General features: G+C 73.2%; 120 protein-coding genes and 1 riboswitch (2 of these 121 only partly in view). Of the genes, 49 read left to right on the top strand and 71 right to left on the bottom strand.

Annotation, left to right across the window (positions count from 1 at the left end):
- From CXY01_RS12525 to hisC, 3 genes are all read right to left on the bottom strand, one after another.
- Nucleotides 1-32, bottom strand: partial view of an alpha-ketoacid dehydrogenase subunit beta gene (locus tag CXY01_RS12525; RefSeq protein ID WP_146927769.1) — the beginning only. 955 nt of this gene lie to the left of the window's left edge; only the first 32 of its 987 coding nucleotides appear in the window; its start codon is at nt 30-32; the stop codon falls past the left edge of the window.
- Nucleotides 29-1165 carry a pyruvate dehydrogenase (acetyl-transferring) E1 component subunit alpha gene (gene pdhA / locus CXY01_RS12520; RefSeq protein WP_146927768.1) on the bottom strand — a complete coding sequence of 379 codons (1137 nt, stop codon included), beginning with the start codon at nt 1163-1165 and terminating at the stop codon, nt 29-31. The genes CXY01_RS12525 and pdhA overlap by 4 nt, the downstream gene beginning before the upstream one ends.
- 155 nt (nt 1166-1320) lie before the next feature.
- Complete coding sequence (hisC, locus tag CXY01_RS12515; RefSeq protein WP_146927767.1) at nt 1321-2388, bottom strand: histidinol-phosphate transaminase; 1068 nt, start codon at nt 2386-2388, stop codon at nt 1321-1323.
- Nucleotides 2389-2496: 108 nt separating this feature from the next.
- On the opposite strand from hisC, the gene CXY01_RS12510 reads away from it, so the two are divergent.
- Entirely contained in the window at nt 2497-2907 is a 411-nt protein-coding gene (locus CXY01_RS12510) for a phage holin family protein (RefSeq protein WP_146927766.1), read from the top strand.
- Here the strand turns inward: CXY01_RS12510 and CXY01_RS12505 are convergent.
- Both CXY01_RS12505 and CXY01_RS12500 read right to left on the bottom strand, forming a co-directional pair.
- Nucleotides 2897-4411 (bottom strand): hypothetical protein, encoded by a 1515-nt coding sequence (locus CXY01_RS12505; protein ID WP_146927765.1) that lies wholly within the window; start codon nt 4409-4411, stop codon nt 2897-2899. The two genes, CXY01_RS12510 and CXY01_RS12505, sit on opposite strands and share 11 nt — an antisense overlap.
- Nucleotides 4408-4635, bottom strand: a complete 228-nt coding sequence (locus CXY01_RS12500; RefSeq protein ID WP_146927764.1) for a hypothetical protein — start codon at nt 4633-4635, stop codon at nt 4408-4410. The genes CXY01_RS12505 and CXY01_RS12500 overlap by 4 nt, the downstream gene beginning before the upstream one ends.
- 94 nt (nt 4636-4729) lie before the next feature.
- Here CXY01_RS12500 and CXY01_RS12495 point away from each other — a divergent pair, with 94 nt between their 5' ends.
- On the top strand, nt 4730-5686 hold the full coding sequence (locus tag CXY01_RS12495; RefSeq protein WP_146927763.1) for an EamA family transporter: 957 nt from the start codon (nt 4730-4732) through the stop codon (nt 5684-5686).
- On the opposite strand, the gene CXY01_RS12490 is transcribed toward CXY01_RS12495, so the two are convergent.
- From CXY01_RS12490 to CXY01_RS12470, 5 genes are read right to left on the bottom strand one after another with little or no spacing between them, the layout of a single operon-like run.
- Complete coding sequence (locus CXY01_RS12490) at nt 5683-6192, bottom strand: hypothetical protein (RefSeq protein ID WP_146927762.1); 510 nt, start codon at nt 6190-6192, stop codon at nt 5683-5685. The genes CXY01_RS12495 and CXY01_RS12490 overlap by 4 nt on opposite strands.
- Nucleotides 6189-7460, bottom strand: a complete 1272-nt coding sequence (locus CXY01_RS12485; RefSeq protein WP_146927761.1) for a DUF58 domain-containing protein — start codon at nt 7458-7460, stop codon at nt 6189-6191. Before CXY01_RS12485 ends, CXY01_RS12490 begins: the two co-directional genes overlap by 4 nt.
- Nucleotides 7457-8449 carry an AAA family ATPase gene (locus tag CXY01_RS12480; protein ID WP_146927760.1) on the bottom strand — a complete coding sequence of 331 codons (993 nt, stop codon included), beginning with the start codon at nt 8447-8449 and terminating at the stop codon, nt 7457-7459. Before CXY01_RS12480 ends, CXY01_RS12485 begins: the two co-directional genes overlap by 4 nt.
- Nucleotides 8446-8934 carry a hypothetical protein gene (locus CXY01_RS12475; RefSeq protein ID WP_146927759.1) on the bottom strand — a complete coding sequence of 163 codons (489 nt, stop codon included), beginning with the start codon at nt 8932-8934 and terminating at the stop codon, nt 8446-8448. The genes CXY01_RS12480 and CXY01_RS12475 overlap by 4 nt, the downstream gene beginning before the upstream one ends.
- Nucleotides 8931-9647: a DUF4129 domain-containing protein gene (locus CXY01_RS12470; RefSeq protein WP_146927758.1), complete on the bottom strand. Its 717-nt coding sequence runs from the start codon at nt 9645-9647 to the stop codon at nt 8931-8933. The genes CXY01_RS12475 and CXY01_RS12470 overlap by 4 nt, the downstream gene beginning before the upstream one ends.
- A 162-nt stretch (nt 9648-9809) precedes the next feature.
- Between CXY01_RS12470 and purB the strand changes: the two genes are divergently transcribed.
- The gene (purB, locus tag CXY01_RS12465; protein ID WP_146927757.1) at nt 9810-11237 is read left to right on the top strand and encodes an adenylosuccinate lyase; all 1428 of its coding nucleotides are present in this window, start codon (nt 9810-9812) and stop codon (nt 11235-11237) included.
- Nucleotides 11238-11508: 271 nt separating this feature from the next.
- A complete protein-coding gene (locus tag CXY01_RS12460) occupies nt 11509-12363 on the top strand; it encodes a UCP033725 family protein (RefSeq protein ID WP_371862771.1) in 855 nt (284 codons plus the stop codon).
- A 221-nt stretch (nt 12364-12584) separates the two neighbouring features.
- On the opposite strand, the gene CXY01_RS12455 is transcribed toward CXY01_RS12460, so the two are convergent.
- Nucleotides 12585-13850, bottom strand: coding sequence for a glutamyl-tRNA reductase (locus tag CXY01_RS12455; RefSeq protein ID WP_146927755.1), 1266 nt, complete (start codon nt 13848-13850; stop codon nt 12585-12587).
- A 46-nt stretch (nt 13851-13896) separates the two neighbouring features.
- Here CXY01_RS12455 and hemE point away from each other — a divergent pair, with 46 nt between their 5' ends.
- The 6 genes from hemE to hemL all read left to right on the top strand — a co-directional run bounded on the left by hemE (nt 13897) and on the right by hemL (nt 20539).
- On the top strand, nt 13897-14961 hold the full coding sequence (hemE, locus tag CXY01_RS12450; protein WP_146927754.1) for a uroporphyrinogen decarboxylase: 1065 nt from the start codon (nt 13897-13899) through the stop codon (nt 14959-14961).
- 2 nt (nt 14962-14963) lie between these two features.
- Nucleotides 14964-16247: a protoporphyrinogen/coproporphyrinogen oxidase gene (locus CXY01_RS12445; RefSeq protein WP_146927753.1), complete on the top strand. Its 1284-nt coding sequence runs from the start codon at nt 14964-14966 to the stop codon at nt 16245-16247.
- A gap of 155 nt (nt 16248-16402) precedes the next feature.
- Nucleotides 16403-17374, top strand: coding sequence for a hydroxymethylbilane synthase (hemC, locus tag CXY01_RS12440; RefSeq protein WP_146927752.1), 972 nt, complete (start codon nt 16403-16405; stop codon nt 17372-17374).
- Entirely contained in the window at nt 17371-18198 is an 828-nt protein-coding gene (locus CXY01_RS12435; RefSeq protein WP_146927751.1) for a uroporphyrinogen-III synthase, read from the top strand. The genes hemC and CXY01_RS12435 overlap by 4 nt, the downstream gene beginning before the upstream one ends.
- Nucleotides 18198-19187 carry a porphobilinogen synthase gene (gene hemB / locus CXY01_RS12430; RefSeq protein WP_146927750.1) on the top strand — a complete coding sequence of 330 codons (990 nt, stop codon included), beginning with the start codon at nt 18198-18200 and terminating at the stop codon, nt 19185-19187. The genes CXY01_RS12435 and hemB overlap by 1 nt, the downstream gene beginning before the upstream one ends.
- The gene (gene hemL, locus CXY01_RS12425) at nt 19184-20539 is read left to right on the top strand and encodes a glutamate-1-semialdehyde 2,1-aminomutase (RefSeq protein WP_146927749.1); all 1356 of its coding nucleotides are present in this window, start codon (nt 19184-19186) and stop codon (nt 20537-20539) included. Before hemB ends, hemL begins: the two co-directional genes overlap by 4 nt.
- A gap of 61 nt (nt 20540-20600) precedes the next feature.
- On the opposite strand, the gene CXY01_RS12420 is transcribed toward hemL, so the two are convergent.
- Nucleotides 20601-21533, bottom strand: a complete 933-nt coding sequence (locus tag CXY01_RS12420) for a sulfite exporter TauE/SafE family protein (protein ID WP_146927748.1) — start codon at nt 21531-21533, stop codon at nt 20601-20603.
- A 109-nt stretch (nt 21534-21642) separates the two neighbouring features.
- Entirely contained in the window at nt 21643-22101 is a 459-nt protein-coding gene (locus tag CXY01_RS12415) for an RrF2 family transcriptional regulator (protein WP_146927747.1), read from the bottom strand.
- Between the two features lie 96 nt (nt 22102-22197).
- On the opposite strand from CXY01_RS12415, the gene CXY01_RS12410 reads away from it, so the two are divergent.
- The 3 genes from CXY01_RS12410 to CXY01_RS12400 are packed head-to-tail and all read left to right on the top strand — an operon-like array spanning nt 22198 to nt 25136.
- Nucleotides 22198-22479 (top strand): metal-sensitive transcriptional regulator, encoded by a 282-nt coding sequence (locus tag CXY01_RS12410; protein WP_146927746.1) that lies wholly within the window; start codon nt 22198-22200, stop codon nt 22477-22479.
- A gap of 39 nt (nt 22480-22518) precedes the next feature.
- Nucleotides 22519-22752, top strand: a complete 234-nt coding sequence (locus CXY01_RS12405; RefSeq protein ID WP_146927745.1) for a heavy-metal-associated domain-containing protein — start codon at nt 22519-22521, stop codon at nt 22750-22752.
- 44 nt (nt 22753-22796) lie between these two features.
- Nucleotides 22797-25136 carry a heavy metal translocating P-type ATPase gene (locus tag CXY01_RS12400; protein ID WP_146927833.1) on the top strand — a complete coding sequence of 780 codons (2340 nt, stop codon included), beginning with the start codon at nt 22797-22799 and terminating at the stop codon, nt 25134-25136.
- Nucleotides 25137-25184: 48 nt separating this feature from the next.
- Here CXY01_RS12400 and CXY01_RS12395 read toward each other — a convergent pair whose 3' ends face one another.
- From CXY01_RS12395 to CXY01_RS21045, 4 genes are read right to left on the bottom strand one after another with little or no spacing between them, the layout of a single operon-like run.
- Nucleotides 25185-25958 (bottom strand): ABC transporter permease, encoded by a 774-nt coding sequence (locus CXY01_RS12395; protein ID WP_146927744.1) that lies wholly within the window; start codon nt 25956-25958, stop codon nt 25185-25187.
- Nucleotides 25955-26854 (bottom strand): ABC transporter ATP-binding protein, encoded by a 900-nt coding sequence (locus tag CXY01_RS12390; RefSeq protein WP_146927743.1) that lies wholly within the window; start codon nt 26852-26854, stop codon nt 25955-25957. The genes CXY01_RS12395 and CXY01_RS12390 overlap by 4 nt, the downstream gene beginning before the upstream one ends.
- Nucleotides 26851-27153 (bottom strand): transcriptional regulator, encoded by a 303-nt coding sequence (locus tag CXY01_RS12385; protein ID WP_146927742.1) that lies wholly within the window; start codon nt 27151-27153, stop codon nt 26851-26853. The genes CXY01_RS12390 and CXY01_RS12385 overlap by 4 nt, the downstream gene beginning before the upstream one ends.
- Nucleotides 27146-27787, bottom strand: a complete 642-nt coding sequence (locus CXY01_RS21045; protein WP_246125287.1) for a hypothetical protein — start codon at nt 27785-27787, stop codon at nt 27146-27148. Before CXY01_RS21045 ends, CXY01_RS12385 begins: the two co-directional genes overlap by 8 nt.
- 111 nt (nt 27788-27898) lie before the next feature.
- Between CXY01_RS21045 and CXY01_RS12375 the strand changes: the two genes are divergently transcribed.
- Complete coding sequence (locus CXY01_RS12375; protein WP_146927741.1) at nt 27899-28762, top strand: CPBP family intramembrane glutamic endopeptidase; 864 nt, start codon at nt 27899-27901, stop codon at nt 28760-28762.
- A gap of 1 nt (nt 28763) precedes the next feature.
- Here CXY01_RS12375 and CXY01_RS12370 read toward each other — a convergent pair whose 3' ends face one another.
- On the bottom strand, nt 28764-29354 hold the full coding sequence (locus tag CXY01_RS12370; RefSeq protein ID WP_146927740.1) for an HdeD family acid-resistance protein: 591 nt from the start codon (nt 29352-29354) through the stop codon (nt 28764-28766).
- 172 nt (nt 29355-29526) lie between these two features.
- Between CXY01_RS12370 and CXY01_RS12365 the strand changes: the two genes are divergently transcribed.
- Nucleotides 29527-32067: a lysylphosphatidylglycerol synthase transmembrane domain-containing protein gene (locus tag CXY01_RS12365; protein ID WP_146927739.1), complete on the top strand. Its 2541-nt coding sequence runs from the start codon at nt 29527-29529 to the stop codon at nt 32065-32067.
- A gap of 64 nt (nt 32068-32131) precedes the next feature.
- On the opposite strand, the gene CXY01_RS12360 is transcribed toward CXY01_RS12365, so the two are convergent.
- From CXY01_RS12360 to CXY01_RS12355, 3 genes are all read right to left on the bottom strand, one after another.
- Nucleotides 32132-32509 (bottom strand): SHOCT domain-containing protein, encoded by a 378-nt coding sequence (locus CXY01_RS12360; protein WP_146927738.1) that lies wholly within the window; start codon nt 32507-32509, stop codon nt 32132-32134.
- Between the two features lie 187 nt (nt 32510-32696).
- Entirely contained in the window at nt 32697-32843 is a 147-nt protein-coding gene (locus tag CXY01_RS20865) for a hypothetical protein (RefSeq protein ID WP_156374094.1), read from the bottom strand.
- 15 nt (nt 32844-32858) lie between these two features.
- Nucleotides 32859-32933, bottom strand: a riboswitch (cyclic di-GMP riboswitch).
- Between the two features lie 125 nt (nt 32934-33058).
- Nucleotides 33059-34570 carry a cytochrome c biogenesis protein DipZ gene (locus tag CXY01_RS12355; RefSeq protein ID WP_246125285.1) on the bottom strand — a complete coding sequence of 504 codons (1512 nt, stop codon included), beginning with the start codon at nt 34568-34570 and terminating at the stop codon, nt 33059-33061.
- A 527-nt stretch (nt 34571-35097) separates the two neighbouring features.
- Between CXY01_RS12355 and CXY01_RS12350 the strand changes: the two genes are divergently transcribed.
- Nucleotides 35098-35778 carry a fasciclin domain-containing protein gene (locus CXY01_RS12350; RefSeq protein ID WP_146927737.1) on the top strand — a complete coding sequence of 227 codons (681 nt, stop codon included), beginning with the start codon at nt 35098-35100 and terminating at the stop codon, nt 35776-35778.
- A 989-nt stretch (nt 35779-36767) separates the two neighbouring features.
- On the opposite strand, the gene CXY01_RS12345 is transcribed toward CXY01_RS12350, so the two are convergent.
- From CXY01_RS12345 to CXY01_RS12315, 7 genes are all read right to left on the bottom strand, one after another.
- Complete coding sequence (locus tag CXY01_RS12345) at nt 36768-37754, bottom strand: anti-sigma factor (protein ID WP_146927736.1); 987 nt, start codon at nt 37752-37754, stop codon at nt 36768-36770.
- Nucleotides 37751-38326 carry an ECF RNA polymerase sigma factor SigK gene (sigK, locus tag CXY01_RS12340; RefSeq protein WP_246125284.1) on the bottom strand — a complete coding sequence of 192 codons (576 nt, stop codon included), beginning with the start codon at nt 38324-38326 and terminating at the stop codon, nt 37751-37753. The genes CXY01_RS12345 and sigK overlap by 4 nt, the downstream gene beginning before the upstream one ends.
- Before the next feature lie 241 nt (nt 38327-38567).
- Nucleotides 38568-38738: a CsbD family protein gene (locus CXY01_RS12335; protein ID WP_146927734.1), complete on the bottom strand. Its 171-nt coding sequence runs from the start codon at nt 38736-38738 to the stop codon at nt 38568-38570.
- A 37-nt stretch (nt 38739-38775) separates the two neighbouring features.
- Nucleotides 38776-39222, bottom strand: a complete 447-nt coding sequence (locus CXY01_RS12330; RefSeq protein WP_146927733.1) for an SRPBCC family protein — start codon at nt 39220-39222, stop codon at nt 38776-38778.
- Complete coding sequence (locus CXY01_RS12325; protein ID WP_146927732.1) at nt 39215-39805, bottom strand: DinB family protein; 591 nt, start codon at nt 39803-39805, stop codon at nt 39215-39217. Before CXY01_RS12325 ends, CXY01_RS12330 begins: the two co-directional genes overlap by 8 nt.
- A gap of 74 nt (nt 39806-39879) precedes the next feature.
- Nucleotides 39880-40509: a TetR/AcrR family transcriptional regulator gene (locus tag CXY01_RS12320; protein ID WP_246125282.1), complete on the bottom strand. Its 630-nt coding sequence runs from the start codon at nt 40507-40509 to the stop codon at nt 39880-39882.
- Between the two features lie 31 nt (nt 40510-40540).
- Nucleotides 40541-41122 (bottom strand): 1-acyl-sn-glycerol-3-phosphate acyltransferase, encoded by a 582-nt coding sequence (locus CXY01_RS12315; RefSeq protein WP_146927731.1) that lies wholly within the window; start codon nt 41120-41122, stop codon nt 40541-40543.
- A gap of 323 nt (nt 41123-41445) precedes the next feature.
- On the opposite strand from CXY01_RS12315, the gene CXY01_RS12310 reads away from it, so the two are divergent.
- Nucleotides 41446-44790: a discoidin domain-containing protein gene (locus CXY01_RS12310; protein ID WP_146927730.1), complete on the top strand. Its 3345-nt coding sequence runs from the start codon at nt 41446-41448 to the stop codon at nt 44788-44790.
- A 92-nt stretch (nt 44791-44882) separates the two neighbouring features.
- On the opposite strand, the gene CXY01_RS12305 is transcribed toward CXY01_RS12310, so the two are convergent.
- From CXY01_RS12305 to CXY01_RS20855, 3 genes are all read right to left on the bottom strand, one after another.
- Nucleotides 44883-47135 (bottom strand): SpoIIE family protein phosphatase, encoded by a 2253-nt coding sequence (locus CXY01_RS12305; RefSeq protein WP_146927729.1) that lies wholly within the window; start codon nt 47133-47135, stop codon nt 44883-44885.
- Nucleotides 47136-47209: 74 nt separating this feature from the next.
- Complete coding sequence (locus tag CXY01_RS20860; RefSeq protein ID WP_186813395.1) at nt 47210-48367, bottom strand: NAD(P)/FAD-dependent oxidoreductase; 1158 nt, start codon at nt 48365-48367, stop codon at nt 47210-47212.
- Nucleotides 48368-48372: 5 nt separating this feature from the next.
- Entirely contained in the window at nt 48373-49404 is a 1032-nt protein-coding gene (locus CXY01_RS20855; protein ID WP_186813394.1) for a semialdehyde dehydrogenase, read from the bottom strand.
- 133 nt (nt 49405-49537) lie between these two features.
- Between CXY01_RS20855 and CXY01_RS12295 the strand changes: the two genes are divergently transcribed.
- Both CXY01_RS12295 and CXY01_RS12290 read left to right on the top strand, forming a co-directional pair.
- Complete coding sequence (locus CXY01_RS12295; protein WP_146927728.1) at nt 49538-49834, top strand: helix-turn-helix domain-containing protein; 297 nt, start codon at nt 49538-49540, stop codon at nt 49832-49834.
- Nucleotides 49831-51054, top strand: coding sequence for a type II toxin-antitoxin system HipA family toxin (locus tag CXY01_RS12290; RefSeq protein ID WP_146927727.1), 1224 nt, complete (start codon nt 49831-49833; stop codon nt 51052-51054). The genes CXY01_RS12295 and CXY01_RS12290 overlap by 4 nt, the downstream gene beginning before the upstream one ends.
- Before the next feature lies 1 nt (nt 51055).
- Here CXY01_RS12290 and CXY01_RS12285 read toward each other — a convergent pair whose 3' ends face one another.
- Both CXY01_RS12285 and CXY01_RS12280 read right to left on the bottom strand, forming a co-directional pair.
- The gene (locus tag CXY01_RS12285) at nt 51056-51913 is read right to left on the bottom strand and encodes an NAD-dependent epimerase/dehydratase family protein (protein WP_146927726.1); all 858 of its coding nucleotides are present in this window, start codon (nt 51911-51913) and stop codon (nt 51056-51058) included.
- Complete coding sequence (locus CXY01_RS12280; RefSeq protein WP_146927725.1) at nt 51910-52878, bottom strand: aldo/keto reductase; 969 nt, start codon at nt 52876-52878, stop codon at nt 51910-51912. The genes CXY01_RS12285 and CXY01_RS12280 overlap by 4 nt, the downstream gene beginning before the upstream one ends.
- Before the next feature lie 85 nt (nt 52879-52963).
- On the opposite strand from CXY01_RS12280, the gene CXY01_RS12275 reads away from it, so the two are divergent.
- Nucleotides 52964-54535, top strand: a complete 1572-nt coding sequence (locus tag CXY01_RS12275) for an AbgT family transporter (protein WP_146927724.1) — start codon at nt 52964-52966, stop codon at nt 54533-54535.
- Here the strand turns inward: CXY01_RS12275 and CXY01_RS12270 are convergent.
- Nucleotides 54532-56040, bottom strand: a complete 1509-nt coding sequence (locus tag CXY01_RS12270) for an outer membrane protein assembly factor BamB family protein (protein ID WP_146927723.1) — start codon at nt 56038-56040, stop codon at nt 54532-54534. The two genes, CXY01_RS12275 and CXY01_RS12270, sit on opposite strands and share 4 nt — an antisense overlap.
- A gap of 110 nt (nt 56041-56150) precedes the next feature.
- Nucleotides 56151-56867 carry an alpha/beta fold hydrolase gene (locus tag CXY01_RS12265; RefSeq protein ID WP_146927722.1) on the bottom strand — a complete coding sequence of 239 codons (717 nt, stop codon included), beginning with the start codon at nt 56865-56867 and terminating at the stop codon, nt 56151-56153.
- Between the two features lie 99 nt (nt 56868-56966).
- On the opposite strand from CXY01_RS12265, the gene CXY01_RS12260 reads away from it, so the two are divergent.
- From CXY01_RS12260 to CXY01_RS12240, 5 genes are all read left to right on the top strand, one after another.
- On the top strand, nt 56967-57617 hold the full coding sequence (locus CXY01_RS12260; RefSeq protein ID WP_146927721.1) for a GntR family transcriptional regulator: 651 nt from the start codon (nt 56967-56969) through the stop codon (nt 57615-57617).
- A gap of 89 nt (nt 57618-57706) precedes the next feature.
- A complete protein-coding gene (locus tag CXY01_RS12255; RefSeq protein WP_146927720.1) occupies nt 57707-58195 on the top strand; it encodes a toxin-antitoxin system HicB family antitoxin in 489 nt (162 codons plus the stop codon).
- A 90-nt stretch (nt 58196-58285) separates the two neighbouring features.
- On the top strand, nt 58286-59131 hold the full coding sequence (locus CXY01_RS12250; RefSeq protein WP_146927719.1) for a DUF4097 family beta strand repeat-containing protein: 846 nt from the start codon (nt 58286-58288) through the stop codon (nt 59129-59131).
- A 35-nt stretch (nt 59132-59166) separates the two neighbouring features.
- A complete protein-coding gene (locus CXY01_RS12245) occupies nt 59167-59958 on the top strand; it encodes an ABC transporter ATP-binding protein (RefSeq protein WP_146927718.1) in 792 nt (263 codons plus the stop codon).
- On the top strand, nt 59955-60719 hold the full coding sequence (locus CXY01_RS12240; protein ID WP_146927717.1) for an ABC transporter permease: 765 nt from the start codon (nt 59955-59957) through the stop codon (nt 60717-60719). The genes CXY01_RS12245 and CXY01_RS12240 overlap by 4 nt, the downstream gene beginning before the upstream one ends.
- Nucleotides 60720-60779: 60 nt before the next feature.
- On the opposite strand, the gene CXY01_RS12235 is transcribed toward CXY01_RS12240, so the two are convergent.
- From CXY01_RS12235 to CXY01_RS12205, 7 genes are all read right to left on the bottom strand, one after another.
- The gene (locus CXY01_RS12235) at nt 60780-61661 is read right to left on the bottom strand and encodes a cation efflux transmembrane domain-containing protein (RefSeq protein WP_186813393.1); all 882 of its coding nucleotides are present in this window, start codon (nt 61659-61661) and stop codon (nt 60780-60782) included.
- A complete protein-coding gene (locus tag CXY01_RS12230) occupies nt 61658-63136 on the bottom strand; it encodes a leucyl aminopeptidase (RefSeq protein WP_146927715.1) in 1479 nt (492 codons plus the stop codon). The genes CXY01_RS12235 and CXY01_RS12230 overlap by 4 nt, the downstream gene beginning before the upstream one ends.
- A gap of 11 nt (nt 63137-63147) precedes the next feature.
- Nucleotides 63148-64947: an SLC13 family permease gene (locus CXY01_RS12225; protein ID WP_146927714.1), complete on the bottom strand. Its 1800-nt coding sequence runs from the start codon at nt 64945-64947 to the stop codon at nt 63148-63150.
- Between the two features lie 9 nt (nt 64948-64956).
- Nucleotides 64957-65592, bottom strand: coding sequence for a DUF4386 domain-containing protein (locus tag CXY01_RS12220; protein WP_146927713.1), 636 nt, complete (start codon nt 65590-65592; stop codon nt 64957-64959).
- A 65-nt stretch (nt 65593-65657) separates the two neighbouring features.
- Complete coding sequence (locus CXY01_RS12215) at nt 65658-65873, bottom strand: helix-turn-helix transcriptional regulator (RefSeq protein ID WP_371862770.1); 216 nt, start codon at nt 65871-65873, stop codon at nt 65658-65660.
- On the bottom strand, nt 65870-66298 hold the full coding sequence (locus tag CXY01_RS12210) for a hypothetical protein (RefSeq protein WP_146927711.1): 429 nt from the start codon (nt 66296-66298) through the stop codon (nt 65870-65872). The genes CXY01_RS12215 and CXY01_RS12210 overlap by 4 nt, the downstream gene beginning before the upstream one ends.
- Nucleotides 66298-67296 (bottom strand): NAD(P)-dependent alcohol dehydrogenase, encoded by a 999-nt coding sequence (locus tag CXY01_RS12205; RefSeq protein WP_246125280.1) that lies wholly within the window; start codon nt 67294-67296, stop codon nt 66298-66300. Before CXY01_RS12205 ends, CXY01_RS12210 begins: the two co-directional genes overlap by 1 nt.
- An 83-nt stretch (nt 67297-67379) precedes the next feature.
- Between CXY01_RS12205 and CXY01_RS12200 the strand changes: the two genes are divergently transcribed.
- Complete coding sequence (locus CXY01_RS12200; RefSeq protein ID WP_186813392.1) at nt 67380-67922, top strand: adenylyl-sulfate kinase; 543 nt, start codon at nt 67380-67382, stop codon at nt 67920-67922.
- Nucleotides 67923-67940: 18 nt separating this feature from the next.
- On the opposite strand, the gene CXY01_RS12195 is transcribed toward CXY01_RS12200, so the two are convergent.
- The 5 genes from CXY01_RS12195 to CXY01_RS12175 all read right to left on the bottom strand — a co-directional run bounded on the left by CXY01_RS12195 (nt 67941) and on the right by CXY01_RS12175 (nt 73361).
- Nucleotides 67941-68348: a RidA family protein gene (locus tag CXY01_RS12195; protein ID WP_146927709.1), complete on the bottom strand. Its 408-nt coding sequence runs from the start codon at nt 68346-68348 to the stop codon at nt 67941-67943.
- A complete protein-coding gene (locus CXY01_RS12190) occupies nt 68345-69322 on the bottom strand; it encodes an LLM class flavin-dependent oxidoreductase (protein ID WP_246125278.1) in 978 nt (325 codons plus the stop codon). The genes CXY01_RS12195 and CXY01_RS12190 overlap by 4 nt, the downstream gene beginning before the upstream one ends.
- Entirely contained in the window at nt 69322-69888 is a 567-nt protein-coding gene (locus CXY01_RS12185) for a sugar O-acetyltransferase (RefSeq protein WP_146927708.1), read from the bottom strand. The genes CXY01_RS12190 and CXY01_RS12185 overlap by 1 nt, the downstream gene beginning before the upstream one ends.
- A 26-nt stretch (nt 69889-69914) precedes the next feature.
- Nucleotides 69915-71897, bottom strand: coding sequence for a penicillin-binding transpeptidase domain-containing protein (locus tag CXY01_RS12180; protein ID WP_146927707.1), 1983 nt, complete (start codon nt 71895-71897; stop codon nt 69915-69917).
- Nucleotides 71898-72041: 144 nt separating this feature from the next.
- Nucleotides 72042-73361 carry an FAD-binding oxidoreductase gene (locus tag CXY01_RS12175; protein ID WP_186813391.1) on the bottom strand — a complete coding sequence of 440 codons (1320 nt, stop codon included), beginning with the start codon at nt 73359-73361 and terminating at the stop codon, nt 72042-72044.
- 106 nt (nt 73362-73467) lie between these two features.
- On the opposite strand from CXY01_RS12175, the gene CXY01_RS12170 reads away from it, so the two are divergent.
- Together CXY01_RS12170 and CXY01_RS12165 are read left to right on the top strand one after the other, a co-directional pair.
- Complete coding sequence (locus CXY01_RS12170) at nt 73468-74340, top strand: helix-turn-helix transcriptional regulator (RefSeq protein ID WP_186813390.1); 873 nt, start codon at nt 73468-73470, stop codon at nt 74338-74340.
- 10 nt (nt 74341-74350) lie between these two features.
- Nucleotides 74351-74770 (top strand): SRPBCC family protein, encoded by a 420-nt coding sequence (locus tag CXY01_RS12165; protein WP_146927704.1) that lies wholly within the window; start codon nt 74351-74353, stop codon nt 74768-74770.
- An 11-nt stretch (nt 74771-74781) separates the two neighbouring features.
- Here the strand turns inward: CXY01_RS12165 and CXY01_RS12160 are convergent, their stop codons facing one another.
- Together CXY01_RS12160 and CXY01_RS12155 are read right to left on the bottom strand one after the other, a co-directional pair.
- Nucleotides 74782-75294, bottom strand: coding sequence for a TetR/AcrR family transcriptional regulator (locus tag CXY01_RS12160; protein WP_146927703.1), 513 nt, complete (start codon nt 75292-75294; stop codon nt 74782-74784).
- On the bottom strand, nt 75294-76211 hold the full coding sequence (locus CXY01_RS12155) for an SDR family oxidoreductase (RefSeq protein ID WP_146927702.1): 918 nt from the start codon (nt 76209-76211) through the stop codon (nt 75294-75296). The genes CXY01_RS12160 and CXY01_RS12155 overlap by 1 nt, the downstream gene beginning before the upstream one ends.
- An 85-nt stretch (nt 76212-76296) precedes the next feature.
- On the opposite strand from CXY01_RS12155, the gene CXY01_RS12150 reads away from it, so the two are divergent.
- The 3 genes from CXY01_RS12150 to CXY01_RS12140 all read left to right on the top strand — a co-directional run bounded on the left by CXY01_RS12150 (nt 76297) and on the right by CXY01_RS12140 (nt 78762).
- Nucleotides 76297-77133, top strand: a complete 837-nt coding sequence (locus tag CXY01_RS12150; protein ID WP_146927701.1) for an aldo/keto reductase — start codon at nt 76297-76299, stop codon at nt 77131-77133.
- Between the two features lie 80 nt (nt 77134-77213).
- A complete protein-coding gene (locus CXY01_RS12145; RefSeq protein WP_146927700.1) occupies nt 77214-77555 on the top strand; it encodes a YciI family protein in 342 nt (113 codons plus the stop codon).
- 7 nt (nt 77556-77562) lie between these two features.
- Nucleotides 77563-78762 (top strand): RNA polymerase sigma factor, encoded by a 1200-nt coding sequence (locus tag CXY01_RS12140; RefSeq protein ID WP_146927699.1) that lies wholly within the window; start codon nt 77563-77565, stop codon nt 78760-78762.
- A 378-nt stretch (nt 78763-79140) separates the two neighbouring features.
- On the opposite strand, the gene CXY01_RS12135 is transcribed toward CXY01_RS12140, so the two are convergent.
- The 4 genes from CXY01_RS12135 to CXY01_RS12120 are packed head-to-tail and all read right to left on the bottom strand — an operon-like array spanning nt 79141 to nt 82786.
- On the bottom strand, nt 79141-79782 hold the full coding sequence (locus tag CXY01_RS12135) for a GNAT family N-acetyltransferase (RefSeq protein ID WP_146927698.1): 642 nt from the start codon (nt 79780-79782) through the stop codon (nt 79141-79143).
- Between the two features lie 43 nt (nt 79783-79825).
- The gene (locus tag CXY01_RS12130) at nt 79826-81085 is read right to left on the bottom strand and encodes an MFS transporter (RefSeq protein ID WP_146927697.1); all 1260 of its coding nucleotides are present in this window, start codon (nt 81083-81085) and stop codon (nt 79826-79828) included.
- Between the two features lie 13 nt (nt 81086-81098).
- A complete protein-coding gene (locus CXY01_RS12125) occupies nt 81099-82355 on the bottom strand; it encodes an RNA polymerase sigma factor (RefSeq protein WP_146927696.1) in 1257 nt (418 codons plus the stop codon).
- On the bottom strand, nt 82355-82786 hold the full coding sequence (locus tag CXY01_RS12120) for a YciI family protein (protein ID WP_146927695.1): 432 nt from the start codon (nt 82784-82786) through the stop codon (nt 82355-82357). Before CXY01_RS12120 ends, CXY01_RS12125 begins: the two co-directional genes overlap by 1 nt.
- 107 nt (nt 82787-82893) lie before the next feature.
- Between CXY01_RS12120 and CXY01_RS12115 the strand changes: the two genes are divergently transcribed.
- Nucleotides 82894-83541 (top strand): class I SAM-dependent methyltransferase, encoded by a 648-nt coding sequence (locus tag CXY01_RS12115; RefSeq protein ID WP_146927694.1) that lies wholly within the window; start codon nt 82894-82896, stop codon nt 83539-83541.
- An 18-nt stretch (nt 83542-83559) separates the two neighbouring features.
- On the opposite strand, the gene CXY01_RS12110 is transcribed toward CXY01_RS12115, so the two are convergent.
- Complete coding sequence (locus CXY01_RS12110; protein WP_146927693.1) at nt 83560-84069, bottom strand: hypothetical protein; 510 nt, start codon at nt 84067-84069, stop codon at nt 83560-83562.
- A gap of 145 nt (nt 84070-84214) precedes the next feature.
- Between CXY01_RS12110 and CXY01_RS12105 the strand changes: the two genes are divergently transcribed.
- Both CXY01_RS12105 and CXY01_RS12100 read left to right on the top strand, forming a co-directional pair.
- Entirely contained in the window at nt 84215-84628 is a 414-nt protein-coding gene (locus tag CXY01_RS12105; protein ID WP_146927692.1) for a DUF6855 family protein, read from the top strand.
- Between the two features lie 84 nt (nt 84629-84712).
- A complete protein-coding gene (locus CXY01_RS12100) occupies nt 84713-85273 on the top strand; it encodes a hypothetical protein (RefSeq protein ID WP_146927691.1) in 561 nt (186 codons plus the stop codon).
- Here the strand turns inward: CXY01_RS12100 and CXY01_RS12095 are convergent.
- Both CXY01_RS12095 and CXY01_RS12090 read right to left on the bottom strand, forming a co-directional pair.
- Nucleotides 85258-85665, bottom strand: coding sequence for a DUF3224 domain-containing protein (locus CXY01_RS12095; RefSeq protein ID WP_146927690.1), 408 nt, complete (start codon nt 85663-85665; stop codon nt 85258-85260). The genes CXY01_RS12100 and CXY01_RS12095 overlap by 16 nt on opposite strands.
- Nucleotides 85666-85675: 10 nt before the next feature.
- Nucleotides 85676-86641 (bottom strand): helix-turn-helix transcriptional regulator, encoded by a 966-nt coding sequence (locus CXY01_RS12090; protein ID WP_146927689.1) that lies wholly within the window; start codon nt 86639-86641, stop codon nt 85676-85678.
- A 62-nt stretch (nt 86642-86703) separates the two neighbouring features.
- On the opposite strand from CXY01_RS12090, the gene CXY01_RS12085 reads away from it, so the two are divergent.
- Nucleotides 86704-87114, top strand: coding sequence for a VOC family protein (locus CXY01_RS12085; protein WP_146927688.1), 411 nt, complete (start codon nt 86704-86706; stop codon nt 87112-87114).
- Nucleotides 87115-87166: 52 nt separating this feature from the next.
- On the opposite strand, the gene CXY01_RS12080 is transcribed toward CXY01_RS12085, so the two are convergent.
- From CXY01_RS12080 to CXY01_RS12060, 5 genes are all read right to left on the bottom strand, one after another.
- Nucleotides 87167-88312: an epoxide hydrolase family protein gene (locus CXY01_RS12080; RefSeq protein ID WP_146927687.1), complete on the bottom strand. Its 1146-nt coding sequence runs from the start codon at nt 88310-88312 to the stop codon at nt 87167-87169.
- 10 nt (nt 88313-88322) lie between these two features.
- Nucleotides 88323-89057 carry a DNA alkylation repair protein gene (locus CXY01_RS12075; protein ID WP_146927686.1) on the bottom strand — a complete coding sequence of 245 codons (735 nt, stop codon included), beginning with the start codon at nt 89055-89057 and terminating at the stop codon, nt 88323-88325.
- Nucleotides 89050-89823: a putative protein N(5)-glutamine methyltransferase gene (locus CXY01_RS12070; protein ID WP_246125276.1), complete on the bottom strand. Its 774-nt coding sequence runs from the start codon at nt 89821-89823 to the stop codon at nt 89050-89052. Before CXY01_RS12070 ends, CXY01_RS12075 begins: the two co-directional genes overlap by 8 nt.
- A gap of 10 nt (nt 89824-89833) precedes the next feature.
- Entirely contained in the window at nt 89834-90235 is a 402-nt protein-coding gene (locus CXY01_RS12065) for a PPOX class F420-dependent oxidoreductase (protein ID WP_146927684.1), read from the bottom strand.
- A 69-nt stretch (nt 90236-90304) separates the two neighbouring features.
- On the bottom strand, nt 90305-90724 hold the full coding sequence (locus tag CXY01_RS12060; protein WP_146927683.1) for a DUF5684 domain-containing protein: 420 nt from the start codon (nt 90722-90724) through the stop codon (nt 90305-90307).
- 180 nt (nt 90725-90904) lie between these two features.
- Between CXY01_RS12060 and CXY01_RS12055 the strand changes: the two genes are divergently transcribed.
- The 3 genes from CXY01_RS12055 to CXY01_RS12045 are packed head-to-tail and all read left to right on the top strand — an operon-like array spanning nt 90905 to nt 94055.
- Nucleotides 90905-92365, top strand: a complete 1461-nt coding sequence (locus tag CXY01_RS12055) for an APC family permease (protein ID WP_146927682.1) — start codon at nt 90905-90907, stop codon at nt 92363-92365.
- Nucleotides 92362-93282 (top strand): universal stress protein, encoded by a 921-nt coding sequence (locus CXY01_RS12050; protein WP_186813389.1) that lies wholly within the window; start codon nt 92362-92364, stop codon nt 93280-93282. The genes CXY01_RS12055 and CXY01_RS12050 overlap by 4 nt, the downstream gene beginning before the upstream one ends.
- Complete coding sequence (locus CXY01_RS12045) at nt 93279-94055, top strand: arylamine N-acetyltransferase family protein (RefSeq protein WP_146927680.1); 777 nt, start codon at nt 93279-93281, stop codon at nt 94053-94055. The genes CXY01_RS12050 and CXY01_RS12045 overlap by 4 nt, the downstream gene beginning before the upstream one ends.
- 4 nt (nt 94056-94059) lie before the next feature.
- Here CXY01_RS12045 and CXY01_RS12040 read toward each other — a convergent pair whose 3' ends face one another.
- A complete protein-coding gene (locus tag CXY01_RS12040; protein WP_146927679.1) occupies nt 94060-95034 on the bottom strand; it encodes a diacylglycerol/lipid kinase family protein in 975 nt (324 codons plus the stop codon).
- 37 nt (nt 95035-95071) lie between these two features.
- On the bottom strand, nt 95072-95596 hold the full coding sequence (locus tag CXY01_RS12035; protein ID WP_246125274.1) for a GNAT family N-acetyltransferase: 525 nt from the start codon (nt 95594-95596) through the stop codon (nt 95072-95074).
- 23 nt (nt 95597-95619) lie between these two features.
- Between CXY01_RS12035 and CXY01_RS12030 the strand changes: the two genes are divergently transcribed.
- Nucleotides 95620-96162, top strand: a complete 543-nt coding sequence (locus tag CXY01_RS12030; RefSeq protein ID WP_246125272.1) for an NUDIX hydrolase — start codon at nt 95620-95622, stop codon at nt 96160-96162.
- Nucleotides 96163-96178: 16 nt separating this feature from the next.
- Here CXY01_RS12030 and CXY01_RS12025 read toward each other — a convergent pair whose 3' ends face one another.
- Nucleotides 96179-96511, bottom strand: a complete 333-nt coding sequence (locus CXY01_RS12025) for a hypothetical protein (protein ID WP_146927678.1) — start codon at nt 96509-96511, stop codon at nt 96179-96181.
- Between the two features lie 58 nt (nt 96512-96569).
- On the opposite strand from CXY01_RS12025, the gene CXY01_RS12020 reads away from it, so the two are divergent.
- From CXY01_RS12020 to CXY01_RS11995, 6 genes are all read left to right on the top strand, one after another.
- Entirely contained in the window at nt 96570-96905 is a 336-nt protein-coding gene (locus CXY01_RS12020; RefSeq protein WP_146927677.1) for an ArsR/SmtB family transcription factor, read from the top strand.
- The gene (locus tag CXY01_RS12015) at nt 96902-97357 is read left to right on the top strand and encodes an SRPBCC family protein (RefSeq protein WP_146927676.1); all 456 of its coding nucleotides are present in this window, start codon (nt 96902-96904) and stop codon (nt 97355-97357) included. The genes CXY01_RS12020 and CXY01_RS12015 overlap by 4 nt, the downstream gene beginning before the upstream one ends.
- The gene (locus CXY01_RS12010; RefSeq protein ID WP_146927675.1) at nt 97354-97770 is read left to right on the top strand and encodes a DUF6069 family protein; all 417 of its coding nucleotides are present in this window, start codon (nt 97354-97356) and stop codon (nt 97768-97770) included. The genes CXY01_RS12015 and CXY01_RS12010 overlap by 4 nt, the downstream gene beginning before the upstream one ends.
- 38 nt (nt 97771-97808) lie before the next feature.
- Nucleotides 97809-98873, top strand: coding sequence for a GNAT family N-acetyltransferase (locus CXY01_RS12005; RefSeq protein ID WP_146927674.1), 1065 nt, complete (start codon nt 97809-97811; stop codon nt 98871-98873).
- Nucleotides 98870-100054: an MFS transporter gene (locus CXY01_RS12000; RefSeq protein ID WP_146927673.1), complete on the top strand. Its 1185-nt coding sequence runs from the start codon at nt 98870-98872 to the stop codon at nt 100052-100054. Before CXY01_RS12005 ends, CXY01_RS12000 begins: the two co-directional genes overlap by 4 nt.
- An 80-nt stretch (nt 100055-100134) precedes the next feature.
- Nucleotides 100135-100770 (top strand): LysE family translocator, encoded by a 636-nt coding sequence (locus CXY01_RS11995; protein WP_146927672.1) that lies wholly within the window; start codon nt 100135-100137, stop codon nt 100768-100770.
- A 65-nt stretch (nt 100771-100835) separates the two neighbouring features.
- Here CXY01_RS11995 and CXY01_RS11990 read toward each other — a convergent pair whose 3' ends face one another.
- Nucleotides 100836-101240 carry a DUF4345 domain-containing protein gene (locus CXY01_RS11990; RefSeq protein ID WP_146927671.1) on the bottom strand — a complete coding sequence of 135 codons (405 nt, stop codon included), beginning with the start codon at nt 101238-101240 and terminating at the stop codon, nt 100836-100838.
- Nucleotides 101233-102018 carry a Rossmann-fold NAD(P)-binding domain-containing protein gene (locus CXY01_RS11985; protein WP_146927670.1) on the bottom strand — a complete coding sequence of 262 codons (786 nt, stop codon included), beginning with the start codon at nt 102016-102018 and terminating at the stop codon, nt 101233-101235. The genes CXY01_RS11990 and CXY01_RS11985 overlap by 8 nt, the downstream gene beginning before the upstream one ends.
- A gap of 102 nt (nt 102019-102120) precedes the next feature.
- Here CXY01_RS11985 and CXY01_RS11980 point away from each other — a divergent pair, with 102 nt between their 5' ends.
- Entirely contained in the window at nt 102121-103101 is a 981-nt protein-coding gene (locus tag CXY01_RS11980; RefSeq protein ID WP_146927669.1) for an AraC family transcriptional regulator, read from the top strand.
- Between the two features lie 3 nt (nt 103102-103104).
- Here the strand turns inward: CXY01_RS11980 and CXY01_RS11975 are convergent, their stop codons facing one another.
- The 3 genes from CXY01_RS11975 to CXY01_RS11965 are packed head-to-tail and all read right to left on the bottom strand — an operon-like array spanning nt 103105 to nt 106641.
- Entirely contained in the window at nt 103105-104238 is a 1134-nt protein-coding gene (locus CXY01_RS11975) for an AI-2E family transporter (protein ID WP_146927668.1), read from the bottom strand.
- A gap of 60 nt (nt 104239-104298) precedes the next feature.
- The gene (locus tag CXY01_RS11970; protein ID WP_146927667.1) at nt 104299-105477 is read right to left on the bottom strand and encodes a winged helix DNA-binding domain-containing protein; all 1179 of its coding nucleotides are present in this window, start codon (nt 105475-105477) and stop codon (nt 104299-104301) included.
- Nucleotides 105478-105489: 12 nt separating this feature from the next.
- Nucleotides 105490-106641, bottom strand: coding sequence for an FAD-dependent monooxygenase (locus CXY01_RS11965; RefSeq protein WP_146927666.1), 1152 nt, complete (start codon nt 106639-106641; stop codon nt 105490-105492).
- A gap of 78 nt (nt 106642-106719) precedes the next feature.
- Between CXY01_RS11965 and CXY01_RS11960 the strand changes: the two genes are divergently transcribed.
- The 3 genes from CXY01_RS11960 (at nt 106720) to CXY01_RS11950 (ending at nt 109241) form a co-directional block, all read left to right on the top strand.
- The gene (locus tag CXY01_RS11960; protein WP_146927665.1) at nt 106720-107196 is read left to right on the top strand and encodes a MarR family winged helix-turn-helix transcriptional regulator; all 477 of its coding nucleotides are present in this window, start codon (nt 106720-106722) and stop codon (nt 107194-107196) included.
- Nucleotides 107193-108041 carry an alpha/beta fold hydrolase gene (locus CXY01_RS11955; protein WP_146927664.1) on the top strand — a complete coding sequence of 283 codons (849 nt, stop codon included), beginning with the start codon at nt 107193-107195 and terminating at the stop codon, nt 108039-108041. The genes CXY01_RS11960 and CXY01_RS11955 overlap by 4 nt, the downstream gene beginning before the upstream one ends.
- A gap of 135 nt (nt 108042-108176) precedes the next feature.
- Entirely contained in the window at nt 108177-109241 is a 1065-nt protein-coding gene (locus CXY01_RS11950) for a lytic polysaccharide monooxygenase auxiliary activity family 9 protein (RefSeq protein WP_146927663.1), read from the top strand.
- Between the two features lie 95 nt (nt 109242-109336).
- Here CXY01_RS11950 and CXY01_RS11945 read toward each other — a convergent pair whose 3' ends face one another.
- Nucleotides 109337-109615 carry a hypothetical protein gene (locus tag CXY01_RS11945; protein WP_146927662.1) on the bottom strand — a complete coding sequence of 93 codons (279 nt, stop codon included), beginning with the start codon at nt 109613-109615 and terminating at the stop codon, nt 109337-109339.
- Nucleotides 109615-109827, bottom strand: the 3' portion of a protein-coding gene (locus CXY01_RS11940) for a sigma-70 family RNA polymerase sigma factor (RefSeq protein WP_146927661.1). 723 nt of this gene lie beyond the right edge of the window; the window shows 213 of its 936 coding nt (coding positions 724-936); its start codon lies beyond the right edge, outside the window; it ends in the stop codon at nt 109615-109617. Before CXY01_RS11940 ends, CXY01_RS11945 begins: the two co-directional genes overlap by 1 nt.

Raw genomic sequence — 109827 nt, 5'->3', positions numbered from 1 at the left:
TTGATCGCCTTGGCGAACGTGATGGTGGTCATCGGTGGTGGCTCCCCTCACCGTCGAGGAAGGACGCTTCGTACGACTCGAACCACTGGCGCTCGGACTCGACCACCGCGTTGGGCGTCGCGTACACGTGCTCGAACATGGAGGCGGCCGACGGGCGGCCCATCGCCCGAACAGCCGTCCGGATGCGCTCGCCGAGCGCGTCGCCCTCGGCGGTCAGCGCGTCGACGAAGTCCTGCGACAGGGCGCCGCGGTCCTCCAGGTGGAGCCGCAGCCGGTCGATCGGGTCGCGCTGGCGCCAGTACTCCTCCTCGGCGGCCGAGCGATAGCGGCTCGGGTCGTCGGAGGTGGTGTGCGCGCCCATCCGGTAGGTGAACGCCTCGATGAACGTCGGGCCGCCCCCGGAGCGTGCCCGCTCGAGCGCCTCGGCCGTGACGGCGTACGTGGCCAGGACGTCGTTGCCGTCCACGCGCACGCTCGGGATCCCGAAGCCGGGACCGCGGTCGGCCAGGGGGACGCGGGACTGCCGGCTGGTGGGCTCGGAGATGGCCCACTGGTTGTTCTGGCAGAAGAAGACGACCGGGGCGTTGTTCACCGCGGCGAACACGAGCGCCTCGTTGACGTCGCCCTGCGAGGTGGAGCCGTCACCGAAGTACGCGACGACCGCCGAGTCGCGCGCCGGGTCGCCCGTGCCGACCGCGCCGTCGCGCTGCAGGCCCATCGCGTAGCCCGTGGCGTGCAGCGTGTGCGAGCCGATGACCAGCGTGTACAGGTGGAACCCGTACGCCGTCGGGTCCCAGCCGCCGTGGTCGATGCCGCGGAACAGCCGCAGCACGTCCGCCAGATCGACCCCGCGGGTGTACGCGACGCCGTGCTCGCGGTAGCTGGGGAACACCTGGTCCTGGGCGGCCAGCGCGCGGCCGGAGCCGATCTGCGCGGCCTCCTGGCCGAGGCACTGCGCGTACAGGGCCAGCTCGCCCTGGCGCTGCAGGGAGGTGGCCTCGTTGTCGAACCGGCGCACGAGAACCATGTCGCGGTAGAGCGCGCGGAGGGCGTCGGCGTCCAGGTGGGCGATGCGGGGGTCGTAGTCGGGGTGTGCGGTGCGCTGGCCGGTCGGGGTCAGCAGCTGCACGAGGCCGTCGTCGGTCTGGGGGCCGTTCGGGACCACGCGGTTCTCCTTCGCGGTGCAGCGGCGGGGAGCCGCGCCGGGGTGACGCTCGAAACCTACGACAGCGTAGGCTACGGCACCGTAGGTTGCGCGAGAAGGACCCGCACAAGCCTCGATGCACCCCCTTGTGGAGAGTCCACACCCGCGCCTCGCGGTCAGCGAGCCAGCCACTCCCCGGTGATCTCGAGCAGCAGGTCCGTCGCCTCGGGCTCACCGACGCTGACCCGCACGCCGTCGCCCTGGAACGGCCGGACCAGCACCCCCGCCCGGCCCGAGCGCTCCGCGAACGCCGACGCGTGGTCGCCCAGCGGCAGCCACACGAAGTTCGCCTGGCTGTCCGGGACGGTCCAGCCCTGCCCCCGCAGACCGGCCAGGAGCCGCGCACGTTCCGCGACGATCGCGTCGACCCTGGTCATCAGCTCGGCCGTCGCGCGCAGCGACGCGAGCGCGGCGAGCTGGCCCACGTGGGAGACGCCGAAGGGCGTGGACGCCGCCCGGATCCCCGCCGCGAGGCGAGGCCGCGCGACCGCGTAGCCCACCCGCAGACCGGCCAGCCCGAACGCCTTCGAGAACGTGCGCAGCAGCACCACGTTCGGGTGGTCCGCGAAGACCGCCAGCCCGTCGGGTGCCTCCGGGTCGCGCACGAACTCCACGTACGCCTCGTCCAGCACCACGAGCACGTCCTTCGGCACCGCCGCCAGGAAGGTCGCCAGCTCGTCGGCGTGCACCGCGGGGCCCGTCGGGTTGTTCGGCGTGCACACCAGCACGACCTTCGTCCGCGCCGTGACCGCCGCCGCCATCGCCTCGAGGTCCAGACGTCCGTCGACGCCCACCGGCACGTGCACCCCACGGGCGCCCGCCAGCGTCACCGCGATCGGGTACGCCTCGAACGAGCGCCACGGCACGACCACCTCGTCGTCCGGCTGGCACACCGCGGTCAGCACGTGACCGAGCACCGCGACCGAGCCGCAGCCGGCCACGATGTTCTCCGGTGCCAGGCCGAGCGACGCGGCGATGGCGCCGACCAGCTCGGTGGCGTACATGTCCGGGTACCGGTTGACGTCCTCGGCCGCGTCGGAGATGGCGAGCACCACCGACGGCAGGGGCGGGTAGGGGTTCTCGTTGGACGACAGCTTGAACGCCGCCGCACCGACCGGGACTCGAGCCCCCGGGACGTAGGGCGGCAGGTCTGCCAGGGCCGGACGCAGGGGGACACGGGTCACGCGCTCAGCATGCCACCGCCCGTGGGAGGAACCACCGGCACGCCGAGGTGGGCGGATCCGGCAGCGCGCCTAGGGGCACCCCCGAGCGCCCGATGGCAGGATCGGCGCATGGCCTTCCTCGTCCGCGTGCTCATCAACGGCGTCGCCATCTGGCTGGCCACGCTCATCCTGCCCGGCCTCGAGATCGTCGGCGGCGACGGGGGCTGGCAGACGGTCGGCATCATCCTGCTGATCGCGCTGGTGTTCGGGATCGTCAACGCCATCGTCAAGCCGATCGTGGCGTTCATCTCGATCCCGCTGTACATCCTCACGCTCGGTCTGTTCACCATCATCGTGAACGCCCTGATGCTCATGCTGACCGCCTGGATCACGGAGGCGACGGACTGGGGCCTGCGGATCGACAACTTCGGGGTCGCGTGCTGGGGCGCCATCATCATCTCGGTCGTCAGCCTGGTCCTCTCCGTCCTCATCCCCGGCCCGCGCGTCGAGAGCTCGTCGTCCACCGAGCTCAGCCGCTAGGCCGCACCGTCGGCACCTGCGTCGCGGCCAGCGCCGGGTCCCGCGTCACCACGAACTGCCGGGTCACGGCGGTCGTCCCGGGCGGACCGAGCACGTCCCGCGCGGCCGCGTCGAACGACCGCATGCCGGGGCTGCCCGCGAGCTCGCGGTCGGCCCGGGCGGCCGTCTCGACGTAGCCGTGCACGTCGTGCGCCTGCAGCGGCGTCGCGACCGCCGGCCCGCCGGTGCTGCCGAGGTCCCGCGTCACGACGGTCACGTCGGAGCCGGTCCGGTCGGGCGTGCCGTCGAGCTGCGGGACCGCGTCCTCGGTGTGCCGGTAGTGGCGCACCTGCAGCCCGGCCGGCACCGGGCGGGGGATGTCGGGCGACCCCGCCGTCACCACCGCGCGCACGCGGTACGTGCCGCCCGCCGCCGCGGCGACGGACAGGGCGGCCATCCCGCCCTGGCTGTGACCGGCCAGCAGGACCGGCTCGTCCGGTGCGATCCCGGACTCCCGCATGGCGGCGAGCACCGTCTCCGTCATGTCGTCGGCCAGCGCCGCCATCAGCCGGACGTTCGTCGTCGAGTCCATCGCGTTGGGGTCGTTGAGCCCCCAGTCCTCCGTGCCCGGGATCGCGATGACCCAGGCTTGTGTCCCGTCGGGGTGGGTGAGCTGCTGGACCGAGACGACTCCCTCGGGCGTCCCCGGACGGGACGGCGTGGGCTCCTGGTCGTAGGAGCGGGCGACGTGGTCCAGCACCGCCGCGACGGTCCTCGGCGCGGGCAGCTGGGGTGGGTCGGCACGCCGGAGCAGCGCCGTCGGTCCGGCCGGCGGTACGGCGTCGAGCAGCATCCGCGCGGCCTCGGGGACGGGTCGCAGGTTCGGGATGTGCCGGCCCGGAGCGGCGCCGCGCAGGAACGCGGCGACGGCGAGGATCTCGAGCTCCGCCCGACCGTCGGCGGTGAGCCGGCCGGGAAGCTCCCCGGCGAGGCGCCGGGCACGGTTCACGAGCGCCGGACCGACGGGGTCCGGCCGGCCGAGCAGGACGGATCCGACGGTGCTGACCGCGAGGGCACGACCCAGGCCGGCGACCGCGACCCCGGCCCCCACCACGGCGACCCCTGCGCCGACCCCACCGACCGCCGCCGCCAGGAGCGGCCGCTCCCCGAGCTCGCCGGCCACGGTGACCACGCCGGTGCGCAGGGCTCGGTGCGCCAGCGACTCGGCGTCCGTGTACAGCTCGACCACCCGGCGCAGCGCCGCGGCCAGCTGCCGCAGGTGGTCCGCGACCCGCCACGGCGAGCTGCGGCCCTCGCACACCGCCGCCAGCGCGCGCCGCGCCTCGATGCCTTCAGGGCTCAACGGGTCGCACGTCTGGTCCGCACGGGTCAGCAGCCAGGACGCGGCGTCGAGGTGCTCGGCGGCGCCCTCCAGGAGCCGGCAGGTGAACGCCAGCTCCTCCAGGTCGGCGACCGCCGGCCCGGGACCGCCGACGACGCGGTACCCGTCGGTCGCGCCGGTCACAGGCCGCCCTTCGCGAGGTCCGCGGCCGCGACCGGCTGCACGGTCCGCTCGACCGCGACGCGGACCCGGTCCACGCACACGTGCGCCTCGTCCAGGGCGGCGCGGAACCGGTCGGCCGCCTCGGACGACCACGACGTCTGCGCGGCGCCGCGCAGCGCCCGGGACGCGCTCTCGACGTCGTCGAGCGCGCGCAGGACCAGGGGCAGGCCGTCGTCGAAGGGCATGCGGGGACGCTAGGTTCCGGGGTGGCCGGACGTCCGGGGCGCTGTGGATGCCGTGGGCTGTGGGCGGCTCGAGCGCCGCGGCTACGCTCGCGCGATGCCACGTCCCGGTTCGTCCGCGCTCGGCGCGCTGGCCATCGTCACCGGTGCGCTGCTGTTCGCGGTCAACGGCACGGTCTCCAAGCTGGCGATGGGGGCGGGCCTGAGCCCGACGCGGCTGGTCGAGGCCCGCTGCCTCGGGTCGGCGGTCATCCTGGTCGTGGCCGCCCTCGTCGTCGCACCGCGGGCCCTGCGTCCCACGAGCCGCCGCGAGGTCGCCGTGCTCGCGCTGCTCGGGGTGGTCGGCCTGGCGCTGGTGCAGTGGTTCTACCTGGTGGCCATCAGCCGGCTGCCCGTCGGGCTCGCGCTGCTCATCGAGTACACCGCGCCCCTCATGGTCGCGCTGTGGGCGCGGTTCGTCTTCCGCGAGCAGGTCCTCACCCGCGTGTGGTGGGCGCTGGCCGCGTGCCTGGTGGGCCTGGCCCTCGTCGCGCAGGTGGGTGACGAGGTCACGCTGGACGCGATCGGGCTCGTGGCCGCGGTCGGGGCGGCGGTGGCGCTGGCGATGTACTACCTGCTCGGCGACCGCCTGCTCACCACGCGTGACCCGTTGACCACGCAGGCCTGGTCGATGGCGTTCGCCGCCCTGTTCTGGGTGGTCCTGCAGCCGCTGTGGACCTTCCCGACGAGCACGCTCGGCGCCGACGTCCCGCTGCCGGTCACCGACCTCCACCCACCGATGTGGGTGCTCGTCGCCTGGATCGTGGTGCTGGGCACGGTCGTGCCCTACGTGCTGTTCCTGGTCGGCATCCAGCGCGTCGGTGCCGCCCGTGCCGGCCTGCTCGGGATGGTCGAGCCCGTGGCGGCGTCCGCGACCGCGTGGCTGGTGCTGGGCGAGTCGATGACGCCGGTCCAGCTGGTGGGCGGCTCGGTGGTCGTCGCGGGCGTGGTCCTGGCGGAGACCTCCCGTCGCGCCCCGGAGCACGCGCTGCTGCCGGACACCGCGGCGCCCTAGGAGCGGCGCGGCAGGAGGAGCGCCGCGGCCCCGATCGCCGCGACGAGGGCGAGCGCCCGCCAGAGGTCCCCCGCCCCGAGCACCACACCGCCGAGCACCAGGGCGACCACCGCCAGCAGCTGGGCACCGACCTGCACCGCGGCGACGTCACGCACGCCGCGCACCACCACGGCGACCTCGACCTGCGTCCGCCACGAGGTCCGCGCCGCGAGCGCACCGGCCCAGAGGGTGAGGTGCACCAGCAGGACCAGGAGCATGACGGCACCGAGCCCGGGCGGGTCGGCCACCACCCCGGCCGCGGCGACGAGGACGACGAGCCCGGTCAGCCCGAGGTCGGGCACCACCGCAATCGCGACGACCAGGGCGACGAGGGCCGCGACGACCACCGGGTGGAGCCGCGCCCCCGCGAACGCGACCAGCAGGGTCGCCGCGCCGAGGAGCGCGACCGCGCCGCGCAGGGCCCACGCCGGCACCGGCCGGACGAGGTCGACGGCCACCTCGCTCATCGCGCCGCCCCCGCCCGGCGCTGCACCCGACGCGCCAGCGACGCCAGCGCGACGTGGGGCGACTCCCGCCACGTGACCAGCTCGATGTCGAGGTCCGCCAGCTCGGCGAGCCGGTCCTCCCGGGCCATGCGGATCATCCGCATGGCGAGCCGCTCGCGGTCCCCGAGGTGACGTTCCCGCAGGGTCGGCAGCACGTCGACGGCGACGACGCGGTGCCCGGCGCGGCGCCAGACGGACGCGACGAGCGCGGCCTCGTCGTCGAGGAACGTCGAGAACAGCATCACCAGGGCCCCCGACGGGATCTGCGGTGCGCGCAGCCGGCGCAGCGGGTCGCCCTCGGGCCGCGTCAGGGCGAGCGCGTGCCGGATGCGGTCGAGCTGTCGCCGGCCCCCGCCCGGCGGGAGCGGCCGCCGGACCGCGCCGAGGTCGTCGAGCCCCACCCGGTCCCCGAGGTCGAGGAACCCCTGCGCGGCCGACGTGGCTGCCTGCCGGGCGAGGTCGAGCGACGTGGGGTCCTGCGCCCTCGGGGGGTTCGAGCCGCGCCAGGTCATCGGGTCGGGTCCCACGTCGTCGCGGGAGTCGACGACCAGGACGACGACCGCCTCGGCGAGCGCGTGCTCGCGCCGGACGTAGAGCTCGTGCAGGTCGGGGGCCCGCCGTGCGGTGACGCGCCAGTCGATCCGCCGCAGCCGGTCGCCCGGGGAGAAGGGGTGCACGTCCCGGAGCCCGCCGCCCTCGCCGGGTCGCCGCGACTCGTGGGCGCCCGTCAGCCCCCGGAGACGCGGGGGCAGAGGCAGGTCGCCGAGCGGGCGCGGGGCGGGCAGGACGAGCGTCGAGCGGGTGGCGGGCGGGCTGGGCTCGGACACGCACGCGGCGCCCGGCCCGACCCCCTGCACGTCGACGAGGGCGACGTCCTGCGGCCCGGTGCGGACCGTGTGCACGACGAGCGGGAGGCGTCGGGTGCCGTCGACGACCACCCACGCGTCGAGCAGCACGCGGGCGCCTCGCCGGGCGCCCAGGAGCACGGTCGACGGCGAGGTGACGACCACGTCCGCCCGCAGGCTCCCGGCCACGGGTGCCGCGTCCGAGGCGACGAGCCGCACGGTCGGGTCCGCCGACGGTCGCCGGCGCCAGTCCCGCACCCCGGCGACCAGCGGCGCCGCGCCGAGCACGGCGACGTCCGGGCGCCCGAGGAGCGCCCCGAGGACGACCAGCGCGAGACCGGCGACGACGCCGGCCGTCGCCGCCCGCGAGCGCGGCCAGGTCATCCGCGTCGCGCCGTCGTCGGACCCGCGACCCGCTTCAGCACGTCCGCGACGACGCCCTGGGGAGCCGTGCCCGTCGCCCACGCCTGCGGGGTCAGGGAGAGCCGGTGGGCCAGGGCGGGCACCGCGACGGCCTTGACGTCCTCGGGCGTCACGAAGTCCCGGCCGGACAGCACCGCGAGCGACCGTGCGACCAGCACCAGCGCCTGCGACCCGCGCGGGGAGGCGCCGACCTCGACGGCGTCGTGCGCCCGGGTGGCCGCGGCGAGGTCGACGCAGTACCGCAGGATGTCGGTGTCGACCGTGACGGCCTCGACGCCCGCCTGCATCGCGCGCAGCGTGGCGGCGTCGACCACGGTCCGCACCGACCCCGCCTCCTGCCGCCGCGCGAGCCGACGGGACAGCACGTCGACCTCCGCGTCCCGCTCGGGGTACCCGACGGCGACGCGGACCATGAACCGGTCGAGCTGCGCCTCCGGCAGCGGGTACGTGCCCTCGTACTCGACGGGGTTCGACGTGGCGACCACGTGGAACGGGTCCGGGAGCTGGTACGTCTCGCCGTCGACGGTGACCTGCCGCTCGGCCATCGCCTCGAGCAGCGCGGACTGGGTCTTCGGGGCGGTCCGGTTGATCTCGTCGGCCAGGAGCAGCCCGGCGAAGACCGGGCCCGGCCGGAAGGCGAAGGACGCGGTCGACGGGTCGAAGACGCTGGACCCGGTGATGTCCGACGGCAGCAGGTCCGGTGTGCACTGCACGCGGCGGAACGTGAGCCCCAGTGCGGTCGCCAGGCTCCGGGCGGCCAGCGTCTTGCCGAGCCCGGGCACGTCCTCGAACAGCACGTGACCGCCGCCGAGGACGGCCGCGAGCGCGACCCGCAGGGGCTCGCGCATGCCGACCACGAGCGTCGCGACCTCGTCGAGCACCGCGCTCCCGCGGTCCGCGACCTGCGCGACGGTCAGGGTGGTGGGCTGCTGGCGGGACAGGTCGGTCATGACAGGGGGCTCCCAGCGTCGTCGTCGTCGGTCGGTGTGCGCCTCGGCCCGAGGCGGTCGAGCACGTCCAGGGTGTGCCGCACGTCGGCGACGGTCGGCAGCGGCGAGCGCGTCCGCGTCAGCGTGCGGTGGGCGCGGCTGCCGATGACCTGCTCGATGTCCGCGTCGTCGAGCGAGCGCCCGTGCCGTGCGAGCCGGCTCCGTGCCACGTCCCGCAGCTGCCGCAGCACCCGCTCGCCGATCCGTCCGTCGCGCCCGACCATCGTCCACGCCAGGTCCTGCACCTCGCCGCGGGCGCCGTGCCGGCCGACGTAGTGCCTGCGGTCCCAGGCGGGGTCGGGTGCCGCGTCCAGGCGGGTGAGCAGGAGCACGACGGCCGCCACGAGCAGCCCGACGAGCCCGGAGGACACGGCCGTGAGGCCGCCTGCCAGGCACGCGACGGCTGCGGCGAGGAACGCGGCCGGCGGCCGCCAGTCCCACCTCATGCGTCCTCCGCCCGCCGGGTCAGGTCGACGGCGATCGCCGCGAGGCTCGACCGCGCCCGGTCGACGTCCCGCGGGGTCAGCACGTGCTCGGAGTACCGCGCCGCCAGGTACAGCTCCAGCAGGGCACGCGTCGCGCCCGGGTCGGCCCGCGTCGTGCCGAGCACCTCGACCGTGAACTCCGTGGCCGTCTGCGCGCGGTCTCGCACCAGCCCGGTGCGCTCCGCCGACGCCTCCAGCGCCACCCACGCCGCGATCACCGCGTCCCCGGGCGGCACGTCGTCCTCGAGCACCTGCGACGCCCGGCGGACCCCCTCGCGCAGCGCCGGCGTCGCACCGTCCAGGACGTCCCCCTCCAGCGCGACGTCCGGGTCGGCCGCGTCGACGTCGTCCGTCTCCCGACGGTCGAGCATCCGCCGGACCCACCGCACGAGCAGGCCGAGCCCGACGGCCAGCAGCAGACCCAGCACGACCAGGACGACGAGGTAGACCCACCGCTGGACCTCCACCGGCACCGAGTCGGCCTGCAGCACCTGATCCACCGCCTCGGCCGTCGGCATCGACGTCGACGTCGGCGTGCGGGCCTGGAACGTGGCCTCGGCCTCGCTGCGACGCACCAGCCGGAAGGGTCCCGCCAGCGCCGACCCGATCACGGCGACCACCACGAACGCGCCGACCAGCAGCACCCCACCGGGCCTGCGCGTCTGCGTCGCCACGGGGCTCCTCGTCGTCGGGGACCGGCGCCGTCCGCCGGTGCGCTCAGGCTACTGATCGCAGGCGCCTGCTCCGGGCGGCTTCGAGCGGAGGTCTTAGGCTGACGGACCGCCGGTCCCCGGACACCGCGGATCCCCGTGCGGCTGCTCTGGGATGATGCATGCATGACCTCCCCCGCACGTGTCCGGCTCGCGGACGTCACCCCGCCCATCGCTCTCGGCCCGCTCGACGGCCGGTACCGCGGGGCCGTCGCGCCGCTCGTGGACCACCTGAGCGAGGCGGCACTCAACCGCGAGCGCGTGCACGTCGAGGTCGAGTGGCTGATCCACCTGGCGCAGAACGAGGTCGTCCCGGGCGCCCCGACGCTGACCGACGACGACGTGGCGCACCTACGGGACGTCGTCGCCACGTTCGGGCCCGACGAGGTGGCGGAGCTGGCGGCGATCGAGAAGATCACCGTGCACGACGTCAAGGCCGTGGAGTACTTCCTCAAGAGCCGGCTCGCGGCGGCGCCGGAGGGGTCCGCGCTGCGGGACGTCGGGGAGCTGGTCCACTTCGCGTGCACCAGCGAGGACATCAACAACCTGTCGTACGCGCTGATGGTCCGCGGCGCGGTGCGGGACGTCTGGGCGCCGGCCGCCACGGCGCTCGTCGACCAGGTGGCCGAGCTCGCGCGGTCGCTGCGGGACCAGCCGATGCTCGCGCTGACGCACGGGCAGCCGGCGACGCCGACGACGCTCGGCAAGGAGCTGGCCGTCCTCGCGCACCGGCTGCGGCGCCAGCTGACGCGCATCGCCGGCGACGAGTACCTGGGCAAGCTCAACGGCGCGACCGGCACGTACGGGGCGCACGTCGTGGCGGTGCCGGGTGCGGACTGGACGGCGGTCAGCAAGGCGTTCGTCGAGCACCTGGGCCTGACGTGGAACCCGCTGACCACGCAGATCGAGTCGCACGACTGGCAGGCCGAGCTGTACGCGGACGTCGCACGGTTCAACCGGGTGCTGCACAACCTGGCCACCGACGTGTGGACGTACATCTCGCGCGGCGTCTTCATCCAGATCCCGGTGGCGGGCGCGACGGGCTCGTCGACGATGCCGCACAAGGTCAACCCGATCCGGTTCGAGAACGCCGAGGCCAACCTCGAGCTGTCGAGCGCCCTGCTGGACACACTGGCCAGCACCTTGGTGACCAGCCGCCTGCAGCGGGACCTGACGGACTCCACGACGCAGCGCAACATCGGCCCGGCGTTCGGGCACTCGCTGCTGGCCATCGACAACGTGGCCCGCGGGCTGCGGGCGCTGTCGGTGGACGAGGCGCTGCTGGCGCGCGAGCTCGACGAGAACTGGGAGGTCCTCGGCGAGCCGGTCCAGTCCGCCATGCGTGCCGCCTCCGTCGCGGGCGTGACCGGCATGGAGAACCCCTACGAGCGGCTCAAGGAGCTGACCCGCGGCCGCCGTCTGACGGCGGCGGACATGCGCGAGTTCATCGGCGGGCTCGGGCTTCCCGACGAGGTCGCCGCGCGGCTGGCGACGCTCACCCCCGCCTCGTACACCGGGCTGGCGAGCACGCTCGTGGACCACCTCGACCGCTGAGCAGGGCGGATACACCGACCCGAGGGAATCGTCCAGCGCTACTGGGCCGAACGGGTGAACGGGCGGCGCGCAGCGGCCATCTTCTGCCGACGCGCGCGCAGAAGCGGAAGCGCTTCGACGGGATCGCTCTCATGCCCTCTGACCTGCGATTTCATCCAAAAGAGTGACCTCTTCTGGACAGGTGCCCTATATGCCCTGCACAATCGTGCACCGACCGGTCCTAAACATCCGGTTCACCCCTTTTCTGGCAAGGATGCCCATCGTGACGCTCATGCAGAAGGCGATCACGCCAGCGCTCACCCGCGCGCATCTCACCGCGGGCCATGACCGTCTGGCGGGGTACGTGGTGCGCGCCGAGGACGTCGCTTTCGCGACGACCCCGGCGCAGCTGTTCGAGGTGCACGGTCTCGGCTACGAGGGCTCGCCCTTCAGCCCCTACGACCGCTCGATCGATGTGCTGCGCTTCGAGTCATCCCCCCAGCTGCAGTACCGCGACGTGCCCGGCTACATCCTCCCGCTGTGGTGGCTGCGCCACTCGCGCATCCCCCCGGGCGCCGAGCTCATCCGCATCTACGACAACGGCACCTCCACGCTGCTGGCCCGCTACGGCGACGTCGGCGCCGGCTGGACCGTCACGCAGCTGGGCGCCCCCCGCCCGTCGCTCGCGTCCCTCTCCCGCTGCGTCGGTCCCGTCGCCAAGTGGCACGGCGCCTACCTCGAGGCGGATGTCGTCGACAGCGGCCACACGGTCGTCCTGGCGCTGGCCAACCCGCCGCTCGCCGAGACCGGCTTCCACCAGTCGCCGTCGGGCCGCTGGTACCGCCGCGTCGCCCGCGAGGACGTCACCGAGCTGTTCGAGCTGGACCTCACGGCCCGCTGGAACGGCCTGAGCGTCCGCGTCGTCGACCAGTGGCAGGACGCCCAGCGCTACGTCGTCGCCCGCATCTCCCACCTCGGTGACGACATCGAGCGCGCCGAGCGCCTGCACCTCACCCGTGTCGAGGCCGGCGTGTACGAAGGCATCGTCTACGCCGCCGAGCTGACCGACATCCAGACCAACCAGGTGGTCCCCCACACCTGGGCCCCCGGGCCTGCTGCCCCCCATCAGCAGGTGGTGCGCTCCTGAGCGCGCCGCTCCGAGGGTTCCGTACCAGGGTCACGTCCAGCGTGATGTGACCCTCACGGGACGCGTGCCGGGCCTGGCCCTCCCCCCCGTCCAGGCCCGGCACGCTCTTTTCTTCACCGCCCGATGCGCGGACTCGTCACGACAACGCGCTCGGCACGTCTGCGGCCGAGCGCGCCCCGCTCGCCGTGCGGATCGCGAGGGGCGTGCGGGACTGACGTTCGTCAGCGTGCGGGTGCCGCCACCGCGGGGACGGGGATCGACGCCAGCTCCGTGAGCGCCGCCGCGTAGGTCATCGCGTCCCCCGCGCGGGCCGCCTCACGGGCTCGGACCGTCGGCGCGTGCAGCAGGGCACGGGTGCGCCGGCGCAGGGCCCGCTCGGCCCGCTCGTCGCGCAGCGCGTCGGGCAGCTCGCTCAGGCCGGCCTCCAGCCCGCCGAGGATCCGCGTCCGCTCGGCGACGACGGCGGGGTTCCAGTCCCGGACCCGGCGGTCGGCCTCGTAGGCCTCCGCGGCCGCGATCACGACGTCGTGGGCGGTCTGCACGGCGGCGTGCTCGGCGGGGGCGTGCTCGGCGACCGTGTGCAGGCTGACCAGCCGCACGCCGGGCAGCGAGCGGACACCGGGGTCGACGTCGTGCCGCAGCGCGAGGTCGACGACGGTGAGCGGGGAGTCGGAACCCTGCCGTGCGGCGGCCAGCGCGTCGACGCCGAGGACGGCTCCGGCGGCGCCGCTGCAGGCGACCACGAGGTCGACGTCGGACACCTCGGCGGCGAGGTCGGCGGACGACGGCAGCGCACGGACCCCGCGGGCGGCGGCGAAGGCCCGGGCACGCCCGGACGCGGAGAAGACGCGGATGTCGCCGGCGCCGCGGGCCTTGAGGGCTGCGAGCGAGGCACCCGCGTACGAGCCGGTACCGATGAGCACGCAGCGGACGTCGGACCAGTCGGGCAGGTGCTGCTCGGCGATGTCGAGCGCGACGCCGACCACGGAGCGGCCGGTGGCGCCGAGCCCGGTGCGGCTCTCCACCAGCCGCGAGACGCGCGAGGCCGCCTGGAACAGGGACTCGAGGCTGGACGTGGTGGTGCCGTCGCGGCGGGCGGAGGTCAGCGCGCGGCGGACCTGGCCCTGGATCTCGCGCTCGCCGACGACCATCGAGTCGAGCCCGCTAGCCACCGAGAAGAGGTGCGCGGCGGCGTCGGTGCCGGTCCGGACCCGCAGGTGCGTGTCGACCTGTGCGGCGGTGTAGCCCGAGCGGCTGGCGACGGCCTCGGCTGCGGCGGTGCGGGCCGTCGGGGTGTTCGCCGCGTCGTCGACCTCCAGGTACAGCTCGAACCGGTTGCACGTCGCCAGGACGACGGCACCGGACACGAACCTGTGGGCCGTCGAGCCCACGAGCTCGGACGCGACGGCGTGGACGTCCGACGAGAGACGTTCCAGCACCTCGAGGTCGAGGTCGTGGTGACTGGCGGCGAGGGACAGCAGCACCACGTGCCCGAGTTAATCATCTCGACAATTGTCCGGCACAATCGGGGACGTGAACCTTCCTTCCTCGCACCCCCTCGCCGACGGCCGCACGACGAATTCTTCGCTGGTCCGTGCATATTCCGGCGAGGCCCCGTCGCGACGCCCGGTGTGGTTCATGCGACAGGCCGGCAGGTCGCTGCCCGAGTACCGCGAGGCGCGCGTCGGCACCGCGATGCTCGACGCCTGCCTGGACCCGGCGCTGGCCAGCGAGATCACCCTGCAGCCCGTGCGCCGGCACGACGTGGACGCGGCGATCTTCTTCTCGGACATCGTGGTGCCCCTCAAGCTCGCGGGCGTCGACGTGGAGATCAAGCCGGGCGTCGGTCCGGTGATGGGCTCCGCGGTGCGCACCGCCGACGACGTGGCGCGCCTGCGGGACCTCGGCCCGCTGACGCCCGAGGCGCTGCAGCCGGTGTCGGACGGGGTCGCGCTCACGGTGGCCGCGCTCGGGCAGACGCCCCTGATCGGGTTCGCCGGCGCTCCGTTCACGCTCGCCGCGTACCTGGTGGAGGGCGGTCCGTCGCGCGACCACCTGGCCGCCCGCACGCTCATGCACGCCGACCCGCAGACGTGGACGGCGCTCACGCAGTGGGCGGCGGACGTGACGGGTGCGTTCCTGCGGGCGCAGGTGCTGGCGGGTGCCAGCGCGACGCAGCTCTTCGACTCGTGGGCGGGCTCGCTGAGCCTCGCGGACTACACCGCGCACGTCGCCCCGGCGTCGGCACGGGCCCTGTCGCACGTGGCGGACCTGGACGTGAAGAAGGTGCACTTCGGCACCGGCACCAGCGAGCTGCTGGCGGCCATGCGGGACGTCGGGGCGGACGTCGTCGGCGTCGACTACCGGCTGCCGCTGGACGAGGCGAACCGGCGCCTGGGCGGCACCACGCCGCTGCAGGGCAACATCGACCCGGCGCTCCTGGCGGCGCCCTGGCCGGTGCTCGAGGCGCACGTCCGCGACGTCGTCGCGCGGGGCTCGGTGGCACCGGGGCACGTGGTGAACCTGGGTCACGGCGTCCCGCCGGAGACCGACCCGACGGTGCTCACGCGCGTGACGCAGCTGGTCCACGAGATCTGACGATGACCTGGGACGCGGTCGTCGTCGGCGGCGGGATCGCGGGGCTCGTCGCCGCGCGCGAGCTCGCCCACGAGGGCCTGCGGACGCTGGTGCTGGAGGAGCGCGACACCCTGGGCGGGGCGGTCGCCGGGCACACGGTCGCGGGCCTGCGGCTGGACGCGGGCGCCGAGTCCTACGCCACGCGCGGGGGCGTCGTCGCCGCGCTGCTGGGCGAGCTGGGGCTCGCGGACCGCGTCCGGACGCCCGAGCCGCACGGCGCCTGGGTGCACCTCCGCCACGGTGACGGCCCCCTGCCGCGCACGGGCCTGCTGGGCATCCCCGCCGACCCGTGGGCGGCGCGACGCACGCTCGGGCTCGTCGGGTCGGCGCGTGCCGGCCTGGACCTGGTGCTCCCGGCCACGGACGCGACGTCGCTGGGCGACCTGGTGCGCCGCCGCATGGGTCCCCGCGTCCTGGACCGGCTGGTGCGGCCGGTGGTGGGCGGGGTGCACGCCGCGGACCCGGACGACCTCGCGGTCGACGCGGTCGCGCCGGGCCTGCCCGCGGCGCTCGTCCGGGAGCGCGGCTCGTTGGCGCGCGCGGTCCGGAGCCTGCGGGCGTCCGCGCCGGCGGGGTCCGCGGTGCAGGGGATCGCGGGCGGGATGCACGTGCTGGTCGACGCCCTGGTGGCGGACCTCGAGGCGCACGGCGGCACCGTCCGTACGGGCGTGACCGTGACCTCGCTGGACGGCGAGCGGACCGACCGCTGGGTGCTGGCCACGCCGGCGGCGGTCGACCTGCTCGGGCTCTCCGTCGGCCGTCCGGACCCCGGGGCGCAGGTCGCCCTGGTCACGCTCGTGGTGGACGCGCCGGAGCTCGACGCGGCCCCGCGCGGCACCGGGGTGCTCGTCGCACCCGAGGCCACGGACGTCACCGCCAAGGCCCTCACGCACGCCACCGCCAAGTGGGCGTGGCTCGCGCAGGACGCCGGGCCGGGCAGGCACGTGGTGCGCCTGTCGTACGGGCGGTCGGGCGAGGACGTGCAGCCGGACGTCGACGTCGCCCTGCGCGACGCGTCCGTCCTGCTCGGCACCCCGCTGTCCCGGGGACAGCTGGAGGGGCACGCGGTCGTGCGGTGGAGCCAGGCGCTGCCGCGGCCGAGCGCCGAGCACGCGCGGGTGGTCGCCGACGTGCGGACGGCGGTCGAGGCGCTCCCGCGCGTCGCGGTGTGCGGTGCCTGGGTCGCCGGCAACGGGTTGGCGTCGGTGGTCCCCGATGCTCGCGCAGCGGCCCGGTCGGTCCTCTGAGGGAATTCCTCGGCATTTTCTGACAACACGTCGGCAAGCGGTCAAAGAATGTCGTGGGTCACATTTTCCGGCGGTATTTGCTGACAAGCTGTCACGACGTTTCCCGGAAATCGCCGCGCTTCGACATCGCCACCCCGGAGAGGGACACTGGCTGCATGCTCCAGCACGTGCGCGTCGGGACGCGCGCCAGCGCGCTCGCGCTCACGCAGACCGGCCATGTCGTCGACGCCCTCGCCGCCCTCGGGGACGGCGACCTCACCCTCGAGACCGTCCACGTCCGCACCGAGGGCGACCGCCTGACCGGCTCCCTGCAGAGCCTGGGCGGCACCGGCGTCTTCGTCGCCGCGCTGCGCGACGCGCTCCTCGACGGCCGCTGCGACGTCGCGGTGCACTCCCTCAAGGACCTGCCGACCGGCGACGCCGACGGCCTCACGCTCGGGGCGGTCCCCCCGCGCGAGGACCCCGCCGACGCGCTGTGCGCCCGCGACGGCCTGACGCTCGGCCTGCTTCCCCCCGGCGCCCTCGTCGGCACCGGCTCGCCCCGCCGCGCCGCCCAGCTCCGCGCCGCGCGCCCCGACCTCGTCGTCGTCGACATCCGCGGCAACGTCGACACCCGGCTCGGTCGCGTCGCCGGGTCGGCCTCCGGACCCGGTGACCTGGACGCCGTCGTCCTCGCCCGCGCAGGGCTGGCGCGGCTCGGGCGGCTCGACGCCGTCACCGAGGCGTTCGGGCCCGACGTCATGGCGCCCGCACCGGGCCAGGGTGCGCTGGCGGTCGAGGTCCGGGCCGGGCTCGAGCCCGACGAGCCGCTCGCGCAGGCACTGCGTCTGCTCGACCACCGCCCCACGCGGCTCGCGGTCCTCGCCGAGCGCGCGCTGCTCGGCCGCCTCGAGGCCGGGTGCGCGGCCCCGATCGGTGCCACCGGACGCCTCGCCCACGACGGCCGGACCCTGTTCCTCGACGCCGTGGTCGTCCGCCCGGACGGCGGCGCCAGCCTCCGCCGCGGCCTGACCGCCACGCTGGGAGGCGACAGCACCACGGACGCCCGTGCGCTCGGCACCCGGCTCGCGGAGACCCTTCTCGACGCCGGCGCCGCCGACCTCGCCGCGCTGGGCGCCGTCCGATGACCGCGCCCCCGGTCCTGCCGCTGTCCGGCTGGCGCGTCCTGGTGCCCCGCCCGTCGGCCGGTCGCAGCCCCGCGGTCGTCGCGCTGGCCGCGGCGGGTGCCGAGGCCGTCGTCGTCCCCCTCATCGAGACCGTGCCGCCCGAGGACCCCACCGAGCTGGACGACGCGCTGCTGGCGCTGGAGTCCGGCTGGTTCGGGTGGCTCGTCGTGACCAGCGCCGCCGCGGTGCCCGTCCTCGTGGACCGCGCGCAGGAGAGCGCCGGCAGCCTGCCGCAGCTGCTCGCCGACGGCCACGTGCGGGTCGCGGCCATCGGTCCCGGCACTGCCCGCGCGCTGGAGGAGGTCGGCGTCGAGCCGGACCTGGTGCCCCGGGGACGGTCCACCTCCCGCGGGCTGGTCGAGGCGTTCCCGGCGCCCACCGGGCCGGCCCGCGTGCTGTTCCCCCGCGGGGACCTGGCGGCGACCACCGTCGTCGACGGGCTGCAGGAGCGCGGCTGGGACGTGGCCGACGTCGTCGCGTACCGCACCGTGTCGGCCGCCCCTCCGCCGCCCGACGTCCGGGAGGCGTGGACGGACGGCACCATCCGCGCGGCGCTGCTCACGTCGGCCAGCACGGTGCGGGAGCTGGCCTCCCAGCTGGGCTCCCCGCCGACCAGCACCCTGATGATCGGCATCGGCCCGTCCACCGCCGCCGAGGCCGCGCGGCTCGGCCTCCCGCTGGCCGGCATCGCGACCGAGCAGACGATGCTCGGCATGGTCGACGCCCTCACCCGGGCGGTCGCCACCGTCCTGCCCGCCCCGATCCCCAGCCCCGAGGAGCACTGATGACCGACGCCCGCCGCGTCCGTCCGCGTCGGCTGCGCGCCACCCCCGCGCTGCGCCGGCTGACCGCCGAGACCCGCCTCGACGCCGCGCAGCTCGTCCTCCCGGTGTTCGTCAAGGAGGGCCTGACGGAGCCGCGGGAGATCACCTCGATGCCCGGCGTCCTGCAGCACACCCGCGACTCGCTGCGGAAGGCCGTGGCCGAGGCGGCCGGTGCAGGGCTGGGCGGCGTCATGCTCTTCGCGGTCCCCGAGGTGCGCGACGCCGTCGGCTCGCAGGCGACGGACCCCGACGGCATCCTCAACCTGGCCATCGCCGACGCGGTCGCCGAGGCGGGTGACGCGCTCGTCGTGCAGGCCGACCTGTGCCTCGACGAGTTCACCGACCACGGCCACTGCGGCGTGCTGACGGCGGGCGGGGCCGTGGACAACGACGCGACCCTCGTCCGGTACGCGGAGATGGCCCTGGCGCAGGCGGCGGCCGGCGCCCACGTCGTCGGGCTGTCCGGGATGATGGACGGCCAGGTCGGGTACGTCCGGGACGCGCTGGACGCCGCGGGTCGCGACGACGTCGCCGTGCTGGCCTACGCCGCCAAGTACGCGTCGGCGTTCTACGGGCCGTTCCGGGACGCCGTCGAGTCGCAGCTCGAGGGCGACCGCCGCACGTACCAGATGGACCCGGCGAACCGGCGCGAGGCGGTCCGGGAGGTCGCCATCGACCTGGCCGAGGGTGCGGACATCGTCATGGTGAAGCCCGCCCTGGCGTACCTCGACATCCTGTCCGACGTGGCGGCGATGTCGACGGTTCCCGTCGCGGCCTACCAGGTGTCCGGCGAGTACGCCATGATCGAGGCCGCCGCTGCGCGAGGCTGGATCGAGCGCAGACGGGCGATCCTGGAGTCCGTGCTCAGCATCCGTCGCGCCGGTGCCGATCACGTACTCACGTACTCTGCGACAGAGCTGGCCGGTTGGCTGGCAGAGGAGATCCGATGAGCGTCACCACCTCGAACGCGACGAGCGCAGCGAGCCTGAGCGCTGCGTCGTTCGCGCGCGCGCAGGCCGTCATCCCCGGCGGCGTCAACTCGCCGGTGCGCGCCTACGGCAACGTCGGCGGGACGCCGCGGTTCCTCGCGTCCGCCCGTGGGCCGTACGTCACCGACGTCGACGGGAACGAGTACGTCGACCTCGTCGGCTCGTGGGGTCCCGCGCTGCTCGGTCACGCGCACCCCGAGGTCGTCGACGCGGTCCGCGAGGCAGCCGGCCGCGGTCTGAGCTTCGGAGCGCCGACGGTCACCGAGACCGAGCTCGTCGACGAGATCCGCTCGCGGGTCCCCCCGGCGGAGAAGGTGCGCCTGGTGTCCACCGGCACCGAGGCGACGATGACGGCGCTGCGCCTGGCGCGCGCCTTCACCGGCCGCGACCTGATCGTGAAGTTCGCCGGCTGCTACCACGGGCACGTGGACTCGCTGCTGGCGTCCGCCGGCTCCGGGGTCGCCACGCTCGGCCTGCCCGACTCGGCCGGCGTGTCCAGCGCGGTCGCCGGCGAGACGCTCGTGGTGCCCTACAACGACGTCGAGGCGGTCGAGGCGGTCTTCGCCGAGCACGGCCCGCGCATCGCCGCGGTCATCACCGAGGCCGCTCCGGCCAACATGGGTGTCGTCCCTCCGCTCCCCGGGTTCAACGCGACGCTGCGTCGCCTCACGCTCACGCACGGCGCGCTGCTCATCCAGGACGAGGTGCTCACGGGCTTCCGCGTCGGGTACTCCGGCTGGTGGGGGCTCGAGGGCCTGCGCGAGGGCTGGGCGGCGGACCTCCACACGTTCGGCAAGGTCATCGGCGGCGGCCTGCCCGTCGCCGCGGTCGGTGGGCGCCGCGACGTCATGTCGCTGCTCGCGCCCGTCGGCCCCGTCTACCAGGCGGGCACCCTGTCGGGGAACCCGGTGGCGACCGCGGCCGGGCTGGCGACGCTGCGCCTCGCGGACGCGTCGGTCTACGCCCGGGTCGACGCCGTCTCCGCGCAGCTGCGCGGTGAGCTCACCGCGGCGCTGTCGGCCGAGGGTCAGCCGCACGCCGTCCAGTGGGCGGGCAACCTGTTCAGCACGTTCTTCGGTGCCGACGCCGCCGCGCACGGTGCTCGGGACTACGCGTCGGTGCTGGCCACCGAGTCGTGGCGCTACGCGCCGTTCTTCACCTCGCTGCTCGAGTCCGGGGTGTACGCGCCGCCGTCGCCGTTCGAGGCGTGGTTCCTGTCCGCGGCGCACGACGACGCCGCCATGGACCGGATCGTCTCGGCACTGCCGGCAGCGGTCCGCGCCGCCGCGCAGGCCACTGCACCGACCGCCTGACGTCTCTCCCGCACGACCGAAGGGACCCGCCGCAGCGGGTCCCTTCGTCGTCGTGCAGGGGTCAGCCGGCCGTCCGGGCGGCACCTACCGGCTCGGCCTCGACGTGCGCAGTCACTGCCTCCAGGACGAGCTCGGCGCGGTAGGCGCGGACCGACCACGCGATGGCACCGGCCCAGACCACGGCGATCGCGCCGAGGACGAGCCCCTCGGCCGGGGTGCCGGCCAGGCCGACCCCGTCGCTGCGGAGGAGGGTGCGGGCGTTGGTGAGGACGATCAGGCCACCGACCGCGGAGCCGAGGATCCGGCCCGGGATCTTGCGGACGAGCCACGCCGCGATGGGTGCGGCGATCACGCCGCCGACGAGGAGGGCCAGGACCCAGGCCGGGTTGATGCCCTGCGAGCCGAGCGCCCACAGGAAGCCGAGGCTGGCGGCGATGGCGACGAGGAACTCGGACGTGTCGATCGAGCCGATGACCTTGCGCGGCTCGATCCGGCCGGAGGCCAGCAGCGCCGGGGTGCCGACGGGGCCCCAGCCGCCGCCGCCGGTCGCGTCGACGAAGCCGGCGAACAGGCCGAGGGGCGCGAGGAACCGCTTGCGCAGCGGGAGCCCGAGGCGGTCCTTGCGCAGCCCGAAGAGCGTGAACCGGACCAGGATGTAGATGCCGAGCGCCAGGAGGATGGTGGACATCACCGGCTTGGCGGTGGCTGTCGAGAGGTTGGACAGGACGTAGGCGCCGACGAACGCGCCGACCGCGCCGGGGACGCCGATGCGCAGGACGACCTTCCAGTCCACGTTCCCGAACCGCCAGTGCGAGACGCCCGACACCAGCGTCGTGCCGATCTCACTGAGGTGGATGGTCGCGGAGGCCGCCGCGGGGTTGGTCCCGATCGCCAGCAGCAGGGTGGTGGACGTGACGCCGTACGCCATGCCGAGCGCGCCGTCGACCAGCTGGGCGGCGAGCCCGACGAGGGCGAGCAGGATCAGGGAGCGCACGAGACCACCTCGGGTGCGGGACGGGACACCCGATAATCCCGACCTTCTTGGTCACCCGGTAGACCGGTATCAGCCGCTGAGATGGACGGCCGTATGGTGGGACGACTGCTCAGGGGTTGACCCAGGCGTCCTCGCGCGCGCCCAGCTCGTGCACGTGCGGCGGCAGCTCGCCGGACACCAGCCCCGCGAGGGTCACCCGGTCGAGCACGTCGCGGACGCTGACGCGCAGGGCGACCCAGACCTCGAGCAGCGCCTGCGCGGACCCGCCGTACTCCAGCGCGGTCGGCCGTTCGTCGCGGACGGTGACCAGCGGGCCGTCGACGGCGCGGATCACGTCGGCGAGCGTGATCTCGTCCGCGGGCCGCGCCAGCCGGTAGCCGCCGGACCGTCCACGGACGCTCGTGATCACCCCGGCACGGCGCAGGTCGCCCAGGATCCGCTCCAGGAACGCGACGGGGAGCTGCTGCCCCTCCGCCAGGTCGTCCGCCCGCACGGGGTCCCCGTGAGGGGACGCCGCCAGCTCGGCGCACGCCCGCACCGCATAGTCCGCCTTCGCCGAGACCCGCATGCCGTCGATTGTGCCCCCCGCGAGCCTCCGGAATACCCCCTAGGGGTATGGTGTTGCGCAAAGTGCACCCGCTCGACGACGGAGAGAGAGACCACCATGCACGGCTACACGGACGCCAAGGACGACTACCTCAAGCGCCTGCGCCGCGTCGAGGGGCAGGTCCGCGGCATCGCCCGGATGGTCGACGAGGACGTGTACTGCATCGACATCCTCACGCAGGTCGCAGCCGTCACGAAGGCGCTGCAGGCCGTGAGCATCGGGCTGGTCGAGGACCACCTGGCGCACTGCGTGGTCGACGCGGCCCGGCAGTCCCCCGAGGAGGGGGCGGCGAAGGTGAAGGAAGCGGCCGACGCGATCGCCCGCCTCGTCCGCAGCTGAGAACCACACGAGCCGAGAACCACACTGAGGAGAACCACCATGAGCACCACCACCACGTTCGGCGTCGACGGCATGACCTGCGGCCACTGCGTCTCCGCGGTCACCTCCGAGCTGTCCGCCCTGCCCGGCGTGCAGGACGTCGCCGTGCAGCTCGTCGTCGGCGGGTCGTCGACCGTCTCGGTCGTGTCCGAGGCACCCCTGCCGGACGCAGCCGTGTCCGAGGCCGTCGTCGAGGCGGGCTACGCCGTCACCCCGCGGAGGTCGCTGCTGTGAGTCACGACCTGGACCAGAGGACCGTCGACCTCGCGATCGAGGGCATGACCTGCGCCTCGTGCGTCGCGCGCGTCGAGAAGAAGCTGAACCGCCTGCCCGGCGTCGAGGCGACCGTCAACCTGCCGCTGGAGTCGGCGCGGGTGACCGTCGACGGACCGGTGGACGCCGACGCGCTCGTCGCCGCCGTCCGCTCCGCCGGGTACGACGCCACGGTCGTCGGTGCCCCGAAGCAGGCCGCACCCGAGCAGACCCAGCACATGCACCACGAGGGCATGGACCCGTTCGAGCACGCCCTGTCCGGGCACTCGATGGCGCCCGGACACGACATGGACCCGGACGAGGACACGTCCGCCCCCACCGACGCGCGCGGCACCGAGCTGCGCAGCCGGCTGCGGGTCGCGAGCGTCCTCACCGTCCCGGTGCTGCTGCTGTCGATGATCCCGGCGCTGCAGTTCACGGGCTGGCAGTGGGTCGTCGCCGCGCTGGCGCTCCCCGTGGTCACCTGGGCCGCGTGGCCGTTCCACCGGGCCGCCTTCCGGGCCGCACGGCACGGCGCCTCGACGATGGACACCCTCGTCTCCATCGGCGTCATCGCCGCGACCGCCTGGTCGTTGTGGGCGCTGCTCCTGGGCGGTGCGGGCGAGCTCGGCCTGACGATGACGCCGACGCTGTGGCCCCGGGCCGAGGACGCAGCGATGGGGATGGAGGTCCCCGAGCTCTACTTCGAGGTCGCCGCCGTCGTCACCACGTTCCTGCTCGCCGGACGGTACGCCGAGCACCGGTCCCGCCGCCGTGCGGGTGACGCCCTGCGCACCCTGCTCGACCTCGGCGCCAAGGACGTGGCGCTGCTGGTCGACGGCACCGAGCGACGGGTTCCCGTCGACCGGCTGACCGTCGGCGACGAGTTCGTCGTCCGGCCCGGCGAGAAGGTCGCCACCGACGGCGTCGTGGTCAGCGGCACGTCCGCGCTGGACACGTCGCTGCTCACCGGCGAGCCCGTGCCGGTCGACGTCGGCCCCGGCGACGACGTGACCGGCGCGACCATCAACACCTCCGGTGCTCTCGTCGTGCGCGCCACGCGCGTCGGCGCGGACACCCGCCTGGCCCAGATCGGCCGGCTCGTCGCGACCGCCCAGACCGGCAAGGCGGCCGTGCAGCGGCTGGCCGACCGGATCTCCGCGGTGTTCGTGCCGATCGTGCTGGTCCTGGCGCTCGGCACGCTGGTCGTCTGGCTGGCCACCGGCTCCGGCGCGCAGGCCGCGTTCACCGCCGCGGTCGCCGTGCTGATCATCGCGTGCCCGTGCGCCCTCGGGCTGGCGACGCCGACCGCGCTGCTGGTCGGCACCGGCCGCGGTGCCCAGCGCGGCATCCTCATCAAGGGCCCGGAGATCCTCGAGCAGACCCGCACCATCGACACCGTCGTGCTCGACAAGACCGGCACGGTCACCGAGGGCCGGATGGCGCTGGTCGACACCATCGGCGAGCCGGACGTCCTGCGGTACGCCGCTGCCGTCGAGCAGCTGGCCGAGCACCCCATCGGCCGGGCCATCGCGGCCGCGGTGGCGGAGCAGGACGGTCCGACCGGGGCCGACGGCGTCGTCATCGGCGCCGACCAGGTGCACGACTTCCGTGCCGAGGCCGGCCACGGCGTCTCCGGCGTCGTCCGCACCGCGCACTCGGGCGTCGGGCTGGGTCGTCGTGTCCTCGTCGGCAAGCCCGCGTGGCTGCGCGAGCAGGGCATCGACCCGGCCGCGTTCCAGGCTGCGGTCGACGCGGCCGAGGCCGACGGCGCCACGGCCGTCATGGTCGCCTGGGACGGCGCGCCCCGCGGCGTGCTCGTGCTGCGGGACCCGGTGAAGCCGACGTCCGCCCAGGCGGTAGCCGAGCTGCGCGCGCTCGGCCTGCGGCCGGTCCTGCTCACCGGCGACAACGCGGGTGCGGCGCGTGCCGCCGCCCGTGAGGTCGGGATCGACGAGGACGACGTCGTCGCCCACGTCCTGCCGGCCGACAAGGTCGCCGTCGTCGAGCGGCTGCAGCGCGAGGGCGCCCGCGTCGCGATGGTCGGCGACGGCGTCAACGACGCGGCGGCGCTCGCCACCGCGGACCTGGGGCTGGCCATGGGCACCGGCACCGACGTGGCCATCGAGGCGTCCGACATCACGCTGGTCCGGGGGGACCTGCGCTCGGCGGGCGACGCCATCCGGCTGTCCCGCCGGACCCTGCGGGTGATCAAGCAGAACCTGTTCTGGGCGTTCGCCTACAACGTCGCCGCCATCCCGCTGGCGGCCCTCGGGCTGCTCAACCCGATGATCGCGGGCGCCGCGATGGCGCTCTCGTCGGTCCTGGTCGTCGGCAACTCGCTGCGGCTGCGCCGGTTCGAGTGAGCACCGTGCCGGGTCGGACGCCCTCCGCGTCCGACCCGGCCGTGCCGCTCAGTGGAAGCGGCGGCCCTCGTCGCGGCGGTACGCCGTCACGGCCATCACCGCGAAGAGGGCCGTCCACGCCAGGAGCACGAGGAGCGCGAAGGTGTACGCGGAGTAGCCCGTGACCGCCTGGACGGCCAGGTCGCGGGCCGCGCGCGACGGCAGCAGCTTGCTGATCGCGTCGAGCCAGGCCGGGAACGACTCCGGCGGCATGAACAGGCCACCGGCGAACGCGAGCGGGAACAGCGTCGCCTGCACGACGGCGATGGCCGCCTTCGAGCTGAGCCGGTACCCGATCGCCAGGCCGAGCAGCAGGAACGGGACCGCGACCGCGGGGACCATGGCGATGGCCGCGAGCGCCTGCGTGGGCGTCACGGTCGCGGCCGTGAGGAACGCCCCGAGCAGCACGAGCGGCACCAGGGCGAGGTACGACCAGAGCACCCCGTTGAGCACCCGGCCCATGAGCCGCGGACCGGCGCCGGCCGGCAGCGTGCGCAGGAACGGGTCGAACGGCATCGCGCGGTCCTCGGAGACGCCCACGCCGAACGAGAACAGGCACGTCGACATCACCGCGAACACCCCGAGCTGCGCGACCGCGGCCGTGGCGATGCCCGGGTCGTCGGCCACCGCGCGCTGCGGGATGACGAAGAACAGCAGCGCCAGCGACGGGAACAGCAGGTTGCCGATCACCGCGATGGGGATGCGGACGGTCTCCAGGAACTGGAACCGCGCGTGCACGACGGCGAGCGCCCAGAAGGGTCGCGGGGTCAGCACCGTGCTCATCGGACGGCCTCCTTCTCGGACGTGAGGGTGAGGAACGCTTCCTCGAGCGAGGCGCCGCGCAGCTCCAGGTCGTGGAACGGCACGTCGTCGACGACCAGTGCGCGCACCAGCCGGTCCGCGTCGCTGGCCAGGACCGTCCACCGTCCGTCGAGTCCCTGCTGCGCGCTGTACGCACCCGGCAGCCGGGCCAGGTCGACGTCGGCACCGGGCGGGAGGGACAGGACCACGCGGCGCAGCGCGACGAGGCCGAGCACCGACGCCAGGCTGTCGTCGGCCAGCACCCGGCCGCCGCCGATGACGACGACGCGCTGGGCCAGCGCCTCGATCTCCTCCAGGTAGTGGCTGGTCAGCAGCACGGTCGCGCCGTCGGCGTGGTAGTCGCGCAGCGCCTGCCAGAGGATGTGCCGCGCCTCCACGTCGAGCCCGGTGGTGGGCTCGTCGAGCAGCACCAGCCGCGGCCGGCCGACGAGCGCGAGGGCGACCGCGAGCCGACGCTTCTGCCCGCCGGACAGCCCACCCGTCTGGCGGGCCAGGAGGTCCTCGAGCCCGAACCGCGCCAGCACCTCGCCCCGCGCCATGGGCGCCGGGTAGTGCTTGGCGACGAGGTCGACGACCTCCCCGACCGTCAGTGTCGGCGGCAGGCCGGTCTCCTGCGGGGTGGTGCCCAGGGCGATCCGCGACGACGCGTCGCGCGGGTCCCCGCCGAACAGCCGGACCGTGCCGGAGTCCGCGCGCCGCAGCCCGCTGACCAGGCTCAGCAGCGTGGTCTTGCCGGCGCCGTTGGGGCCGAGCAGGCCGACCAGCTGCCCCTCGCCGACCGTGAGCGACACGTCGTCCAGCGCGGTGACCGCCCCGAACGTGCGGGTCACACCGGCCAGCTCGACGACGGCGGTCATGACGCACCGCCGAGCAGTGCCCGCAGCGAGCGGGTGTACGTCTCGAACGCCAGCCGCCCGGTGAGCGTGAGCTCCACGTAGGTGGCCGGGGTCCGGCCTTCATGGGTCTTCGTGATGAGCACGTAGTCCGCCTCCTCGAGTCGGCGCAGATGGGTGGAGAGGTTTCCCGCGGTCATGTCGAGCAGCTTCTGCAGCCGGGGGAAGGTGATGCGGTCCTGCGTCCCGAGGGACGCCAGGGTGGCGACGACGCGGAGCCGCGCCTGGGCGTGGATGACGGGGTCCAGCTCGACGTCAGGCACGGGCCCGCACTGTCTCGAGGAGGCCCGCGGCGAGCATGCCGCCGCCGCCCGCGAGCGCCATGACCAGGTAGGAGCCGGGCAGGCCGACGAGCGCGGCGGCGGCTCCCGTGAGCGCCATCCAGCACCCGATGACATACATGGAGGTCGCGCACCAGAGCATCCCGCCGGCGACGTAGAGGAGCCCGACCACCAGGGCGGCGATCGCGTTGGCGGCGAGCGCGGTGACCTCGTCCGACGCACCGGCCCGACCCAGCCCGCCGACGATCATGCTCTGCGCGAGGAACCCGACCGGCCAGGCCCAGCCGTACATCGCCCCCTGCCGCGCGCTGGTGCCGGCGATGCCGCGCGTCCGGTGCAGCACGTGCACGATCGTCACGACGACGGCGATCACGCCACCGACGATCGCGACGACGCCGGCGAGCAGGGACGGCGCGGACCCGTCGCGGGACGTGAGCCAGATGCCGCCGTAGCCGACGAGCCAGACCGTGCCCCAGAGGCCGAAGAGCAGCGAGCCGGACGGCCGGGTGTCCTCCGCCCGCGCCCGCTGCGCGTCGATGATCGCGAGCGCGTCGGCCAGCTCGGGAACCGCGTCGTCGGGTCGCGGCGTGCGGTCCCGCGGGTGGTCGGACGTCATCGCTCCTCCTGAGGTTTGTCCTACAAAGTAGTTTGCGTGGCCGCTCCTGGCAAGACCCCGACCCAGGCGACGTCCAGGTGACGTCCAGACGTGCCGCCTAGGCTTCGGGGCATGACCGCGCAGCCGCCTGCCGACCAGCGCGCCGACGACCCCGCCGCTCTGCCCACGCTCGACGGTCCGGGCGACTCGGTCGTCGGGGCCCCGCCGCCCAGCCAGCGCGCGTACCGCCGCCGGATCACCACCGAGATCTGGATCGTCCTCGGGCTCTCGCTCGGCAAGTCCGGCCTCTACGCGGTGGTCAACATCATCGACCGGCTCACCGCCGGCCCGCCGCTGGGTGACCAGACCACCACCCTGAACCCCAGCCGGTCACCGCGACCCTGGCTCGACCTGACGTACCAGCTGCTGCAGGTCGGGTTCGCGCTGGTCCCCGTCGCACTCGCGCTGTACCTGCTCTCCGCCAACGGGAAGTCGGCGGTCCGCCGGATCGGCCTGGAGCTCACACGGCCCTGGCGGGACCTCGCGGTCGGCGTCGGGCTCGCCGCCGTCATCGGCATCCCCGGCCTGGGCCTCTACGCCGTCGCCCGCAGCCTCGGGCTCGCCGTCGAGGTGCAGGCCTCCGCGCTGAACGCCGCCTGGTGGACCATCCCCGTCCTGCTCCTCGCCGCGCTGCAGAACGCGCTGCTGGAGGAGGTCATCGTCGTCGGCTACCTCATGGAGCGGCTCCGCGAGCTGCGCTGGAGCGTCCCCGCGATCCTGATCACCAGCGCGCTCGTGCGCGGCTCGTACCACCTGTACCAGGGCTGGGGCGCGTTCGTCGGCAACGCGATCATGGGCCTGGTGTTCGCCGAGTACTACCGGCGGAAGAGACGGGTCATGCCGCTCGTGATGGCCCACACGATCATGGACATGGTCGTGTTCGTCGGCTACGCGCTGATCCCTGCCGCGTGGATCGCGGCCATCGGGCTGAACTGAGTCAGACGGTCGCGGAGCTGCCGCCCAGCTCCTTGACCGCCTGCTTCGTCGCGAAGCCGCTGACCAGCAGGACGACCCCGCCCACGAACGCGAACAGGCCCAGCAGCACGACGACCACCTTGACCGACTCCTGCGGGTGCGTGAGCAGCAGCAGACCGAACAGGACGTTGATCAGGCCGAACGTGAGCACCCAGTACCAGCCGACGTCCCGCGCGCGGTACAGCACCACCGCCGCGATGATCCCGAGCACACCGAGGATGAGCACCCACCCGGCGATCAGGTAGAAGAGGATCTGCGCCGTCTCGGGCGTCCACACGACGACGACGACACCGATGGCCACCCCGATGAGGCCGGACAGCAGGAACCACCCCGCACCCGGCTCGGACCGGTTGGCGAACCACTGCAGGATGGCGACGACGCCGTCCAGGATGGCGAAGATCCCGAAGATCCAGACGAGGGCCGTCACCGACCACAGCGGCTGCACCAGCATGAGCAGGCCAAGGACGAGCAGCACCACCCCGCGCAGGACGGGCACCCACCACGAGCGGCGCAACGCGGACGAGACGTCGGCGGCGGTCAGGTCGTCGGACATCGGTGCCTCCAGAGGGAGTCTGTTCCATCAGCCTTCGGCGTCACGCTAGTGGACGACACGGACGAAGCACCCCGACTCGCGCGAACCGCCGTCCCGGCAGGTCAACCACCAGATCGACGGCGTCGGCCCGCCCTGACGGGCACACACGGCACGGCTGCCTAGACTCGCCCGTATGTCCGCGACGCCCGCCAGCCGCGCGGACGTCGACGCGGGTGCCGCCGCCGACGTCCCCGCGCCCGTCGGCGACGCCGTGACAGACCCCGGGGCACCGTCGGACGAGGTCGAGGTCGTCGACGTCCCTGACGTCCGGGTGCACCACCCGAGCGACCTGCTGGGCACGGTCCTGTCGGCCCTGGGCATCGCGCTCGTGCTGGTCCTGGCCACCTACGCGCACAACACCACGTCAGGCGTGGCCGAGGACGTGCAGGGCTTCGCCACGCTGCTCAACCGGATCCTGTTCGTCCCCCGCCTCGGCCTCGAGATGTTCGTGACCCTCGCCGTGCCGCTCGCGGTCATCACCGAGCTCGCGTTCCGGCGGCTCGGCCGGCAGCTGCTCGAGGGCCTGATCGCGGCCTTCGCGGCCCTCGTCCTGAACATCGCGGCCCTGTGGGCGATCGAGACCTTCGGCTCCGCCGAGCTCATCATCGGGATGTCGATCCGGCTGCGGGGCGACTGGGTGGTGACGCTCCCCGGGTACGTCGCGCTGCTGGTCGGGCTGCTCACCGTGGTGGGCCCGCGCGGCCGGCGCCGGACCGTGAAGTGGTCCTGGAACCTGCTGTGGGTCGCCGTCGGCGTGCTGCTGATCACCGCCGGCGTCTCGCTGCCCGGGCTCGTCGTCTCCTTCCTCATCGGCCGGGTGACCGGCCTCGGGGTGCGCTACCTGTCCGGCGTGCTGTCCGAGCGGGCCTACGGCGACAGCCTCGTCGCGGGCGTCCGGCGGGCCGGGATCGAGCCCGCCCGGCTGCTCCGGGTCGCCGACGAGACCACCGGGTCCACCGCGGACGGCGCCCCCGAGCTGGACGGCGACCAGGCCGCCCGCGCACTGACCCGGTCCACCGACCACCGCCTCTACGAGCTGACCACGCGCGACGGCCAGGAGCTCGACCTCGTCGTCATCGACGGCGACCGGCAGGTGGTCGGCATGCTGAGCCGGTTGTGGCGGTCCCTGCGGATGCGCGGGATCGAGGGGCGCTCCGTGGTGTCGCTGCGGCAGGCCGCCGAGCGGGCCGCGCTGCTCGCCTACGCCGCGCGCGCCGCCGGCGTCCGCACGCCCCGCCTGCTGAGCATGGCCGAGGCCGACGACTCGATGCTCCTCGTGCAGGAGCGGCCCGACCGCGCCGTCCCCCTGGGCGACCTCGACCCGGAGCAGCTGACCGACGAGGTGCTCCAGGAGATCTGGGCCCAGCTCCAGCTCGCCCACGACGCCGGCATCGCGCACCGCTCCCTGACCAGCGACGTGCTGCTGGTCGAGATGGTCGTCGGCCGCCCGATCGTGTGGCTGACCAGCTGGGAGCAGGGCGACGTCGCGTCCTCGGACCTGGCGCGACGGATGGACGTCACCCAGCTGCTGGCCCTGCTCGCCCTGCGGGTCGGCGCCGAGCGCGCCCTTGACTCGGCGGCGGTCGTGCTGTCCGACGAGCACCTCGCCGCCATCGGGCCGCTGCTGCAGATGATCACGCTGCCGCGCCTCACGCGCGACGAGATGCGGGCGAACAAGAAGGTGCTGGCGGACCTGCGGTCCGCGCTCGTCGCGCACCTGCCCGAGGCCGACGTGGAACCGCAGCAGCTGGTCCGGTTCGGTGCGCGCACGGTGCTGACCATCGTGGTGCCGATCGTCGCGATCGTCTTCGTCGTCACCAGCATCAACGTCGAGGAGATCACGTCCGCGCTCTCCACCGGCGACTGGCGCTGGACCCTCGTCGCCTTCGCGCTCGGCCTGGTCACGCTCGTCGGCGCCGCCCTCGCGTTCGTCGCGTTCTCGCCGGTCAAGCTGCCGCTGTGGCGCGCGACGCTGGTGCAGACCGCCGCGACCTTCGTCGGGCTGGCGGCACCCGCGGGCATCGGCCCGGCCGCGCTCAACCTGCGGATGCTGACGCGCCGCGGCGTGTCCACGACGCTGTCCGCGGCCACGGTCGCCCTGGTCCAGGTCAGCCAGTTCGTGGTGACCCTGGCTCTGCTCCTGGTGCTCAGCATCGCCTCCGGCTCGGGCGAGTCGGCGCTGCCGATCTCCCCCGGCGTGCTCTTCGCCATCGGCATCGTCGCCGCGCTCATCGCCTCCGGGCTGCTGGTGCCCAAGGTGCGCCAGTGGGTGCTCGCCAAGATCATGCCGACGCTGCGCCAGACGTGGCCGCGTCTCATCGAGGTGCTCGGTCAGCCGTGGCGCCTGGCGCTGGCCGTCGGCGGCAACCTGCTCATGACACTCGGCTTCATCTTCGCGTTCGACGCCAGCCTCGCCGCGTTCGGGCAGGAGGCCAGCCTGATCCAGGTGGCCATCGTCTACCTCGCCGGCAACACCGCGGGCGCGCTCGTCCCGACCCCCGGGGGCATGGGCACCATCGAGCTGGCCCTCGCCGGCGCCCTCACCACCACCACCGGCATCAACGCCGGTATCGCCACCTCGGTCGCGGTGCTGTTCCGGGTGGCCACGTACTGGCTGCGCATCCCGATCGGGTGGGCGGCGATGCGGTACCTGCAGAAGACCGGCGAGCTCTAGACGCGCCTCCGGGCCGGCACCTGTGCGGTGCCGGCCCGGAGGGTCGTCCGGGTGATGCTGTCGATCAGGCGAGCGCCTTGGCCTTCAGCTGGGCGAACTCGTTCTGGTCGATCGTGCCGGCGTCCAGGAGAGCCTTGGCGTCCGCGATGTGCTCCGCGGGCGACTTGCCCGCCACCTCACGGATATAGCTGTCGGTGTCCGACTTGGCCTGCTGCACGGCCTGCATCTGCCGCTCGGCCATTCCCTTGCCACGGGCGATGATGTAGATCAACGCGGTGAGGAATGGCACGACGATCAGGAAGACGATCCAGACGGCCTTCCACCACCCGCTCAGCGCGTGGTCGCGGAAGAGGTCCCCGATGATCTGGAACAGGATGACGAGGTAGGCGAAGAACAAGAACCACCAGATCAGCAGCCAGAACCACTGCGCAAAGCTGTCCATGTGACCTTCTCTCAACGGGGCCGTCCTCTTCTGGCAGGCCCGCTGAGGCCGAGGCTAACGGACAAGTCGCGCGAATTGCACCACTGTGTTAGCGCCCGCTCATGTCAACCTGACCTGGGACAAGACAGTACCCCCCGGGCCACGACGGCCCGAGGGGTGCTGTACGAGTGCTGTCGGGACGAGAGCCTCAGGCCGCAGCGTGCTCGCGCTGCGCCGGCACCAGCTCGATCACGCTGCGACGAGCAGCGAGCCCGGCCCACGCCTTGACGCGGGGAGCCGGAAAGGCCGGGGTGGAGGTCTCGGACGGGTCTGCTGAGTAGCCGCGCTGGTCCATGACGGGTCCTGTCTGTTCGGTAGCCCGGCTGACCCTGTAGGTCCCGTGGCTTTGCGTCCCCTCCTTGCAGAGGGTTTGCCGTTTTCGCTGACAAGTCAGACATTAGAGCAACATGAGAGTCCGTGGAAGCGTGTCAACAGACCAATTTCGGACACGCGTCCATTTCACCCGGTCGGACGTATCACCGATACTTTCGGTGCACTCCGCGTGCGTGGTCACCCGAACGTGAACGAGAACGCCTGGACGCCCTCGGACACCATCAGATCGAGTGACCCCTGGCCGATGGAATCGGCTGTGACCAGCGAGTATGCCCGTGGCGAGCCCTCCACGGCGACCTCGACCCGGTCCACCACCTTCCCGCTCCCGTCCCGGATCAGGGCCTCGACGGTGCCGGTTCCTCCTAGCACGACCTGAACGACCTTCGCGTGGTATCGGAGCCGCAGTCCGGCGTCCGGACCCGCCGTCGCGCCCTGGTAGTCCGTCGTCCAGGTGCCACCGAACGCCACCGTGTCCGCCGCCTGCTCCTCCGGGAACGTGTACGTCGCCTCCCCCTCGCGGTAGTCACCGGCGACGTTCACCTTCTTCCCGACCGACAGGAACGTCTCCTGCGTGACGTCGCCGTCCGGTGTCGTGTCGTCCACCTGCGTGCGCGCCGGCAGCTCCGCCTGCGGGTCGGCCTCCTGGAGCAGCTCGCGGATCAGGGTCTCCGTCTGCGCGTAGCCGCCCTCCCCCTGGGACACCTGACGGATCTGGCCGTCCGCGTCGATCAGGTAGTGCGCGGGCCAGTACCGGTTCCGGTACGCGGTCCAGGTGGCGTAGGAGTTGTCCTGCGCCACGGGGTACGTGATGCCCAGCCGCTCGGCGCCGTCGACGACGTTGCGGGTCTCACGCTCGAACGCGTACTCCGGGGTGTGCACCCCGATGACCTCCAGGCCGGCGTCGCCGTACGCCTCCCGCCACGCGGTGACGTGCGGCACCGAACGCTGGCAGTTGATGCAGGAGTAGGCCCAGAAGTCGAGCAGCACGACCTTGCCCCGCAGGTCCGCCAGCTCGACCGGTGCACCGTCCGGCGTGTTCAGCCACGTCTCGATGCCCCGGATCTCCGGCGCGGGCCCGCAGTCCTCGAGCACGGCGGAGTTGTTGCTGCACTCGGCCAGCTGCCGGTTCTCGTCCGTCACCAGCCCACCGAGGTCGAGCTGCTCGCGCACCGTCTCGTTGGCGGCGACCCGCGCCTGCAGCGACTCCGTGTAGCCGGGCAGCGCCCGCTGGATCGCGTCGGTCACGTTGAACGCCAGCGCCAGGGCGAGCGCGATCATCAGCGCCCCGCCCGCCGCGCGGATGGCCAGCTGGTGCGTGCGGAAGGCCGCGATGCGCTCCGCCACCCTGCGCCCGGCCAGCGCCAGGACCAGCAGCGGGATCGCCGCGCCCAGCGCGAACGACACCGTCAGGACCACCGTGCCCGGTCCCACCGAGCCCGTCGCGCCGGCCACCGTGATCGCCGCCAGCACCGGCCCCGCGCACGGCACGTACACCGCACCGAGCCCCAGGCCGAGCACGAACCCGCCCCGCGCAGCGCCCGGTGCACGCTTCGGGGTCAGCCGCTGGAACGGGCGTTCCAGGACCTCCTCGAACCGCGGCACCAGCAGCCCGAGGCCCAGCAGCGCCAGCACCGCGATGCCGGCCCAGCGCAGCAGGTCCTGCGGGAGGCCGAGCAGGTTCAGCAGCACCGTGCCGACGAGGGTGACCAGCGTGAAGCTGGGTGACGAGACCCGCGATGACCAGGTACGGACGGCGCGCGGCGACCCGGTCGCGGCGCCTGTCGTCCGCCGTGGGTGCGGGACGGTCGAGGGTGGCGACGCCGGTACCGGACGTCCCGGCGGTCCGACCGGTGCCGGCCGACAGGAACGACGGCTGCGCCATCACTCCGACGCCGGCCGCGCCCTTGGCGTTCCCGGCGGTCCGGACGGTCGGTCTCCCACGCGCACCCTCCACGCCGCCCGCGAAGAACACCACGGGCAGCACAGGGAGGATGCACGGCGAGATGCCGGTGATGAGGCCACCGACGAGCCCGATGAGCGCGAGCGTGAGCAGGTCCATGGCGGGGGTTCGCCGCGGCGACGCCGGCGGATGGGTCGGGCAGCCGCGAGGAACTCGTCGAGAATCCGACCCATCCGCTCCCCCGACGGCCCCGAACCCCACCCGAGAGACGACCGGGCGGGTACCCCACCCGGACCTGAACCAAGGGAGAGCCACCATGCGCACCACGAACCGCACCCGCATCGCCGCCGTCCTGCTCGCCGGCGTCACGGGCCTCGCCCTGACCGCGTGCAGCTCGGGCTCGAGCGACGACACCGCGGGATCCGACTCCTCCGCGTCGATGGAGGCGCCCATGGAGACGCCGTCGGAGATGCCCACCGAGGACATGATGACCGCCGACCCCGCCGCCGACCTCGTCGGCCCCGGCTGTGCCGACTACGCCGCCGCCGTCCCCGACGGCCCCGGCTCCGTGACGGGCATGTCGGCCGACCCGGTCGCCGTCGCCGCCTCGAACAACCCGCTGCTCACCACCCTCGTGGCGGCCGTGTCCGGGCAGCTCAACCCCGAGGTCAACCTCGTCGACACGCTGAACGGCGACGAGTTCACGGTGTTCGCGCCGGTCGACGAGGCCTTCGCCAAGATCGACCCCGCCACCATCGAGTCCCTGAAGACCGACGCCGCGACGCTCTCGTCGATCCTCACGTACCACGTGGTGCCCGGGCAGCTGTCGCCGGACATGATCGACGGCACGCAGACCACCGTCCAGGGCGGCACCGTCGAGGTCACCGGCTCCGGCGACTCGATGATGGTCAACGGCGCCAACGTCATCTGCGGCGGCGTCCACACCGCCAACGCGACCGTCTACCTCATCGACGGGGTCCTGATGCCGACGATGTGACGACCCGGCGGGCCGGTCGCTGCGGCGGCCGGCCCGTCCTCGCGGTCCCGTCGCTGCGGCGTCGGACCGCCTCTGCTCGCCGGTCACCCCTGACGCCGGGCGAGCCGCGGAGCCCCCTCGCAGGGTACGGCGAGGGGGCTCCGTCGCGTCCGGCCGGGTCCGGTCGGGTGACCGCGGCACTGTGCGACGAGCGCGGCAGTCTCAACTGCCGCGCTCGTCGCGAACTGCCGCGCTCGTCAGGTCCGGGGCACCTCAGGCCCGCGCTTCCCCGACGAGATCGTGGGTTCGTCGCCAGACCGGGGGTGCGCACCCACGATCTCGCGACGAACCCACGATCTCACCGCCGCGCCGAAGCAGAGTCCGGTCGCGCCCAGGGAGTTTGACCCGGAGGAACGAGCCGGCGGCGGCGCCCGGGTCGGCAACCCGAAGCCCGTGCCCGACGAGACCGCACCTTCTTCGACCGGCCTCGTCACGGCGCGGCGGGGGCACGCCCGCCGGCCGGGTCGGGCGGGACGGTGCCGGGAGCCCGGACTGCTGCCGGCGGTCGCGCGCGACGAGCACCCGTCAGGTGGCACCGACACAGAGGTCTCGCGCGGCGCGATCCGCGAGCTCGTCCCTCGGGGCCGAGCTCGTCCGCTGCACCAGACGAGTTCGGCCCGGAGGAACGACCTGGCGGCGCCGCCCGGGTCGGCCACCCGCAGGGTGCGCCCCGACGCACCTTCGTCGACCCTGGCCATCGCACGGCGCAGCGGCGGCACGCCCCCGGACCGGATCGGGACCGGCACGGCGCAGGAAGCCCGGACTGCCGCGCGCCGGCGGGTGGGCGGTGAGCGGCCGTCAGATGGGGCTGACGACGAGATCGTGGGTTCGTCGCGAGAACGGGGGTGCGCACCCACGATCTCGCGACGGATCCACGATCTCGGCACCCTGCTCCGGCACAGGGGTCAGGGCGGGGGGTTCCGTCCTGTCCGGGCCTGTTCGAGCGCGGGTCAGGTGGTCGAGAGGACGACGAGGGGGTCGGTCGTCGGCTGGGTGGAGCCGCCTGCGGGTTCGACGGTGATCGCCAGTGCGTCGCCCGCGGAGAAGTCGTCGGCCAGCTGGCGGACCGAGCCGGCGTCGTCTGCCATGACGCCGGCGGACGCGGCGCCGTCGGTGTCGACGACCCACAGCTGGTACGCCTTGTCGTCGCCGGGGTCCGGCAGGCCGGTCGCGCTGAAGAGGGCACGGTCGTCGGTCAGGACCGCGGTCGCGGTGCCGCCGCCGGTGACGTCGCCGTGGACGACGACGGCCGACGGGTCGGTCAGCAGGTCGGCGAGCGCCTGCTGTTGCTGCTCCGCCTCGTTCGCCCGCTGCGCCTGCTGGACCGCGAGCGCGGTGGGGACCGCGGCGCCGACGACGAGCGCCGCGGCGACGGCCAGCCAGCGCGTGCGCGAGGGTCGGCGACGGTCGGCGAGGTTGGTCACGCCGGTCCCGGTCGTGGCGCCCGGGTCACCCGGCGACGAGACGTCGGGCGCGACGGCACCGGTCGCGGACGTCTGAGAACCGTCGGGCGCGGACTCCGCCGGGGTGGTCGCGGGCGTGACGGACAGACCGCCGGGGGTCGCCGACGCGGCGGTCGGGTCGGTCTGCGCGGGAGGGGCGGACAGGCCGTCAGGGGTCGACTCCGGCGGGGTGGCCGTGTCGGGCTGCGCGGGAGAGGGGACCGGCTGCGGGCCGGCGAGGGGGCCGACCTGCGGGACGCCGGTGATCGCGGAGAGGACCGAGGCGCGCAGGGCGGCGGGTGGTTCGCCGGCGACGGCGTCGCCCAGGGTCGCGGCGACGGCGGTGAGCTGCGCGAGCTCGGCGGCGGCGGACGGGTCGGTGGCGACGAGGTGCTCGACGGCTGCGCGCTCGTCGGCGTCGACGGCGTCGAGCGCGTAGGCGCCGAGCAGGGAGCGCACGTCGTCGCCGGAGAAGGACGAGGACTCGGTGGTCATGACGTCACCCCCAGGCAGTCGCGCAGGCGGAGCAGGCCGTCCCGGATCCGCGTCTTGACGGTCGGCAGCGGTGCGGCGAGCTCGTCGGCCACCTCACGGTAGGTCCGGCCGCCGTAGTAGGCGAGGACGACCGCCTGCTTCTGCGTCGGCGTCAGGGTGCCCAGGCAGTCGCGGACGCGGACCTGCTCGAGGGCGGACTCGACCTCGTCCGCGACGACGTCGAACTCCCGCTCGGTGCTGCCGTCCAGGACGCGCTGGTCCCGGTCGCGCTGCGCCTGCACGGCGCGGACGCGGTCGACGGCCCGACGGTGGGCGAGCGTGAGGGTCCAGGTGCGGGCGGAGCCGCGGACGGAGTCGAACCGGGCGGCCGTGCGCCAGACCTCGACCCAGACCTCCTGCGCGACCTCGGCGGCGTGGTCCGGGTCCCGCAGGACTCCGAGGCAGGTGCCGAAGACACCGCGGCCGAGGGCGTCGTACAGGGCGGCGAACGCCGAGTCGTCACCCCGCGCGACGTCCGAGAGCAGGGACTCGGCGGAGCGGGGTGCGCCGCCCTCGTCAGGTCCTCGCTCCACGCGGGCAAGTGTGCCCCACGGACCCGCGGCACGCCCGACGGCGTGGCGGGACGCACCGGGGCGCACCGGCAGCTGCAGCAGCGACATGGGGTCCGTCGTCCGTCGGATCGGATGGGTCGACAAGGGTTCGTCGCCGACGGGGCCGCGGATTGCTCCGAGATGTGCCGACCAGGAGGGTCGGCAGACGACGAGGGCCCCCACCGTCGGTGGGGGCCCTCGTCGGTACGAAGCGACCTCTAGATCACTTGAACGCGTCCTTGACGTTCTCGCCGGCCTGCTTGATGTTCGCGCTGGCCTGGTCGCCCTTGCCCTCTGCTTCGAGACGCTCGTCGTCGGTCGCCCGGCCGGTCGTCTCCTTGACCTTGCCCTTGGCTTCTTCCGCGGCGTTGCTGATCTTGTCGTCGAGACCCATCAGAATCACTCCTTCTCGGGTTGGCAACGCACCGACGCTACGTCGGGGAGCCCGCTTCCGCATCCGGAGCGACGGCGTCCCGCAGCGCGGCGAGGACCTGCTCCCAGTTGGCGGTCGCGTGCTCCGCCTCCTCCGGCGAGCCGTTGCCGTCCTGCTCGAGCGTCACCTCGGTCGAGCCGTCGTGCTCCTCGAACGTGAAGGTCAGGTGGTGATAGTTCTCGGGGGTGTCCGGCTGCCCGCTGAGCGGTGAGTAGTGCGTGTAGTGCAGGCGCCGGGGGCGGTCGACCTCGAGGATCTCGCCGTGGTCCTCGAACGGCTTGCCCTCCCACTCGCCGTGGAACGTGATGGGGACGCCGACCACGTAGGTGCTGCTCACGCGCGCACCCATCATCCAGGTGGCCTCGGGGTCGACGAGGGTGTCCCAGACCGTCTCGGCGGGCGCGGGGATCCGGACCGTCGCGCGAGCGACGTGGTTCTCAGACATCGGTGCCTCCTCGGACGCGGTACAGGTCCGTGAGCGTGAAGATCTCGGACCCGTGGTGGATGATCTCGCGGTTCACGTGCGCCACGAGGTGCGCGAACGGTGACTGCTGGTCGATCTCGGTGGCCTGGCTGAACCCGACGGTGAAGATGTCATCGTCGGACATCCCCGCGATCCCCGCCCGCCAGAGGTCGACCACGCGCGTGAGGCCGTCGACGGCCGGTCCGACCTCGCCCGAGTAGGTGAGGGTCTCGCGTCGGGCGGTGTGCTCGCCGAACGTCCAGTCGTGGCGCTCGGACAGCACGTCGGTGAGGTGCGCGACCAGCCACGCGATCGTGCGGGGGCCGGGGTGGTCCCCCGCCTCCGGCCACTCGACGACCCACTCGCCGGCACCGAACGCCCGCGGCGCGGTGGACTCCCCGCGCCGGCGGACGCTGAGCGCGCCCGGGCCGGGCTCCCAGGTGAACTCGTCCTGCGTGACGGTCTCGAGCCGCTGACCGAGCTCCCACCAGGAGAACTCCAGCTGACCGCGCACGACGGCGCGGGGGGTCGGGATGCTGAGGATCGACCAGTCGAACTCGTCCATACGTCACTCCTCGGGAGGCGACTCCGGGTGCTGCTGCGTGCCGACCGTAGCGACGCCCTCCGACAGCCGCCCGCTCAGCGCGGGACCCACCGTGCACCGAGCTCGGCTCCGGTGGGGCCGGGTCCCGGCAGGGTGCCGGTCCGGGCGCCCGGGCGGACGGCGTCGAGCAGCAGGGCGACGTACCGCGCACGCAGCACGCGGGTGCGCTCGGGGTCGTCGACGCGAACGGCGGTGACCTGCTCAAAGATCATCGAGACGTCCTCGTCCACGAGGTCCTCGCGCACGGCGCCGGCCGTCCTGGCGCGGTCGATGATGGCGTCGCCGAGGTCGCCGGCCTGCAGCGCGAGCTCCCGCAGCTCGGGGGTCGGGGTGAACGTACCGGCGAGGTGGACGGTCAGCGAGTGCGTGTCCTCCTCGATGACGCCCTCCACGAAGGTCGCGAACGCGTCCCACGGGTCGGGCAGCAGCGCGGCGCGCTGGGCGACGTCGATGAACCGGCGCAGCCCGTCCGTGCACAGGGTGACCAGGAGGTCCTCCTTGCTGGCGTAGCGGCGGTACAGCGCGCTGACCCCGACGCCGGCCTCCTGGGCGACGGCGGCGATCGGCGCGTCCGCCGAGCGCATGAACACGGTCCGCGCGGCGGCCAGGATCACCTCGTCGTTGCGGGCTGCCTGGGCCTTGCGGCCGCTGAGAGGGGTGCTCACCGGCACGACGCTAGCACCCGAACGGAACGGATCATTCCGCTGAAGGGAGTTCCTCGCGGAGCCGCGGCTCGGTGCGGCGCGAGGGCTCGAAGCCGGACTTGTCGGCGTAGAACGCGCGCACGACGTCCATGTCGGACGCGACGTCGCCGGTGAGCCGGATCGTCGGGCCGAGACCGGCGGTCATGGTGGTGCGGTCGACGTAGCCGAGCGTCACCGTCAGGTCGGTGGCGCGGGCGATCCGGTAGAACCCGGACTTCCAGCCCGAACCGCTGCGGGTGCCCTCGGGCGTGACGACGAGGTAGAACCGGTCACCGCCCTGGATGCGGGCCACGAGCTCGTCGACGAGCCCGGCGGGGTCGCGCCGGTCCACCGGGATGCCCCCCAGCGCCCGCATGAGCGGGCCCGCCGGACCCGCGAAGAGCTGGTGCTTGCCGAGCCACCGGATCTTCAGGTCCGCCTCCCCGGAGATCGCCAGCATGAGGATGAAGTCCCAGTTCGACGTGTGCGGCGCACCGATGAGCAGCCCCGCGCCGTCCACGGGCACCCGCTCCGTCTGCAGGGTCCAGCGACTCAGGCGCCAGTAGGCGCGGGCGAGGGTCCGTCGGAGCGTCACGGGTGGACGGTACCTGCCCTGTGGGAGCGCGTGCAGTCACAGCGCGGTGTGGCCGTTTTGCGCCCTCTCTTGACTCCCCGGGTCGCCGTTCGTAGTGTCTGGTCACGAACCCGCAAGAACTCGACAGGTGCAGCGCACAAAGTCGTGCTCATGCTCGCAACTGTCGGACGGTACAGCTCCGCAGTTCACCGCCGTGCTCGCGCCGACGGGGCACCGACGCCCCCGGCGGGCCGGTCCCACGCGTCCGGAGCAGGGCGCAGGGTCCACGGTCCGAGCAGCCCGCCCGGCGCCGAGCCCGCCCCGGCGGGAGATCGAGGACACCCATGAGAAGGAACGTCAGGCTCGCCGTCGCGGGCGCCGTCACAGCCGCGCTCGTCGCACCGCTCGGCCTCGCGCTCGTCGCGCAGGGGGCTCAGGCCGCCGAGCCCAACCTCGCCGCCGGCAAGCCCGCCACCGCCAGCAGCACGTCGGACGTCTACGGTGCGGGCAACGTCACGGACGGCAACCAGGCCACGTACTGGGAGTCGACCAACAACCAGTTCCCGCAGTGGGTGCAGGTGGACCTGGGCACCGCCGCCACCGTCACCGACCTGACCCTCAAGCTGCCGACGGGCGCCTGGGGCGCCCGGACGCAGACCATCACCGTGCAGGGCTCCACCAACGGCTCGACGTTCAGCACGCTGAAGAACCAGGCGGGGTACACGTTCGACCCGGGCCAGGCCAACACCGTGAACGTCGACGTCACGGACACGTCCGTGCGCTACGTCCGGCTGAGCATCACCGGCAACACCGGCTGGCCCGCGGGGCAGATCTCCGAGCTCGAGGTGCACGGCTCCGCGACCCCGAACCCGACGCCGACCACGACGACTCCCCCGGTCACCGGCCAGAACCTCGCCCTGAGCCGGCCCATCGCCGCGTCGTCGACCGAGTGGAGCTACGCCGCAGGCAACGCGGTCGACGGCAACCTCGGGACCTACTGGGAGGGCGCCGGCGGCCAGTACCCGAGCACCCTCACGGTGACGCTCGCATCGGCCAGCCAGCTGTCGGCCGTCACGGTCCGGCTCAACCCAGACGGCGCGTGGGGCAACCGCACGCAGACGTTCGAGGTGCAGGGCCGCACCGGGACGGGCGCGTTCACCACGCTGGCGTCGTCGGCCGGCCGGGCGTTCAGCCCGTCCACCGGCAACACCGTCACCGTGGCCGTGAGCGGCACCGCGTCCGACGTGCGTCTCGTCTTCACCGGCAACACCGGCGCCGGCAACGGCCAGGTGGCCGAGCTGCAGGTCTTCGGTGCGGCCGCCCCCAACCCCGACCTCACGGTCACCGGGGTGACCGGGCCGGCGAACGCCACGGAGTCCACGCCCGTCACGCTCAGCGCGACCGTGAAAAACGTCGGCACGTCGGCGTCGGCAGCGACGAGCGTCGCGTTCCAGGTCGACGGCCAGAACGCCGCCACCGCGTCGGTCGGCGCGATCGCCGCCGGCGCCACCGCGACGGTCACGGCGAGCATCGGGGCCCGGGCCGCGGGCTCGTACACGATCGGCGCCACCGCCGACCCGGCCAACACGGTGGTCGAGCAGAACGAGTCGAACAACGCGTACAGCAACCCGGCCAAGCTGGTCGTGTCACCCGTGCCCAGCTCCGACCTGGTTCCTGTAGTCAGCTGGAGCCCGAGCAACCCGGCGGCGGGCGCGGTGGTCACGTTCACGGGTGCGATCGCCAACAACGGCAACATCGCGACCTCGACGGCCGCGCACGGCCTGACCGTCACGATCAAGGACTCGACGACGGGCAGCGTGGTCAAGACGCTCACCGGGTCGATCAGCGGCGTGGTCGCCGCCGGCGCCACCAGCGGATCGGTGAACCTCGGCACCTGGACCGCCGGCAACGGCACGTTCACGGTCTCCAGCGCGGTGGCCCCCGACTCCACCGAGGTGCCCGGCAAGCAGGCCAACAACGTGGTGACCGGCGGGATCTTCGTCGGCCGCGGCGCTCGCCTGCCGTTCGACATGTACGAGGCGGAGGACGGCCGCACGGGCGGCGGTGCCGTGCTGGTCGGGCCCAACCGGACCGTCGGCGACCTCGCCGGCGAGGCCTCCGGACGCCGCGCCGCCACGTTGAACGCCACGGGCTCCTACGTGGAGTGGACGACGAAGAACCCGACGAACACGCTGGTCACCCGCTTCTCCATCCCGGACAACGCGGCCGGCACCGGGGCGAGCGGCAGCATCGACGTCTTCGTCAACGGCACCTACCTCAAGCGGCTCGACCTGACGTCGCGGTTCGCGTGGCTGTACGGCAACGAGACCAACCCGAACAACCAGCCCGGCTCCGGAGGACCGCGGCACATCTACGACGAGGCGAGCATGCTGCTGGGCACGACGGTCCCGGCCGGCGCGACGATCCGCCTGCAGCGCACCGCCAGCAACCCGCAGCCGGTGACGATCGACTTCATCAACACCGAGCTGGCCACGGCCGACCCGAACCCGAACCCCGCGCAGTACGTGCAGCCGACGGGCTTCACGCACCAGGACGTGCAGAACGCGCTCGACCGGGCGCGCATGGACACCACGGGTGCCATCAAGGGCGTCTACCTGCCGGCGGGCGACTACTCCACGTCGAACAAGTTCCAGGTGTACGGCAAGGCGGTCGACATCGTCGGTGCCGGTCCGTGGTTCACCCGGTTCTTCGCGCCGGCCGGCCAGGAGAACACCGACGTCGGGTTCCGCGCGGAGGCGTCGTCGAACGGGTCGAAGTTCCGCGGGTTCGCCTACTTCGGCAACTACACCTCGCGGATCGACGGCCCCGGCAAGGTGCTGGACTTCACCAACGTCGCCAACATGACGGTCGACAACCTCTGGGTCGAGCACATGATCTGCATGTTCTGGGCCTCCAACATGGACAGCTCGACGATCACCAACTCGCGCATCCGGAACACGTTCGCCGACGGCATCAACATGACCAACGGCAGCGCCAACAACCGGGTGGCCAACATCGAGGCGCGCGGCACGGGTGACGACTCGTTCGCCCTGTTCGCGGCCACCGACGCGGGCGGCACGGGCCAGACCGGCAACGTCTACGAGAACCTGACGTCGCTGGTCACGTGGCGCGCGGCCGGGCTGGCGGTCTACGGCGGGTACGGGAACGTGTTCCGGAACATCTACATCGCGGACACGCTCGTGTACTCCGGCATCACGATCAGCTCGCTCGACTTCGGGTACCCGATGGACGAGTTCGGCTCCGCGGCGCCGACGAGCTTCCAGAACATCTCGATCGTGCGGGCCGGCGGCCACTTCTGGGGCAACCAGACGTTCCCCGCCATCTGGGTGTTCTCCGCGTCCAAGAAGTTCCAGGGCATCCGGGTCAGCGACGTGGACATCGTCGACCCCACGTACTCGGGAATCATGTTCCAGACCAACTACACCGGCCCCACCTCGCCGCAGAACCCGATCACCGACACGACGTTCACCAACGTGTCGATCACGGGGGCACGCAAGAGCGGGGACGCCTGGGACGCCAAGTCCGGGTTCGGCATCTGGGCCAACGAGATGCCGGAGCAGGGTCAGGGGCCGGCAGTCGGCTCCGTGACCTTCACCAACCTGCGGATGAGCGGCAACGCGCAGGACATCAGGAACACGACGTCCACGTTCACCATCAACCGCAACTAGGGGCCCTCGGTCGCCCGGGGCCTTTCCGAGGGGCCCCGGGCGGACGGCGGCGGACGGTCGGAGTGCGGTCCCGACCGTCCGTCGTCGTCCGGTCAGTCCGCGTCGCGGCAGAGCAGCAGCAGCGTGACGTCGTCCACGGAGGCGGGGTCGCGGCACTCGCGCAGGACGTCGTCGATGTCGACCGGGTGCCCGTCGGTCCCGTCGAACTGGCCCCGCAGGCGCTGCAGCCCGTCGCGCAGCGTCGTCTCGCGGGAGTCCACCAGTCCGTCGCTGTACAGCACGAGCCCGCCGCCCGGGGGGAGCGTGAGCGTGGTGGTCGGCGGCTCGCCCGACCCGGCGCCGAGCGGCCGGTCGACGGACGCCTCGAGCAGCACGGCCTCGCCTCCGGGCGCGAGGAGCAAGGGGCGCGGGTGACCCGCGGCGGAGAGCTCGACCTCCCCCGTGGCCAGGTCCACCAGCGCGAGGACCACGGTCGCCATCTCGAACGGCATCGTCCAGCGGACCACCTGGTCGACGGAGGCGATCGCCTGCGCCGGGGAGTCGCCCCGCAGCAGGTACGCCCGCAGCGCGTTGCGCACCTGGCCCATCGCTGCCGCGGCCGACAGCCCGTGCCCCGCGACGTCGCCCACGACGACCGCCAGCCGCCCGTCCGGGAGCTCGAGGGCGTCGTACCAGTCGCCGCCCACCCGGCCGCCGGCGGCGGGCTCGTAGCGCGCGTGCACGGACCAGCCCTCGGGGTCGGGGACCGATGCCGGCAGCAGGCTGCGCTGCACCGTCTCCGCCGCCCGGACCTGCAGCCGCGACCGCTCCAGCAGCACCTCGAGCAGCCGCGCGCGCAGCTCCTCGGCGGAGCGCACCTGAGGCTCGGTCCACGCCTCGCTGCGCCCGCGGACGGTCTCCCGCCACAGGGCGAACGACTTGCGCGGGCTGAGGCGCACGTCGTCGCCCTCCTGCGTCGCGATCGCCTTGTTGTGCGGGTCGCCGCCCCAGTCCACGTTGCGCACGGCCTCGTGCCGGAGCCACACGACCGACTGGCCCTCGGGCAGACGCAGCGCGAGCAGGCCGGCGACCTCCGGCACGGCCGCCGCGAGCGCCGGCTCCTGCTCGGCGAGCGCGTCGCGGACGACGACCTCGGCGTCCTGCTCCGCCACCCAGGCGAGCAGGGCCGTCGGATCGGCCGGCACCCGCCCGACGGAGTCGACCACGCCGTCGGAGGACACGACCGCACCCTGCGCGGGGACGAGGTCGAGCACGGACACGCCGGTCACCAGCGCCGACGCCAGCGCACGGTCCTGGTCCCGGCTCGCGGCCAGCAGCGCCGCCAGCGTGCGGGTCGCACGGATGCGGGCCTCGAGCTCGTCCTCCTCCACGCGCGCCACGAGGCGCAGCGACAGGGACGACCCAAGGAACTCGGCCGCGGCCCGCACCCCGAACGGGGGGACGTGCGGACCGGAGTAGTGGTGGCACGCGATGAGGCCCCAGAGCCTGCCGTCGCGCAGCAGCGAGAGCGACATGGACGCGGCGACGCCCATGTTGCCCAGGTACTCCAGGTGGATGGGCGAGACGCTGCGCAGGATCGAGTGCGTGAGGTCGAGCGGCAGGCCGGTGCTCTCGTCGAGACCCGGCACGATCCGCGACGGGGTGTACCCGACGTCGGAGATGAGCCGCACCCAGTTCTTCTCGTAGAGGGCGCGGGCCTGCGGCGGGATGTCGGACGCGGGGTAGTGCAGGCCCAGGAACGGGTTGAGGTCGGGGCGCTTCGCCTCCGCGACGACCTCGCCGTTGTACTCCTCGTCGAAGCGGTAGATCATCACGCGGTCGAAGCCGGTGAGCGTCCTGACCTCGCGCGCGGTGATCTCGTAGAGCTCCGCCAGGTCCTGCGCGCGGTTGATCTTCTCGACCGCGCCACGGACCGCCTGGTACGTGTTCGGGAACGAGAACGGGCGCGGTCCTGACGCCGTCTCCAGCTCGACGACCAGCAGGGTGCTGTCCCCGCTGAGGATGCGGTGCAGCACCACGTCGGTCTCCGCGCCACCCACCGTGACCAGCAGCGGGTTGCGCGCGCGCAGGTTGCCCCAGGTGCGGACGTGATGGCTGATCGCCCCGGCGGCGTCCTCTCCGAGCACGCGCTCGAGGGGGTGGCCCAGGACGTCGTCGACCGGGTGCCCGAGGAGCTCGAGGACGTTCTGCGACGCGTGGCGGACCACCAGGTCCGGCTCCGTGACCGCCAGGAAGACCCCGCGCGGCTGGATGCTGCCGGGTACGTGGATGGGCTCACGGGCGCAGTTGTCGAGGTCGACCGGTTCCCCGGGCGCGAGGAACGTCGTCCCGTCCGCCTCCGCCATGGGCACCTCCGACTCGTCCTGGCCCGAGGCAGGATCGTAGTCGTCAGACTGCCACGGCCCAGCACGCCCCCGGGTCAGCGCGGGACGGCGACCCGCGACGGCGCCCGGCCGGCCCGGGACCGGCGCACGAGCTCACCGGGGACCTGCAGCGCGCGCGACCGGGACGGCATGAACCGCAGGAAGAACCCGACCCGCATCAGCCACGCGACCCACCCGGTGAGCGGGATCCCGTACAGGTCCGCGACCCCGCGACCGACCCCGAACGACGCCGCCTGACCGAGCCCGAGGTACCGGAACGGCCGCCCGGCCCGCCCCTGCACCGCCCGCGCGACGTTGCGGCCCACCTGGTCGCCGGCCTTGATCGCCCACAGCGCGTTCGCCGTGACGGGCACGCCCGTGCGCGGGTGCGCGACCGACGCGGCGTCTCCGGCGGACCAGACGTCGGGTGCGACGAGCAGGTCCCGCGTGGTCACCAGCCGGCCGCGCTCGTCGCGCGGCAGCGACTCGAGGCCGGGCAGGGCGACGGCACGCTGACCGGTGGTGGCCAGGACGACGTGCGTGCGCACGACGGAACCGTCGGACAGCGTGACCGAGCCGTCGTCGACCGAGGCGACCCGGACCCCGGTGCGGACGTCCACGCCGAGCCGGGCGAGCTCCGCGGTGCAGCGGGCTGCCAGCCGCGGCTGCTCGGTGTGCAGCGCGGGCACCACGCGGTCGGCCGACTGGACCAGCACGACCGGTGCCGTCCGGGCCGCGAGCGCGGCGGCGAGCTCGACCCCCGCGAGCCCGCCGCCGACGACCACCACCGGACCGTCGACGACGCGCACCCGCTGCAGCAGGTCCGACAGGTCGCCGGGTCCGCGCAGCGTGAGCCCGGTGCCGTCGAGCCCGTCGACGCCGTCGAGCGGCTCGCGTCCGCCGGTGCCGACGACGAGCGCGTCGTAGGCGAGCTCGCCGCCCTCGAACTGCACCGTCCGGGTCACCAGGTCGACCCGGGTGACGCGGGCGTGCAGCACGCGGGCCCTCGGCATCGCCTCGGTGAGCGGCGTCTGCGTCAGGCCGATCGGGAGCAGACCCGCGACGACCTCGCCGGTGAACCCGTGGAAGTTGTGCACGGTGTCGGCACTGATGACGACGATCTCGACCTCGCCCCGGCGCAGCTCGCCGCGCAGCCGTCGGGCCAGCGCGCCGTACGCGTGCAGCGTCACGTACCCGCCACCGAGGAGGACCACGCGCTTCACCGTGCACCCACCAGGGGCCGCCCGAAGCTCGCCGGTGCGGCGGCCCGGAACCCGTGGTGCGCGAAGCGGTCGGCCAGCCCGCGGATGTGCGCCACGTGGTCGAGGGTCGGGACGCCCGTCGAGAAGTGCCCGACGTGGCCGGCGAGCCCGAGCAGGAACGTCTCCGCGAAGCACGCGTACGCCTGCCCGCGCGGCAGGCCGATGTCGCCGCCGCGCAGCTGCATGCCGGGCACCTGGACCACCCCGCCGTCGACGACCGTGACGTCCGGCCGGGCCAGCGCCAGGTCGGGCGAGGTGTTGCGGGGCTGCGTCGCGTCCAGCACGCGCGCGCCGGGTGCCAGGTGCTCGGCGCCGAGCAGCGCGTCGGCCGACGCGGTCAGCAGCACCACCGCGTCGCAGCCGCGCACGTCGTGCATGTCGGTGGAGGTGGTCGTGGGCACGCGTCGGTCCACCTCGGCGGCGAGCGCGTCGAGCTTGGCCCGTCCGCGCGCCACGAGCAGCAGGGAGTCGGCCGCGCCGGACCGCGCGAGCAGGCGGACCAGCGTGGTGCCCACCGAGCCCGTGGCGCCGACGACGGCCACCCGGCGGTCCGGCAGGTCCGCCAGCAGGTCCAGGAGCTGGTCCTCGACGATGGCCGCCGTGTAGGCGTTGCCGTTGGTGACGCCGATGTCGGAGCGACCGCGCAGCGTCTGGCCGCCCGCGGTGACCGTCGCGGTCAGCGCCCCGAGCCCGACGACGCCCGCGCCCAGCCGCACCGCGTGGTCGATCGCCCGGCCGACGCGCACCCGGCCCTCGTGCGGTTCGGACAGCAAGTGCTTGGCACCGAACGGGACGAGCAGCACGTGGCCGACCGGTGCCGAGTCCAGGTGCACGCGCGCCATGTCGTACGACGGGAGCGGCAGCCGTCGGACCGCCGAGTCCAGCAGGGCCTCCGGCAGCCGACCGAGCGGACGCCACGCGCGGGCCAGGTCCTCCGCGATCCGCGCACGCGGGTGGACGAGGAACGCGAACGGGACGGCGGTGCTCATCAGGGGCTCCTGTGGTCGAGGTGTGCCCGAGAAGGGCCCTCGACGCCGTTCCTGATACCGCCGGTGCCGGGTGAGGTGCTCGGACAGGCATCCGGACCGCATCTCCTCAGATTCATCGTGCACGCTCCGTCAGATGAATCTGTTAGGATTCATTGCCATGGAGCCCCCAGTTGAATCTGCGCAGATGCGCTGGTACCGCGCCCGCACCAAGCAGGCGCTGGGCGCCGCCCTCCAGTCCATCCGTCAGCGAGCGGGGACCAGCCAGAGCGAGCTGGCGGGACGGGTGGGCTCCTCGCGCCCGCACCTGTCCCGGCTCGAGCGCGGCACGAGCCCGCAGGTGGACACGCTCATGCATCTGCTCGACATCCAGGGCTATGAGCTGGTGGTGGTGCCCCGGGGCTCGACCGTGACGGTGGAACCGCCCCGATGAGGGTCCTCACCATGTGGCTGTACGGACGTGTCGTCGGCGAGCTGGAACAGCTCCGCACCGCGCGGCTGCGCCTGCGGTTCACGGAGGACGCCCTGAGCACCTACGGCTTCGGCGCGCGGCCGCTCTCGCTGTCGCTGCCCCTGACGGACAAGCGCGTCCAGGGGGATGCTCTCGAACGGTTCTGCGACAACCTCCTGCCCGAGGGGACCGTGCGCGCGGTCCTCGAGCGCGAGCACTCGATCCGCCCGGGTGACGCGTTCGCCCTGCTCGCGCGCATCGGAGGCGAGTGCGCGGGCGCAATCCAGTTCACCACCGGCGACGACTCGGTCGGGAACGGCCGTCTCACGCCGCTCACGGAGGACGACGTCGACGAGATCGTGCGTGACCTGCCCACTCACCAGGCCCGCGACGGCCTGGAGGTGTCTGCGTCCCTCGGCGGCATCCAGGACAAGGTGCTGCTCACCCAGACCGGCGAGGGCTGGGCGTGGCCGTCTGCGGGTGCCATGTCGACGCACCTCATCAAGCCCGAGCCGATCAGCACGCAGGTCGTCGTCCCGCAGATCATCCGGTACGAGCACTGGGCGCTCCGGCTCGCCGCAGACGCCGGGCTGCCAGCTGCGAGTGCCGACCTGCAGACGTTCGCAGGGCGGGAGGCGCTCGTCGTGGAGAGGTTCGACCGTCGCGACGGTCGACGCACCCATCAGGAGGACTTCACGCAGGCGCTCGGCCTCGCCGCCCGGGACAAGTACGAGTCGAGCACCGGCGACCACCGGTTGGCAGCACTCGCGGCTCGCGCGGCGCCCGAAGCGCTCGACCCTGGCGCGTTCCGGTCGGAGCTCCTCGCACAGGTGACGTTCAACGCCGCGATCGGCAACGGTGACGCGCACTCGAAGAACTACTCCGTACGCATCAGCCGGTCCGCGAACGTCTCGATGACGCCTCTGTACGACGTCGCGCCGGTGTTTCTCGTCGCGCCCCGGCTACGGCACGCGGGCCATGCCGTGAACGAGCAGGTCTACCTGCCCGACGTCACCGCCGAGCACTTGATCACCGAGGGGAAGCGCTGGGGGCTTCCGGCGGAGAACGCCACGACGGTCGTGAGAGACACGTTGCTGGCTCTGGTGCGCAGCGCGGAACGGCTCGGCGATCCTGATGTCGAGATCCCCGTCGCCGAGGCGGTCCGAGACCGCGCCCTCGCTCTGCTCGCACCGTTGAGCTAGGTCAGACCTCGTCGCGCCAGGAGTGCTGCGGGTCGTAGCCGAGCAGGCGGCGGGCCTTGTCGATGGACAGCAGCGTCTCGCGGCCCTCGATCGGGCGGCGTACCGGGACGTCCGGGAAGTACTCGGCGACGAGCTCGGCGGACGGGCGCTCCAGCACCGTGTCCGGCGACGCGACGATGAACGCCTCGAACCCGGTCAGGTCGCTCTCGAGCGCGAGGCGGACGGCCAGCGCGCCGTCGCGGGCGTCGATGTAGCCCCAGAGGTTCCAGATCCGGCTGCGGGGGTCGTCGGCGAAGGACGGGAACGCGGCGTAGTCCGCGACGTCCATGACGTTGGAGAACCGCAGCCCGACGAGCTTGAGCTGCGGGTCCCAGCGCGTGAAGTGCCGGGCCATCTCCTCCTCGACCGCCTTGCCGAGCGAGTAGGTGCTCTCGGGGCGGACGGCGTACTCCTCGTCGACGGGGACGTAGGGCGGGGGCGTGTCGAAGGGCAGCCCGAGGACGGTCTCGCTGGACGCCCAGACGACGTTCCGGATGCCCGCGCGGCGCGCGGCGCTGAACACGTGGTGGGTGGCGACGACGTTGTTCGCGAACGTCGCACCGCTCGGGCGCAGGCCCGGCGCGGGGACCGCCGCGAGGTGGACCACCGCGTCGACGCCGTCGTACCGGTCCTCGATGCCGGTGAGCGCCTCGGTCACCTGCCCCAGGTCGGTGAGGTCGACCCGGCTGAACACCGCCTGCTGACCGGCGGGCGGCAGGGCCGTGTCGACGTTGACCACGTCGTAGCCGTGCGTCGCCAGGTCCTCGACGACCGCGCGGCCGAGCTTGCCGGAGCCGCCGGTCACCACGACGCGGGTCACGCGTCGAGCCAGACGTGCGACGGCGGGACCAGCGCCTCGAGCGCCGGCCACAGCGCGTCCGGCAGCGGCTCGGACGCCAGGTCGAGGGTGCGCGCGACGCGGCCCGGACGGCTCATGCCGACGATGGTCGACGCGATCCGCGGGTCCCGCAGGGAGAACTGGAGGGCGGCCGTGCCGAGCTCCGTGTGGAAGTCCGAGCACACCCGGCGCATCGCCTCGACCGCCTGGAGGGTCTCGGGCGGTGCGGGGCGGTAGCCGTAGGTCGTCGGTCCGCCGGCCTGGAACGCCAGGATGCCGCCGCCGTACACCGCGGCGTTGAGGATCCCCATGCCCTGCCGGACGGCCTCCTCCAGCAGCGGACCGGCGCTGCGGTCGACCAGCGTCCAGCGGTTGTGCACCAGCAGCACGTCGAAGACGCCGAGGTCCAGGTACTTCGCGATCTCCTGCACGCGACCGCCGGCCAGGCCGATCGCCCCGACCTCGCCGTCCTCGCGCAGCTTCACCAGCGCCTCGACCGGCCCGCCCGGTGCCGACATCTCCGCGAAGTCGAACGACTCCGGGTCGTGCAGGTGCACCAGGGGAAGCGTCTCGACGCCCAGCCGCGAGCGGCTCTCCGCGACGGACGCGCGCACGCGGTCGGCGGAGTAGTCACGCCCCGCCGGGTCGACCTTCGTGGCGATGACGACGCCCTCCGGCACGCCACCGGCCTCGACGAGTGCCGCGCCGATGCGCCGCTCGCTCTCCCCCTCGCTGTACGCGTTGGAGGTGTCGACGAAGCGGATCGGGCTGTCGAGCGCGGCCAGGACCGTGGCGACGCCCTCGTCGGTGGGGACGTCGCGACCGAAGAGCGCGGGCATGCTGCCGAGCGGCCCACCGCCGAGACAGACGGCGGAGACCTGCAGGCCGGTGCGACCGAGGTCGCGGATCCAGCCGGACTGACCGGGTGCGTAGACGGGCGGCTTCATGCCGACATCCCATCACGGAGGGGTCCGAGATGTCGGGTCCAGCACTAGCGTCAGCGGTACAGCGGTTTCAGGACGAGGAGCCCAGATGAGCCAGGTCGACGTAGCGCCCCGAAAGTCGGTCCTCCAGAAGGTGCTCGACGGCATCGAGGTGGCGGGCAACAAGGTGCCGCACCCGGTGATCATCTTCCTCATCCTGATCGCGTTCATCATGGTGCTGTCGGCCGTGTTCCAGGCGATGGGCAGCACGGTCACGTTCGAGCAGGCGCAGATCGGGGCCGAGGAGCCGATCACCGTCACCGTGGCCGCGCAGAGCCTGCTCGACGCCGACGGGCTCCGGTTCGTGTTCACGTCGCCGGTCGCCAACTTCAACAACTTCGGCGTGGTCGGCGTGATCGTCGTCGCGATGATCGGCGTGGGCATGGCCGAGGAGGTCGGCCTGATCTCCTCCTTCATCAAGCGGCTGGTCAAGATCGCGCCGCCGCGGGCCATCACGTTCATCATCGTGCTGCTCGGCGTGCTGTCCTCGATCGCCACCGACGCCGGCTACCTGGTGCTCATCCCGCTGGCCGCCGCGGTCTTCCTGTCGCTCGGCCGGCACCCGCTGGCCGGCCTCGCGGCCGCGTTCGCCGGCGTCGGCGGCGGGTTCGCGGTGAACATGCTGATCACGCCGGTCGACGGGATGCTCGCGGAGATCACCAACGAGGCCATCGCCGACCCCGCCAACCACGTGTCGATCACCGGCAACCTGTACTTCGGGATCGTCTCGACGCTGCTGGTCACCGTCGTCGTCACGCTGCTCACGGAGAAGTTCGTCGAGCCGCGCCTCGGCGTCTACCACCCGTCGGAGGGACCGGAGACTGCCGACGAGCCCCCGCCCTCCGGCGAGCTCACCGCCGCGGAGAAGAACGGTCTGCGGTGGGCGTTCTGGGGGTTCCTCGGCACCACCGCCGTCGTCCTCGCGCTCTCGCTGCCGCCGAACGCGCTGCTGCGCAACCCCGAGACCGGCAGCCTGATCGAGGACTCCCCGCTGCTGAACTCGATCATCTTCCTGATCCTCGTGTACTTCTTCGTGATGGGGCTCTGCTACGGCAAGGGCGCCGGCACCATCAACGGCTCGATGGACGTCATCAACCCGATGACCAAGACCATCGCCGGCCTCTCCGGCCTGATCTTCCTGCTGCTCGTGATCAGCCAGTTCATCGCGTACTTCAACTACTCGAACCTGGGCACCATCGCCGCGGTGAACATGGCCGACACCCTCGAGGCCGCCAACCTCAGCACCGTCTGGCTGATCCTCGGGCTCATCGCGATGACCGCGATCATCGACATCTTCATCGGCGGGGTCGTGCCCAAGTGGGCCATCTTCGCGCCCGTGTTCGTGCCGCTGTTCATCCAGCTGGGCATCTCCCCCGACCTGGCCATGGCTGCCTACCGCGTCGGCGACTCGCCCGTGAACGTGGCCACGCCGCTCATGCCGTACTTCGCGCTGATCGTGATCTTCGCCGAGCGGTACCGCCGCAAGGTCGGCGTCGGGTCGGTCATCTCGCTGATGCTGCCCTACACCGTGGTGCTGCTGGTCAGCTGGTCCGCGCTGCTCGTGGTCTGGTACCTGCTGGGCATCCCGCTCGGACCGGGGGCGTCCATCTACCTGGGCTAGTCGGCCCCGAAGGAGACCACGCCGTCGACGCCGACCGCGAACAGCCGGTTGTCGACCACGGCGAGGTCCTGCACGGCGACCCTGAGCGGCGCCTCCCACACGCGGCGTCCGTCGCGGGCGTCGTAGGCCGCGACCACGAGCCCGGTGCCGACGACCGACTCGATGACCAGCAGCCGCCGGCCGTCGGTGACCATGCTGTTCCCGGCCGCGGACACCGACCGGCGCCAGAGCTGGTCGCCGGTGGCCAGGTCGATCACGGTGAGCCCGTCGTCGGCCTGGCGCGCGAGCATGCCGTCCACGACGACGAGGTTCTGCGTCGACTCCGTCGGCCAGTCGACCTGCCACGCCCGCTGCCCGGTGCTGAGATGCCGCCCGGTCAGGCGGTCGACCGACTCGAGGACCAGCACGTCGGGGACGGTCAGGTCGTCGGTCGCCAGCCACGTCGGGTGGCCGTCGACGACGAGCACCCGCCCCGTGTCGAGGTCGCGCAGCTGGCCGCCCGTCGCGCCACCGCCCTCGAGCGTCACCCGGTTGCCCCGCAGCTCCCACACGTTGTCGCTGTCCAGCTCCCCGGCCGCCTCGCCGTCGGCGGTGAACAGGGCGGTGGTGCCGAGCCACCGGACGCCGATCTCGTCCTCGAGGAGACGGACCGACGGGTACACCGCGCCGGCGCCGGCGGACGGGCGGGCCACGTCGACGCTCCACCGCTCGCTCCTCGTGGCAGGGTCGAGCCGCACCAGCCGGGCGGGTCCGTCCCCCGGCTCCGGGGGCGAGACGAGGACCAGGTCCGTCCCGACCGGCGCGAAGGACACGTGCCTCTCGACGGGCAGGTCCAGCACGGTCTCGCCGGTCGCGGCGTCGAACCCGCGCAGCCGGACCGTCGCTGCCTCCACCAGCTCGGGCTCGGTGTCGTCCTCCGCCCCCGTCAGCGCCCAGGAGTCCGCGACCAGGCACACGACGACGCCGCCTCCGTCACCCGACGCCGGCGCCACGCAGGTCGTCGGGTCCTCGGTGATGCGGTCCTCCGGGTCTCCCAGGTCCGGGACGCTGGACAGGGGGGCCGTCCAGGCCTCGTCGCCGGTCCGGGCGTCGAGCGCCCGCAGGGAGCTCGTGGCGTCGCCGGTCTGCTCCCACATGACCAGCACGCCGTCCCGGACCCAGGCGTGGTCCGGGGCCGTCAGCGCGTAGCTGCCCTGCGTCGGCGGTGCCGTCCATGCGACCTGCGGCGCGGAGGCCAACGGCGCAAGGACCCCGGGCAGCTCGGTCAGGGCCGCGGTGCGTGCCCGCTCCGACCGCGCCGACAGGGCTGCGGGCACGGCGACCGCGACGACGACGGCACCCACGGTCGCGGCGGCGAGCACGCGGTGCCCGGAGAGCCAGTGCAGGACGGCTCGCGCACGCTCGCGCACGGCGCCGCGGGCGCGCTCCACGTGGTCGACGGGGTCGGCGGGGTCGGCGTCGTGCTCGACGAGCTCGACCTCCTCCATCCCGCTGCGTGCCGCCATGCGACGGGAGGCTACCTGCACCGGTGCCGGCCCACGTCGATCGCAGCGGGTGACCTCACGGGCACGGCCCCGCCGCACCCAGGTGGCGCGACGGGGCCGGGCGGCGCCGATCAGCGGGCGGTCGCCTGCGCCGCCGCGAGGATCAGGTCGGTCACCGCGCCGGGCTGCGAGACGGTGACGGCGTGGGACGCGTCCACCTCGACGAGGTGCGCGTCGGCCCGCTCGGTCATGAACCGCACCAGCTCGGCGGGGACGGCGAGGTCCTGCGCAGCGAGCAGCACCCACGACTCGATCGACCGCCAGGCGGCTCGCGTCGCCGGGGCGGTGAAGGCGGCGAGCGCGAGGGGGCGCTGCGTGACGGCCATCCGTCGGGCCACGTCCGCGTCCACGTCGGCGGCGAAGAGCGCCGGGAAGCGCTCGGGGTCGATGGTCAGCTCCGTCTCCGTGCTGCCGTCGGGCGTGCGGTACGGCGTCGGGACGGCGGCGCCGCCCAGCTGGGCGCCGGGGAACTTCTCGACGAGCTCGAGCAGGCTCTCGCCGACCTCGGCGAGGAAGCTCGCGACGTAGACGAGGGCGGTGACGTTCGGGTTGCCGTCCGCCGCGTGGCTCATGACGGACCCGCCGTAGGAGTGCCCGGCGACGACGATCGGGCCGTCGATGGTCTCCAGCACGCTGCGCAGGTAGTCGCCGTCGCTCTCCAGCCCGCGCAGCGGGTTCGCGACGGCGATCACGCGGTGGCCTGCCTCCTGCAGGGCGTCGACGGACCCGTTCCAGCTGGACGAGTCCGCGTAGGCGCCGTGTACCAGGACGATGGTCTGCTTGTTCATGGTCTTCCTCTCGTAGGTGGGACGTGGGGATCAACACGAATCGGATGCAATATATTGCGTACTGCCGACAGTCCGTCAACCACCTGGCACCATGGACCCGTGCCTGTTCCCTCGGACCACCCGCCGGTCGACCGCTCGCTGCTCCGCGACGACATCTACCGCCGCCTCCGCGACGCGATCACCGACGGCACCTTCGCGCCCGGCGAGCAGCTGCGCGACGGCGAGCTGGCCACCTGGCTCGGCGTGAGCCGCACGCCCGTGCGCGAGGCGCTGCTCCGGCTGGCCCAGGGCGGGCTCGTCGTCGCCCGACCCGGCCGCTCGACGGTCGTCAGCTCCCTCGACGAGCGGTCGACGCGCGACGCGCGGGACGTCGTCGCGGCCATGCACGAGCTGGTGGTCCGGGAGGCGGTCACGCACTTCACGAGCGCCGACCTCGACGCGATGAACGACGCGGCCCGGCGGTTCGCCGAGGCCCTCGACGCGCGCGACATCGACGCTGCGCTCCGCGCGGACGACGAGCTCCACGCCATCCCCGTGACGGTCGCCGGTAACCGGGCGGCAGCCGCGGTGCTCGAGCAGTACATGCCCGTGCTGCGCAGGATCGAGCGGGTGCGGTTCGCCTCGGCCGACGGCCTGCGCTCCCCCGACCGCCACGACGAGCTCATCCGCCTGTGCGCCGTCGGCGACACCGACGGAGCCGCCGCCGTCGCCTTCGACACCTGGCACTCGCTGCCCACCTCGACCGCCTGACCTGCGGTTTCGTCAGACTGACACCACTCCGGCCAAATCTGACACCACAATCACTAGACATGACACCATCGTGGTGTCATGCTGGTGCCATGGACCTGGGACAGTACGTCAACGACCTGCAGCGCCAGCTGCTGGACTCCGCCGAGACCGGCACGGACGACACCCGCGCGGTCGCCGAGCGACTGGTCGCCGGCCTCGACTCCGCCGCGCGGCTCGTGCTGCTCGACGTCCTGTCGGCAGCCGCCGGCGAGATCACCCGCGACCTGGCACCCGGCTCGGTCGACCTGCGACTGCGCGGCCGGGAGGTCGAGTTCGTCGTCGCCCAGCCGAGCACAGAGAACGACACCGACGACGAGCCGGCCACGCCCGTCGACCTCGACGACGTGAGCACGTCGCGGACCACCCTCCGTCTGCCGGACGCCCTCAAGGCCAAGGTCGACGAGGCGGCGGCCGCGGACGGCCTGTCCGTCAACACCTGGCTCGTCCGGGCGGTCGCCGCCGCCCTGGCGCCCAAGCAACGACGATCCGCGCAGCGCTCGCTGCGCACCGGCGACAGCTTCGCCGGCTGGGCCCGGTAAGCCGCCCCAGCCCGGCTCCCACCAGAGCACCACCAGCCACGCGAACCCGCGGGGCCGGACGAGCACACCCCGAGGAAGACAGGCGCAAGCATGCCCACGTACAGCACACCTACCCCCATCGACCTCGCCATCCACCTGCCGGTGGGCGCGATCGAGGTCGTCGCCGGCGACCGCACCGACACCGTCGTGACGGTCACCCCGACCAACCCCGCCAAGGCGGTCGACCGCCGTGGCGCGGAGGAGACGACCGTCGAGTTCGACGGCCAGCGCCTCACCGTCACCGGCCCCAAGCCCCGGTTCAGCTTCATCGGCCCCAGCGAGTCGGTCGACGTCCGGGTCGAGCTGCCCACCGGCTCGCGGCTCACCGCCGAGGGCTCGATGGGCGGCGTCCGCACCGTCGGACGCCTCGGTGCCACCCGGATCAAGTGCTCCATGGGACCGGTGGACGTCGAGTCCACCGCAGACCTGTGGCTGCGGGCCGGGCACGGGAACGCGACCGTCGGCACCGCGGACGGGTCGGTCGAGATCACGGCCGACCACGGGCAGATCCGCGTCGGCACGGTGACCGGTGACGCGGTCCTCAAGGCGTCGCACGGGTCCGTCCAGATCACCGAGTCCGGCGGCGACGTCGACGCCCGGCTCTCCTACGGGGACCTCGACATCACCAGGGCACGGGGATCGGTCTCGACGAAGACCTCGTACGGCAGCATCCAGCTCCACGAGATCTCGAGCGGGTCCATCGAGGTGGAGAGCGGGTACGGCCAGATCACCCTCGGCGTGCGCGACGGCGTCCCCGCCTGGCTCGACCTGTCGTCCAAGAGCGGGCACGTCCGCAACCAGCTCACGGACAACCGCGCCCCCGACGGTTCCGAGCAGACCGTCGCCGTCCGCGCCCGTACCCAGGCCGGGAACATCACCGTCCAGCGCGCCCGATGAGATCCGAGAAGTCGAGCCCGAGAAGAGGGAGAACCATGTCCACCACCACCGCACCTGCCATCCGTGTGCAGGGCATCGAGAAGTCCTACGGCGAGCTGCACGTCCTGCATGGCGTCGACCTCGACGTCGCACCGGGCAGCATCTTCGCGCTGCTCGGCTCGAACGGGGCCGGCAAGACCACGATGATCCGGATCCTGTCGACGCTGCTGAAGCAGGACGCCGGCACGGCCACCGTCGCCGGGGCGGACGTCGCCACGGACCCGGTCCGGGTCCGGGAGTCCATCAGCCTGACCGGGCAGTTCGCCGCGGTCGACGAGATCCTCACCGGCAAGGAGAACCTGGTCCTCGTCGCCAGGCTGCGCCACCTCAGGGACGCCGACCGGATCGCCGACGACCTCCTCGCCCGCTTCAGCCTCACCGAGGCCGGCGCGCGCAGGGTGGCCACCTACTCCGGCGGCATGCGCCGTCGCCTCGACATCGCGATGAGCCTCATCGGGCAGCCGACGGTGCTCTTCCTCGACGAGCCGACCACTGGTCTCGACCCGGAGGCGCGCATCGAGGTGTGGCAGGTCATCAAGGAGCTGGCGACGCAGGGCACGACCGTCCTGCTCACCACGCAGTACCTCGACGAGGCCGAGCAGCTGGCCGACCGGATCGCGATCCTGCACCAGGGCCGCATCATCGCCGACGGCACCCTCGCCGAGCTCAAGGCTCTGCTGCCCCCGGCGATCGTCGAGTACGTCGAGAAGCAGCCGACGCTGGAGGAGATCTTCCTCGCGCTCGTCGGTACCGGAAGCAAGAACGAGCCGAGTGAGGACCTGTCATGACCACCACCCACTTCCTCAGCGACACCGCCGACCTGACCGGCCGCTCCATGCGGCACATCACGCGCAGCGTCGACACGATCATCACGACCGCGGTCACGCCGATCGCCCTGATGCTGCTGTTCGTCTACGTGTTCGGCGGGGCGATCCGGTCGGGCACCGACAACTACGTCAACTACCTGCTGCCGGGCATCCTGCTGATCGCGATCGCGTCGGGGATCGCCTACACGGCCGTGCGGCTGTTCACCGACCTGCAGAGCGGCATCTTCGAGCGGTTCCACTCGATGCCGATCTCCCGCCCGTCGGTGCTGTGGGCGCACGTGCTCACGTCGCTGGCCTCCAACGGGATCACGATCGCGATCATCGTCGTCGTCGGGCTGCTCATGGGGTTCCGCACCTCGGCGGGGATCGGGGCCTGGCTCGCGGTCGCCGGCATCCTGACCCTCTTCACGCTGGCGCTGACATGGGTGGCCGTCATCGCGGGCCTGTCCGCGAAGTCCGTCGACGGTGCCGCGGGGTTCTCCTACCCGCTGATCTTCCTGCCGTTCATCAGCTCGGCCTTCGTCCCCACCGAGACGATGTCGGGTCCGGTGCGGTGGTTCGCGGAGAACCAGCCCGTCACCTCGATCGTCAACACGATCCAGGACCTGTTCGCCGGGCAGCCGGTGGGCAGCGACATCTGGGTGGCGCTCGCCTGGTGCGTCGGCATCCTCGTCGTCGCGTACGTGTTCGCGATGCGCACCTACCGGCGCAAGATCAGCTGACGTGTCGCCCAGAGCACAGAGCCCCAACCGTCCACGGACTCGTGGGCGGTTGTGGTGCGTTCACCGGGCGAGCCCGGGGTCGCTCGTGAGCTCGACGTTCGCCCACAGGTCGTAGCCGAGCGGCTCGAGGTGGGCGATGAGCGCACGGCGGACGCGGTCCTCGCCGGTCACGTCCCACGCACCCTCCGGCACGACGAAGTCGACCTCGACGTAGAGCCGGCTGCCCAGCTTGGTGGAGCGCACGAACGGCTCGTCGAGCCCGAACTCGGCCCGCACGGATGCCACGGCCTCCGCCAGCACGCGACGCACCTCGGCGGGTGGTTCCGCCTCCAGCAGCTCGAGGCCCGCGGCGCGGAGCAGGCGCAGCGGGATCGGCAGCAGCACGAGGCACGCCACGAGGACCAGCACCGGGTCGACGTACCGGACGACGTCGCCCACCGACGCGAGCGCGAGCGCCAGCCCGCCGCCGACGGCGAACACCAGGCTGAGCAGCGCCCCAGCCCGCCACTGCGCGACCTCCGCGCCGACCAGCTCGGACCCGGGCGCGCGGTGGGTCAGCCAGCGCGCGACCGCGTACGAGCAGGTCATGGTGATCAGTCCGTACGCGAGGACGGTGCCGGGCTCGACGTCCGACCCGCCGGCCGTGATGACCGCGACGGCGTCGACGCCGGCGTAGAGCAGGGTGCCCAGCAGGGCGACGCCCTGGACCGCGATCGCCAGGGGCGTGACAGCCGCCTTGCCGAACGGGAACCGCGCGCTGGGGACGTCAGCGGCCGCGCGGGCCGCCATGAGCGAGAGCGCGGACAGCACGATGCCGAGCAGGATGAAGGCACCGTCGAACAGCAGCACGCGCGACTGCGCGACGATCCCCCAGACGACCGCGAGGGTGCCCAGGACGGCAGCGCTCGCGATGGACTCGTGGAGCGCGCGCCGCTCGTTCACCTCGCTGCGGCGAAGGTCGATGCGACCTCCAGCAGCAGCCGGGCACCGAACCCGGTCGCTCCCTTGGTCCTCCAGGCGTCGTCACCCTCGGACCGCATGGTGCCCGCGATGTCGAGGTGCGCCCACGGGGTGTCCCCCACCCACTCGGCCAGGAACAGCGCGGCCGTGATCGCCCCCGCGTACTCGCCGCCGAGGTTCTTGATGTCGGCGACCTCGGAGTCCAGCTGCTTGCGGTACCGGCGGTCCAGCGGCATCCGCCAGACCTGTTCGTCGGTGCGCTCCGCCGCGGCCTCGACCAGGTCGAGCAGACTGTCGTCGTTGCCGATGACGGCCGCCGTCAGCATGCCGAGCGCGGCCAGGGCGGCCCCGGTCAGCGTCGCGATGTCGACGATCGCGTCCACGCCGTCCTCGTTGGCCAGCGCGATCGCGTCCGCCATGACCAGGCGCCCCTCGGCGTCGGTGTTGACCACCTCGATCGTGCGGCCGCTCCGGCTGGTCAGCACGTCGCCCAGCTTCGTCGCGGAGCCCGACGGCATGTTGTCCGTGCAGGCCAGGTAGGCGCTGACCGCGACCGGGACCTCGAGGTCGGCGAGCGCCGTCATCGCCGCGAGCACCGCGCCGGCGCCGCTCATGTCCATCTTCATCGCGGCGTGCATCGCGTTGGACGGCTTGAGGCTGATGCCGCCGGAGTCGTAGGTGATGCCCTTGCCGACGAGGCCGAGGTGCCCGGTGGGCTCCGACGAGGGGACGTACCGGATCACGATCATCCGTGGCTCGATCACCGATCCCGCGTTCACGCCGAGCAGCCCGCCGCAGCCCATCTCGACCAGGGCGTCCTCGTCGAAGACCTCGATGTCGAGCCCGTGCTCGCCCGCCAGCCAGACGGCGATGTCGGCCAGGTCCGGGGCGGTGAGGTGCCCCGCGGGGGCGCTGGCCAGGTCCCGCGACAGCGACGCCGCGCGGGCGAGCACCACGCCGCGGTCGGCTCCGCGGCGCGCGTCGTCGGCGGACGCGTCGTCGACCAGCAGCACGATCTCCCGGACCGGGACCGTCGACGGGTCCGACTTGAGGGCGTCGTACCGGTACCGGCCGAGCAGGATCCCCTCGACGACGGCCTGGGCCGAGGCCTCCACGGACACGCCCGCGCCGGCGAGGTCGGTGGTGAGCACGTCGTCGCGACCGGCGGCCCGGGCGAACGCGGCGGCGGCGTCACGCAGGGACGCCTCCGACGGCTCGTCGCCGACGCCCGTGACGATCACCGCACCGCCCTCGCGGGGCAGGATCAGCGTCTCGCCGACCGCGCCGCGGAAGCCCCACTCGGTGAGCGCCGCGCGGTCCAGCGGCACCCCGGACGGGACGTCGCCGGTCGCGGTCACGGCCAGCCCCAGCGCGCGGCCCGCGCCGGCGCCGGGCGCGGCCACCCGGACGGACAGCTCGTCGAACCGGGCGCGGGACGGGATGGGGTCGAACGTCATGATCGTGCTCCTCACGTGGGCCAGATGACGGGGATCAGCAGCACGGCGACGACGAACCACGCCAGCGTGGTCGCCATCCCGAGCTTCCAGTAGTCGGAGAACCGGTAGCCGCCCGCGCCCATGACCATCATGTTGGCGGGGGTGGCGATCGGGGTCAGGAACGACGCGGCCCCGGCGACCGCGACGAGCATGAGCACGGGCGCCAGCGCGACGCCCGACTCGTCGGCCATGGCCACCGCGATGGGCGCGACGATCAGCACGGTGGCGGTGTTGCTGACCACCTGCCCGAGCAGCACGGTCAGCACGAAGATCGCGGCGAGGACCACCTGCGGGCTGCCGTCGCCCACGACGGCGACCAGCCAGCCGGCGACCAGGTCCGCCGCACCCGACGACGCGATGGCGACGGACAGCGGGATCAGCCCGCCGACGAGCACGACGGTCTGCCACGAGACCGCCCGGTAGGCCTGGGGCCCGGTGACCACGCCGGTCATGACCATCGCCGTCGCACCGATGAGCCCGGCGATGGCCGGCGGCACGACGCCGCTGGCCAGCAGCGCGACCGTGCCGACCAGCACCGCGATCGCCCGCCACGCCGTCGGCCCGAGCGCCACGGTCTGCCGGCGGACCAGCTCCGGGCTGTCGACGATGAGCACGTCGTCGTCCACCGCGAACCCCTCCACCGCCGGCCACGGCCCGTGCACCAGCAGGGAGTCGCCCTCGGCCAGCACCAGGTGGTCGCCGCCACGGTCCTTGCCGAGCCGCCGGACGCCGAGCACGGTGACGCCCGACCGGACGAGTCCCGCGAACACGGTCTCGCCGATCACGCGCGAGCGGGGGCGCACCACCAGCTCCGCGACGCCGACCTCACGGCCGAGCAGAGCCTCGCGGGTGCCCCGGGTCAGCGGGGTCGTCGCGACGGCGAACCCGTGCCGGTCGACCAGCGACGTGATTCCGGCACTGTCACCGGTCACCACGACGACGTCGCCGACGTCGAGCACGTCGTCCGCGGCCGCCGGGGCGCCCGTGGACCGCTGCACCCCGATGAGCACCACGCCGTCCGGCACCTCGACCTGCTCACGCCGGCTGCCCACCACGTCGGACCCCGGAAGGACCTCGAGCCGGAAGAAGCCCACGTCCAGGCTGTAGTGCTCGACGAGCGTGTCGACGTGCGCGGAGTAGTCGGCGGGCAGCGACGTCGGCGACCGGTCCGGCAGCAGGCGGCGGCCGACGAGCACCGAGACCGCGATGGTCACCAGCACCAGCGGCAACCCGATCAGGCCGAACTCGAAGAACCCGAACCGTTCACCGGTGGCCTCGAACAGCGCGTCGGACACGATGACGTTCACGGTGCTGCCGCTGAGCACCAGGAGCGCACCGGCGCTCGCGGCGAACGCGAGCGGCATGAGCATCTGCGACGTCGACTGCCCCGACCGACGCGCCGCCAGCACCACCACCGGCAGCAGCGCCGCGGCCGCGCCGTTGGGGGTGACCAGCGCCGCCATGACCGCGGACAGCGCCATGAGGGCGATCAGCAGGCGGTTGCGGGCGGTGCCGGCGCGCGTGATCAGCTGCTGGCCGGCCCAGGCGGTGACCCCCGACGACTCGAGGCCCTCGCTGAGCACGAACAGGGACGCGATGAACACGACGACCGGGTCACCGAACCCCGCGACGGCCTGGTTGGCGGTGATCAGCCCGGTCGCGTAGAGCGCCAGGGCGGTGAGGATCGCGACCACGCCGACGCTGAGCCGGTTCCAGATGAAGAGGCCGACGCAGCCGGCAAGCACCAGCAGGCTCAGCGTGGCGTCGGACACGTTGCCACACTAGGGCGCAAGGACCGGCCGGCGGACGCCCCTCACCAGCACCCAGCCGAGGAAGGCGACCTCGGAGATCCCGCCCAGCATGCCGAGCGTCAGGGCCAGGGCGTCCGCGCCGGGTGTGGACAGCTCGACGACGAGGCCCAGCAGGTAGCCGACCCCACCGACCATGAGCGCGTACCCGAACACCCGCGGCACAGCCCCGGACCGCACCACCAGCCAGCCGAGCGGGATCAGCCAGCCGCCGAAGAAGACCTGGGCGACCAGGTACCCGACGCCGTGCAGGTCGAGGAAGAGCACGGCGAGCTCGTCGGCACCCCGCTGCGCCGCGAGGACGGCACCCGCGTGGTTCACGAGGTTCGCGCACTGGAGCGCCACGCTGACGGCGTTCATGGTGAGCATGGCGATGGCGGCGGTGCGGTGCACGTCCTTGACGAGCGCGTAGAGGGCGATCCCGACGAGCAGGAAGCAGGTGTACGCGACCAGGTCCGCCGCGAACGCGACCGCCATCAGGTCCGAGCCGTCGCGGAGGGCCTCGGCGACGTCGTCGGCTGCCTTCACCGTCGAGCGTGCGAACAGCTCGGCGAAGCCTCCGCAGACGGCGACGACCAGGTAGAGCAGTCCAGCGAGGCGTGCGTTCATGGGGCGGTCCTCTCAGGGCATGACGGATCGCGAGACCTGCTGGTCTCGTGCGGGTGGTGCGGGTGTCAGCCCGGGTACTGGAAGACGTCGTCGAGCGGGACGCCGAACACGCGGGCGATCTGGAACGCCATCTCGAGCGACGGGGAGTACCGGCCCTGCTCGATGGCGATGACGGTCTGCCGGGTCACGCCGATGCGCTCGGCCAGCTCGGCCTGGGTCATCTCGCCGTGGGCGAACCGCAGCGTGCGGATCGTGTTGGTGACCCGCGTCGGAGGCTTCACCACGTGGAGAAGTCCTGCCGGTAGGCCGCCAGCTTGGTCATGGACGAGAGGACCGCCGAGAGGACGAAGCAGAGGTAGATGACGTTGGCGATCCAGAACCAGTCCGCCTCGAGCAGCGCCAGGACCATCGCGGCGAGGGCGCCGATGACGACGAACGACTGGCCCGTGCGCTCGCCCACGCGGTTGATCTCCTTGTCCCGCTGGTCCGTCAGGTGCCCGTCGCGCCGGTTGGCCAGCCCCACGCCGATCGAGGCGAGGATGGAGACGACGATGGCGCCGCCGATGGACCACAGGAGCGGCCCCACGTACGCGACCTCGGTCAGCGGCACGTCCCGCGCACGCGTCAGCACCACGGCGACGTACACCGCGTACGCGAGCACGGAGACGACGAACATCACCCAGACGTTCCGCTCCTCGTACGACATCAGCGCTCCCCGGCGACGGTCAGGACGGTCTTGCCCCGGGCGTGCTCGGCCATGAGCCGGCGCACCGCCTCCGGGGCGTCGCTCAGAGGGTAGGTGCGCTCGATCGCCGGGGTGAGCGAGCCGGCCTCGGCGAGCTCGCGGAGCCGGTCGAGCTTCGCGCGGCTCGCGGTGGCCACGACGGGCGTGAGGTGCTGGCCGACGAACAGGTTCACGACGAGCGCCTGCACCAGCCGGAGCACCGGCCCGAGGATCCGACCGCCGCCTCCGCCGGACAGGTGCAGCGTGCCGCGGGGGGTCAGCGCCCGCCGATAGGCCGCGAGGCTGCGGTTGCCGACGAGGTCGACGACCAGGTCGTACCGGGTGCCGTCGCTGGTGAAGTCGGAGCGCTCGTAGTCGATCACGTGGTCCGCACCGACGCCGCGGACCAGCTCCACGTTGCGCCCGCTGCACACGCCCGTCACCTCGGCGCCGAGCGCCTTGGCCACCTGGACCGTGAACGTGCCGACCCCGCCCGACGCGCCGTTGACCAGCACCTTCTGCCCCGGCCGGACCCCGGCGACGCAGTCGAGCGCGGTACCGGCGGCGAGCGGGAGGGTGGCCGCCTGCTCGAACGTCAGGTTCGCGGGCTTGGGCGCGACGAGCCTCGCGGGGACGCACACGTACTGCGCCCACACGCCCGCCACGGCCTCCCCGAAGAGCTCGTCGCCGGGCCGGACGTCGGTCACGTCCGCGCCGACCGCCTCGACGACACCCGCCACGTCCTTGCCGGGCACCCGGTGCTTGGGCCGACGCAGGCCCGAGACCGCCCGGATCAGCGACGGCCGGCCGGTCACCATGGCGACGTCGGCGAAGTTGAGCGACGAGGCGCGCACGGCGATCAGCACCTCGTCGGCCCTCGGCACCGGCCTCGGCACGGTCGTGGGCGTGAGCACCTCCGACGAGCCGTACGCGCGCTGGGTGATCGCCTGCATGGTGCGGGTCTCGGTCCGGGCGTCCATCGGAGTCTCCTGTGTAAAGAATTGTTGACATGGCGAAGGTATGGCGAACCAGACATCATGTCAAGAGTTCTTTACACGGCAGGATGGACGCCATGCTCGTCGTCGCGCTCTCGGGAACCGTCGGTGCCGGAAAGTCGACCGTCGCGGTCGCCCTGCGGGACGCGCTGCTCGCCCGCGGGATCGCCGCCGGTGAGCTGGACGTCGACGCGATCGCCAACGAGACCGTCGCGCCGGCCGACGACCCGTTCAACGAGCGCGTCGTCGTCGCCCACCTGCGGACGATGCGCCCGCACTGGCACGACGCCGGGCTCGACGTGCTGATCCTGCCGCGCGTCATCGAGACCGCCGCCCAGCGCGACGCGTACGCGGACGCCCTCGGCGAGCCGGTGCGGGTCGTGCGGATCGACGCACCGGCAGCCACCCGGCACGCGCGCCTGACCGCCCGGCACGAGCCCGGACCGGACCGCGACTGGCACCTGGCCCGCACCGACGTCCTCGCCGACCTGCTCGCCACGGCAGAAGTGGAGGACCTCGTCGTCACCAACGACGGTCTGGCCCCGTCCGCCGTCGCCGAGCAGATCGCGGAGCTGCTGGACGTCCGCGAACCGACAGATGAGCGGGCGTGACCAACTGACCGAGCGCCCTCAGTCGACGACGGCGGCCACGGCCTCGATCTCGACGAGCTGGTCGGCGTAGCCCAGCACCGTGACACCGAGCAGGGTGCTCGGGACGTCGTGCTCGCCGAACGCGTCCCGGACGACCTCCCACGCGGCGACCAGGTCGGACTGCCGCGAGGACGCGGCGAGGACGCGCGTGCTGATCACGTCCTCGAGCGTCGCCCCGGCGGCGCCGAGCGCCAGCGTGAGTGTCTCGATGCACCGGGCCGCCTGACCGGCGTAGTCGCCGACGGCCGCCGTCGAGCCGTCGTCCTCGAGCGGGCACGCACCGGCGAGGAAGATGAGACGGGCACCCGCCTGCGCCGTCGCGGCGTACGCGTACTGCGCGACGTCGCTGAGCGCTGACGACCGGATCAGCCGGACTGCGCTCGTCACGGAAGGACCCTTGCCAGGTCTTCTAGGGCGGCCAGCGGGTCCGGGCCGACCGGCATGAGGACCGTCGTCGTGACGCCCGCGTCGTGCAGCCGGCCGATGCGGTGGCGGGCGTCGTCCACGGTGCCGACGACCGCGAGCTGGTCCACCCACGCGTCGGGCATCCGCGCGACGAAGTCCGAGCGGTCGGCGGCGCCGGCGCGCAGCGCACGGAACTCGTCGGCGAATGGCAGCGGGGCGATGTGCACGTCCCAGTCCGGGTCGCCGATCCACTCCAGCGCGGGTCGGGCGGCAGCGCGTGCCGCGTCGGCGTCGTCGTCGACGGCCGCCACGCAGTACGCGACGATCCGGTGCTCGCGGGTCGGGGCGATGTGCCGGAGGGCCTCGGCGACGTACTCCGGCGTCACCGGCTCGGCCAGGATCGTGCCGTCGGCGGACCTGCCCGCCAGCGCGAGCGACTTCGGTCCACGGACGCCTGCCAGCACCCGCGGGACGCTGCTGGGCGGGGTGGTCAGCTCGACGCCCTCGAGCGTCACGTAGCGGCCGTCCGTGCTGGTGCGCGACCCGGTCAGGATTGCCCGGACCGCGTCGAGGTGCTCCCCCAACATGGTCAGCGGGCTCGCCGGCCACGCACCGACCTGCCGCATCCAGCCGGGCATCCCGTGCCCGATGCCGATGTCGACGCGACCCGGGAACAGCTCCGCGAGCGTCGCGGCCTCCATCGCCGTGAACGCCGCGTTCCGCACCGCGGCCGGCAGGATGCCGATGCCCAGGCGGATCCGCTCCGTCATGGCCAGCGCCGCGGCCGCCTGCGCGATGCCGCCGCGGAAGAAGCAGTCCTCCACCACCCAGAGCTCGTCGAACCCGAGCGTCTCCGCGCGCTGCGCGTAGGTGCGGAACTGGTGCGCGGGCAGGTCGCGCGGGAGCATGACGCCGACCGCGCGCTCGCCGGTGGGCTCCGTCATCGGCTCGGGCATCAGATCTCCTTGATCACGCGGGCCGGGTTGCCGACCGCGACGACGTTGGCGGGCAGGTCCTTGGTGACGACGGCTCCCGCGCCGACCACCGTGTTGTCACCGATGGTCACCCCCGGGCACACGATGACGCCGCCGCCGAGCCACACGTTGTCCCCGATGGTGATGGGCTTGGCCGCTTCGAGCTTGGCGCGCCGCGGCTCGGGGTCCACGGGATGGACCGGGGTCAGCAGCTGGACGTTCGGGCCGATCTTCGTGTCGTCACCGATACGGATGTGCGCGACGTCGAGCGCGACCAACCCGAAGTTGACGAACGACCGGGCGCCGACGTGCAGGTGGACGCCGAGGTCGACGTACAGCGGCGGCCGGATCCACGAGCCCTCGCCGAGCGACCCGAGCAGCTCGCGCAGCCGGTCCTCCGCGTCGTCGGCACCGTCCCTGACCGCCTGCGCGAACCGCTCCGCGCGGGCCTGGGCGGCACTCGTCAGCGCGTGGATCTCGGCGTCGGCCTCGTACCAGTCGCCGGCGACCATGCGTGCGTACTGCGTCCGGGCGTCCTCGTCGCTCATGCGTCCGACGCTCTCACACGCCCCCGTCAGCCCTGCGCCGCGCGCAGGAACTCCTCCAGCAGCGGCCCCGCGGTGGTCGACCCGTACTCGCCGACGTCGACGAAGACCGCGACGGCCAGGTCGCCCTGGATCGCGATCATCCACACGTGGTTCTGCAGGTTGCCGGCCTCGCCGAACTGCGCGGTGCCTGTCTTGGCGGCCACCTCGTCACCGGGCACGTCCAGCAGGAACGTCGCCCCGCCCTCGGTCACGACGCCGCGCATGAGCTGCTGCAGCGTCGCTGCCTCGTCCGCGGTCAGCGGGACGACCGGGCGGGGAGCATCGGTCGCCTCGTCGCTCGGCTCGGTCTCGTCGGCGGTCGGCGACGGCGTGGCCGCACCCTCCGCGGGGACCACGAGGCGCGGGACCACGGTCGCTCCGTGGGCGACCGAGGCGGCCACGGTCGCCATGCCGAGCGGCGACGCCAGCACGCGTCCCTGGCCGATCATCGACGCGGCGTGGTCGGTGCCGTCCGAGTCGCCGGGGACGTCGCCGAGGAACGCCGCGAACCCGAGCGACGCGTGGGGGTCGAGGCCGAGCGAGCCGGCGGCGTCGATGAGCGCGTCCTGGTTCGCCGCGTCCCGGGCCGAGATGAAGGCGGTGTTGCACGAGTTGGCGAAGGCCGTCCGCAGCGGGATGGTGCCCAGCTTGTCGGTCGGGTACTCGGGGAAGTTCGTGAACGAGCGCCCGTCGACCGAGACCGTGTCCGGGCACGTCGTGTCGCTGTCGGCCGTCATCCCGGACCGCAGGAGCGCGAGCGCGGTCACCACCTTGAACGTGGATCCCGGCGCGAACTGGCCGAGGGTCGCGGTCGACATCCCCTCCCCGCCGACCCCGCTGGCCGCCGCGAGCACGTCCCCGGTCGACGGCCGCAGCGCGACGACGGCGCTGGCCGGCGCGACCTCGGAGATCACGTGCTCCGCGGCCTCCTGCAGCCCCACGTCGATGGTCGTCGTGAGCGGCGTGCCCGGCGTGGGCTCGACCGCGTACAGCTGGCGCGGTGCGGTGCCGTCCGGCTGTGCCGCGGTGATCGTGAGCCCGGGCAGTCCGCGCAGCTGGGCGTCGTACTGGCGCTGCAGCCCGGAGAGCCCGGTGAGATCGCCGTCCGAGACGGCCCCGTCGGACTTCTCGATGATCTCCGCGGTGGCGGGCCCGACCGTCCCGAGGATGGGGCGGGCGAACTGGCGGGTGGGGGCGAGCGGCAGCTGGTCGGTGACGTCGTTGACCCCCGGCATCGCCGCCAGAGCGGCGACGTCGTAGGCCAGGTCACCGTGGCGGACGGTGATCGCCTCGACGAACGCACGCTCGCCGGCGGCGGCGACCTTGCCCGCGTACGCCTCGGCATCGATGCTGAGCGCCGCGGCGAACGCGCGCGCGGCCGCGTCCTGCTCGGGCGCGGCGACCCGCGTCTTGTCGATGCCGAGGCGGTGGACGGTTCGCGGCTCGACGATCACGGCACCGCCCGCCCCCAGCACGTTGGCGCGCTCGGCCCGGGCCCGCGTGACGGTGAGGACCTCACCCGCGACGAGGTCGGGTGCCAGCAGCGAGGGCGACCACGTGGCGCGCCACAGGTCCTCGTCGTCGCGGGCGAGCTTCGCGCTCGTCTCGTAGGTCCAGTCGGCGTCGCTCTCGTCGACGTCCCAGGTGTACCCGAAGGTCACCGTGGCGAGGTCCTCGTCCTTCTCGTCGATCGTCGTCGAGACGACCTTCACCTGCGGCTCCCACGGCGCGAGGCCCTCGAACGCGGCGGTCCGGGCCGCGGTCGCCTCGGTCTCGTCCACGGCACCCCCGGCGAACGGTGCCTCGCCGAAGTCGCCCGACGCGAGCGCCGCGGCGAGCGCCTGGGTCGCGCTGTCGGGTGTCGGCGGCTCCGGCGAGCAGGCGGCCAGACCCGATGCGACCAGGGCCGTCGCGATCCCGCCGACGACGAGCCGCCGCCGGGCTGCTGCCCGTTCACCTGCGAACGTCATGCTGTCCTCTCGTCACCTGCGACCGGGTCGCGCTCACGGGCACACTGCTGCTCGGTGCTGGGGCGACGCACCGCGAGCGTGCCACCGCCCGGATGCCGGGTGGGTGAGAACGGGGCAGCCTTCACCACTCCTCCCCAGACGGCGTCACGCCAGCACCCCGGCGGGGTCGTAGGTCCGGCGGACCTCCGTCAGCCGCTCGGCCGTCACGGGCGCCCACGCGGCGGTACCCCTGCCCGCGAAGTTCGGGTTGAGCTCGGCCGCGGTCCACGGGGCGAGGGCCTCCGCGACGGCATCGGCCGCCGCGGGCATCGTCGTGCCGAACTGCGTGGGGTCGACGCCGACGAGCCCGGTGACGAACGCCGCGCCACGACCCGCGACGGCCGACCCTCCGGGGACGTCCGCGCCGGTGGCCCCGGCGACGTGCCGCAGCTCGACGGCCACGAACGGCTGGCCGGCACCGGGCCCGACCGCGCCGAGCCACGCGGTCGCGAGGTCGTCGTCCGTGTGGCTGAGCATGGTCCCGCGCACCCAGCTGGGCCCGGGCTGGGTGGGGTCGTTGTGGATCTCCGCCGAGCGGGCCACGGGCAGGACACCGACCGTGTCCAGGAACGTCGGGGCGAGCGCCCGCAGGGGTGCTGCGGCCGCCTCGCCCGCTGTCTCGTCACCGGGCCGGGCGACGCGCAGGGTCAGGGCCGTCCGCCCGCGCAGGAACGGGGGCACCGCGTCGAGGTCGGGGAAGCGGATGATCGCCGCGCTCGTCGTGGTCTCCGCGTCGGCCGTCGCCGTCCAGGCGAGCCAGCCGCGCAGGGCGGTCTCGATGTGCTCCGCGTCGAAGAAGAGCGACCCTGCGTACAGCTCGGGGATCGCGACGAGCCGCAGCCGCACCTGCGTCACCACGCCGAGGCCGACCTTGCCACCCCGGAGCGCCCAGAACAGGTCGGGGTGCTCGTCGGCGGACGCCTCGACGACCTCCCCCGTCCCGGTCACCACGGTGAGCGACTCGAGGTAGTCGGAGCTGTAGCCGTGGCTGCGGGCGAGCGGACCGAGACCCCCACCGAGGAGGTACCCGACCACACCGACGTGCGTGGACGAGCCGGCCACCGGGGTGAGGCCGTGGGCGTCCGCGACGGGCACGACGTCGGTCCACAGGGCACCTGCGCCGACCGTCGCGACGCGGGCGTCCGGGTCTACGTCCACCCCACCAAGCCGGCGCGTGGTCAGCAGGACCCCGGCCGTGACGGGGACGGTCGCGCCGTGGCCGGTGGCCAGCACCGTAAGGTGCACGCCCTGGTCGGCGGCCCAGCGCACGGCCGCGACCACGTCCTGCGTGCTCGTCGCACCGACGACGACGTCGGGGCTGTTCACGACCGCGCGGTTGTGGGGCGCGACCTCGTCGGCGAACCCGTCGTCGTCGGGGGTCAGCACGGGTCCGGCGACGAGCGTGGCGAGCGGGTGCGACGACATGCCGGGCTCCTTCGAGGGTCGGTCACGGGCAGGGTGCCACGAGGGCAGCCGCGCGGGCACGACCTTTCCACCGACCACCGACATCCCGGTGCGCGACGATCAGCGGGTGGCCGACGACTTCACCTACGTGACGCACGAGCCGACGGGCCCGCTGGGCCGGTACGTGGCGAGCATCTGGTACGCCCGCGGCCGGCTGCGGGCACCTGCGGAACGCGTGGCGCCCACGGGGTCGGCCGTGCTGGGGCTGGTGCTCGGCGCGCCGATCGTGCAGGTGGCACGCAACGGCAGCGGCGAGCGGCACCTGGCACGGACCGGGTTCCTGCTGGGGCCGGACGACCAGCCGATGCTGAACCGGCCGCTGGGCGAGACGTGGTGCGTCGGCGTCGTCGCGACGCCCCTCGGGTGCGCCACGGCGTTCGGGGTCGACCCGCGCGCGCTCCGGGGCCGCGTGGTCGGCGCGGAGCCGTGGGCACCGGTGCGCCGTGCGCTGGTCCGCCTCGACGACCCCGCCACGATGATCGCGGTGGTCGAGGACGCGCTGCGCAGCTCCGTCGCGGTGCACGAGCCGGCGCTGCCGCGCTGCACCGACGCCGTGGAGGCCGCCGTCGCCGCCCTCGAGGCCGACCCGGGCCGCCCGGTCGCCGACGTGGCGCGCGCGCTGCACCTGTCGCACGCCCACCTGGACCGCGGCTTCCGGCGCGTGGTGGGGCTCAGTCCCGGGACGTTCGCGCGGGTGACCCGCATGCGGCACCTGCTGGCGTCGCTGGACACCGGGCGACCCGTCGGCTGGGGGCAGGTGGCCGCCGACCGTGGCTGGTACGACCAGGCGCACCTCATCCGGCACTTTCGACGGCACACCGGCACCACGCCCGCCGCGTACGTCGCGGCCTACCGGGCGGTCTACGGCGACGCCCCGACGGAGCCGGGCTTCGCGCCGGTGGTCAATCCTGTCCAAGACCGCGCTGCCGCGGACGCCTAGCGTCGCGCCCATGACCACCGCGATCGACACCACGACGGCCATCGCCGCACCCCCGGTCGCGGTCTGGGCAGCGCTGACCGACTGGTCGCTGGCGTCGCGCTGGATGCCGGGGGTGACGACGATGACCGGGGCCGTGGAGCAGGGCGCCGTGGTCACGTTCACGGTGCGCGGCAAGGAGCGCACGGCCGTCGTCGAGACGCTCGACGCGCCACGCACGCTCGCGCTGCTCTCGCGCTCCGGGCCGGTCACCGCCGTCTACACCTACACGCTCACCGCGACGCCGTCCGGGACGGACCTGCACCTGCTCGCCGACGTCACCGTGCGCGGTCCGCTGTCGCTCCTCGCCGGTCTGATCCGTGGGGCCGTCGCGAAGGAGGACGGCGTGCAGCCGGAGAACCTGCGCGAGGTCGTCGAGCCGGCGACGCGCTGACCTGCGGGTGCTCAGCCGACCAGCCGGCTGACCGCACCGTGCAGGTCCGCGCGGACGTGCTCCGGGTCCGGTCCCGGGGCGAGCGTGACGCCGTGCACCAGGGCGAGGACCTGCCCGAGCAGCCGGTCCGCGGGCCAGCCGTCGTCACCGCGGACGGCGCGCAGTGCGGCCACCTTGCGCTCGTGCGACGACACCGAGTGCGCGAGCTGCTCCCCGGGCCGCTCCAGCGCGTGCCAGAGGAGGAGCCGCACCAGCGACGGGTGCGCGAGGTTGAACTCCCAGAGCCGGACCGCGTACCCGGGCAGATCGACCGCGTCGAACGGCACCGCGTCCAGCAGCTGCTCGATCCGGTCCTCCACCACCCGGTCGAAGAGCTGGTCCTTGCTGCCGAAGTAGGCGTAGATCCGTTGCTTGTTGGCGCCCGCGCGCTCCGCTATCCGGTCCACGCGGGCCCCGGCCAGGCCGCGCTCGGCGAACTCGTCGGCGGCCGCGTCCAGGATCCGTCGCGGGGTGTCGGCGGCCATCAGGCCGGCAGGCTGGTGCCGGTCAGGTCCTCTGCCACGGCCCACAGACGGGCGGCCGTGTCGTCGTCGCGCATCCGGCGGGACAGCCGGACGGGGCCGGTGGCGCCGACGAGCCCGAACCGGCCGCTCGGTCCGTAGTAGCCGTCCTCGACGGCGCGCAGGTCGGCTGCGGCGAAGAGCATCGGCTCCGCGCCCTCCGCCGGCTGCTGCGACGGGACGAAGGGCAGGTTGCCGATGGACGAGCGGTGCACGGTGTCGCGGCCGAGCGACGCGCCCGCGGTCTGCAGGTTGGTCTGCGTGTAGCCCGGGTGGGCGGCGTTGCTGCGCAGCGCCCAGCCGCGCCGCATCGAGACGCGGGCGAGCTGCCGGGCGAGCAGGAGGTCGGCCAGCTTCGACTGCGCGTACGACCGCGTGGGGCTGTACCGGCGCCGGGTCCACTGCAGGTCGTCGAACCGGATCCGCCCCACGGCCGCCATCCCGCTGCTCATCGTGGTGACCCGTCCCGCCGGTGCCGCGAGCAGGAGCGGCAGGAGGCGGTTGGTCAGCGCGAACGGGCCGAGGTAGTTGGTGCCCAGCTGCAGCTCGAAGCCGTCCTCGGTCTCGAAGCGGGTGGGTGGTGTCATGACGCCGGCGTTGTTGACGAGCGTGTCGAGGTGCGGGAGGTCGCGGCCCAGCTCGTCGGCGAAGGTCCGCACCGACGCCAGGGACGCGAGGTCGAGCACCCGCACCTCGCCGGTGGCGGACGGGTGGGCGGCGAGGATCTCCGCGAGCGCCTTCTCACCCTTCTCCGCCGTCCGGACCGCGAGGACGACGTGGGCGCCGGCCGCGGCCAGGCGCTCGGCGGCCTCCCGGCCCGTGCCGCTGTTGGCCCCGGTCACGACGACCGTGCGTCCGGTCTGGTCAGGCACGACGTACATGGGAGCTCCTCGCCAACGGCAAACCAACTAGTTAGTTGGCTACTCTAACAGGCGCTCGGCCTCGCGGCGGGTTCGAATAGGAGACATGAGCACCGTCCCGAACATCACCCTGAACACCGGCGTGCAGATCCCTCAGCTGGGCTTCGGCGTCTTCCAGATCGACCCCGCGGAGACCAAGGACGCGGTCCTGCAGGCCTTCGAGGTGGGCTACCGCCACATCGACACGGCGCAGATGTACAAGAACGAGCAGGGCGTCGGCGAGGCGGTCGCCGCCTCCGGGCTGTCCCGCGACGAGGTCTTCATCACCAGCAAGCTCAACAACGACGCGCACGACCCTCAGGACGCGGCGATCGCGTTCGACCTGACGCTCGACACGCTCGGGCTCGACTACGTCGACCTGTTCCTCATCCACTGGCCCCTGCCGACCGTGAGCAACTACGTCGAGACCTGGAAGGCCATGGAGGACTTCTACCGGTCCGGCCGGGCCAAGGCCATCGGCGTCTCCAACTTCCAGCCGCACCACCTGCGCCGCCTCAACACCGAGACGACGATCACGCCCGCCGTCAACCAGATCGAGGTGCACCCGTACCTCACGCAGGACGACGTCCGCGCCTTCGACTCCGAGCACGGCATCGCCACCGAGGCGTGGAGCCCGATCGCGCAGGGCAAGGTGCTGGACGACCCGACGATCGTCCGGATCGCCGAGTCGCTGGGCCGGACCCCCGCGCAGGTCACGCTCCGCTGGCACATCCAGCGCGGCGACATCGTGTTCCCCAAGTCGGTGACCCGCAGCCGCATCGAGGAGAACTTCGCGCTCTTCGACTTCGAGCTGTCCGACGTCGACGTCGCGGACATCACCGGCCTGAACCGGGACGAGCGCACGGGACCCGACCCCGACACGTTCGACTACGTTCCCAGCTAGGTGTCGATCCGGCTGCTCACCGTTCGTATGGAGGGTGAGCAGCCGGCACAGGGCCGGCGCCGCACCTGGAGGAGGACGCCATGAGCCACTACCTGCTGAGCGTGATCGAGCCCACCGGACCCCGGCCCGCCCCCGAGGTCCTCGAGCCGGTCATGCAGGCCGTCGGCGCGGTCGACCAGGCCATGCGCGACGCCGGCATCTGGGTCTACTCGGGCGGTCTGCACGACCCGAGCACGGCGACGGTGCTGCGCGCGAAGGACGGCGACGTGGTGACCACCGACGGCCCGTTCGCCGAGGCCCGCGAGCACCTGGGCGGTTTCACGATCGTCGACGTCGGCGACCTGGACGCGGCCATGGACTGGGGCGGGCAGCTGGCCGTCGCCTCGGGCCTGCCCATCGAGGTCCGGCCGTTCCGGTACTAGCCCCCCGGTGACACGCATCGACGAGGACGCGATCGCGCGGGTGTTCCGTGCAGAGCACGGCCGCGCGGTCGCGGTCCTCGCCCGGTCCTTCGGCGACCTCGACGTCGCCGAGGAAGCCGTCCAGGACGCGTTCGTCTCCGCGGTGGAGCACTGGCAGACCGACGGCGTGCCCCCCAGCCCGGCGGGCTGGATCATCACGACCGCCAAGCGGCGGGCCATCGACCGGTTGCGGCGGGAGGCGTCCCGCGACGACCGGCACGCGCAGGCGGTGCTGCTGCACCAGCGCGACGACCCGGTGGAGGAGGGACCCGTGCGCGACGACCGGCTCCGGCTCGTCTTCACCTGCTGCCACCCGGCGCTCGCCGTCGAAGCGCAGGTGGCGCTCACGCTGCGGCTGCTCGGCGGGCTGACCACCCCCGAGATCGCGCGGGCGTTCCTCGTCCCCGAGGCGACGATGGCGCAGCGCCTGGTGCGCGCGAAGGGCAAGATCCGCGACGCCCGCATCCCCTACCGCATCCCGTCGGACGCCGACCTGCCCGACCGGCTCCAGGCGGTGCTCGCCGTCGTCTACCTCGTGTTCACCACCGGCTCCTCGGCGCTCACCCGTGAGGACCTCTGTGCCGAGGCGATCCGGCTGGGCCGCGTCCTGGTCGAGCTCATGCCCGACGAGCCCGAGGCTCTCGGCCTCCTCGCGCTCATGCTGCTCACCGACGCGCGCCGCGACGCCCGCACGTCCGCCGACGGGTCGCTCGTCCTCCTGCACGACCAGGACCGCTCGCTCTGGGACCCGGGCGAGCTCGACGAGGGCCGCGAGCTGGTCCGGCGGTGCCTGCGCCGCGACCACCTCGGCCCGTACCAGCTGCAGGCCGCGATGCAGGCGGTGCACAGCGAGCCCGCCGGCACCGACTGGCGGCAGATCGTGATCCTCTACGACCAGCTGATGTCGATCGCGCCGAGCCCCGTCGTGGCGCTCAACCGCGCTGTCGCCGTCGCCGAGCTGGACGGGCCGGAGGTCGGGCTCGCGCTGGTGGACGCCCTGCCGCTGGAGCGGTTCTACCTGTTCCACGCCGTCCGCGCCGACCTCCTGCGCCGCCTCGGCCGAACCGCCGACGCGGCCGACGCCTACGACGAGGCGCTGGCGCTGACCCCCAACGAGCAGGAACGCGACTTCCTCCTGCGCCGCCGCGCAGCGACGACGACGCCCTAGTCCTCAGCGGCCCAGGAACACGCTCGCGTGGGAACGCGCCCGGATGGCGGGCTGCAACGTCCGCACAAAAAATGGTCAGAACCCACCGATGTGCGGACGTCCCGGGGGAGGGTTCGCAACGTCCGCACAGAGAAGGGTCCGAACCCCCCGATGTGCGGACGTCCCGAGTCAGGTTTCGCAACGTCCGCATAAAGGAGCGTTGGAACGCGCCGATGTGCGGACGTCCCGGGTGAGGGAGCACAACGTCCGCGTAACGGAGCGTTGGGACGCGCCGATGTGCGGACGTCCCGGGTGAGGGAGCACAACGTCCGCATAAGGGAGCGTTGGAACGCGCCGATGTGCGGACGTTCGCGGTGGCGGGACGCGTTGGGCCGTGCGTCAGCCCAGGCGGCTGACCAGGCCGGCGCGGACGACGAACCACTCCGCTGCGACGATCGAGAAGTATGCGGTGTCCCGCAGGCCGCCGTCGGTGGCGACGGTCTGGACGCGACGGACGCCCTCGAACCGGCCGCCGATCCGCTCGATCGCCCGGCGTGACGCGGCGTTGCGCGCATCGGTCTTCAGAGTCACGCGCAGCGCGTGCCACGTCTCGAACGCGTGCGTCAGCAGCAGGAGCTTGGCCTCGGTGTTGATCGCGGTCCGCTGCGCCGACGCCGCGTACCAGGTGCTGCCGATCTCCGCGACGGACGGCGGGTTCTGCTCGCTGGGCGCCCCGCCGGTGCCGATGCCGGGAGGCCACGGCGCCGGGTCCTGGAACACCTCGAGGTCGAGGAACCGGGTGCTGCCGACGAGTGTGTCGTCGGAGAGGCGCCGGACCGCGAACGGCACCGCCCGGCCGCCCGCGGCATGCTCCAGGGCGGCCTCGACGTAGGTCCGCGTCTCGTCAGGGCCGTCGGGCACCCACGTGTAGCCGTAGCTGCCGCGCTCCTCGGCGGCGGCTGCGGCGAGCCCGTCGACGTGGGTCAGGGCGAGCGGTTCCAGCCGCACGTGACGGCCGGTCAGGGTGAAGGGCTCGAGCATGGCGTCATCCTGCCGGACGCCGCCGCCGCGTGCCGACGGTCGCTCAGACGGTGGCGTGCTCGTTCGCGGCGCGCATCGAGCGGCGGCCACCGGGGACGGCCAGCGCGAGAGCGACCACGAGCAGCAGCGCGACCCCGGCCCAGATGAGCAGCGACTCGACGCTGAACATGTCCGCCAGGGGCCCGAACACCGCCATGCCGAACGGCATCGACAACGCCATCACGATGCCGACGAACCCGAACACGCGCCCCTGCATCTCCGGTTCCACGGTCTCCTGGAGCACGGTGAACGACGGCGTCGAGAAGGCCGGCACGGACAGGCCGAGCAGGAACATGAACGCGAAGAACACCCAGAGGTTGGTGGACAGCCCCAGGCCGATGGAGATCACGCCGAACACCAACGTCGAGATGAGGATCATCCGCACGCGGTTCCACTTGCCGGCCCACGCCGCGATGGCCGCGCCGCCGAGCACCATGCCGATGCTGAACGCGAGCTCGTTCACGGTGAGCTTCCACACCTCCTCGCCGAACGTCCGCACGATCATCAGCGGGGTCAGGAACGAGGGGGCGACGATGAGCACGAAGACGACCGCGTAGAGCACGAGGATCCAGCGCACGAAGGCGTGCGTGACCACGTACTTCACGCCGCCGACCAGGTCCCCGAAGTAGCTGAGCTTCTCGTCCGAGCGGACCAGGCGCGGCACGGTGACCAGGAGCAGCAGGCCGATCCCGATGACGGCGGTGACGACGTCGATGTAGAACACCGCGACGATCGACATGCTCGCGTAGACCGCGGCCGCGGCCGCCGGGGCGACGAGCATCATGGCCGACTGGATGGTGCCGTTGATGCCGTTGACGCGCATGAGCTTGTCCGCGGGGACGATCTGCGGCAGGAGGGCCGCGACGGCGGGCATCTGGATCCCCGCGCCGGCCGAGCGGATCGCGATGGCGACGAAGATCAGCCAAAGGTCGGTGGCACCGGCGGCCATGAACATCGCCAGCGCCAGGGTGACGACGGCGATCGTCGCGTCCGCGCCGATGATCAGCTTCTTGCGGTCGAGCCGGTCCGCCCAGACGCCGCCGAAGATCGAGATGACGGCCTGCGGCAGGAACCCGAAGACCGCGTACAGGGCCATGACGCCGCCGGACTTGGTCTCCAGGGTCAGGTGCCACATCACGGCGTACTGCACGAGCATCGAGCCGAACAGCGACACCGTCTGCCCGGTGAGGAAGATCGTGGTCTCGCGACGCCAGCCGGGCCGCTCCTCGGTCGGGGCGTCCACGGTCGGCGTCTCCTCGGTCATGTCCGTCATGGTGTCAGTCGCCTCCGACATCGAGCACGGGAGTTTTCGTGACGGCCGCCGACCGAGCCATGAGCACGTTGCGTTCCCGCTGCGTGGGCGCCAGGGCCGCGGCGCGCTCCAGCTCGTCGGCGGCCTCCTCGGTCCGCCCCAACCGGGCCAGCACGTCCGCGCGCACTGCTCCGAGCAGGTGGTAGCGGGCCAGGCGCGGGTCGTGCCGGATCGCGTCCAGAGCCGTCAGCGCCGCCTCCGGACCGTCCGCGTGCAGGACGGCCACCGCACGGTTGAGCTCGACGACGGGTGACGGCGCCAGCTGGGCGAGCGCGTCGTAGAGCGCCACGATCGCCTCCCAGTCGGTGTCCTCGAACGTGCGGGCCCGGCTGTGGCACGCCGCGATCGCCGCCTGCACGGTGTACGGGCCGAGGGGCTTGCCCAGGGTGATCGCCCGGTCCAGCGCGGCGAGGCCGTGCTCGATCAGCGCGCTGTCCCAGCGCCGCCGGTCCTGGTCCTGCAGCAGCACGCCGTCGCCGCGCGCGTCGAACCGCGACGCCTGCAGCTCCATGAGCGCCACCAGGCCGAACACCTCGGGCTCGCGCGGGAGCAGCCCGGCGAGCACCCGGCCCAGCCGCATCGCCTCGTCGGCAAGGTCCCGGCGCACCCACGTGGGACCGGTCGTGGCGGCGTGCCCCTCGGTGAAGATCACGTGGACCACCTCGAGCACCGAGCCCAACCTCGTCGGCAGCTCGTCCGCCTGCGGCACCTCGAAGGGGACGTGCGCCTCCGCGAGGGTCCGCTTGGCGCGCGAGATCCGCTGCCCGACCGTCGGCGACGGCACCAGGTACGCGCGCGCGATCTCGTCCGTGGTGAGACCGCCGAACAGCCTGAGCGTCAGCGCGATCCGCGACTCCCGCGGCAGCACCGGGTGGCAGGTGAGGAACACGAGCGACAGCAGGTCGTCGCCGATGGGCTCGTCGACGATCCGGTCGGCGGCCCGCTCGTCGGACAGGGAGTGCGCGAGGACCGCGTACTTGGCGCTCCGGTTCTGGTCGCGCCGGATCAGGTCGATCGCGCGGTGCCGTGCCGTGACCATGAGCCAGGCACCCGGTTGGTCCGGGACGCCGGTGACGGGCCACTGCTCCAGCGCGGTGACGAAGGCGTCCTGCGCCAGCTCCTCGGCCAGCCCGACGTCCCGGACCAACCGGGTCAGCGACGCGATCAGGCGCGGCGACTCGATCCGCCAGATGACCTCGACCGTCCGCCGCGCGTCCGACATCAGCCGTGCTGCTCCTTGATGCGGTCCATCAGCGCCTGCTCCTTCTCGAGGACGTCGGGCGAGACGACCTTGGCGAAGTCCTCCATCTCGAAGTACGGCCGGATCTCCAGCACCGAGCGCAGCTCCGGCGTCGACGGGCAGCGCTTGGCCCACTCGACGGCCTCGTCCAGCGAGCTCACCTGCCAGATCCAGTAGCCCGCCACGATCTCCTTGGCCTCGGTGAAGGGGCCGTCGACCACGGACACCTCGCCGCTGGTGTCCCAGACGACCTTGGCGCCCTTGCTGCTCGACTGGAGCCCTTCGCCGGCGAGCATGATCCCGGCGTTCACCAGCTGCTCGTTGTAGGCGTTCATCTCCTCGAACATCGCCTCGGTAGGGGCGACCTTGTCCTCGTCGGCGCCGTCGCCCTTGATCATGACCAGGACCTTCATGGTGATCTCCTTCGTCTGGTGTGCCGCGCCGGATGCGGCCTCACTGTGTCGTCGAACGGCGGGAGCCGTCTTCGACACGATCTCCCGACGAGTTCTAGCGTGGACGGATGACCCCCGACCACCTGAGCGGCATCGCGCGCTACTGGGACGCCGCCGCGGCGGGGTTCGACGACGAGCCCGACCACGGCCTGCGCGACCCGGCGACCCGTGCGGCATGGGCCTCCCGCCTCGCCGGGTGGCTCCCCTCGGGCCCGTGGGACGTGCTCGACCTGGGCTGCGGCACGGGCTCGCTCAGCGCGCTGCTCGCGCAGGTGGGGCACCGGGTCACCGGCGTCGACGTCTCCCCGCAGATGATCGAGCGGGCGCGCACCAAGCTCGCCGACGCGGGACTGCCCGCCACGTTCGTGGTCGGCGACGCCGCGGACCCGCCCGGTGACCCGGTCGATGTCGTGCTCGTCCGGCACCTCGTGTGGACCCTGCCGGACCCCCGGGCAGCCCTGGCCCGGTGGGTCGGGCTCCTGCGGCCCGCCGGCACGCTGGTCCTCGTCGAGGGCCGATGGGCGACGGGCGACGGCGACCCGTACGTGACCGACGCCCCGCCCCTGCCGTGGGGCGGCGGTGTCACCGCGGCCGAGCTCGCCGCCACCGTCGCACCCCTGGTCAGCGGGCTCCGGGTCGAGCTGCTCGGCGACGACGACGCCCTCTGGGGTGGACCGGTCACCGACGAGCGGTACGCGCTGGTCGCCCGCCTCTGAGCGACCGCGAGCCGGACGTCAGCCGCCGGTCGCGGCCGTCGCCGCCAGCCGACCGATCCACGCCGGGGTGGCCCTGCCCTGGCCGCGGTCGGTCACCAGGCGCAACCGGGCCGCGGACACCTCGGCCCTCGTGACCGTGAGCACCGGCCTCGCGTCGGACGGCCGCACGAACGGCTCGCCGTCGGCGGGCACGAAGTCCACCTCGTCGACGGCACCGCGCTCCTGCACGCCCTGCAGCGCGTCGAACGACAGCCCCGCCAGGAACGCCTGGTCGTCCGGCCCGGCCAGCCGCGAGGTAGCCAGCAGCGCCAGCGCGTCGAAGCCGACGGACCGCTTGCTCTCGTCCGTCTCGAACACCAGCCCGGCCGCCCACTGCACGCGGGCCCACCACTGCGTCTGGGCGTCGGCCGCCGTGCGCTGCCGCACGGTCTGGATACCGACGATCAGCGCACCGATCGCCCCGACGGCCGCGACCAGCGGCCCGAGCGTCGCGATGAGCACGAACCACGGCTCGTCGGTCGTCACCATCGCAGTCCCGCTCCCTCGTCTCGGTGCCGGTCGCGAGCGTAGCGGGAGGAACCGTCACGAGGCGGACGGGGACGATCCCGCCGTACCGACCGACGGGCGGAGGGTCGATAGTGGGAGGCACGAGCGCGACGGAGGGACGACGACGATGGCCGGCACGGGCACGAAGGACGACCCCTGGCAGCTCAGCACGGCTCCGGGGTCGTCGGCGTACTCGATGTACCGCGACGGGTCCGCGGACCCACCCGCACTCGTCTGCCAGGTGGGGTCGACGACGCTGCGGTACCGCCTGCGTGCGGTCGAGGACCTGCACGCCTGGCTGCTGGCGCAGGGTGACTGGGTACCGCTCGGCGCCGCTGACGAGAAGAAGCCCGCCGCTGCCGGGTCGGTCGAGGCGTGGGGTCGGGACGGGTCCAACCCGGTGGGTGGCTGGTACGGGCTGCGCGCGGGCTACCGCGGCCGGTTCGGGATGTACCTGCCGCCTCTGCTCGAGGCCCTCGGCCTGGCCGAGCTGACGCACGACGCCCGCAACAACCGGGTGCGCGCCCTCCCGGCGACCTGAGAAGACTGTGGACCCCCTGAGAGACCGGCGCGTGGAGGGGCCACCCGCCCTAGCGTGAGTCTCCCGACCACGGCAGGGGCAGCCATGAGCATCGCGACGACCTGGGGCGTCACCAGGGCCGAGCAGGACCGGACGTATCCGTGCGACGCGATGCTCCCTGATCCCGGGGACCGGTTGATGCGGGGCGTGGACGTGGCGGCGCCCGCCGACGTCCTCTTCCGGTGGGTGTGCCAGTTCCGGGCCGCGCCGTACAGCTACGACTGGGTCGACAACCCGGGCCGCCGCAGCCCTCGTCGGCCGCTGCCGTGGTGCTGGGACCTGGAGGTGGGGCAGACGTTCTCGACGATCTTCACGCTCGAGTCGTTCGTCGTCGGGGAGCACCTGACCTTCCGCATGAGGCCGGGCCTCAGCACCCGGGTCTTCGGCGACATCGTGCTGACCTACGCCGTCGTCGCCGCCGGTCCCGAGCAGAGCCGGCTCGTGGCGGTGATCCGCGGCACGCGAGCGACCAGCCGCGCGGCGGCGATCCGCAACCGGCTGCTGGCGTGGGGGGACCTGGTGATGATGCGCAAGCAGCTGCTGACGTTCGCGTCGCTGGCCGCGCGGGAGCACGCCGAGCGGTCGCGCGCTCAGTCGACCGTGTAGTCGAACCGCATCCGGTGGGTGCCGTCGGCGTCCACCACGAGGGCGCCGCTGCCCGCGATGCCGGCGAGCTCCCCGGTGCCGCTCGACGGCACGATCAGGAAGTGCTCGGCGGAGCGGTCGGTGCCGCTGGTCGTCGCGCCGTGCACGAAGTTGAACGTGCCGGCGCGCCCGTCGAGGGTGCCCTCGAACGACTCCATGGCGACGTAGGTGCCCACACCGCTCGCCGGGTCGAACGCCGACGTGAACAGCGTGGTCGACCGCCCCTGGACGCCGCCCACGTACTGCTTCTCCATCGTGGCGACGCCGACGCCGAGCGCCGTCACGACGGGGTGCTCCTCCGTGACCGGCACCCCGGCGAACCCGCTGACCGTGAACGTTCCCTCGGTGATCATGCGCGGCACGCTAGCGGGGCCCACCGACACCCGCGTACCGCGCCACGAGCTCGGCGCCGAGCACCGCGAGCTCGTCCCGGACCGACGCCGGCTCGAGCACCTCGACGGCCGCCCCGAAGCCGGCGAGCTTCTCGGCGACCGAGCGCGCGGTGTGCGACGCGACCTCCAGCCGCACCCGGCCCTCGTCCGGACCGTCCGCCGCCCCGAGGACGGTGACGTGCCGCCCGAACAGGTCGCGCACCACCCGCACCAGGAACGGCGTGGTCAGGACGGTCGCCGTCACGCGCGATCGCCGCTGCTCGACCTCGTCGACCACCGCCTCCCAGATCCCCTCGACGTCCAGGTCGTCGGGGCGGGCCGCCGGGGTGTCGAGCACCGACAGGCTGATGATCCGGTCGAGGCGGAACGTGCGGCGTCCCGCGGGGGTGCCGGCGACGAGGTACCAGAGCTCGCCCTTGTCGACGAGCGCCCACGGGTCGACGGTCCGCTCGGACGCGCCGGACCGTCCGCCGTACCCCAGCGTCACCTGCCGCCGCCGGACGACCGCGCCCTGCAGCTCCTCGACCCACGGCTGCCGCGACCGCGCGGCCGACCCCCACCCGCCCGGGTCCACGAGGACCGCGCGTCCCGCGGCCTCCGCCTCCGCACGGAAGGTCGCGGGCAGCGCGCGGACGAGCTTGCGCAGGGCCGAGGTCGCGTCGGCGGACCGGTCGGACGACGACCCGACGAGCAGGAACAGCGCCTGGGCCTCGGGGGCGGTCAGCCCGGTCAGGTCGGTCCGCGCGCCGCCGACGAGCGACCAGCCCCCGCCGCGCCCCGGCTGCGGGTAGACCGGGATGCCGGCCGTGGAGAGCGCCTCGAGGTCGCGACGGGCGGTCGCGACGGAGACCTCGAGCTCCGCGGCCACCTCCGCGGCGGTCACGCGACCGCGCGCCTGCATCAGCAGGAGGGTGGCCACCAACCGGTCTGCGCGCATGTCGGAAGAGTTGCAGACAAAGTGCTCAGAAGGTGAGCACTTAGGCGAGGAGAGTGGAGGGCATGACAACGACGACGAACACCCACAGCGCCTTTCGAGGTCTGGCCAACGTCTCCTTCTTCGCCGACGACCTCGACGCCGCCCGCACCTGGTACACCGAGCTGTTCGGCTTCGAGCCGTACTTCGTCCGGGAGGGGTACGTCGAGTTCCGGATCGGCGACCACCTCGACGAGCTCGGCATCATCGACCGCCGCTACGTCCCGAACGGTGGCGGCCCCAGCGGCGCCGTCGTGTCCTGGCACGTCGACGACCTGACCGGCACGCTCGCCCGCCTGATCGCTCTGGGAGCCACCGAGCACGAGGGCATCCGCGAGCGCGGCGAGGGCTTCACCACGGCCTCGGTGGTCGACCCGTTCGGCAACCTCCTGGGCATCATGAACAACCCGCACTGGATCGAGGTCACCGGCGGCTGACGACGGCGGCCGGGCGGTGGGTGCGCCGCCCGGCCGAGCCGCCCACCAGGGCTCAGCGGACCGTCCGGAAGAACTCCCGCACGTCGTCGACCAGCAGCTCAGGCTCCTCCAGGGCCGCGAAGTGACCGCCACGGTCGACATCGGTCCAGCGGACGATCGTGTGGTCCTGCTCGGCGTACCGACGGATCCCGACGTCGTGCGCGAACACGATGACCGCCGTCGGCACGCCGCTAGGCGGGGCCTTCTCGCCCCACGCGGTGTCCTGCGCGTAGCCGACGTACGCCGACGACGCGGACGTGTCGGTCAGCCAGTAGAGCATCACGTCGGTGAGCAGGCGGTCGATCCCGATGACGTCCTCGGGCGGCGTCTGCGCGGGGTAGGTCCATGCGCGCAGCTTGTCGACGATCCACGCGAGCTGGCCCACCGGGGAGTCCGCGAGCGCGGCACCGAGCGTCGCGGGCCGGGTGCCCTGGATGGAGATGTACCCGAACTCGTCCTGCATGAACTGGCCGATGCGCCGCAGCCGGTCCCGCTCGAGGTCCGTCAGGGAGGCGAGCTCGTCGGCACCGAGCTCGTGGAACGGCATGCCGATGTTCCCGTTGAGGTGGACACCGACGACCGCCTCGGGGGCGACGCGAGCGACCTCCGGCGAGACGGCGGCCCCGACGTCGCCGCCCTGGACGCCGTAGCGGTCGTACCCGAGCCGGCTCATGAGCTCCGCCCAGACGGCTCCGATGTGCGCCGGGCCCCAGCCGCTCTGGTGCACCGGGCCGGAGAACCCGAAGCCGGGCAGCGACGGGATGACGACGTGGAAGGCGTCCGCCGCGGAGCCGCCGTACGCGACGGGGTCCGTGAGCGGCCCGACCAGGTCGAGGAACTCGATGAACGACCCGGGCCACCCGTGCGTCAGCACCAGCGGGAGAGCGTCGGGCTCGGCGGACCGCACATGCACGAAGTGGATCCGCTGGCCGTCGATCTCGGTCACGAACTGCGGGAACGCGTTGAGGGCGGCCTCCTGCGCGCGCCAGTCGTACGAGTCGCGCCAGTACGTGACGAGCTCGTCCAGGTACGCCGTGGGCACGCCGGTGGACCAGTCGTCTCCGGGGAGGGGCGCGGTGAGGCGCGTCCGGTGCAGCCGCTCGCTCAGGTCGTCGAGCTGCGCCTGGGGGATGTCGATGGTGAACGGTTCGATGCTCATACGGAGGACGCTACGGGCGGTAGCGGACAGGTCCTGTCCTCTTCTTCATCCCCATGTAGTGAGCCCTGAGTGCGGGATCGAGCCGCTCCAGCGAGTACCGCAGAGCCGTGCGCGGCATGGTCGCGGCGTGCTCGTCCAGGTAGGCCAGCAGCCGCGACTCGTCCTGCTTGCCGGCCTCGCGCAGCATCCACCCGACGGCCTTGTGCATGAGGTCGTGCGGGTCGCCCTCCAGCAGCGCCGCCAGGGTGAACGTCTGGTCCAGGACGCCGGCGCGGATCAGCCGGTGCGTCGCGACGATCGCGATGCGCCGCTCCCACAGCACGTCGGACGCGGCCAGGCGGTAGAGCACCTCGTCCGGCAGCCCGCCGAGGACCGCCCGGCCCAGGACGTCCGGTGCGCTGGCGTCCACCAGGTCCCAGCTGTTCACGCGGTCCGTGCGCCGCAGGTACAGGTCGAGCAGCTCACGACGACGCTCGGGCGGCGTCCGTGCGGCGGCGCACTGGAGCGCCATGACCTTGAGCGCGAGCAGCCGGACCTCGTGGCGCCCGTCGTCGAGCAACCCCTCCAGCTCCGCGACGGACAGCCCGAGGTGCCGCTTGGCCACGGCGGTCACCTGCGGCACGGTGAGCCCCAGGAACACGTCGCCCTCGCCGTACTGCCCGGGGCCGGACTGGAAGAACGCCGCCATCCCGACGGCGCGCTCCGGGTCCGCGAGCGCGACGAGCTGGTCGAGGACCTCACTCATCGGGACGCGTCCCGACGACGACGGTCGCCCCGGCCTCGTCGTCCACCACCACCCGAGCCGCCAGACCGGCGGCGACGAACGCGGCGACCGCGGCGACTGCCTGCTCCTCGCTGGTCTCCACCAGCAGGTGACCGCCCGGCGCCAGCCAGCGCGGCGCCACGGCGGCGACCCGCCGCAGCACGTCGAGCCCGTCGGCACCACCGTCGAGCGTCACGCGCGGCTCGTGCTCGCGCGCCTCGGGCGGCATGCGCGCGATCTCGGTGGACGGCACGTACGGCACGTTGGCGACGAGCAGGTCCACCCGGCCGCGCAACGACTCCGGCAGCGGTTCGTCCAGGTCGCCCTCGAACACCTGCCCGCCCACCGCGGCGACGTTGCGGCGCGCACAGCGGACGGCTGCGGGCTCGACGTCGACGGCGTACAGCTCGACGGGCACCAGGTGGGCCAGCGCGACGCCCAGCGCCCCGGAGCCGCAGCACAGGTCGAGCACCACCGCCGGACCGTCGGCCAGCCGCGCCGCCTCCCGCACCAGCAGCTCGGTCCGCCGCCGCGGCACGAACACCCCGGGGTCGATCGCGATCCGCAACCCGCAGAACTCCGCCCACCCGACGACCACCTCGAGCGGCTCCCCGGCCACCCGCCGCGCGACCATCCGCTCCAGGTCGGCCGGCGCGGCCTCGGCGAGGAGCAGCGTGGCCTCGTCCTCGGCGAACACGCAGCCGGCCGCGCGCAGCGTCGCGGTGATCTCGGCGTGGGTCGGGGGCACGCCGGGCACGCTACGCCGCCGCTGGAGCCTTCGTGATCCGCAGGATGACCCGGTTGTCGTCGCCCTTGCGTCCGAGCTTCTCGATCCCCATCATCACGCGGTACTCCAGGCCGTACTTCTCCTGCATGATCGCGTTGCACCGCTCGCGCGCCGCGTCGTCGTCGAGCACCTCACCCAGACCGTGCACGATCGCCGCGTCGTCGTCGACGTTGCCCAGCCGGCTGCTCGGGGACATCTCGACGCGCGGGTCCCGGCGCAGCCGCTTGACCTTGCCGCTGCCCCGCGGGGTGGTCACGAGGAGGGCGTCACCGTCGCGGCCCACCCACACCGTCGTCGGGACCCCGACCCCTGACTTGCGGAACGTGGTGAGGGCGATGAAGCCCTCGTCGGCGAGGGCGTCGAAAGTCGTCATGCGCGATGGTCACCCACGCACGAGACGGCCGCACCCCGTGGGGGTACGGCCGTCTCGCGAGGTGCTGGGTCAGGCGGTGGCGTAGCCGCGCACCGGCTCGCCGCCGGTCGCGCCCTCGTACGGCTTGGAGTCGTAGCCGAGGATGTACAGGAAGATGATGCTGAGGAAGAACAGGCCGGCGGTGAAGCCGGCGCCGTGGCCGAACGAGGTCGACAGGCCGTGCAGGACGATGACCCAGACCACGATGTTGACGATCGGGATCAGCAGCAGGATGACCCACCAGATCGGCTTGCCCGAGATCTTGATGAGGACGATGGTGTTCCAGATCGGGACGAACGCCTGCCAGATGGGCTCGTCGGCCTTCTTGAAGACGCCGACGAGGGCGAACGCGACGAGCAGGTAGCCGATGAGGCCACCGATGAGGGAACCGGCGCTGGCGCCGGCGGCGGCAGTCGTGTTGGCCACCTCAGTGGCGAGTGTTGTGATCATGGGGCGGACAGTAGCGAGAAACACCCCTGGCCGTGCCCGGTTTGACCACTTGTCTCGCGGGTGAATCCTGTGAGCCACCTGTGCGACGGCAGGGATTGCCGCGCGTGCGCCCTGCTCCTACCGTGGCTGAGGACACACGGCGTCGGCCCGGGGGATGGGCCCTCTCAGAGAGGCCCGCCCATGACGGTCCAGCAGGCGTCGCTGCGAGCGCAGCTGTGGCGCAAGAAGCCGATCACCGCGGCGACGACGACGTCGAGCGAAGGCCTCGAACGGTCCCTCGGCACGTTCAGCCTGATGATGTTCGGCGTCGGCTCGACCGTCGGCACCGGCGTCTTCTTCGTCATGCACGAGGCGGTGCCCGACGCCGGCCCGGCGGTGATCATCTCGTTCCTGCTCGCCGGCCTGGCGGCGGGCCTGTCCGCGCTGTCCTACGCCGAGATGGCCTCGGCGGTGCCGGTCTCCGGGTCGACCTACTCGTACGCCTACGCGACGCTCGGCGAGGTGGTCGCGATGGGCGTCGCGGCCTGCCTGCTGCTGGAGTACGGGGTCTCGACGGCCGCCGTCTCCGTCGGGTGGAGCGGTTACCTCAACCAGCTCCTGCACAACCTCTTCGGCTGGCAGATCCCCACCGCCCTGTCGGCGGCACCCTGGGACGCCGACCCCGGCTTCATCAACCTGCCGGCCCTCATCCTCGTGGCGATGTGCGCGGTCCTGCTGATCCGGGGCGCGTCCGAGTCCGCGCGGGTCAACACGGTGATGGTGATCATCAAGCTCGCCGTGCTGCTCATGTTCGTCGCCGTGGCCTTCACGGGGTTCACGGCGGACAACTTCGCGGACTTCGCCCCCAAGGGCGTCGCGGGCATCACCGCCGCCGCCGGCACCATCTTCTTCACCTTCATCGGCCTCGACGCCATCTCGACCGCCGGCGACGAGGTGCGCAACCCGCAGAAGACGATGCCGCGGGCCATCCTCGGCGCCCTCGCGATCGTCACCACCATCTACGTGCTGGTCGCCGTCTCCGCCCTGGGCACGCAGCCGTGGCAGGAGTTCGGCGACGCCGAGCAGGGCGAGGCCGGTCTGGCCAAGATCCTGCAGGACGTCGTCGGTGCGTCGTGGCCCGGCACCATCCTGTCCGCCGGCGCCGTCATCTCCATCTTCTCCGTGACCCTGGTGACGATGTACGGCCAGACCCGCATCCTGTTCGCCATCGGCCGCGACGGGCTGCTGCCGCGGGCGTTCGCGCGGGTCAACCCGCGCACCCACACGCCGGTGAACAACACGGTCATCGTCGCGGTCGTCGTCGGCCTGCTCGCCGCCTTCATCCCGCTCGACTACCTGTGGGACCTGGTCTCCATCGGCACCCTGATCGCCTTCATGGTGGTCTCGATCGGCGTCATCATCCTGCGCCGGACCCGGCCCGACCTGCCCCGCGGGTTCAAGGTCCCCGGCTACCCCGTCACCCCCGTGCTCGCGGTGCTGGCCTGCCTCTACATCCTGTCCGGCCTGCAGTGGTACACCTACGCGTGGTTCCTGCTGTGGCTCAGCGTGGTGCTCGCGTTCTACTTCCTGTGGGGCCGCAAGCACTCGCTGCTGCAACGCGCGATCGAGGCGGACCTCCTGCGCGACGAGGACCTGCGGTGACGATCGTCGTCGGCGCCAACCCGTTCGGCGACATCCACGGCGCGATCGACCTGGGGGTCACGCTCGCCCGCACGCTCCCGGAGGCGACCGGCGCGTACGTCCTGGTCATCGCGACCGTGATCCCTCCCGGGTGGACCGTGCCGTCGATGGCGCGCGTGGACGGGGAGATGCAGGAGTGGGTCCAGGCCCGCGCCGACGAGGCGAAGGCCGCCGCACTGGCGTTCCTGGCCGGTCGCGCCGACGACCTGACCGTCGAGTTCGTCCGCCTGACCGACCGGTCCACACCGAGGGCCCTGGCCGCGCTCGCCGAGCAGCGGGAGGCGACGGCGCTGGTGCTCGGCTCGTCGCCCGACGGACCCGAGGGCCGCGTCGTCGTCGGGTCGACCGCCGACTACCTGCTGCACTCCTCGCCCGTCCCCCTGGCGGTCGCCCCGCGCGCGTACCGGTGCGCGCCGAGCACGACCGACGTCGCCGCGCACCGGCTGACCTGCTCGTTCAGCGGGTCCGGCGTCGCCGCGTCGGCCGTCCGCTGGGCCGCGCGGCTGACCCGCGAGATCGACGTGCAGCTGCGCGTCGCGTCGTTCGGGGTCCGGTCCGCGACGATGTACCCGCCCGAGATCGGCACGGACATCGAGTCCGAGGTCACCGAGCAGTGGCGCGAGCAGATGGCGGACGCGCAGGCGGCGCTCCGCGAGGCCCTCGGCGACCTGCTGGACGACGACACCGCCTACGTCGTGGCGTCCGGGACCAGCTGGTGGGAGGCCCTGAGCTCCGTGGACTGGACGCCCAACGAGCTGCTCGTCCTGGGCTCCTCCAGCGCCGGTACGCTCCGTCGCGTGTTCCTGGGCACCAACGCGACCAAGATCATCCGGCACTCCCCCGTGCCCGTCCTCGTCGTCCCGCACGACGAGCTGTGACGGACCCGTGGGGCGTCGACCGCCTCGACCTGCCTGCCTACCTGGAGCGGCTCGGCGTCGCCGAGGACGCGCCGCTCGCCCAGATCCACCGGGCGCACCTCGCCGCGATCCCGTTCGAGAACGTGGACGTGCAGCTCGGCGTCGGGGTCAGCGTCGACCTGCCCGACGTCCAGGCCAAGCTCGTCACCGCCCGCCGCGGCGGGTACTGCTACGAGCACGGCATCCTGCTCGGCGCCGCCCTCGAACGGCTCGGGTTCTCGGTCGAGCGCCGGCTCGCCCGGATCGGCGACCCCGCCGTGGCACCCCGGCCGCGGTCGCACCTGGTCCTCGTGGTGGACGGCCGCTGGCTCGCCGACACCGGGTTCGGCTCCGGGCTGCTCGAGCCCGTCCCCCTGGTCGACGGGTCAGTCGTGCAGCAGGGCGGCTGGACGTTCCGGACCGTGCGCCTCGACGACGGCTCCTGGCAGCTGCACGAGCAGCGCCACGGGCAGTGGCAGACGCACTACACGATCCCGCTCGAGACCACCTACCTGGCCGACGTCGAGGTGGCCAACTTCGCGACGTCGCACCGGCCGACGTCCCGGTTCGTGCTGCAGCTCGTCGTGATCCGCAAGGACGAGGAACGGCTGCGCAGCCTCATCGGGCGTCGCCTCACCGTCGAGACGCCCGCCGGGCAGACCGACGAGCGCACGGTCGCCGACGACGAGCTGGCCGACGTCCTGCACGACCTGGGCCTGCCGCTGAGCACCGACCAGGTCGCCGCGCTGCCGTGAGGGATCAGGAGCCCTCGGTCAGGTCCTCCGACGTGTCCGGCTGGTAGACGCAGACCCACAGGGCGTCCGGGCGGACCGCGACGTCGAGGGTCGTCGACTTGTCGATGACGTCCCCGTCGAGCTGGCGGGGCTGCGGGCGGTCGCTGGTGATGGTGATCCTCGACCCGCGCAGCACCTCCATGTTGGGCACCCGGTTGCGACCCGGACGCAGGACGGCGAACGCCGTCTGGATCCAGTGCCCGAGGTTGCGCGGCGCCAGGACGGCGACGTCCATCTGGCCGTTGTCCGGCTCCGCGTCGGGCAGCAGGTTGACCCCGCCCTGCAGGCGTCCGACGTTGCCGACGATCACCGTGCGGGCACGGCGGCGCAGGACGGGGTAGTCGTCGACCTGCACCTCGACCTTCATCTCCGCGTCGTTGAGGTGCTTGAGCGCCGAGAACACGTACGCGACCGGGCCGAGCACGGCCTTCAGCCTGGTGGGGGCGTCGTCGACCATCGCGGCGTCGAGGCCCATGCCCGCCATGACGGCGAACGTCTGGCCCTCGACCTCGCCGAGGTCGACCACGCGCCGGCCGCGGTCCAGGGCCAGCTGGACGCCCTCGATCGTGTTGGTGGGGACACCGAGGTTGGTGGCCAGCAGGTTGCCGGTGCCGCCCGGCAGGATCGCGAGCGCCGTCTGCGTCCCGGCCAGCCCGTCGATGCACGCGCGCACGGTGCCGTCGCCACCGGCCACGAACACGACCGCGGCGCCGTCCTCGACGGCCTGCTTCGCCTGCCCGGTGCCGGGGTCCTCGGCCGTCGTCTCCAACCAGGCCGGCTCGGGCCAGCCGGCCTCGGTCAGCTGCTCCACGATGCCGGCGCGGAGCTCGTCGAGGCCCTCGACGCGGTTCGGGTTGACGATGACGGCCGTGCGCAGGGGACCGCGGTCGTCGCGCTGCTCGGCAGCCGGCTGGGTGATCGCGTCCTGGGGGGTGGTCACGGGGGCGAGTATGTCCCGCGGCACCCCGAGCGGCCACTCAGGGGCGTGTGATCCTGTACAGGACCGAGCGCCGCAGCGGGTGGCCCGCCGCGATCGTCGGGTAGTCGAAGTCGTCGGCCGGGTCGCGGGTCATGCCGAGGCGGCGCATCACGGCCTGCGAGCGCTCGTTCGGCACCGCGGTGAACGAGACGATCTCCGTCAGACCCACCTCGTCGAAGCCGACGGCCAGCGCCTCGCGCGCCGCCTCCGTCGCGTAACCATGGCCCCACGCCCAGCGCGGCAACCGCCAGCCCACCTCCACCATCGACCGGTCCCACGACGGTCGGGCCAGGCCGGTGAACCCGGCGAACCGGCCGTCCACCTCCAGCGCCCACAGGCCCCAGCCGTCCTCCTGCAGCCGCGCCTGCGCCCGTGCGGCGAACCTGTCGCTGGCCTGACGGGTCAGGGTGGCCGGGAAGAACTCCATCACCTCGGGGTCCGCGTTCAGCTCCGCGAACGGCTCGAGGTCGGCCTCTGTCCACTCCCGCATCAGCAGGCGCGGCGTCCGCCGCTCGATCGTCACCACGGCACCGTACGCTGCCGCCCGTGATCAGCGACGTGCTCGACGAGTGGACCCCCCACGACCCCGGCCAGGCCGCCCTGCTCGCGGAGTACCGGGAGTTCGTCGCCACCTCCGGAGCGGCCGCCGTGGACCGGTCGCTGGCCGCCGCGCACCTGACGGCCAGCTGCTTCGTGCTCACCCCGGACCTGTCGCACGTGCTGCTGTGCTTCCACCGCAAGGGCCAGTTCTGGGTGCAGCTGGGCGGGCACCTGGAGCCCGGCGACGTGTCGCTGGCCGAGGCCGCGTACCGCGAGGCGCGCGAGGAGGGCGGGATCACAGACCTGTCCCCTCGCGGCGGACTCCCGGCCGACGTGCACCGGCACGACCTCTCGGCGTCCTTCGGGCGGTGCCGGACGCACTGGGACGTCGGGTTCGTCGCCTACGCCGCCGCGTCGTCGGTGCCGGTCGTCAGCGACGAGAGCGAGCAGGTCGCCTGGTTCCGCGTCGACGACCTGCCCGTCGGCACTCCGGACGACTTCGCCGTGCGGCTGCGGACGGTGCTCGACGAGGTCCTGGCCACCCGGTGACCGAGCGCGGCGGGGGCTAGGCGTCGACCGGCTCGACGGTCCCCACCTGGACGGACCCGCCGGTCATCGCGTCGGAGAGGCAGTCGAGCACGCGCTGGACGTCCGCCTCGGTGGCCTCGGCCACGAACACGGCCGTCACGGTCGACTCCCCCGCGACGGGGGCGTTCACCACGGGGTCGTCGAGGCAGGAGGCCCAGTCGCCCTCGGGCGCGGTGAGCTGAACGGCCCACGGGCCGTCGGCGGGGACGCCCGTCGGTCGCGCCCCCAGGCCGGCCAGCGCGGACAGCGCCAGGGCCACCGCGAGCACCAGGGCCGCGACGACGCCGACCTTGCCTCTGATGACGCGCACCCGACGATCCTACGTCCTGTCATTGCACCGATCGGTTCAGTGTCGTATGGTGAACCACATGGTTCAGCATGACGTTCTCGACCGGATCTACTCGGCCCTGGCCGACTCGACCCGGCGCGACATCCTCACCCGGCTCGGGGAGGGCCCCGCGAGCATCGGGGAGCTCGCCGAGCCGCACGGCATGACCCTCACCGGCATGACCAAGCACGTCCGGGTCCTCGAGGACGCCGGGCTGGTCCGCACCGAGAAGGTCGGCCGGTCCCGGCAGTGCCGCCTCGGCGACGAACGACTGGACGACGCCATGGCATGGATCTCGTTCTACCAGCGGCTCTGGGAGCGTCGGCTCGACGGTCTCGAGGCCTACTTCACCCTGCAGAGAGGAACGGAAGAATGACCACCGACACCACCCTCGACCTGCGCGCCACGCGCGTCCTGCCCGCCACCCCGGAGGAGGTCTTCGACGCCTACACCGACGCCGAGAAGCAGAAGATCTGGTTCTCCATCCTCGACGAGGAGCCCGGCGTCGTGGAGATCGAGGTCGACCTGCGCGTCGGCGGGCAGCAGACCGCCGTGTGGGGACCCGACCGGGACACGCTGTTCCGTGAGACGCAGACGTTCCTCGTCATCGACCGCCCGCACCGCCTGGTCACCGAGTCGACCGGCAGCAGCCCCGACGGCATGACCATGACGACGCACATCGAGGTGACCTTCGAGGCGCACGGCGACGGCACCCTCATGTCCGTCGTGCAGACCGGGTTCCCGTCCGTCGAGGTCCGCGACTTCTTCGCCGAGAACGCGTGGGTCGGGGCGTTCGACCGCATCACGGCGTTCCTGACACGGTCATGACGGCGACTGCCACCGCGGGCACCGTCCGCGTCCGGCCGGCGTGGGCGGTCGTCGGCGGCGCCGTGGTCCTCGCGGTCGCCGTGAACCTCGTGATCTACGCGGTCGGGCGGGCCGCGGGGGCGACCTTCGACTTCACGGCGAGCACCGGCCCGGCGACCGTCTCGGCAGTCACCGTGGCCGGGTTCACCGCGCTGCCGTTGCTGGTGGGCCTGACGCTGGTGGCGCTCCTGCGCCGGCGCTGGAGCTGGGTCCTGCCCACCGCGCTCGTCGTCGCCCCCGTCCTGGCGGTCGGGACGATCTTTCTCATGACGGTCCCTGCCGACCTCGACACCGCGAGCACCGTCACGCTCGCCTGCTGCCACCTCGCCCTGGTGCCCGTCGTGGTGCTGGCCCTGCGCGCGTTGCGGCTCTGACGTTGCCCGCTGCGGGGACGGCACGCCAGGCTGACCCGATGGTCGCCCTCGTGCACGTCCCCGCAGACCCGGACCACCCCGACGCCTGGACGGTCGAGGGGACGGTCCGGGTCGGGGACGCCGTCGACCTCGCGATCCACGGCTCGACCGACTTCTCGCTCGACGTGGCCACCACGCGCGCCACGATGACCGAGCCGCACCGCAGGGTCCACCGGATCGTCGCGCTCCCCGCGGGAGCGCCGCGCACGCCGGAGTCGGTCGTCGGCCGGGCCATGATCGGCCTGCCGCTCGTCGGCAACGCGCACCTGGCCGTGATCTACGTCGGCGTGCACCCCGACCAGCGGCGCCGCGGCATCGGGGCGGCCCTGTGGGACGCCGGCCTGGACATCGCCCGGGATGCCGGGCGCCGCGTCGTCATCTCCGACTCCTCGTACGCGACCGAGCCCGAGCCCGGACCGGACGCCCTGGAGTCACCCACCGGCAGCGGACGCATCCCCGTGCACGACGACGCCACCCGCTTCGCGCTCGCCCGCGGGTTCACCCTCGAGCAGGTGGTCCGGCACTCGGTGCTGACCCTGCCGGCACGCGTCGACCACCTGCGGCGCGACCCCGGCGCCTCCTACCGCGTCCACCTGATGCAGGACGAGTACGCCGCCGAGTGGCTCGACGGGCTCGCCCTCCTCAAGACGCGCATGAGCACCGACGCACCGTCCGCCGGCCTCGAGCTCACCGAGGACCCGTGGGACGCCGACCGCGTCGTCGCCGACGCCGCCGACATCCGGCGCCGCGGGCAGGGTTTCCTGGTCGCGGTCGTCGAGCACGTGCCCACCGGCGAGCCGGCCGCCTTCTCGATGGTCGAGTACCCGCTGGACAAGCCGGCCGTCGTCTTCCAGGGCGACACCCTCGTGCTGCGGGAGCACCGCGGGCACGGGCTCGGGATGGTGGCCAAGATCGCCGTCCTCGACGCCCTCGCAGGCGTCCGTCCGCGCGCCGCCCGCATCCACACCTGGAACGCGCAGGAGAACGCGCACATGCTGGCCATCAACGTGGCGCTCGGCTTCCGGCAGGCCAGCGTCGACGCGGAGTGGCAGCGGGCGCTGTGACGGCGGACGTCTCCTACCGTCCGGGCTCCGTCCGGGACGCTGCGGGTGGCCTGGTCGCGCTCACGCTCGCCACCTTCGTCGCGATCACCACCGAGCTGGTCCCGGTCGGGCTGCTGCCGCAGATCAGCACCGACCTGGAGGTCACCGAGTCCGTCGCCGGGCTGCTGGTGACCGTCTACGCGTTCATGGTGGCGGTGCTCGCGATCCCGCTGACCCTCGGCACCCGGCGGCTGCCCCGCAAGGGGCTGCTCCTGATCACCCTCGGCGCCTACACCGTCAGCAACGCGCTCGTCGGCATCGCCCCGTCGTTCGGCCTCGTCGCCGCCGGGCGTGCCGTCGGCGGCATCGCGCACGCCCTGTTCTTCTCGCTGAGCATCGGCTACGCGGCCCGGCTGGTGCTCCCGCACGTCACCGGCCGAGCCCTCGCGCTCGTCACCGCCGGGGCGTCCGCCGGGCTCGTCCTCGGCGTCCCCCTGTCCACCGCGCTCGGCACCGCCCTCGGGTGGCGCAACGGGTTCCTGGTGCTCGCCGCCGGCTGCGCGCTGGCGACGGTCCTCGTCGCCACCCTGCTCCCGCCCGTCTCCGGCGACGACGCGCCCCACGCCGACCACACCCGCACCGACCGGCGCCGACGGCTCGGCATCGTGTCGACCACCAACGCCCTGACCTACCTCGCCCAGTACACCGTCTACACCTACGTCTCGGTCCTGCTGCTCGCGATCGGGCTGACGGAGACCGCCGTCGGACCCGTCCTCCTGGGCCTCGGCGCCGTCGGACTCGTCGGCACCGCGTATGCCGCCTACTCGCTCGACCGGAACCCCCGCCGGTTCACCGCCGCCGTGCACGCCGTCATGGCCCTCGGACTGCTCGCGCTCGGCCTGCTGTTCCCGTCGCGCGTCGGCGTGCTCGTCGCCGCCGCCGTCTGGTCGGGAGCATTCGGCGCGATGGCCTCCGTGTTCCAGACCGCAGCCATCCGCACCCGCGGCGGCTCGCCCGACGTCATCGGGGCCCTGGTCAACTCCACCGCCAACATCGGGATCGGCGGCGGCGCCGCACTGGGCGCGCTCGTCCTGGTCGGCCCCGGACTCGGCGCGCTGCCCTACGTCGGCGCCGGTCTGCTCGTCGTCAGCCTCGTGGTGATCGTCGTGGCGAGACGGTCCTTCCCGGCGCTGACCGACTGACCGTCGGTGCGCCTCCGCAGAGCGCTAGTGTCACGACGGCCGCGACCGCATGACGGCCCCCGCGACCCCCGGAGGAACGTGTGACGGTCGGACAGGCCGTCCTCGGGTTCGCCGTGGTCGCCGGGCTGCTGACGATCATTCCCGGCATCGACACCGCGCTCGTGCTTCGGTCGACCATCAGCCGGGGACGCGCGTACGCGTTCGCAGCCGCCGCCGGCATCAACGCCGGCTGTCTGGTCTGGGGCGTCGCCGCCGCCGTCGGAGCCTCTGCCCTGCTCGCCGCCTCCGAGCTGGCCTACCGGGTCCTCACCCTGGCCGGCGCCGCGTACATGGTCTGGCTCGGCATCCACCTGCTCCGGGCGAGCCTGCGTCCACGCGGCGCCGCACCGATCGACACCGTCGACCCGCCACGTGCCTCCGTCTGGCACGGCTTCGCCACCGGGCTGTGGACCAACCTGCTGAACCCGAAGATCGGCGTCTTCTACCTGGCGACGATCCCCCAGTTCGTGCCCGCCGACACCCCGCCCCTCCTCATGGGCGTCCTGCTCGCCGCCGTGCACAACGTGCTGGGCATGGCGTGGTTCACCGTGATCATCCTGGCCACCGGCTTCGCGGCCCGCTGGCTCGCCCGCGACACCGTCGCCAAGGTCACCGACCGCATCACCGGGACCGTGCTGGTCGCCTTCGGCGCCAAGCTGGCCCTGGACACCCGGTAGGCGCCCGTCGACCGAGCTCCGGTGAACCGGGCCGGACAGACCGTCGGGCCTGCCCGGCCCAGCCCTCACCGCGCGTACGCGACCTCGGTGGCGCCGGTACGCACCGACCGCACGAGCGCCCCGAGGCACGCCGCACCGATCGCGAGCTCCACGACCCCGGCGACGAGCAGCCCGTCGGTCGGCCGCCCGTCGAGGACCAGGCTGAGCACCCGGGCCAGTCCGTACGCGAGGTACACGAGCGTCCCGGCAAGCAGCGCCGTGAACCGCAGCCGCGCCACGAACGCACCGGCCACGAGCAGCCCACCGATCACCAGGAGGCCCGCCCCGGGAGCCCGCCGCTCGCTCAACGCGTCGGCGTCGGACCCGAGGACGACCCCGTAGGACGCGGAGAACGCGACGGGCGTCAGGAGCACGGCCGCGCCGACGACGACCGCCACGGCGCCCGCCACGACCAGCAGCGCCTTAACCACGGGACCCGCCGATCACGTCGGCGAACTCGCGCGGAGCACGCCTGAGCGCCTGCTGGACCCCCTGCGCGACCGACTCGTTGCGCCCGTCGAGGACCTCGTCGCACAGGTCGGTGAGCATCGCCGCGTAGTCCGGCCCGGCGATCTCGGTCATGGCCGCGCGAAACTCGTCGGTCGTCACGGGCACGTAGGTGACCCCGAGGACGGCAGCCGCCTCCGCGAAGGACAGCAGACGAGGTCCGGTGACCTCGTAGAGGCGTCCGACGTGGTGGTCCTGCGTCAGTGCAGCGACGACGACGTCGGCGATGTCGTCCACGTCGACGAACGGCTCGCGCACGTCGCCCGCGGGGAGCGCGATGACGCCCTCCCGGACGCCGTCGACGAGGTGCCCCTCGGTGAAGTTCTGCGCGAACCAGCTCGCCCGCACGATCGTGTGCTCGAGCGCGGACGTGACGAGGACCTGCTCGCACGCCTCGGCACCGGGCTCGCCGCGGCCGGAGAGCAGGACGAGCCGCTGCACGCCGGCGTCGGCCGCCGCTTGCGTGAACGCCGTGATCGTGTCGACGGCGCCAGGTGCGGCGAGGTCGGGGACGAACGTGACGTAGGCGCGGTCGATGCCCTCCAGCACCGGCCCCCACGTGCCGGGGACCTCCCAGTCGAAGGGCGGGACCGAGCCGCGGGAGACCGCCCGGACGGTGTGGCCACCCGCGCCGAGCCGGGCGGTGACGCGGCGGCCGGTCTTGCCGGTGGCGCCAATGACGAGAAGACGTGGTGTGTTCATGTGATCCACACTCGGCGCACGGCGCAGGACGGACAAGGATCGGATGTCCTCCGATCATGACCGTTCGTCCTGCACCGCCGGACGCCGTGCCATCATCGGAGGGTGGCTCGCACCTTCCCCGCACCGGACGACCAGCTGGGTGAGGCACTGCACCTGCTGAAGATCACCGGCACCCTGTACTGCCAGGCGGAGCTGACGGCGCCGTGGGGCATCGACGTGCCCGCACTCGACGGTCTGATGATGTTCCACGTCGTGACCGCCGGCCGGTGCTGGCTCGAGCTCGACGGCCGCGAGCCGCTGCTGCTCCAGCCGGGCAGCCTCACCCTCGTCCCCCACAGCACCCCGCACCGTCTGCGCAGCGCCCTCGACGCGCCGAGCTCCCCGCTGTTCGACATCCCGGTGGAGCTGGTCAGCGACCGCTACGAGATCATGCGGTTCGGCGGTGGCGGCGAGCCCGCGCAGGTGACGTGCGGAGTGGTCGAGCCCGATCACGAGAGCGCGCGCCGGCTCGTCGCGCAGCTGCCCGAGGTCCTGCACGTCGACACGTGGGACGACGGCGACGCCAGCTGGCTGCACAGCACCCTGCGCCTGGTCGCCCGGGAGTCCGTTGCGAAGAAGCCCGGCGGCGAGATGGTCCTGACCCGGCTGGCGGACGTCCTCGTCGTCCAGACCGTCCGCGCCTGGCTCGACTCGGCACCGGAGGCGCGGCAGGGCTGGTTGGCTGCGCTCCGCGACGAGCACGTGGGGCGGGCCCTCATCGCGATCCACCGCGCGCCGGAGAAGAACTGGGGCGTCGACTCGCTGGCGCGCGAGGTCGGGCTCTCCCGATCGGCGTTCTCGGCGCGGTTCACCGACCTCGTCGGCGAGTCCGTGATGCGGTACGTCACGGACTGGCGGCTCCAGCTGGCCCGCACGCACCTCGGCCGCAGCACGGAGCCGTTGTCGGCGGTGGCGCACCGGTTCGGCTACCAGTCGGAGGCGGCCTTCTCCCGCGCGTACAAGCGGACATTCGGCGTGCCGCCGGGCTCGGCGCGTCAGCCCGCGGACGTGGACTGGCGGACCGTCCGCGGTCCGGCGGCCTGAGCGTCAACCGGCCGCGGGCGTCGCAGGTCCCGGTGACGGTGCGGGCTCCGGCGACGGTGCGGTGTCCTCCTCGTCCGGCTGCATCACGGCGCGTGCAGGCGCCGGCAGGTCCTCGCCCGACAGCCAGGAGTACCACGCGGACTCCGGGCCGCCCTGCAGCAGCAGCGCCCGGGTGAGCAGCGTCAGCGGCACGGCGAGGATCGCGCCGAGCGGACCGATGACGAAGGTCCAGAAGATGACGGACACGAAGCTGAGCGTGAGGGTGATGTTGACCGCGTCGGCGACGAACTTCGGCTGCACGAGCACCTGCAGGACGACGTTCACGGCGCTGTAGACGGCGATCACCGCGAGCGCGAGGGGCCAGCCGCCGACGACGAGCGCCAGGATGGTGGGCGGCACGACGCCGATGACGAACCCGATGTTCGGGATGAAGTTGGTGACGAACGCGAGGATCGCCCAGACCGCGGGGGCCGGGACACCGAGCGCCCACAGGGCGATGCCGTCGATCACGGCGACGACCGCACCGAACGACGCGCTGACCACGAAGTAGCGACGGACGCCGATGTTGAACGTGGTGGCGCGGTGCAGGACCCCGGCCTGCGTGGCCCCGAACTGCACGTGCGCGCCGTCGTACCGGGCGGCGTCGACGGACATGAAGATGACGTAGGTGACGACGACGAACAGCGTGGTCGCGACGCCGAGGGCGGCCCCGGAGACGCTCGTGGCGACACCCAGCAGCTGGGACGGCTGGAACGCGTCGGTGATCGAGCTGACGGCGTCCTGGTCGAGGCCGAGCGTCGCGAGCCAGGAGCTGGCGCTCCCGACGGCCTCCTGCAGCTCGGACAGGTACTCCTGCACGAGGCGGGCGAACTGGATGCCGGCGAACGTCAGCATGGCGATCAGGACGAGCAGGATCAGGTAGACGACGACGATGACGACGGTCGTCGCGGCGGCGCGGTGCCAGCCCCGGCGCTCGAGGGGGTGCCGGATCGGGTGCACGATGATGACGAGCACGGCGGCGAGGAACAGCGGGGCGAGCACCTCGCGCGTGGCGTGCACGCCGGCGAGGACGACGACCGCGGCGGAGAGGAAGAGGAGCGTCCGGGTGGGGGGCGCGAGGCCCTGGGGCGGTGCCATCGGGCGACGTGCTCCTTCGACGTTGTCCACGGGCGGGTGCTCGCAAGATAGCGCGCGCAGTCAGCGCCGTGGGTCGACAGGCCTGACCAGTGGCGCGGGGAACCGGGGCAGGATCGACGTGCCGTGCAACCACGCGGTGAGGCGGTCGGCCTCGGCGTCCAGCGCCGCGCGTGCGTCGCTGCCGACGTCCTCGAGCAGGACGAGGTCGACCGCGCCGTCCCTCGTCGACCAGCCGCCGACGATCCGCCCGTCGACCCAGACGGTCGCGCCGCCGTTTCCCGCGGTGTCGAACACCTGCGCGCGGTAGGGGCCGAGGTACCAGTCCCGCTCGGACCAGCCCATGGTGGTCGGGTCGAGCGCCGGCAGCAGGGCGACCCAGGGGCCGACGGGGCCGACGGGGTCGGTGTCGTCGGCCAGCACCCAGCCGGTCCCGCCCCCGTCGAGCGTCACCTCGACGGCGCCGACGTCCCGCAGCGCCTGCCGGACCGCCGTCAGCGTGGAGCCGAGCCACCACTTCAGGTCGAGCGTGGTCCCGGGCCCGAACCGGCGCAGCCACCGCTCGACCAGCTGCGCGCGGGCGACGTCCTCGGGCATCGAGGGGATCGGCTCGCCCAGCCAGTCGGCCGCGAGCGCCCAGGTGGGCCGTGAGCTGGTCCAGGAGCCGAGGTTGCCCGCGCGCACGATGGTCCCGGCCGCCTGGAGGCAGGTCATCACGCGCGACACGACGGGGAACGACCCCGCCCAGGACTTCCCGTGCCCGTACGCGATGGAGCCCTCCAGCAGCGGCTCGCGCTCGCGGAGCTGCGCCGCGGTGAGCGGCCCGTCGGCGAGGCCGGCCACCGCGGCGGCCGTCACCTCGTCGAACCACCGCTCGGCGTCCTCGACGAACCCCGACTCCCGGACCTCCTTCTCCAGCCGGCGCCGCTCGACCCCGGCGACCTTGTCGCTCGACGCGGCCTGCACGACCGGCAGCAGGTCCCGCCCGACCGCGAACAGCGTCCGGCGCATGGCCAGGTGCTTGACCAGGGTGCGGTCGTCGTAGAAGGCGCGGTCCAGGTCCGGCACGGTGAAGCCGTCGACGCGCGCCCACGCGGACAGGTACAGCCCGGCCGGGTCGGTGGCGTGCAGGCACACCATCGCGTCGGCGGCCGCCTCGACGTCGCGCACGAGGAAGGGCGGGGCGACGGCGTGCCGACGCGCGAGACGCGCCCGGCGCTCGGCGACGTCGAGGTGGGTCACCGGGCGATCGTCTCAGCCCACGGTGTGGTTGTAGAGCCAGTCGTTGCGGGTGTCGGCGGCGGCCCGGCGCAGGAACAGCGGCATCATCGCGTCCCGGATGGCCACGCCGAGACGGCTCGTGGTCACCCGCTTCTGCCCGTCGATGGCACGGGCGTACCGCACGACCGCCTCGGTGCGCGGCTGGCGTGCGGCCTGGTACGCGGCGAACGCGTCCGTCAGCGAGTCGTGCTCGCGCAGCAACCGGGCCAGGACCGCGGCGTCCTCCAGGGCGAGCGACGCTCCCTGCCCGGCGCTGGGGCTGGTGGCGTGCACGGCGTCCCCGACGGCGACCACGCGTCCGCGGCTCCACCGCCGGACGCCGACCAGGTCGTCGATCGGGTACGGGCGCAGCTCGTCGGTGGTGGCCGCGAGGATCTGCGGCACCGGGTACGGGTCGTCGGAGTGCAGCGCCCGCAGGTCGTCGACCGTGAGGGTCGCGCCGCGGTCGGGCGCCGTGACGTTGGCGAACCAGTACGCGGTGCCGTCCGTGCGCACCAGGTAGCCGAAGAAGGAGCGCGCGCCGAAGACGAAGTGCTGGGTCTCGGGGGTCGGCGCCAGCCCGGGCACGCGCGCGAAGCCGCCGACGCCGAGCAGCCCGCTGTACCGGGGCTCCGGCGCGGACGGGTCGATGTGGTGCCGCGTCGGGGAGCCGATGCCGTCGGCGCCGACGAGGAGGTCGCCCTCGGCGACCGTCCCGTCGGCGAACGTCGCGCGCACGCCGTGGGCGTCCTGGTCGATCGACACGAGCCGACTGCCGTAGGTCGTCGCGATCCCCGCCGCCTGCGCGCCCTCGCGGATCACCTGGTGCAGCCAGCTGCGGCGCACGATGACGCTGCCGCGCTCGGGCTCGCGCGCGGGGCCGTTGGGCACCGCGCCGAGCTCCTTGCCCGTCCGGCTCCACATCACCATGCGGCCGGCACGATGGCCGTCGCTGAGCAGCCGCTCGCGCAGACCGAGCAGCTCCAGGACGGCGAGGCCGTTCGTCGCGACGTTGAGGAACAGCCCGGCGTACGGGTCCGGCTCGGCGTGCGCCTCGTGGACGTGGACGTCCCAGCCGTCGCGGGCGAGCAGCAGGGCGGCCGCGGGACCGGCGACCCCTCCGCCGATGACGAGTGCTCTGGGCATGGCACGCTCCCTTGGTACGGTGGATGAACGAGACTCTCGTATCTAGAGTCTCTCGTATTTCGAGAGAGTAGGTCGCCGGTGGAAGACCTGTCAACGCGCGCCCGGTCGATCGCGCACATGGCCGACGTCATGCGCGACTTCATGGCCAGCGCTGTGCTGTTCCAGGACGCCGTCGCCCGCACGGGCGGCCTCAACAGCACGGACCTGCAGACGGTCGGGCTGCTGATGAGCCAGGGACCGGCCACCCCCGGTGAGCTGGCCGAGCGCACCGGCCTCAGCGCAGGCGGGGCCATCACCGCGGTCATCGACCGGCTGGAGAAGGCCGGCTACGTCAGCCGCCAGCGAGACCAGGCCGACCGGCGCCGCGTCATCGTGACGGCCGACGCCGACAAGGTGATGCGCGAGGTCGGGCCGATCTACGGCCGCGTCGGCGCCCGCTGGGCCGCGTACCTCGACACCCTCACCGACGAGCAGATCGAGCTGGCGAACGAGCTCTTCTCGCGGGCCGGTGAGATCAACCGCGACGAGATCGAGCAGCTCAAGGGGCAGCGATGACGGACGTCACCACGCCCGACGGCCGGACGCTGCGCGCGTACGACGTCCCCGTCGACGACCCCGTCCTCACGGTCGTCTGGCACCACGGCACCCCCAACGTCGGCACCCCGCCCGAGCCCCTGCTGCCCGCGAGCGCCGCGCGCGGCATCCGCTGGGTGTCCTACGACCGACCCGGCTACGGCGGCTCGACCCCGCACCCCGGTCGTGACATCGCCTCGGCCGCTGGTGACGTCGCGGCGATCGCGATCGCGGACGCGCTCGGCCTCGGCCGGTTCGCCGTCCTCGGCCACTCCGGCGGCGCGCCGCACGCGCTGGCCTGCGCCGCCCTGCTGGGTGACCGGGTGGTCGCGGCGGTGGGCGGGTCGGGCCTCGCGCCCTACCCCGCGGACGGTCTCGACTGGTTCGCGGGCATCAACCCCGGCGGCACCGCCGAGCTCCGCGCCGCCGTCGTGGGCCGCGCCGCGCTGGAGGACGTCCTGTCGGCCAGCGAGTACGACCCCGAGATGTTCACCGCGACCGACCACGCAGCGCTCGAGGGGGACTGGGGCTGGCTCGCGCGCATCGCCGGCGAGGCCCTGCAGGGCGGCATCGGCGGCATGGTCGACGACGACCTCGCCTACGTCGCCCCCTGGGGGTTCGACCCCACGACGATCACCGCACCCGTGCTCCTCATGCACGGCGACGCGGACCGCGTGGTGCCCAGCAGCCACGGGCGCTGGCTGGCGGACCGCATCCCCTCGGCCGAGCTGTGGCTGCGCCCGGGCGACGGGCACGTCTCGGTGCTGGACGCCGCGACGGACGCGCTGGACTGGCTGCTCTCGAAAGTCGACGCCACAAGCACGTGAATCGCTTCGGTACCTGGTCATCGCGTGACCTGGTCGTGAAGGTGGACGGACGCCCCCGCACCCGTCACCGACCCTGTCGCTGACGGTGGGCGCTCCCGGGGGGTCAACGTCGACGTCTTCGAGAAGGGGAACCTCATGTCAGTCCGAGCACGTCCACGCGCGGTGGTCACGGCACTCCTCGCCGTGACCATGGCGCTGGTGGCGGCGGTCGTCACCTCGCAGCCCGCCTCCGCGCACGGGTCGGTCACCGACCCGCCCACCCGCAACTACGGCTGTTGGGAGCGGTGGGGCAGCAACCACCTCGACCCGACCATGGAGCAGAAGGACCCCATGTGCTGGCAGGCCTGGAAGGCCGACCCGAACGCCATGTGGAACTGGAACGGGCTGTACCACGAGGGCATCGGTGGACGGCACGAGCAGCTCATCCCGGACGGCCAGCTCTGCTCCGGCGGACGCACCGAGGGCGGCCGGTACAACGCGCTCGACAAGCCCGGGGCCTGGGTGGCCAAGGGTGTGCCGACGTCGTTCACGCTGACCCTGACCGACAGCGCCAAGCACGGTGCCGACTACCTGCGCATCTACGTCACGAAGGCCGGCTTCGACCCGACCACCGAGGCGATGGGCTGGGACGACCTCGACCTGGTCAAGGAGACCGGTCGCTACCCCACCACCGGCCTCTACCAGACGGACGTGAACCTGTCCGGCCGCAGCGGTCGGGCGGTCCTGTACACGATCTGGCAGGCCAGCCACACGGACCAGCCGTACTACCTGTGCAGCGACATCAACATCGGTGGCGGCAACACGACGCCGACGCCCACCCCGACGCCGACCGTCACGCCGACGCCCACCCCCACGGTGACGCCGACGCCGACGCCCACCCCGACCGTCACCCCGACGCCGACCCCCACGCCCACGGGCGGGACCGGCACCTGCACCGCGACGGTCAAGGTGGTCAACAGCTGGAGCGGCTCGTTCGTCGGTGAGGTCACCGTCAAGGCCGGGTCGACGGCCCTCACGGGCTGGCACGCGACGATCGGCGGCGCCACGGTGTCGCAGGCATGGAACGGCGCCCTCTCGGGTGCCAACACCATCACCAGCGCCGCGTGGAACGGCTCCGTCCCGGCGGGTGGCACGGCGACAGCCGGCTTCATCGCCAGCGGCACCGGCAGCGGCCTGACCGCGGTCTGCGGCTCGCACTGACGCAGCCCCGCAGCTGACGCCCGCCCGTCCCCGTCCCACGGGGGCGGGCGGGCGTCATCATGAGGGCATGGCATCCGAGCCCGAACCCGTCGCCGTCATCGTCTGGCTGGTGCTGGAGCGGCCCGGCGACGGCGCACCACGAGGACGGTCGCTGTCCAGAGCAGCGCGACAGCCACGGCGACGGCCGAGACCGCGATGACCAGCCCGGGGAGCTGGTCGCGGACGACGTCGCCGCAGTGCTCCGCGACCGTGACCCCGGGCGCGAGCTCGACGAGGCCGGCCTCCTCGACGCAGCGCAGGCGGGTCGCGTACCCGCCGGCGGCCAGGACCAGACCCCACACGGGCACGAGGACCAGCAACCAGCGCAGCCTCATCAGGGACGCGTCACCGGCAGGCCGAACGCCTCGAAGTGCTCGGCGCCGATGAACGCCGTCAGCTCGCGCACGCGGTCGCCGCGGAACGTCAGCACGTCGATCGACCAGGCACGGTGCACGTCGTCACCGGGTGCGCGCAGGTACGACGCCACCGCGGGCTCGCCGTTCGCTCTCGTCGGGACGTGCTGCCAGGAGCCGCAGGTGAACGCGAT

The organism is Cellulomonas xylanilytica (genome assembly GCF_007989805.1).
Taxonomy (GTDB): Bacteria; Actinomycetota; Actinomycetes; order Actinomycetales; family Cellulomonadaceae; genus Cellulomonas; species Cellulomonas xylanilytica.
Note: the sequence above shows the minus strand (reverse complement) of the source record. Positions and strands in the feature narration are given on the sequence as shown.

Bases quoted from the DNA above. Each gene is read 5' to 3' on its own strand.
- CXY01_RS12370 (WP_146927740.1), bottom strand. From the start codon at position 29,354: ATGTCCGACGACCTGACCGCCGCCGACGTCTCGTCCGCGTTGCGCCGC.
- CXY01_RS21045 (WP_246125287.1), bottom strand. From the start codon at position 27,787: ATGACGTCCGACCACCCGCGGGACCGCACGCCGCGACCCGACGACGCG.
- CXY01_RS12295 (WP_146927728.1), top strand. From the start codon at position 49,538: ATGAATCTGTTAGGATTCATTGCCATGGAGCCCCCAGTTGAATCTGCG.
- CXY01_RS12115 (WP_146927694.1), top strand. From the start codon at position 82,894: ATGACCCCCGACCACCTGAGCGGCATCGCGCGCTACTGGGACGCCGCC.
- CXY01_RS12475 (WP_146927759.1), bottom strand. From the start codon at position 8,934: ATGAGGTGGGACTGGCGGCCGCCGGCCGCGTTCCTCGCCGCAGCCGTC.
- hemB (WP_146927750.1), top strand. From the start codon at position 18,198: ATGACCGACGCCCGCCGCGTCCGTCCGCGTCGGCTGCGCGCCACCCCC.
- CXY01_RS12135 (WP_146927698.1), bottom strand. From the start codon at position 79,782: ATGCTCGAGCCCTTCACCCTGACCGGCCGTCACGTGCGGCTGGAACCG.
- CXY01_RS12245 (WP_146927718.1), top strand. From the start codon at position 59,167: ATGTCCACCACCACCGCACCTGCCATCCGTGTGCAGGGCATCGAGAAG.
- CXY01_RS12200 (WP_186813392.1), top strand. From the start codon at position 67,380: ATGGACGCCATGCTCGTCGTCGCGCTCTCGGGAACCGTCGGTGCCGGA.
- CXY01_RS12365 (WP_146927739.1), top strand. From the start codon at position 29,527: ATGTCCGCGACGCCCGCCAGCCGCGCGGACGTCGACGCGGGTGCCGCC.
- CXY01_RS12265 (WP_146927722.1), bottom strand. From the start codon at position 56,867: ATGAACAAGCAGACCATCGTCCTGGTACACGGCGCCTACGCGGACTCG.
- CXY01_RS12305 (WP_146927729.1), bottom strand. From the start codon at position 47,135: ATGGCGGAGGCGGACGGGACGACGTTCCTCGCGCCCGGGGAACCGGTC.
- CXY01_RS12390 (WP_146927743.1), bottom strand. From the start codon at position 26,854: ATGACCGCCGTCGTCGAGCTGGCCGGTGTGACCCGCACGTTCGGGGCG.
- CXY01_RS12145 (WP_146927700.1), top strand. From the start codon at position 77,214: ATGAGCCACTACCTGCTGAGCGTGATCGAGCCCACCGGACCCCGGCCC.
- CXY01_RS12110 (WP_146927693.1), bottom strand. From the start codon at position 84,069: ATGGTGACGACCGACGAGCCGTGGTTCGTGCTCATCGCGACGCTCGGG.
- CXY01_RS12310 (WP_146927730.1), top strand. From the start codon at position 41,446: ATGAGAAGGAACGTCAGGCTCGCCGTCGCGGGCGCCGTCACAGCCGCG.
- CXY01_RS12080 (WP_146927687.1), bottom strand. From the start codon at position 88,312: ATGAGCATCGAACCGTTCACCATCGACATCCCCCAGGCGCAGCTCGAC.
- CXY01_RS12445 (WP_146927753.1), top strand. From the start codon at position 14,964: ATGACCTGGGACGCGGTCGTCGTCGGCGGCGGGATCGCGGGGCTCGTC.
- CXY01_RS12060 (WP_146927683.1), bottom strand. From the start codon at position 90,724: ATGATCACAACACTCGCCACTGAGGTGGCCAACACGACTGCCGCCGCC.
- CXY01_RS12360 (WP_146927738.1), bottom strand. From the start codon at position 32,509: ATGGACAGCTTTGCGCAGTGGTTCTGGCTGCTGATCTGGTGGTTCTTG.
- CXY01_RS12400 (WP_146927833.1), top strand. From the start codon at position 22,797: ATGACCTGCGCCTCGTGCGTCGCGCGCGTCGAGAAGAAGCTGAACCGC.
- CXY01_RS12205 (WP_246125280.1), bottom strand. From the start codon at position 67,296: ATGGACGCCCGGACCGAGACCCGCACCATGCAGGCGATCACCCAGCGC.
- CXY01_RS12085 (WP_146927688.1), top strand. From the start codon at position 86,704: ATGACAACGACGACGAACACCCACAGCGCCTTTCGAGGTCTGGCCAAC.
- CXY01_RS12020 (WP_146927677.1), top strand. From the start codon at position 96,570: ATGGTTCAGCATGACGTTCTCGACCGGATCTACTCGGCCCTGGCCGAC.
- CXY01_RS12165 (WP_146927704.1), top strand. From the start codon at position 74,351: ATGACCACCGCGATCGACACCACGACGGCCATCGCCGCACCCCCGGTC.
- CXY01_RS12105 (WP_146927692.1), top strand. From the start codon at position 84,215: ATGGCCGGCACGGGCACGAAGGACGACCCCTGGCAGCTCAGCACGGCT.
- CXY01_RS12290 (WP_146927727.1), top strand. From the start codon at position 49,831: ATGAGGGTCCTCACCATGTGGCTGTACGGACGTGTCGTCGGCGAGCTG.
- CXY01_RS12230 (WP_146927715.1), bottom strand. From the start codon at position 63,136: ATGACGTTCGACCCCATCCCGTCCCGCGCCCGGTTCGACGAGCTGTCC.
- CXY01_RS11955 (WP_146927664.1), top strand. From the start codon at position 107,193: ATGACGGACGTCACCACGCCCGACGGCCGGACGCTGCGCGCGTACGAC.
- CXY01_RS12375 (WP_146927741.1), top strand. From the start codon at position 27,899: ATGACCGCGCAGCCGCCTGCCGACCAGCGCGCCGACGACCCCGCCGCT.
- CXY01_RS11950 (WP_146927663.1), top strand. From the start codon at position 108,177: ATGTCAGTCCGAGCACGTCCACGCGCGGTGGTCACGGCACTCCTCGCC.
- CXY01_RS12210 (WP_146927711.1), bottom strand. From the start codon at position 66,298: ATGTCGTACGAGGAGCGGAACGTCTGGGTGATGTTCGTCGTCTCCGTG.
- CXY01_RS12460 (WP_371862771.1), top strand. From the start codon at position 11,509: ATGCAGAAGGCGATCACGCCAGCGCTCACCCGCGCGCATCTCACCGCG.
- CXY01_RS12055 (WP_146927682.1), top strand. From the start codon at position 90,905: ATGACGGTCCAGCAGGCGTCGCTGCGAGCGCAGCTGTGGCGCAAGAAG.
- CXY01_RS12130 (WP_146927697.1), bottom strand. From the start codon at position 81,085: ATGACCGAGGAGACGCCGACCGTGGACGCCCCGACCGAGGAGCGGCCC.
- CXY01_RS12495 (WP_146927763.1), top strand. From the start codon at position 4,730: ATGCCACGTCCCGGTTCGTCCGCGCTCGGCGCGCTGGCCATCGTCACC.
- CXY01_RS12185 (WP_146927708.1), bottom strand. From the start codon at position 69,888: ATGAGCGACGAGGACGCCCGGACGCAGTACGCACGCATGGTCGCCGGC.
- CXY01_RS12175 (WP_186813391.1), bottom strand. From the start codon at position 73,361: ATGTCGTCGCACCCGCTCGCCACGCTCGTCGCCGGACCCGTGCTGACC.
- CXY01_RS12190 (WP_246125278.1), bottom strand. From the start codon at position 69,322: ATGCCCGAGCCGATGACGGAGCCCACCGGCGAGCGCGCGGTCGGCGTC.
- CXY01_RS12350 (WP_146927737.1), top strand. From the start codon at position 35,098: ATGCGCACCACGAACCGCACCCGCATCGCCGCCGTCCTGCTCGCCGGC.
- CXY01_RS12500 (WP_146927764.1), bottom strand. From the start codon at position 4,635: ATGCCCTTCGACGACGGCCTGCCCCTGGTCCTGCGCGCGCTCGACGAC.
- CXY01_RS12490 (WP_146927762.1), bottom strand. From the start codon at position 6,192: ATGAGCGAGGTGGCCGTCGACCTCGTCCGGCCGGTGCCGGCGTGGGCC.
- CXY01_RS12485 (WP_146927761.1), bottom strand. From the start codon at position 7,460: ATGACCTGGCCGCGCTCGCGGGCGGCGACGGCCGGCGTCGTCGCCGGT.
- CXY01_RS12065 (WP_146927684.1), bottom strand. From the start codon at position 90,235: ATGACGACTTTCGACGCCCTCGCCGACGAGGGCTTCATCGCCCTCACC.
- CXY01_RS11975 (WP_146927668.1), bottom strand. From the start codon at position 104,238: ATGGCACCGCCCCAGGGCCTCGCGCCCCCCACCCGGACGCTCCTCTTC.
- hemC (WP_146927752.1), top strand. From the start codon at position 16,403: ATGCTCCAGCACGTGCGCGTCGGGACGCGCGCCAGCGCGCTCGCGCTC.
- CXY01_RS12395 (WP_146927744.1), bottom strand. From the start codon at position 25,958: ATGAGCACGGTGCTGACCCCGCGACCCTTCTGGGCGCTCGCCGTCGTG.
- CXY01_RS12005 (WP_146927674.1), top strand. From the start codon at position 97,809: ATGGTCGCCCTCGTGCACGTCCCCGCAGACCCGGACCACCCCGACGCC.
- CXY01_RS12280 (WP_146927725.1), bottom strand. From the start codon at position 52,878: ATGAAGCCGCCCGTCTACGCACCCGGTCAGTCCGGCTGGATCCGCGAC.
- CXY01_RS12150 (WP_146927701.1), top strand. From the start codon at position 76,297: ATGAGCACCGTCCCGAACATCACCCTGAACACCGGCGTGCAGATCCCT.
- CXY01_RS20865 (WP_156374094.1), bottom strand. From the start codon at position 32,843: ATGGACCAGCGCGGCTACTCAGCAGACCCGTCCGAGACCTCCACCCCG.
- CXY01_RS12410 (WP_146927746.1), top strand. From the start codon at position 22,198: ATGCACGGCTACACGGACGCCAAGGACGACTACCTCAAGCGCCTGCGC.
- CXY01_RS12510 (WP_146927766.1), top strand. From the start codon at position 2,497: ATGGCCTTCCTCGTCCGCGTGCTCATCAACGGCGTCGCCATCTGGCTG.
- CXY01_RS12160 (WP_146927703.1), bottom strand. From the start codon at position 75,294: ATGGCCGCCGACACCCCGCGACGGATCCTGGACGCGGCCGCCGACGAG.
- CXY01_RS12330 (WP_146927733.1), bottom strand. From the start codon at position 39,222: ATGTCTGAGAACCACGTCGCTCGCGCGACGGTCCGGATCCCCGCGCCC.
- CXY01_RS12415 (WP_146927747.1), bottom strand. From the start codon at position 22,101: ATGCGGGTCTCGGCGAAGGCGGACTATGCGGTGCGGGCGTGCGCCGAG.
- CXY01_RS12090 (WP_146927689.1), bottom strand. From the start codon at position 86,641: ATGCGCGCAGACCGGTTGGTGGCCACCCTCCTGCTGATGCAGGCGCGC.
- CXY01_RS12325 (WP_146927732.1), bottom strand. From the start codon at position 39,805: ATGGACGAGTTCGACTGGTCGATCCTCAGCATCCCGACCCCCCGCGCC.
- CXY01_RS12180 (WP_146927707.1), bottom strand. From the start codon at position 71,897: ATGACGTTCGCAGGTGAACGGGCAGCAGCCCGGCGGCGGCTCGTCGTC.
- CXY01_RS12095 (WP_146927690.1), bottom strand. From the start codon at position 85,665: ATGATCACCGAGGGAACGTTCACGGTCAGCGGGTTCGCCGGGGTGCCG.
- purB (WP_146927757.1), top strand. From the start codon at position 9,810: ATGACCTCCCCCGCACGTGTCCGGCTCGCGGACGTCACCCCGCCCATC.
- CXY01_RS12335 (WP_146927734.1), bottom strand. From the start codon at position 38,738: ATGGGTCTCGACGACAAGATCAGCAACGCCGCGGAAGAAGCCAAGGGC.
- CXY01_RS12010 (WP_146927675.1), top strand. From the start codon at position 97,354: ATGACGGCGACTGCCACCGCGGGCACCGTCCGCGTCCGGCCGGCGTGG.
- CXY01_RS12240 (WP_146927717.1), top strand. From the start codon at position 59,955: ATGACCACCACCCACTTCCTCAGCGACACCGCCGACCTGACCGGCCGC.
- CXY01_RS12405 (WP_146927745.1), top strand. From the start codon at position 22,519: ATGAGCACCACCACCACGTTCGGCGTCGACGGCATGACCTGCGGCCAC.
- CXY01_RS12250 (WP_146927719.1), top strand. From the start codon at position 58,286: ATGCCCACGTACAGCACACCTACCCCCATCGACCTCGCCATCCACCTG.
- CXY01_RS12120 (WP_146927695.1), bottom strand. From the start codon at position 82,786: ATGAAGGTCCTGGTCATGATCAAGGGCGACGGCGCCGACGAGGACAAG.
- CXY01_RS11985 (WP_146927670.1), bottom strand. From the start codon at position 102,018: ATGAACACACCACGTCTTCTCGTCATTGGCGCCACCGGCAAGACCGGC.
- CXY01_RS12220 (WP_146927713.1), bottom strand. From the start codon at position 65,592: ATGAACGCACGCCTCGCTGGACTGCTCTACCTGGTCGTCGCCGTCTGC.
- CXY01_RS12435 (WP_146927751.1), top strand. From the start codon at position 17,371: ATGACCGCGCCCCCGGTCCTGCCGCTGTCCGGCTGGCGCGTCCTGGTG.
- CXY01_RS12255 (WP_146927720.1), top strand. From the start codon at position 57,707: ATGGACCTGGGACAGTACGTCAACGACCTGCAGCGCCAGCTGCTGGAC.
- hemL (WP_146927749.1), top strand. From the start codon at position 19,184: ATGAGCGTCACCACCTCGAACGCGACGAGCGCAGCGAGCCTGAGCGCT.
- CXY01_RS12480 (WP_146927760.1), bottom strand. From the start codon at position 8,449: ATGACCGACCTGTCCCGCCAGCAGCCCACCACCCTGACCGTCGCGCAG.
- CXY01_RS12015 (WP_146927676.1), top strand. From the start codon at position 96,902: ATGACCACCGACACCACCCTCGACCTGCGCGCCACGCGCGTCCTGCCC.
- CXY01_RS12275 (WP_146927724.1), top strand. From the start codon at position 52,964: ATGAGCCAGGTCGACGTAGCGCCCCGAAAGTCGGTCCTCCAGAAGGTG.
- CXY01_RS12075 (WP_146927686.1), bottom strand. From the start codon at position 89,057: ATGAGTGAGGTCCTCGACCAGCTCGTCGCGCTCGCGGACCCGGAGCGC.
- CXY01_RS12270 (WP_146927723.1), bottom strand. From the start codon at position 56,040: ATGGCGGCACGCAGCGGGATGGAGGAGGTCGAGCTCGTCGAGCACGAC.
- CXY01_RS12100 (WP_146927691.1), top strand. From the start codon at position 84,713: ATGAGCATCGCGACGACCTGGGGCGTCACCAGGGCCGAGCAGGACCGG.
- CXY01_RS12125 (WP_146927696.1), bottom strand. From the start codon at position 82,355: ATGTCGGACGCGCGGCGGACGGTCGAGGTCATCTGGCGGATCGAGTCG.
- CXY01_RS12345 (WP_146927736.1), bottom strand. From the start codon at position 37,754: ATGACCACCGAGTCCTCGTCCTTCTCCGGCGACGACGTGCGCTCCCTG.
- CXY01_RS12155 (WP_146927702.1), bottom strand. From the start codon at position 76,211: ATGTACGTCGTGCCTGACCAGACCGGACGCACGGTCGTCGTGACCGGG.
- CXY01_RS11945 (WP_146927662.1), bottom strand. From the start codon at position 109,615: ATGAGGCTGCGCTGGTTGCTGGTCCTCGTGCCCGTGTGGGGTCTGGTC.
- CXY01_RS11965 (WP_146927666.1), bottom strand. From the start codon at position 106,641: ATGCCCAGAGCACTCGTCATCGGCGGAGGGGTCGCCGGTCCCGCGGCC.
- CXY01_RS20855 (WP_186813394.1), bottom strand. From the start codon at position 49,404: ATGAGCACCGCCGTCCCGTTCGCGTTCCTCGTCCACCCGCGTGCGCGG.